The sequence below is a fragment of the Streptomyces sp. NEAU-174 genome (assembly GCF_052665095.1).
Window position 1 is genome coordinate 336,337 of record NZ_JBQTCE010000011.1, and the last position, 94,685, is coordinate 431,021.

The following is a 94,685-nucleotide window of genomic DNA, read 5'->3' on the forward strand; positions in this document are numbered from 1 at the left end:
CACCGGCATCGGCAACGGCAAGACGCGGGCCAACCCGGCCTGGCACGGTCTGCGGACCGACTACCTGGAGCGCCTGGCCGCCGCCGGGTTCCCCCGGGAATCCATCGACCTGGTGATCCTCACCCATCTGCACACCGACCACGTCGGCTGGAACACCCATGAGGTGGACGGCGCATGGGTGCCCACCTTTCCGCACGCGCGCTACCTCACCTCCCGCGCCGAGCGGGAGTTCTGGGCGGCCTACGACATGGACGAGCCGCGCACCCAGATGTTCCTCGACTCCGTGATTCCGGTCGAGGACGCGGGACTGCTCGATCTGGTCGACGTCCCGGACGAGGGCACCGAGGTCATCCCCGGACTGCGGCTGATCCCCACGCCCGGGCACACCCCCGGCCATATCGCCCTCCAGCTCGACAGCCGCCACGAGCGCGCGCTGATCACGGGCGACTGCGTCCACCACCCCGTCCAGCTCGCCCACCCCGCCATCGGCTCATGCGTCGACATCGCCCCCGAGCAGTCCGAGGCCACCCGCCACAAGCTCTTCGGCGCCCTCGCCGACACGGGCACCCTCCTGCTCGGCACCCACTTCCCGCCGCCCACCGCCGGTCATGTGATCACCCACGAGAACGCCTACCGGCTCTCGCCGGTGCTCCCGGGCGCGCGCTGACGCGCCCCTCCGCGGGTGGTGCCGTTCGCCCGGATGTTCCCGTAGGGGCGCTATTGGGGCCGGGGCGGTGCGACGGGCAGGCTCGTGGGTGCTTTGCCTGCTTCGTATGGAGAGGGGTCTCCCTTGGCCAGTGTGTTGCCGCGTGGGCGTCGGCTGCCGTCGTTGACCGGGCTTCGCTTTCTGCTGGCCGGTGTGGTGCTGGCGGGCCATGTGCTGACGCTGGGCAGATTCTTCGAGGACCAGGGGGTCTATGAGGCGGCCGACGCCTCGTCCATGGCGAGCGCGGCGGCGGTCTCCTCGTTCTTCCTGCTGAGCGGTTTCGTACTGGCGTGGAACGCCTCCCCGGCCGACACCGCCGTCCGGTTCTGGCGCCGGCGGCTGGTGAAGATCTTCCCCAACCATGTGGTGACCTGGTCGCTGATGCTGGGCCTGCTCATGGCGACGGGCACCGCCGCGCTGCTTCCGGTGCCGGACCCGGGACCGGGGGAGGCGGTCCGGAATCTGCTGCTGGTGCACGCCTGGGTCCCCGACATGGCCGATTTCAGCAGCGTCAACCCGGTGACCTGGTCCATCTCCTGCGAGGCGTTCTTCTACCTCCTCTTCCCCCTGCTGATCCGGCCGGTGCGCGCCCTCCCGGCACGGCTGCTCTGGCCGGTGATCGCCCTGGTGGCGGCGCTGGTGGTGACGATGCCGCTGGTGGCGATGGCCGTCACCGACGAGGCGGCTCCCGGGAGTTGGTCACCGCTCTCGACGGAGCGCTGGTGGCTGATCTACTTCTTCCCGCCGGTGCGGCTGCTGGAGTTCGTCCTCGGACTCGTGCTCGCCCGGGCGGTCCAGCTCGACCGCTGGCCCGCGCTGCGTCGGCGGTGGCCGCTGCTCGCCCTGGCGGGGGTCTTCGCGGCGCGGACGGAGCTGCCCGAGGAGTACCTGTGGGGAGCCGCGACCTGTCTGCCGATGGCCGCCCTCATCCCGGCCATCGCCGCCCGCGATATCGAAGGGCGGGAGAGCCTGCTCGGGCGCCGTGGCCTGGTGCTGCTGGGCGAGGCGTCGTTCGCGCTGTACATGGTGCACTTCCCGCTGCTGTACGAGATCCGGGTGCTGCTGGACCGGCGGACGTTCGACACGGTGACCGCCGCGCTGTTGTCCGTGGTGGTGTCGGCCTTCTGTGTGGGGGTGTCGCTGCTGCTGTGGCGCGGTGTCGAGGTGCCGATGATGCGTCACTTCGCCCGCCCCCGCGGCGGTTCCGTACCGGCTGCCGACCCCGCGCCCGGCGACCGGACCGCACCCCTGCGCCAGCAGGACCCCGCTCCTTGACGCGGGCGGCCCGTGCGCACCGCTCAGTCCGGCGAGGTGGCGACGCGCACGCGGTGGCTTTCGCCGTCGGAGAGGAACGATGCCAGTTCCCGGCCCTCCTCTCCGACGGCCGTGCGGTCGGCCGAGGAGAGGCGGCCCAGCGGGGTGACGACCACGGTGGCGTCGTCCACCCTCCAGGTCGCGGCGACACGGCCGTCCACCAGCACCACACGCTCCCCGGCCACCGACAGGCCGCGGTGGGCGTCGTCGATGATCCGGCCGCGGTCGTGGTAACCGAGGATCGCGTTGTCGAACGCGGGCAGGAACCGCACCGGCGCGGGGGTGCCGGGGTCGGGACGTGGCGCGTCGGGGAGGTCGAGCAGCTCCCGGCCGCGTTCATCGCGGAAGGTGACCAGCTCCTCCCGTATCGCGGCCACCGCGGCCGGGAGCCCGGCGATGCCGCACCAGCCGCGCAGATCGGCCGAGGCCGCGGGGCCGAAGGCGGCCAGATAGCGCCGTACCAGCGCCTGCCCGACCGGGTCGGCGCCGTCGGGGGCGGGCGCGTCCACCGGTCGGCCTAGCCAGGAGGAGAGCAGGACGTTGCGCACCCCTCCCCGGGAGCGCCACAGCCCGCGCGGCGGCGTCTGCGCCACCGGGACGAGGGCGGCGATGAGCATCTCGCCCAGGGCGCGCGGTGCCGGGGCGGGCCAGCGGTCGGCCAGCGCCCGCACCAGCTCGGCCATCGAGCGGGGCTCGCCGTCGGCCATCACCGCCCGGCCCGCGGCGGCGAGTTCGTCGAGGTCCACCCCCTCCAGCTCGCGACGGTAGGTCCCGAGCACCCGCTGGCGCAGCATGGCGTCGTGGCGGGCGCGCCAGGCCACGATGTCATCGGCGGTGACGAGGTGGACGGTACGGCGCATGAGGTGGGTCCGCACCACGCTCCGACCGGTCAGCAGGTCCGAGAGGACGCCCGGGTCGAACGCGCGCAGCCGTGACCAGAGCCCGGTGAACGGCTCCTGCGGTTCCTGCGCCTGCATGCCACACAGATGCGCGACGGCGTCGTGGACCGGCATGTCCGCCCGGTCGAGCAGCAACTGCCGGGCGAGCGTCGCCCGGCCCAGCGCCCGGCGGTCGAGAACGGTCATCGTGCCACCGCGGCGCGCTCTTCGGCCGATCGCCGCTGTAGCGACGGGAGTTGGACGGATGGCGGGGTGGCGGACACATCGAGCGGGCCGATGTCGGTTCCCACGATGTCCTCGGGCTCCCCGTGGGGTCCGTACACATCGGCGGTGTCGATGAAGTTGGTCCGCCCGAGCTCATGCGTCTTCACAGTCGCGCCGTTCCCTTCGGTTCCATGGCTGTTGGGGTCCGGAGCCGTGCCGGTGACGGCCGTCACCGGCACGGCTCCGAGGAGATCCGGTCGCGGTCAGCCGGACTTCTGCCCGTCGAGCGACTCACGGATGATGTCCGCGTGCCCGGCGTGCTGGGCGGTCTCGGCGATGACGTGCAACAGCACCCGGCGCACGCTGTGCGCCGCGCCCGGCTCGTTCCAGGGCGCCTCGGGCAGCGGGTGCGTCGCCGACAGGTCGGGGACCGCGGTGATGATCTCCTCGCTCCGGGCGGCGACCTCCTCGTAGCGCCGGAGGACACCGGCCAGCGTCTCACCGGGCAGCATCTGGAAGTTGTTCTGGTTGTCGATCGCCCACTGCGGGATCTCCCGTGCGGTACCGGCCGCGAGGTCGGCCCAGGTGACACCGTCGGGCAGGTCGTAACGCAGCGCCGACGGGCCTTCGAGGACGAAGCGCAGCCAGCCCTCCTCGATGGCCGCGACATGCTTGATCAGCCCGCCCAGGCACAGCGCGCTGACCGTCGGGCGTTCGCCGGCCTGCTCGTCGCCGAGCTCGCGCACCGTCCTGGTCAGGGCGGATCGCGCGGCGGCGAGTTCGGCGAGCAGATCGGCCCGCTCGTCGTCGAGAGAGGTGGCGGGAGTAGTGGTGGCGGTCACAGTGATCGGGTCCTTCGGTCGTTCTCGTCGTCTGACGAGGACTACCGTCGCAGGGGTAGCGGACAGTGTGTGGCCGCTTCTCCGGGCAGAATCGGTGGTATGCCGAAGACATCAGCGCGACTGCTGTCACTGCTCTCCCTGCTCCAGGCGCGCCGGGACTGGCCGGGGCAGCTGCTGGCCGAGCGGCTGGACGTCAGCCCGCGCACCGTGCGCCGCGATGTCGACCGCCTGCGCGAGCTCGGCTATCCCATCGTGGCCGCCAAGGGCCCCGACGGGGGCTATCGGCTCGGCGCCGGGTCGGACCTGCCGCCGCTGCTGTTCGACGACGACCAGGCCGTGGCCCTCGCCGTGGCGCTTCAGACCGCCACCGCCACCGGGGCGGGGATCGAGGAAGCGGCGGCGCGTGCGCTGAGCACCGTTCGGCAGGTGATGCCCGCGCGGCTGCGCCATCGCGTCGACGCCCTCCAGGTCACCGCCGTGGAAGGCGCGGATACCCGGCCGAATCCGCAGGTCGGCCCCCGGGTGCTCATGACCCTCGGCGCGGCCGTCCGCGCCCGCGAGGTGCTGCGCTTCACTTACGCCCCCGTATCCGCACCGGATGCCTCCGACGCCGACCCCGCCGCCACGCCGCCACGCCGGGTGGAGCCGCACCACCTCGTCACCCGGGGCGGGCGCTGGTATCTCGTCGCCTGGGACCTCGACCGCGACGACTGGCGCACCTTCCGCGTCGACCGGATCACCCCGCGCACCCCCACGGGCCCGCGCTTCACCCCGCGCGATGTGCCCGGAGGGGATGTGGCCGCCTTCGTCGCGAGCCGGTTCCAGGGTTCCGACGGCTCGGGTGGCTGGCCGTGCCGAGGCGAGGTCATCCTCGATCTGCCCGCGTCGGTCGTGTCCACCTACACCCGGGACGGGGTCGTCGAGGAACTCGGCCCGGACCGCTGCCGACTCCTTCTGGGCGCGTGGTCATGGCCGGGACTCGCCGCCACCATCGGCAGGTTCGACGCCGACATCGAGGTCATCGGGCCGCCCGAGCTCAAGGGGGCCTTCGCGCACCTGGCCCGCCGCTTCGCCGACGCGGCGGCCGAGGCATCTACGGGGGACACCACGCCATCCCCGAGCCGCTGAGCGCCAGGCCCCACCCCCGAGCCGCTGAGCGACGCGCGCCACGCCTGAGCCGCTGAGCGATGCGCGCCCCCCTGAGCCGCTGAGCGACCCGCGCCGCCCATCCGCTGAGCGGTGCGCGCCACCCCTGAGCCGCTGAGCGACGCGCGCCGTCCATCGCGCCTCAGGGCGCGGCGTCGAGATCCACCTCGAGGTTCTCGGCCTCGGTCCAGAACCCCTCGTCCGCGTCCTGGAGCCGGGACGCCGCGTGCCTCAGGTGGAGCAGCGCGGCGTCGCGGGCCGCATCCGCGTCGCGGGCCTCGATGGCGGCCAGGATGGCGTGGTGCTCCTGCCGGACCGCTTCGAGGAAGTCGCCGCGGCGCGCCTCGTTCGCACGCGTGACGCGGATTCCGCCGCGCAGCACCTCGCCGAGGTAGCGCAGCGTGGAGAGCATCACCGCGTTCCCGGTCGATTCGGCGACGGAGCGGTGGAAGGCGAGATCCTCGTCCACGCCGTCGCCACCGGCCGCCACCGCCGTGTCGATGGCCTCCAGGGCCTGACGCATCCGGGCGAGGTCGGCCGGGGTGGCCCGGGTGGCCGCGAGGTACGCCGCCTCGCCCTCGATGGGGCGGCGCACCTCCACGATCTGCCGCACCTTGGACTTGGTGTCCTCGGCGGTCTCGGCCTCCAGGTCCAGCGGCCGGGTGCGGCGCGGCATCACGAACACGCCGAGCCCCTGACGGGGTTCGACCAGGCCCGCGCTGCGCAGCCGGGACACCGCCTCGCGTACGACGGTCCGGCTGACGCCCAGCTGCTTGACCAGCTCCACTTCGGTCGGGAGCTTGTCGCCCTCGGCCAGCCGTCCGGACTCGATCTCTTCCGAGAGTATGGCCGCGACCCGATCCGCGAGCCGCACGGGACCGCTCACCTTGGAGAACATGGTCTTCAGCTTATCGGCACCGCCCCGGCCGCCCGGCCGCCACGGGATGTCCCGCGGCCCGCGCGGCCCCGCCCCTGGGCCCCGGGGTCTGGGGGGTCCGGCGGACGATGCGGCTCTGCCACGTGGCAGGGGCTTGGCCCCTGGGCCCCGGGGGTCTGGGGTGTCCGGCGGACCATGCGGCTCCGCCCCTGGATCCCGGGGTCTGGGGCGGAGCCCCCCACGCGGCGGAGCCGCATATCGATGCTGTCCCCTCCTCGGCCCTTCCCGGAGTGTCGATCTGCGGCTCCGCCGCATGGCAGGGGCCTCGCCCCCGGACCCCCGGACCCCCGGGGTCTGGGGCGGAGCCCCAGTTGTGGGAAGGGGCGGGGAGGGGAGCAGCCCGCCGCAGGCGTCACGATCCGTCGGACACCCCCTAAGAGCGCGCACCGCCCACCACCGCGTCAGCGTGGTCTTCGAGATAGGCACGCACCACCGAGGCGAAATCCGGATCGGGGGCCAGCCCGAGCGCCGCGGCGCGCGCGTTGTCGAACACGGCGGGCCACGAGCCGACGATGGCCTCGACGTCGGGGTCGGGCGCGACCGTCACCAGGTCGGCGACCGCGTCGCCGGCCACCCGCCGCAGCGTGCTCAGCATGTCGGCGACCGAGACCGTGAGCGCCGGAAGGTTGACCGGCACCCCGCCGTCGATCCGGCCAGGCCCGGCACCGCGCTCCGCCTCCGCGACCCGGAGGATGCCCTCGACCGTGCGCCGTGGCGAGGCCAGGGCCACCTTCAGCTCGGGGTGGACCGGGCAGGCGGCCGGGAGGCCCGCGAGCGGCTCGCGGATGATGCCGGACAGAAAGCCGGAGGCGGCCGCGTTCGGCTTGCCCGGCCGTACCGACACGGTCATCAGCCGGGCGACGCGCCCGTCCAGGAAACCGCGGCGGGTGTAGTCCGCGATCAGCTGCTCGCAGACGAGCTTCTGGATCCCGTAGCTCGACCGCGGTGTGGGCAGGGTGGCCTCGCTGACGACCGGCGGCAGCGGCAGCGCGGGGTCGGAACCGTAGACGGCGACGCTGCTGGAGAACACCACCCGCGGCACCGGCCCGCCGGCGGCCGACTGGGTCCGCGCGGCCTCCAGCACCGCGCGTGTGGTGTCCACATTGGCGCTCATACCGAGGTCGAAGTCGGCCTCGCACTCGGCCGAGACCGCGGCGGCGAGATGGATCAGCACATCCACCGGCTCCGCGAACACCTCGTCAAGACGGTCGGCCAGATCGCCCTGGACGATGTCCACGAGGGGGTCGTCCGCCGCCGAACCGGGCGGCACCACCCGGTCGGCGAGCACCAGCCGGTCGATCGGCGCACCGCGGAACGTCCGTGACGTGAGCAGTGCGGCGGCGACCCGCCGGCCCAGGAAGCCGAAGCCACCCGTGATGACGATCCTCATGCGTTGTCTCCTCGGTAGTCGTGGCGCCAGCCGAGCCCCTCGCTCGTGCCGGCGCGGGGGATGTACTCACAGCCGATCCACCCGTCGAAGCCCAGGTCGTCGATGACGCCGAACAGATGGCGGATGTCGAGCTCGCCCCGGTCGGGCTCATGGCGATCGGGCACGCCCGCGATCTGAAGATGGCCGACCCGGCCGGTCGGCAGGTCACGGCGCAGGGTCGTGGTGAGGTCGCCCTCGACGATCTGACAGTGGTAGAGGTCGAGCTGCACCTTGAGGTTCGGGGCTCCCACCTCCCGTACCACGGTGTGCGCTTCGGACTGCCGGTTCAGGAAGTAGCCGGGCATGTCACGGCCGTTGATCGGCTCGATCAGGATGTCGACGCCCGCCGCGGTGGCCCGTTCCGCGGCCCAGGCGAGATTGGCCAGATAGGTGTCGCGGTGCTCGGCCGGATCGCCCGGCCCCACCAGCCCGGCCATCACATGCACCCGTGGGCAGCCGAGCTCCGCCGCGTACTCCAGGGCCCGGCCGATCCCGGAGCGCATCTCCGCCTCGCGCCCGGGCAGCGCCGCGATCCCGCGCTCCCCGGACTCCCAGGCACCGGGAGGCGCGTTGAAGAGCACCTGCCGCAGACCGTGGTCGTCGAGCCTGCGGCGCAGCTCGGTGGCGTCGTACGCGTAAGGGAAGAGGTACTCGACGGCCTCGAAGCCGTCCGCCGCCGCGGCGGCGAAGCGGTCGAGGAAGTCGTGTTCGGCGTACATCATGGACAGGTTCGCGGCGAACCTCGGCATGCTGGCTCCTGCGTTCGGGCCGGGACGTCCCGGTCAGCGGTTGACGACCTGCTTCTTGGTGGTGAGCACCGCGGCGGCGCCCACGACCAGAGTGAGGGCCAGGACGTACATCGGGATCGACGCCGAGCCGGTGGCGTCCTTGAGCGCGCCGATCATGTAGGGGCTGACGAAACCGGCCAGGTTGCCCACCGAGTTGATGATGGCGAGGCCCGCCGCCGCCGCGGTGCCGCCCAGGAACGCGGTGGGGAGCGACCAGAACAGCGGGGCGCAGGTCAGCACCCCGGCCGCGGCCACGGACAGCGCGGTCAGGGACAGGACGGTGGACCCGTTCCACACGGCGGACAGCGAGAACCCGACGGCGCCCATCAGGCTCGGGACGACCAGGTGCCAGCGTCGCTCGCGGCGCTTGTCCGCCGAGCGGCCGAACAGGTTCATCGCGACGAGGGCGGCAAGGAACGGCACGGCGCTGAGCACGCCGATCGCGAGGTTGCCGTCGATGCCGGTGGACTCGACGAACGTGGGCATCCAGAAGGTCAGGGCGTACTGGCCCATCACGAAGCAGAAGTAGATGAGGCACATCAGCCACACCCTGGGCTCACGGAAGGCGTCCAGGACCCGGCCGTGCACGGTCCGGTGCGCGCCGTCCTCGGCGACCGCCCGCTCGACGACGGCCTTCTCCTCATCGGTCAGCCACTTCGCGTCCCGCACGCCGTCGTCCAGGTAGAAGAGCGTGAGGACACCGACGAGGAGCGCGGGGACCGCCTCCAGCAGGAACATCCACTGCCAGCCCTGCCAGCCGTTCACACCCTGGAAACTGTCCATGATCCAGCCGGAGAGCGGATTGCCGAAGATGCCCGCCACCGGGATGGCCGACATGAACATCGCGATCACGCGGGCCCGGCGGTGCGAGGGGAACCAGTAGGTGCAGTAGAGGATCACCCCGGGGTAGAACCCCGCCTCCGCGGCACCGAGCAGAAACCTCAGCACATAGAACGTCACCTCGTTGGTGACGAACATGAACGCCGCCGAGACCAGGCCCCAGCTGATCATGATGCGGGCGATCCAGGTGCGGGCTCCGACGCGTTGCAGCATCAGGTTCGAGGGCACTTCCAGGATGAAGTAGCCGATGAAGAACAGGCCCGCCCCCAGGCCGTACGCCGCCTCGCTGAACCCGAGGTCATCGGACATCTGGAGCTTCGCGAAGCCGACGTTGACCCGGTCCAGGTAGGAGGCCACGTAGCACAGGATGAGGAAGGGGACGATGCGGCGTACGACCTTGCGGTAGACGGTGTTCTCGCGGGCAAGCGCGGGCGTCTCGGCCGCCACTGCGGGCATGGGCATGACGGAATCCTTTAGCGGCTCAGGGATTCTGCGACGGGGAGGGGGACGGGGGAGGGGATGGGGACGGGGATGCGGGGTCGGGGGAGGGAACCGGGACGGGGGGGAGCGACAGGTCACCAAGCGGCGCCGAACGTCGTCCTCAGTTCGTCGATCGCGTCGGTGGTGAGAGGTTCCGGTCGACGGTCGGTCAGGAGCCAGAGACGTGCCGTCTCCTCGAGTTCTTCGAGGACGGCGAGGGCGGCGGCCGCGTCCGGGCCCCAGACCACGGGCCCGAGCCGGTCGAGCAGGACGGCCCTGATCGGCGTATGGCTCGCCAGGTGGTCGGCGATCCGGGCGGTCACCAGGTCGGCCACGCGCGGGTCGCCGGGCCGGTGATAGGGGATGAGCGGCACGTGCCCCACCTTCATCACGAAGTACGGCGTGATCGGCGGGAGTACGTCGTCCTGGCTCCACACCCCGGCCAGGGTGAGCGCGACCAGGTGGGTGGAGTGGGTGTGGATGATGAACCGGGCCGTGGGGTCGGCCGCGTAGATGCGCCGGTGGAGCGTCAGGGTCTTGCTCGCGCGGTCGCCCGCGCGCTGCTCCCCCTGGGCGTCGACCAGCGCGAGGCGGTCGCGCTCGAGGAAGCCCAGGGCGGCGTCGGTGGGTGTGATCAGATGGCCGTCACCGATCCGGGCGCTGATGTTCCCGGCGCTGGCGTGCACATAGCCCCGGTTGAACAGGCTGGTGCCCACCCGGACGATCTCGTCGCGGGCCTCGTCCACGGCGGTGTCGAGGAGCTCGGTCATGAGACCTCCCGGTCGAGCAGGGCGAAGGAGTCGGTGAAGAACGCGGGGCCACCGAAGTTGCCGGACTTCAGCGTGATGTGGAGCGTGTCCCCGCCGGGCAGCGCCGCCGCGCACCAGGGCACACCGGGGTCGATCTGCGGTCCGATGCGCAGTCCGGTGACGCCGAGCGCCCGGACGACCGCTCCGGAGGTCTCGCCGCCCGCGACGACGAGTTGACGCACACCGCGCTCCACCAGGCCCTCGGCCACCCGGGCCAGGGTCCGCTCCACCAGCTCGCCGGCCTCGGCGGCGCCGAGCCGGGTCTGGACGGTGCGGACCGCCTCGGGCGCCTCGGTGGAGTAGAAGAGGACGGGCCCGTCGGCCAGATGGGATTCGGCGAAGGCGAGCGCCTCGCCGGACACGTCCTCACCGGCCGCGACCCGCAGCGGATCCACGCTGAACGCCGGCCGGCCGGTGCGCAGGAACTCCTGGACCTGCTGGTTGGTGGCGGCGGAGACCGACCCGGAGATGACGGCCCGGTGGCCGCCGGGCGGTGGCAGCGCGGCGGCGGCGTGGGACGGTGTGAACCCCCAGTTCGCGGGCAGCCCGATGGCCAGGCCCGAACCGGCGGTCACGAGCGGCATCCCCTGCACCGCAGCGCCGAGGCGCACCAGGTCGTCGTTGGAGACGGCGTCGACGATGGCGATTCCGGCACCCTGCTCGCGCAGTTCGTCGATCCGCGCCCGGACCGCCGTGGCGTCGCGGCCGACCACCGTGTGGTCGATCAGACCGACCGCTCGGGAGGTCTGCGCGCCGAGCACCGGGACCAGATTGGGGTCGGTCATCGGGGTGAGCGGGTGATGGCGCATACCGCTCTCGCTGAGCAGTACATCGCCGACGAAGAGATGGCCCTTGAAGACCGTGCGCCCGTTGTCGGGGAACGCGGGCGTGGCGATGGTGAAGTCGGTGCCGAGCGCGTCCATCAGGGCCTCGGTGACCGGCCCGATGTTGCCGGCCGGTGTCGAGTCGAAGGTCGAGCAGTACTTGAAGTAGATCTGCTCGGCACCGGCGGACCGCAGCCAGGCGAGGGCCCGCAGCGAGGCGTCGACGGCGTCGGCGGCCGGAACCGTGCGCGACTTGAGCGCGATGACCACGGCGTCCGCGTCCACCGGCCGTTCGGCGCCGGGCGGCGGTACGTCGATCAGCTGGACCACGCGCATGCCCGCCCGCACCAGGTTGTTGGCCAGGTCGGTGGCGCCGGTGAAGTCGTCGGCGATGCAGCCGAGTCGGACGCCCATGTCAGGCCTCCACCGGCTGGGGCAGATCGACCCCGGGGAAGATCTTGATGACCGCGCTGTCGTCCTCCGAGCCCAGGCCGGACGCCGACGCCTGGAGGAACATCTGGTGAGCGGTGGCGGCCAGGGGAAGCGGGAACCTCTCCGGCCTCGCCGCATCGAGGACGAGCCCCAGGTCCTTGACGAAGATGTCGACCGCGGACAGCGGTGTGTAATCACCGGCGAGCACATGCGCCATCCGGTTCTCGAACATCCACGAGTTGCCCGCGCTGTGCGTGATGACCTCGTAGAGCGCCTCGGCCGGAACACCGGCCTTCAGACCCAGGGCCATCGCCTCGGCCGCCGCGGCGATGTGCACCCCCGCGAGCAGCTGGTTCACGATCTTGACCTTCGAGCCGAGACCGGGCTGCTCGCCCAGGCGGTAGACCGTGTCGCTCATGGCCTCGAGCACCGGGTCGGCGACCGCGTACGCCGCGGCGGGGCCCGACGTCATCATGGTCAGCTCACCGGCCGCCGCGCGCGCGGCGCCACCGGAGATGGGGGCGTCCAGGTAGAGCGCGCCCCGCTCGGCCAGACGGCCGCCGAGCTCCGCCGACCAGCCCGGGTCGACCGTGGAGCACATCACGAAGACGGCCCCCGGGCGGAGCCGGTCGGCGGCCCCGTCTGCGCCGAACAGCACCGACTCGACCTGCGCCGCGTTGACCACGACACTGACCACGACGTCCACCGCGGCCGCCAGGTCGCCGGGGGAGGCGTACACCGTTCCGCCGTCGCGGGCGAAGCCCTCGGCCACCTCCGGCCGCAGATCGTGGACCCCGACGTCGTAGCCCGCGGCGCGCAGGCTGCGCGCCATGCCGAGCCCCATGGCCCCGAGCCCCACCACGCCCACGCGCGGCCGCGCCGGCCTGTCCTGGTCGCTCATGCCCCTCCTCGTCCTTGGCTTGTACTTCTGGGGGAGCGCCGCCGCGCTTGCTGTGGTGTCCGGGGCGCGATCGGCCCCGGCCACCTGCGGCGATCGGGTCATATGATGACCTGAAGACAAGGCTCACGCATACTGTGACGTCCCTCACAGGCCGCCATCGGGGCCTCGCTCGCCCCGGCCGCCCCCGGGGGGTGTTCCTCGCGGCCCTGCCCGCGAACTCAGCCGATGTCGACGGAGGTGCCCGCCGCCAGTCCGTGGCAACGGGCGCCCGTGCCGGGGCCGTTGGCGCCCAGGAACCCGCCGAGCATCGCGTTGCCGACGTCGTTGAGGGCGCCGTCGTGGATGGTGTAGGCGTCCCGTGGGGCCACCTCCCGCACGTAGTCAATCAGCTGTCCGGTGGTCGACCAGGGACCGTGCACCGGCAGCAGCAGGGTGTCGACGGTGGCATCCGGGACGGTGAGCGCGTCCCCGGGGTGGAAGAGGGCGTCGTCGATGAGGAAGCCGACGTTGCCGACCGGCGGGATGTCGGGGTGGATGGGCGCGTGCCACGTGCCGTAGACCCTCACCTCGAAACCGGCGCGGAGTGCCTCCTCGGAGAAGTGGTCGAAGTGTTCGTGGGTCACCAGGACCGCGTCCGCACCGTCCAGCGCGTGCGGTTCGGTGAGGCCGCCCGGGTCCACGACGAGGCGGTGGCCGTCCTTGTCGATACGGACGCAGGCATGGCCGAACTTGGTGAGCCGCATGGGCCGCCATCCTCGGCCACCTCGACCGCGGTGGCCCGCAGACCACGGCCGACCTCGCGCACCGGCGCGGAGTTACCCACCAGTCGGCCGCCAAATCCGTCAAGGAACTGCTCGGCGACGGCCTGGTGCGCACCGAGCCCCACCCCAGCGACGGCCGCAAGCTCCTGCTGCACATCACCGACGCCGGCCGCGCCCGCCTCCAGCGGGAGCGCACCCAGCGCGCCGGCTGGCTGGGCACCGCCATCCGCGACACCCTCAGCCCCGACGAGCGGCGGTAACTGCGGGACTGCGTACCCCTGCTGACCCGTCTGACCGCCCGCATCACCGAAAAGTGAGCGCGGAGGCGATGTGTCTGGTTCGGCATCTTCTGGGTGGCAATGGTTTATATCCCGGGGGGAGATGCCTGGCATAAGCAGTTCGGGATTTCCGAGCGCGCTGTGCGGTGGCTAGCGTGAATCTCGACGCCGCCAATGGTGGATTCGAGTGAGCGGGTGGATCGGGGGAGTGGGATGCGACTGCTCGTGAAGCGGTCATCCGATCAGGTCAAAGGGCAGATCGCCGTTCCGACCTCGAAATACCACGCGCATCGCGCCCTGATGCTGGCCTCGCTCGCCCCCGGGACCAGCCGCATCGTAGGGCTGTCGAACGCGCAGCACATCCGGCACACCATCACCGCGCTGCGCGGCCTCGGTACGCGGATCGAGGTGGACGGGGACGACTTCCTCGTGCACGGGGGTCCGTACCGTCCGCTGCGATCACAGGTCTCGGTGGGCAGCGCGGGTACGGCGTTGTATTTCCTCACCGGGCTCGCCTCTCTCGCGAGCGCGCCGGTGACGATCGTGGGGCAGAAGTCCTTCCCCCGGCGTCTGATAGGCCCGCAGCTACAGGCCCTGTCCGATCTCGGTATCGACCTCGATTCGCCCACCGGCGGCCCGCCGATTTCCGTACGGCCGCGCCGCCCGAAAGGGGGCCATGCGCGCATCGAGGGCATTCTTTCGCAGTGGATTTCCGGATTGCTCATGGTGGCGCCGTTCGCGACCGGACCGAGCACCATCACCGTGGAGGGCGAGTTCAACGAGCGCTCCTACGTGGATCTGACGGTCCGGATGATGCGGCGGTTCGGACTGCGGGTCGATGTCTCCGGGAACGGGCGGCGGTTCGACATCGAGCCCGGCCAATGCCCCACCCCCGCAACGGTGGTGCTGCCCCCCGACGTCGGAGCCGCCGCCTTCGGCCTGGCCGCGACGGCGCTGCACCCGGCGGATGTGCTCTTCCGGGGGCTGCCCGCGCTCCCCGTGGACCAGGTGGACCACCCCGAGGCGGATCTGCTGGACATCGTCGCCGGGATGGGCCTGCCGATGACGGCCGACCCGGCGACCGGCATGGTGCGCGTCCGCCACGACGGGATCAGGCTGCGCCCCGCCCGGATCGACTGCCGGGCGGTGCCCGACACGCTGCCCGCGCTGTCCGTGCTCGGGGCGCTGGCGGACGGCACCACCGTGTTGGACAACGTGGCCCATGTCAGGCTCAAGGAGTCGGACCGGGTGGAGGCGATGCTTCAGCTCATCAGGATGGGCGCCCGGATCGAGCAGCGCGGGCAGCGACTGCTCTGCCACGGTGTCGAGCGGCTGACCGGGGCCGAGCTGTCCTCGTTCAACGACCACCGCGTGCTGATGTCCCTGGCCGTCGCGGGCACGGCGGCCGACGGTGAGACCCGGCTCACCTACCCGAACGCCTACCGCGGCTCCTATCCGCGCTTCCTCGAGGAGATGAACGGCATCGGCCTCGACATGTCGGTGGAACGGGAACGGGAACCGGAACCGGACCAGGCCCGGACGCCGGGCCGGTGCGGCACCCGGCCCCCCGCCCTCGCCGCGCCCGCGAAGTGATCAGCCGTCGGGCCGCGCGCCCCGCGAGGGCCCGGTGTCACCGTGCGCCCGGTCCGGAAGGTCGGTGGCGCACAGGCGCAGGACCCGTTCCCGCAGCCATCGGTGGGCGGGATCGATGGTGTTCCTGGGATGCCAGTACATCGACTCGACGAGCCGTGGCAGCGGCACATCGAGCGCCACGGTCCGAAGGCCGATACTCGGGCCGAGCTGGTCGAACAGGCGCCGCTGTATCACCGCGACCATGCGCGTGCCGGGGAGCAGACAGGCCGCGTTGGTGAAGTTGTCGGTGGCGGCGACGGCCCGCAGGGGCAGGCCGAGTTGAGCGAGAACGGTGTCGGCGATCGTGGGCTGCGGCCCTCCGATCTGGACGTACGGCAGGGTGCAGAGCTGATCGGAGGTCAGGACGTCACCGACCTCGGGGTGGTCCTGGTCCACCACGGCCACGAACTCGTCGGTGAACAACGTGGCGCTGGAGAACGTCTCCAGCTCCTTGTCCTGGATCATGGGCGGCCAGATGACCAGATCGCACTGGCCCCTGCGGAGCTGGTCGACCATGCCGTGGCTCAGCGGGGCGACCTTGATCTGCACATGGGGATAGGCGGTGTCGATCTCCCGCAGCAGCGGCCGCAGCAGAACGATGGCCACATAGTCGCTGGCGGTCACGGTGAACACCCGGCGGTCGGTGGTCGGGTCGAAGGCCGCGTTGGCGCCCACCACCTCCCTGATCGCCTCCAGCATCTCCGTGACCGGCTGGACCAGCGACTCCGCGAAGGGAGTCAGCACCATGCGGCGGCCGTCCCTGACCAGCAGCGGCTCATTGAAGTGGCGGCGGAGCTTGGCGAGCGAGGTGCTCATCGAGGGCTGGGTGACCTCCACGCGCTCCGCCGCCTTGGTCACGCTCCGTTCCATCAGCAGGGCGTGCAGCGGGACCAGGAGGTCCATGTTGAAGTTGCTGAGGGACGGTGGCATCGCTCTGGGTCCTCGTCATGGTCGGGCCGGAATGGGCAGCCGAGGCGAGTCCTGACCGAGCAGGATTCCGGTTCGCGGCGCGTGACGACGGAACCGTACTACGGATGGCACTCCGGCGCGGACGCATGCGCCGGGATGCCATCCCGTGACCGTGCACCGCCCGTCGTAGCAGGGCCCGTGGGCGGCGGCCCGCGCCACCGGCGACATCAGGCCGAGCGCCGGCGTGCCCGCCAGAGTCGACCCGCGACGCGGTGGCGGGCCCGTGGCCGGACCGGGCTCTCCGGTCACCCCCATGCGATCCGGGCGGCGACCGGCAGGTGGTCGCTGCCGGTGGCGGGCAGGGTGCGGATGTGGCCGACGGTTGCCGAGCGGGCCATGACCTGGTCGATCCGGGCCAGCGGGAAACCCGCGGGGAAGCTGAAGGCGAAGCCCCGCTCCGCCACGTTCATCCGCGAGGTCAGCGGGGCCAGCCCACGGTCGTCGACCGTGCCGTTGAGATCGCCCAGCAGGACCACCCGATCACGTTTCTCGGCGGCGATGGCCCCGCCCAGCAGACCGGCGCTCTCATCACGCCAGGAGGACGCGAGGCCACTCGCCCGAACGCGCACCGACGGCAGGTGTGCGACATATGCCGCGATCGCGCCGTGCGGCGTGTGGACGGTGGTCCGCAGCCCACGATTCCACCCCTCCGCGATCCCCTGGGGTTTGATGTCCAACGGCCGGGCATCGGTGAGCGGATGCCTCGACCAGAGTCCGACGGTGCCCCGCACGGCGTGGTACGGATAGTCCGGGGCGAGGGTCTTCTCGTAGACCGGCAGCGCACTGGGCACCAGCTCCTCCAGCGCGATGAGATCCGGCTCGGCGCCGGCCAGGGCGCGCGCCGTACCCGCCGGATCGGCGTTCTCATCGCTGACGTTGTGCTGCACCACCACCAGGTCACGCGGGCCGGGCTCCGCCCCGGGCAGGAACAGTCCGCCGAAGAGATACGTCCACGCCGCCACCGGCAGCAGCAGCGCCACCAGCGCGAGGGCCGAACGGCGCAGCAGCGCCAGGCCGAGCAGCGCCACGACCACCACGCCGAGCCACGGCAGGAACGCCTCCAGCAAACTGCCCATGTGCCCCACGGAGTTGGGCACCGCCCGGTGGAACACCAGCAGCCCGGCCGTCAGCACCGCCAGTACGGCGAGCACCCGCCCCCGCGTCCAGGGCGACCCGCCCCGCGCGTCCCCGCCCCGGGCCCACCGCACCACCCGGCGCCCGGCCCGAACCGGCCTCGACGTACCGCCGTCCACTTGCTCCACCATGGCTTCCCATCCGTGTGATTCCGCACCCCAAGACGGGCCACCAGGCACATCGGTTTCCGTTCGCGGGGCGGCGGCACGGGGTCGACGGAAATTCCGGTGACGGTGGGCCGCCCGCTCCCTAGGATCGGGCCCTGTGCTCTCCCGTCCCTCTTTCATCAGCGACGAAGCGATCGCGCGGGCTGTCGCCGCGCATTGGCTGCCGGACGTCGCCGAGGTCGCGTATCTGCCCTGGGGTTTCGGCGCACATCACTGGCGGGTGGCCGGTGGCGGCACGACCCTGTTCGTGACGCTGGACCAGCTGGAGCCGCGGCACACCGAGGCCACGCTGGAGGCCGCCTACGCGGGGGCGGCCGCATTGGCCGCGGCCGGTGTGGACGTGGTGTGCGCGCCGTTGCCCGCCCGGTCGTCCGGCCGGTTCACCATCGGCGTCGAGGCGGGTGCGCTCAGCGTGACGCCGTGGCTGGACGGGCGCAGCCCCACCGAGGAGGAGGCGAGCCGGCCCCGGCACGTCCGCGAGGTCGAGGCCGCGCTGGCCACGCTGCACGCCGCCACACCGCCGACCGGTCTGCGGCACTGGACTCCCCAGGTCGGCCCCGGGTTCGCGGGGGAGCTACGGACCCGGACAGCGCGCCCCTGGACGTCCGGCCCGCTGGCGGAGGAGGCGCGGGCCGCGATCGCCGCACACGATGCCGCGATCACCCGCTGGACGGACCGCTACCTCGAACTCGCGGACCTCGCCCACTCCCGCCGGGACCAGTGGGTGACCACCCACGGTGAGCCGCACAACGACAACCAGGTCGTGGGCGCGTGCGGGCTCAAGCTCGTCGACTGGGAGTCGCTGGCCCTCGCGCCACGCGAGCGGGACTACGCCGATCTGCTCGCGGCCGGTGCGGGGGACCGGCTGCGCCCCGACCCGGCGATGGTCGAGCTGTTCGCGCTCGACTGGCGCCTCTCCGAGATCGCCGAGTACGCACGCTGGTTCGCCGCCCCGCACATCGGCACGGACGACGACCACACCGCCCTGGACGGGCTGTACGAGGAGTTGCGGCAGGTCACCGCGCCAGGGCAGCCCGGGCCACGGTGACCGCCTGCCCGGCGTAGCCGCGGCCGAACAGCACGGTGTGCACCAGCAGCGGGAAGAGCTGGTGCAGTCCGACGCGGTCGGCCCAGCCCTCGGCGAGCGGCGCCACCTCCTGGTAGCCCTCCAGCACCTGGTCGAGATGCGGGCAGCCGAACAGGTGGAGCATCGCCAGATCGGTCTCCCGGTGACCGCCGTGCGCGGCCGGGTCGATCAGCCACGCCTGACCGTCGGCGCCCCACAGGACATTGCCGTTCCACAGATCGCCGTGCAGCCGGGCGGGCCGCTCGGCCGGTCCGGTCAGCTCGGGCAGCCGCTCACACGCGCGCTCGATCACCTCGGCCTCGCCGTGGCGCACCGTGCCGTCGTCGACGGCACGCCGCAGATAGGGCAGCACCCGGTACTCGGCGTACCAGCGCGGCCAGTCGGTGCCCGTGACATTGCGCATCGGGGCCATACCGATGTACGCGTCCGTGGGGCCGTCGGGCGGCGGGGCGCCGAACGCGGGCGCGCCGACGGCGTGCAGGGCGGCCAGGTCGCGGCCGAACCGGACCGCCGCCCGGGCGCTCGGCCGGCCGACCGGCACCTGGTCGGTGACCAGCCAGTGCCGATCGTGGCCGTGCACCGCCGGAACGCGAACCGTACCGGCGTCGGCCAGCCAGCGCAGCCCCGCCGCCTCGGCCTCCACCGCGCCCGGATCGTCACCGCGTTTGACCATCACCGTCTGCCCGCCGTCGAGGGTGACCTCGGTGAGCATGGCGGACAGCGGCCGCCGTCGGGTCGCCGGACGGCCGGTCAGGCGGGCCGCCGCGGCACCGGGGTCCTCGCCCGTCCCGGCCTCGGCACGGGCGCTCATGAACCGAGGCGCTCGCGCACCCGGGCCAGCAGGCCGGGCACCGAGGCTTCGATCATGGCCAGCACCTCGTCGAACCCCTCCGGGCCGCCGTAGTACGGGTCGGGTACGTCCAGGTCGCCGGTGGCGTCCGGGTCGAAGGACCGCAACATCCTGACCCGGGACGGATCGTCGACCAGCCGGCGCAGCGCCTTCTCGTGGCCACGGTCCATCGCCAGGAACAGCTCGGCATCCGCGTGCTCGGCACCGATCTGGGCCGCGACGTGTTCGACCGGATAGCCGTGCCGTGCCAGCAGCTCGCCGGCCCGTTCGTCGATCGGCTCACCGGCGTGCCAGGGGCCGATACCGGCGCTGCTGACCCGTACCGCGCCGTCGAGTCCCGCCCGGCGCAGATGCTCGGCGAAGACCAGCGCGGCGGACGGTGACCGGCAGATGTTCCCGCTGCATACAAAGCAGATGTGCACGGCCACCAGGGTAGGGCCTGGCGCCGCGGTGGCGCAGGGGGCGGGCCGTCCGGGGAAGACCCCGGCTCACCCCGCCCACGGCTTGTCCACCAGCGGTGTCCGGAGCCACCCCACGCCGCCGGTGCCCTCATCGGGCCTCAGCTCCAGCATGTGGCCACCGGGCCGGTCCGAGGCCCGCGCGATCGCGCTCACCAACTGCTCGGCGAGGTCGGGGCCCTCGGTGTCGTCCATGTCGTCGACCGGCGCGCCGGCCCGTACGTCCTGGCGGACCTCTTCACCGCTGTGAAGGGTCAGGATCAGGTGCTGAGGTGTCTTTCTGTCCCATCTGACCTGCTCGATGATGTCGGCGCGCACCATACGGCCGCCGAACGTCGCGCTGTTGACCCGCACCCACACATCGGGCGTCATCGCGGCCCTCCCTCGCACGGGCGTCGATGCTCCTCCTCGTCCCTTCCCGTTGTACCGGATGTTCCGGACGGAGCCCGGCGTCAGGCGCCGTGGTCCGCGAACGGGCCATCGGCGGCGAAGGCCAGCGTGGCGAAGCGTTCCCCGATACGGCGGTGAGTGGCGGCGTCCGGGTGGAGCTCGTCGGGCAGCGGCAGTTCGGCGGCGTCGGCCTCGCCGTAGAGGTCGCGGCCGTCCAGGTAGTGGAGGTGGGGGTCGTCGGCCGCCCGCTGCTCGACGATCCGGGACAGCTCATCCCGGATGACACCCAGCGTCAGCTTCCCGGCCGCGCGCTCGGCGGGGTCGCCGGTGGCCAGGAACCGCAGCTTTCCGGCGCCGAGCGCCTGGAAGTCGAAGGCCGCGGGGCCGGGCGTGTCCTCGTGGATGGGGCACAGGATGGAGGAGACGACCAGCAGCGGCGTGGTGGGATGCCCCTCGCGGATGGTGTCGAGGAAGCCGTGCACCGCCGGGCCGAAGGCGCGCAGCCGCATCAGATCGCCGTTGACCAGATTGATGCCGATCTTGACGCTGATCAGGTCGGCGGGGGTGTCGCGCATCGTCCGCGCGGTGAACGGGTCGAGCATGGCACTGCCGCCCAGACCGAGGTTGATCAGTTCCACGCCGCCGAGGGAGGCGGCGAGCGCGGGCCAGATGGCGGTGGGGCTCGCGGCGTCGGAGCCATGGCTGATCGAACTGCCGTGGTGCAGCCACACCCTGCGCCCCCGGTCCGGTACGGGCTCGACGGGGGCGTCGGTGCGCAGGGCGACGAGCTCGGTGGTCTCGTTGTGCGGCAGCCAGATCTCGATGTCCTTGACGGCCTCGGGGAGGTCGGTGAAGCGCAGGGTGCCGGCCGGGCCGGGGTGGCTCTCGGCGGTCCCGGTGGCCAGGTCGATGGCCAGGGTGTTGCCGCCGGTCACCGTGGACTGGGCGGTCAGGCGCCCGTCGATCAGCAGGTCGTAGACGCCGTCCGGGCGGGGCGGGGCGCCCGCGTAGACCCGCTTGGTGGGCAGCGTGTCCAGCTCGACGGCGGTGGCCCGGGTCCGGAAGGCCAGCCGTACGCCGGACGGCTGGGCCTCCGCCATGGCCAGCTGCCCATCGGCGCACTGGGTGCGGGCCCAGGCGGGCAGCCGGTGCGGCAGCAGTCCATGCGCGGTGTGCTCCAGGTCCAGGGCGCCCCGAAGGATGTCGGCGGTGATGGGCGTGGTGATCCAGTGGTGCTCGGTGGTGTGCATCGTTCCAGCCTGTTGATCAGGGATGTACGTATGGTTCTCCTGGACCCGCGATGAGCGATACGCGCCGCGTCAGGGCGCGGGCCAGTTCCGCAGCAGGGCGTCGAGGGCGTCCAGGGCCCGCGACCAGCTCACCTGGCTGTCCGGGGCGCTGTGGCTGAAACTGCCCGCCATCTCGAGGCTGACGTAGCCGTGGAAGACGCTGCCCAGCAGCCGGACCGCATGCGTCTGGTCCGGTTCGGTGAGGTCATAGCCGCGCAGAATCGCCCGGGTCATCTGTGAGTGCCTGAACCCGGCGCTGGCGGCCGCCGTCTCCGGGTCGAGCCTGAGCCGGGCGGCGGTGTAGCGGCCGGGGTGCTCGCGGGCGTAGTCGCGGTAGACGTTGGCGAAGGCGATCAGGGCGTCCTTCCCGGCCCGTCCCGCCAGGGCATCGGCGGCGCGGTCGGCGAGCTCCTCGAGGGCGAGCAGGGCGATCCGGGTCTTGAGGTCCTGGGAGTTCTTCAGGTGCGAGTAGAGACTCGCGACCTTGACGTCGAACCGTCTGGCCAGCGCCGAGACGGTCACCTGGTCGAAGCCGACCTCATCGGCGAGCTCCGCCCCGGCCTGGGTCAGGCGTTCCGTGGTGAGTCCTGCCCGTGCCATACCCATCCTCTCCTCGGCCAGAGTCGATTATGCATTTGCCTAAAGGGTTTAGGCAAATTAGCGTGCGGTTTATGAAGCCGATGACTGAGCAAGAGATCCGCGCCGCGTTCGTGAACTGCTCCAAGGGCGAGGCCAAGCGCCTGTCCGTCCCGCGCGACCTGGCCGACCGGCCCTGGGACGACCTGGACTACCTCGGCTGGCGAGATCCGCAGGCCCCCGACCGTGCCTATCTGGTCGCCGTGCTGGACGGCCGCCCGACCGCCCTCGCGCTGCGCTGCCCCGGCCCCGCCTCCTGGCAGGCGCGGCGCAGCATGTGCTCGATCTGCCTGACGGCCCATACGGGCGGCGTGTCCCTGATGGTGGCGCCGAAGGCGGGGAAGGCCAGGCAGCAGGGCAACTCGGTGGGCGCCTACATATGCAGCGACCTCGGCTGCTCGCTGTATGTGCGGGGCAAGAAGGACGCGGGCGCCGGATCGCGCCCGCAGGAGTCGCTCACCGTGGAGCAGAAGATCGAGCGGACCGTGGCGAACGTCGCCGCGTTCCTCGCCAAGGTGACCGCGTAGCGCGTATCGCCGGGGGGCCTGTCACGGCTCGTTCAACGGCGGTGCCCCGCACACCACGGGCGTGCGGGGCACCGAGCGGGCCGGAGGTCAGCCGCAGTTGGTGTTGGCCTTCTCGAAGCGCACACCGTCGATCCAGCCCCACCAGTCCACACAGGTGCCCCGTGCGTCCGTGCAGATGGGCCCGGCGTAGGAGCGGTAGTTGCCGCTGTCGTAGATGTTGTGGATCTCCGTGTCGCTCCGCGAGAGGTAGATGGTCATCGGGACCGGGTCACCGGCGACGTTCCGGATCGCGACCAGGCAGTTCTTGCCCGTGGCGGAGCTGTAGGTGAGATACGCCGTGCCCTTGTCCCCGACCTCGGTGGAGTTGACGACCGTGTAGCCGGAGCCGCAAGCGCCGTTGTACGCCGCGTGCGAGGGCGCCGCGGAGGCCGCGGGCGCGGCCACCATGAGGGCGGCCGCGCCGGCCCCGGTCACTGCCGCGACGGCCAGGGCACGCTTGATGTGCGTCATGGGTGGGTCCCCGTTCGTGTGATGTCGGTGCTGTCGGTTGAAGTGCCGTGGGTGGATTTCCCGGTCATTACGACCCACCACCCGGCCCTTGAGTTGTCCCCCTGCACCGTTACGGCTCTGTCCCCACTGTCACCGGCGCGTAACGCGGGCCCCGCGCAAGAAACACAAGGCGAAAAGCGCCTGACGGCCATCGAGCCACCAGGGGACGACGGTGCTGCCGATGACGCGTCTCTCTTAGACTGTGCCGGTCCCCAAGTTGATCGGAGCACCATATGCGTCGCCTTGCCGCCGCCCTTTTGGTAATGACCGCTTTTGCCTCGCTCGCCGGCTGCGCGCAGGATTTCGACCGGGGCCCTGACGGGCAGGTGACCGACAAGGTCAAGGACGGGAAGAAGTTCTACTTGGTCGTCAAGCCGACCAAGGGGGACGGGGAGAAGAAGTTCCGCGTCAGTAAGTACGACTATCACGACTGCAATCGGGGTTCGAAGTACCCCAAGTGCGTTGACGATTAATCAGTTCGTCTTCACCGACGAGTTCGTCGTCACCGCCGATCGCCGGGCCGGCCGCCCCCTTCGGCCGGCCCGTTTGCGATTGGAGTGATTGAGTGTGCGACTAAGCGTGCGCTGTGGGGAGCGATTGGGATAGGGTCGGCCCGGAGGTGAGCCCTGTGCCCGCTGAGGACGAGTTGTTCAGCGCCGTCGACGCGCTGCTGGAGCAGGTCGCCCAGGACGATCTGCCGGCGCCGGCCGAGCGCAAGAGGCTGCGTGAGGCCGCGGGGCTGAGCCAGGCCGAGGTCGCCAGGGCGCTGGACATCCGCCGGGAAGCGGTGGGCAATTGGGAATCCGGCAGGACCGAGCCGCGACAGCCGAAGCGCGCCGCCTACGCCCGGCTCCTGAAGGGCCTGGCCGCCCGCTTCCCCGCCCCGGCCGCGGATGAGTCGGAACCCCCCGCCCCGGCCGCGGATGAGCCGGGCCTCCCCGCCCCGGCCGCCGAGGCCCCGGGGCTCCCCGCCCCCGCCGTGGAAGCGCCGCGCCTCCCCACTCCGGCGGTGGAGGAGCCGGTCCATGCCCCGGCCGTGGAGGAGCCGGGACTCCCCGCTCCGGCCCCGGCCCCGCAGCGGGTCCGCCCGCCCAGGCCGTCCACACCGCGGCGCCCGGACGCGCGGCGACCCGCGACAGCGCCAGCCACGGCGAGCGCCAAACCCACCGCCGCCACCCCCGCCGTGGACCCACGCTTCGCCAACGGCCCGCTGGCGGTCGTGGACTTCGCGGAGGGCCGGCTCGCGGCGTACTGCCCCGGGGGCCTGATCCTGGACCCCCCGGCCAAGTCCCTCCCCGCCCTCGTGGACTGGACCCTGGCCGAGGCGCGGCTGGGCGCCCCACGGCTGAACCGCAACGGCAGGGACGCCGACCCGGTGCTGGTGCTCACCGACGCCGCCGTGGTGCGCTTCGGCCTCCCGGCCCGGCTGACCGACGAGGAGCGGCGGGCCGGCCGGCTGTCCGAGGGCCACAAGGTCCTCAAGCAGCTGGAGCAGGCCGACTGGCGGCTCACCCGGCGTGGACTCGGCCCATGGGCGCGGATCTACCGCCCCGCCGAGGGCTCGCGGCGCGCCTGCGTCCAGCTGTGCGTCCTGGGCTGGGACGCCCTCGATGCCCGCTCCTGGGGCGCGGCCGCGCAGTTGCCGCCCGCCGATCTGGCGCAGCTGCTCGGCACGTACGCCGACCGCGTCATGACCCCGTGCGGCTCCACCGCCGTCACCGGTCTGGAGCTGATGACCGCTCTGCACCCGCCCACCCGCGCCGGTGAGCCGGACAGCGATGGACGACGGCACAGCGAGCACAACCCCGGCTCGTTGGGCACCCAGCCGGTGCGGTGTGCCCCGCCCGAAGCCCCGGACGGCCACCCGCTCCTGGCCCACCTGCCGCGCTTCCACCAGCGCACCCCCGAAGAGGTCCTGGTGGAGGAGGCGTACGACTGGGCGCGGCCGCTCACCGACGAGGAGTGCGCCAAGCGCTATGTGGTGGGCATCGACGTCAACATGGCCTTCGCCGCGGCCGCAAACGGCACCGCCTTCGGCCTCGGCGCACCCGTGCACGCCAAGCGACCGCCGTTCGACCCGAAGATCCCCGGCTCATGGCTGGTGGACCTCTCCCACGTCGAGCTGGATCCGCGCCTGCCGAGCCCCTTCACCCCGACCGGTGAGCGGCCGACGGGGCCCGCCTGGTACGCCACGCCGACCGTCGCCTACGCCGTCGAACTCGGCTACGGTGTCGCCCCCGTCGAGGCGTACCTCCGCCCGGACAACGGCCGCTATCTGGACGCCTGGTACACCCGGCTGCGGGACGCCTATATCGCCACGATGGCCGACCTGGGGGTCACCGCCGGGATGGAGCCGGGGGAGTTCCTGACCGCGATGGACGGCCACCGGCAGGCCGACCCGCGGATGGCGATCGTCCTCTCCGCGATCAAGGCGACCGTCAAGGGCGGCATCGGCAAGCTGCGCGAACGCCCCCGTGGCGGTGGCTGGCGCCCGGGTCAGCCCTGGCCGGCGCTCCAGCGCCCGACGTGGCGGCCCGACATCCGCGCGGCGGTCATCTCCAAGGCGCGGATCAATATGCACCGCAAGATGCTCAAGACGGCGGCGGCCACCGGCCAGTACCCGGTGGCGGTCCTCTCCGACTGCGCCGTCTACCCCTCCGACGGACCCAGCCCGCTGGACTTCCTGCCCCACCGGGACGGCAAACCGCTGCCGGGCGGTTTCCGGATCGGGGTGAGCCCGGGGATGGTCAAGCACGAGGGCACCCAGACGACCCTGTGGGCCGAGGGCGTACGCGAGGAGCACGGCGATGACCTCAACCTCGCCCGGTACATCAAGGACGGCCACGTCGCCGCCGGGGACAACGGAGAGTAGGGGCGACCATGGGCAAGCTAGCGGAGAGCCTGGACAAGGCGGTGGAGGGCGCCTTCACGCGTCCCATCCCCAAGTCGGCCGGTGCGCGGATGCGGTATCTGGTCAAACAGCTCAAGGGCACCCGGGCGGTGGCCGATCTGCTCGGCATCTCCCAGCGCACCGTCGAGCGGTACGTCAAGGACCAGCTCAAGCGGCCCCGCAAACCCCTCGCCACCCGGATGGAACGCGAGGTGCGGAAGCGGTGGCAGCCGCAGGTGCGTGCCAGGGCCAAGAAGCAGGCCGCCACCACCGGCGGCATCGTCCTCGACACCCGCGCCCGCTTCGGCTTCACCGCCGCCCCCGGCACCACCGATGACGCCCGGCTGCGCCACATCACCCAGGCGCTGCCGCCGCAGTACGCCGCGCGCCTCTTCGACGCCCAGGAAGAGGGCGCCGCCGAACAGCGGCTCCGCGACATCGCCGCCGAGGGCCTCCAGGAGATCTACTTCAAGGACCGCGGCCGCCGCGCCCAGGGCCTGCTGGTGGAGTTCACCGACATCGACTACATCGAGATCGACCTGTAAGCGGCGGCCACAGGCGAAGCCCTGACCTTCGTCGGATGAGCCGAGGCGCGGTACTTGTCACATAGGCAGTCTTGTTGTCACCTGCGAGATGCGGCGCCGGAAGGTCTCAACTCTTGACGGCCTCTGCGATCTGCTGGGCGGCCTGGGCGGGGGTGAGGTGCGTGGTGTCCACGACCTCGGCCTCGGCGTGCAGCCACGTGCGGGCCGCCTCGGCGTAGGGCTCGAGGTATTGGAGACGGAACGGGGAGTTGGGGCCGAGAACGGTGTCGCCCGCGATGCGCGCGCGGAGGGTGTCCTGGTCGGCGTGGAGGACGAAGTGTCGGACCGGAATATCGTGCTGGGCAAGGCCCGAGCTGATCTCGCGCCAGTACTGCTCGACCAGGACGGTCATGGGCATCACCAAGGTTCCGCCGGTGTAGTCGAGGATGCGTCGGGCGGTTTCGACCACGAGGGGCCGCCATGGCGGCCAGTGCTGGAAGTTGTCCGTCGCGGGCAATCCTGGCTTGATGTCCATGAGTGTCTCGCCGACCTTCTCGGCGTCGAATACCCGGGAGTCCGGGATCAGCTGCTGGACGAGCGCGCTGGTCGTCGTCTTGCCTGCGCCGTGGGTGCCGTTGAGCCATACGATCATGGACTTGACGCTAGCGTCTTGCGGGCTGCGGGGACAGGCAGAGTGGAAGACCCGGTGCGGTCGACCGCCTTGGCCAGGTGCTCGGCGTGGTCTTCGAGCAGTGGCTTGAGGGTGCCGTAGTAGGGCTGGTGGTCAGTTGTGCCGAGCCAGTGAAAGACGTTGTGTCGCTCCCGGGTCCAGACGGCGCGTAGTGCGGGGTCGGGGGCGATGTGTGGCGGGCAGGGTGCGAAGTCGGGCTCGCCTTCGGTGACGCGGGTCCAGATGTAGGAGCTGACGGCCAGGCGCCGGCGGTCGTCGCTGAGGGGCTTTCGGTGGCTGGTGTCCGGGAGCCGGGTGAGCATGTGCTGCCAGTTCTCGGGTTCCAGCGTCCAGGTGGCGAGGGCCTCGCGTCGGTGTTGGTAGTCGATGACCGGGCCGGCGAGGAGTTCGGCGGTGATGGCGTCGAGGGCCTGTTCGAAGTCGCGTGCCATGCCGCTGGTGCGGAGGCGGCGGTTCAGCAGCTGGGTGTAACCGAGCCTCTTGTTCTCGGGGTTGATCCCGAGGAACTGGGCGGCTTTGTCCAGGCCGCCGCCGCGTGCGCGCTGGACGAGGAAGACCGCGGCCGCGCGTCGGCGCATCTTGGGCGTGGTGTCCGAGAGGAAGCCGAGGTGGCGTTCGGCAAGGTCGTGGGGCAAGCACGCAGGGATGTGTTCGGGTTGCAGGCCAACGCCGGTGGAGGGGAGGCGGAGTCCGCCTTTGCCGGTGCGTCTGAAGGTGGGAACGATCGTGTCGGCGGCCTGTTGGAAGCGCTCGGAGCATGCGCTGCGCTGTTTCTTGAAGACGTTGTCCCAGATCAGGTGCCGTGTGGGCGCGATTCCGCTGCGGGTCCGGTTCTCCTCGGGTGCGAGCGGGGAGAGTGCTTCGCGCAGGTCGTCGGCGGTCAGGATGCGATCGGTGACCTGGAGGAGGGCGGCGCAGGCGAGCGCGTCGACGGGTGCCGCGGTGGAGCGGTAGGGGCGGGAGTCGACTCCGTCGTGGATGGCGAGGTGCCGGTCGACGGCGGCGGCGACGGGGCGGGTGGTGCCGACCGGCTGGATGCGCGGCCAGCTGATCATGACGAGTCCGGCGAGCAGGATGAGTTCAGTGAAGTACTGCTGTGCTTGCCGTTTGGGCCGGCCGGGGCCGAGCAGGCCGAGGATCTTGCGCTGGAGCTCGAGCAGGGCGGGTCCGGGCTGGTGGTGCCGTGGGTCGTGCGCGAGTGGCGCCCCGCAGGGGGCGCCCGGCCGGGTGGTCGGGACGTCCTGGGTCAGTGAGGACCGGCAGTGGGCCGGGTGGACCCCGGTGGCGGCGGGGCGGGGGACCAGCTGTGTTCTGCTGCTGAAGTTGATCGGCTTGTGGCAGTGGGGGCAGCGGTGTTCCAGGAACACCTTGTGCAGCGGGCAGGCGAAGACGACGGACAGGCGCCAGATGATCTGCCAGGGGCCGCCGTGGGCGTGCTGGATGTCGGAGCCGTCGCCGGCGAGGCAGTGAGGGCAGTAGCGGGCGGTGGTGGGGAACAGCCATCGGTCCGTGTGCATGGAGTAGACCCTCCCGGCCCGGACGTCGGCGATGCTGCGGGCCGCCGGCGGGTAGCGGGAGGCGAAGGGTTCCAGGGTCATCGCGCGCACTTCGCGGGGATCCAGTCGGGTGGTGAGGGCGAAGCTGCTGACCTCGCTTGGCCTCAACCACGTCGAAAGCGAGGCCCGGGCCCGCCCGAGCCGGTCCTGTTCGGTCAGGCCGGTCTGCCGGGCGAGCTCGTTGGGTGAGACGTGCAGGCGGTGGGCCAGACGCAGGACGAAGCCGGCCAGGGACTCGCCCTGCAGCGGATCGAGGCTGAGTCCGAAGGGCGGCAGCCCGGCGGTCGCGTCAGTCACCCGCGGCCGGCCTGTTCCCGCGGTCGTCGAGGACCGTGTTGCGTCCGCGCCGGCGGCGGGGCTTGGGCTTCGTGGGCGGGGCGGTGTTCTGCGGGATGTCGGGGACCTCGCCGGCCCCGGGGTCGAGGTCGTCCAGGTTGCCGAGGTGGATCGTGGTCTTCGCGAGCAGTTCCGGGGTGAGGCGTTCTTCGCCGGTGAGGATCGCCTCGGTGCAGCCGTCCTCGATCAGCCTCCGCAGCAGGCCGACGATGCCGCGGGTGCGGCCGAAGAGGTACTCGGGCATCTCGCCGGTGGTCAGCATGCCTTCGAAGGACCGAAGGAGCCGCAGTTGGTCCTCGATGCCGGCCAGGTGGTCGAGGAAGGCGGTGATGCCGGGCGGGGTGGAGTAGTCGAACGGGTCGAGATCGACCTTGTCGAACCGGCGGCCGGTCTGCGTGCCGGCCGCGGCGTGGTGCCGCCCGCCTCGCCCGTGGTCGGGGAAGACCCACTGCCCGGTGCGCTGGTCGACGTAGGCGCCGCGCAGGAGGCCGGAGCCGGGGATGTCCACGCCGATCAGGATCAGGGTGACGTTGAGGTCCATCAGTTCGCGGATCAGGTCGAGGGTGTCCTGGTCGTCCTCGCGGTGGAGCCGGAGCCGGGTGATGTCGTCGATCAGCAGGGCGGTGGTGTGATGGTTCCGGATTGCGTCCCGCACCGCTCTGACCAGGTCGTCCAGGGTTCCGGGGTGCGGGTTGCCGTAGACGTTCAAGATCGCCTTGCTGTGGGTGCTCCCGGCTACATTCGCCACGTGACTGAGCCTTCCTACCTCGCCGCCGTCCGGGAGTCCTACGACACCGTCGCCGCCGCCTACGTCGAACGCGTCAAAAACCCCGCCGAATTGGATCCGCTGTCGCGCGGGATGCTGGCCGCGTTCGCCGAGCTCGTACGGACAGACCGGCGCGGCCCGGTGGCGGACCTGGGGTGTGGGCCCGGCAAGGTGACGGCACACCTGGCCGGGCTGGGAGTGTCGGCGTTCGGCATCGACGTGTCGCCGAAGATGGTCGAGCTGGCCCGAAAGGCCTATCCGGACCTGCGGTTCACCGTGGGGTCGATGACCGCGCTCGAGATCGGGAACGACGAGCTCGGTGGCGTCCTGGCCTTCTACTCCACCCACCACACCCCACCGGAGCTGCTGCCCGTGGTGTACGCCGAGTTCCATCGCACCCTGGCACCCGGCGGACACCTTTTGCTGGTCGGCTACGTGGGGGACGACGAGTTGCTGCGCCCGACGCGGGCGTATGGCGGCCATCCCGTGTCGTACGCATCCCATCTGCTGCCACCGGACCGGCTCGCCGAGCTCCTGGACCGGGCCGGGTTCGCCGTCACCGCGCGGCTGGTGCAAGCACCCGGCGAAGGCGTGAAGCGGACGGTGGCCAGCTTCATGGCCCGCAAGCCGGAATGACGCCCCCGGGGTCGCGCGGGCGTCAGCGGCGGCCCAGCACCTCGGCCACGCGAATGAACCCGTCCGTGCCATGGCCCAGCGCGATGGTGCGGCGGGTCATGCCCTCGGCCGCGCGCATCAACCCCGCGTCGATGCCGTGCCCCTCGGAGGTGTGGACGATATGGGCCATGGTCGATGCGCCCGAGGTCATCGGGTTGCCCTCACCGGAGAAGGTGCCGCGGTCCAGCTCCTCCGCGGTCTCTTCGAAGAGCGGCGGAAGGATCGCGCCGATGCCCTTGGCGAAGGGCGCCAGCTCCCGGGCGCTGATCCCCTCCGCCCGCGCCACCGCCAGGGCGTGCGCATAGCCCGCCATCGCCGTCCAGAAGATGTCGAGCAGCGCGATGTCGTACGCCGCCGCCCGGCCGATCTCCTCGCCGAGGTGGGTATGGGTACCGGCCAGTGCCTCCAGTACGGGCCGGTGCTCCTGGTAGAGCTCCGCCGGGCCGCTGTGGATGAACACCGAGGCAGACGTTCCCATCGTGGTGGTCGGCGTCATGATCGCACCGTCGAGGTATCGGATGCCATGGCCGGCCGCCCAGTCCGCGGTGTCCCGGGCCCGGTCAGGGGTGTCCGCGCTCAGGTTCACCACGGTGCGTCCCTTGAGCGCTTCGGTGACCGCGTCCCGCCGCAGGATCGCGTCCGACGCGTCGTAGTTCACCACACACACCACGGTCAACGCGCTCGCGGCGACCGCCTCTTCCGCCGAGGACGCGCTCATCGCGCCCCGCTCGATCAGCTCCCGGTCCTTGCCCGGCGTCCGGTTCCAGACCGTGATCCGCAGCCCGGCGTCCAGAAACGCGTCGGCCAGGGCACGGCCCATCGGCCCCAGACCGAGCACGGTGACGGCAGACTGTTCGGAGTACATGGACATGACTCAACCCCCATATGGATATACGCGTACATAGCGCAAAGGAAATAGAGCGAAGATGACACGCAGCCGTGCTCAGGACACCAATGTCTGCGGAGTGACCGCCGCGATTTCCGTGATCGACGGCAAGTGGAAGACCGCCCTGCTCTGGGCGCTGGAGTCCGGCCCGTATCGCCCCGGTGAGCTACGTCGGTGGTTGCCGGGGCTCAGCGAGAAGGTTCTGACTCAGGCGCTCCGTGAGATGGAGACGGACGGGCTGGTGCACCGGGAAGTCCACGATGTGCTGCCACTGAAGACCGTGTACTCCCTCACCCCGTTCGGCCGCGACCTCTCCCAGGCGTTGGCCCCCCTGTCCGATTGGGGACACCGTCGCCTGGAGAAGCTGGCCGAGGCGCAGTCGGCATCCTGACGCAACGCCACCTCCGTGTCATCCGTTCCGGCGGCCCTCCGGCCGCCCACCACCAGATTCGCCCGGCCGCGCGGCGGTGCCAAGTACCCACAAATAAGTGGGTACGGCGGATGACACGGGACCGGTGTGCGAAGGCCCCGATGACCCCGAGCGGTCAGGTCGTCTTCCGCGTGGACAGGACGGCGGCCTGTACCTCACCGAGGGCCTGTCGGGCGACGGCGCTGAACTCATCGGTGTTGTCCAGATCGCTCCAGCGCTCGTAGGCGATCTTCAAGGCGAGTGTTGCCAGCTCCGCGGTCACCCGGGCCATGAGGGCGGGTGCGCCACGGTGCGCTATGGCCCGGGTGATCGAGGCGGTGAGGTTCATGCCCTTCAGCGCCTCGCGCTCCTGAAGGTCGGGATGGGCGTCGATCACCGCTCGCCTGCGGACGGCGAACGCGCGGTGGGCGGGCGTGAAGACGTTCCGCCCGAGCGCGTCGAAGCCGAACACCACCGCTTCGAGCGGATCGGCCCCGGAGTGCGCCGTCGCGATCGCGGTGGTGAGGTGCTCGGTCAGTGGGTCCTCGCCGAAGAGCACCTCCCGCTTGTCCTGGAAGTGGCGGAAGAACGTGCTCTTCGCGAGCCCTGCGCGTTTCGCGATGTCGAGCACGGTCGTGTTCTCGTAACCGCGCTCCGTGAACAGTTCGAGGGCGGCTTCGGCGAGCCGTCGCGATGCGTTGGGTTCCCAGCGGGCCATGAGTACAGCTTACGGGACTTGGTCTCGTCACCGGGTAGAGTGATAAGACCAAGTCCCATCACTGGCCGTGGAGGCACGCTATGAGCCGAGCCGTAATGCACGAGGCGTTCGGAGGACCCGAGGTACTGGAGCTGCGCGAGGTCCCGGAGCCGCACGCGGGAGCGGGGGAGGTCCGCGTACGTGTGAGCGCCGTCGGCCTCAACCCCATGGACTGGATCCTCACCGCGATGCCGGACGTGGCGGAACAGTTCGGCATCACGCTTCCGTCCGGCTTCGGCACCGACTTCGCCGGCACCGTGGACGAGGTCGGTCAAGGAGTCGCCGACTTCACCGTGGGCGACCGCGTCCACGGAGCCGCGACGGACCGGGCCGCCGCCGACTTCGTGGTGGTCGACCCCTCCGGAGCGGATACGCTCCGTCGCACTCCGGCGGAGATCGGCGACGAGGTCGCCTGCACGCTCGCGGTGGCGGGCATGACCGCCGCGGCGGCGCTCGCGGCGGCCGAGGTGAAGGCCGGCGACACCGTGTTGATCGGGGGCGCCGCCGGCGGTGTCGGCGTGTTCGCCGTCCAACTCGCCAAGCTCGCCGGTGCCCGAGTGATCGGAACCGCCTCCGAAGGCACCTTCGGCTTCCTGCGGCAGTTCGGCGCCGAACCTGTCACCTACGGTCCCGGCCTGGAGGACCAAGTGCGCGGGGTGGCCCCCGGCGGCGTCAGCGCGGCGACCGACCTGTTCGGCACGGAGACGGCCGAGGCGGCGCTCGCGCTCGGCGTCCCGGCGGAAAGGATCTCCACGGTCGCCGCCGGACCCAACCCGCCCGGAGGTGTGCGCCCGACCGGCGGCATGAACGCGCGCCCCGAGGACCTGAAGCGGATCACCGACGCCATAGTCGCCGGTGAAATCACCGTGCCGATCGCCGCGACCTTCCCCATCGAGCAGATCCGCGAGGCCGTACGACTGCAAGCCGGACGCCACGTCCACGGAAAGATCGTGGTCAACCTCTGAGTCCGTCATCTATTGCGGCCCGGTGCCCTCGTGGCCGCGTGCGTTCGCCACCGGTGGACTCCGGCTGTCCGGTGGTCGCGGCGCCCGCGGCCCGTATCTCAGCAGTCCAGCAGATGCCTCCTCTCGGTCGTAACCGCCCGGCGCGGCTACCGGTTCGGCGGGATTCGGTAGACGGAGACGTGGGAGCGCGACTCGGCGGTGAATTCGGCGCCGGACCAGTCCGCGTGCCTGCTCTCCAATTCGAAGTCCGCCAGCTGGGCCATCAGATCGAGCTCGGCCGGCCAGATGTAGCGGTGCGGGCTGCGGGTCAGCCGGGCCTGCCGGGTGTCGTCGAACCGGAAGTGGTGTGAGACGACGTGCTGGCGCAGTACGTCGTAGGTGTCCAACCCGATGTAGCCGGGCTCGGCCTGCCAGACGGTGGCCGTCTGGCCCGGCGGGAGCTTGCGCAGCTCGGGTACCCAGAGCTCGATCACGAACCTGCCACCGGGCTTGAGGTGGCGGGCGGCGTTACGGAAGCACTCGACCTGTTCGGCCTGGGTGAGCAGGTTGGAGATGGTGTTGTAGACGAGATAGACGAGCGTGAACTCCCCGGGAGCCACGGACGTCGCCATGTCGCCCACGATCACCGGGATCGTCGCTTCGTCGGCCTTGGTGCGCAGTTGCCGGACCATCGGACGCGACAGCTCGATACCGGTGACGGGGACCCCTCGTTCGGCGAGCGGGACGGCCACCCGGCCGGTACCGATGGCGAACTCGAGTGCCGCTCCGCCGCCTGCGAGCTCGGCCAGGCGGTACACGGTCGGCCTCAGGATCTCGGGCGCGAACATGCCCGTGCCGGGCGTGTCATAGCGCTGCGCGGCGTCGATGTCCCAGATCTCCTCCTGGTTCATGGCGTCACCTTTCACCGCTGGGGCACGCGATGTCCACCGAATTTGCCCCTCGGGGCCCGGGCCCGGGTGCGCCCATGCGGGCGGCCTCGCGCTTTACCTTCACACCATCCCCACACAACACCGTTGACGCACTGGGCTGCCGCGGGCACCCGGCTGGGGTCGCCTGCTGAGGAAGGGGCCCGTCGTGATCGTTGTAGCGGTCTCAGTGCTGCCCACGCTGGTTTTGATGCTGCTGGTCATGGACCGTGTCGAGGACTGGCTGTCGGGGTCGTCCTCGGCCCCACGACACGCGGGTGAGCGGCGTCATCTGCGGTTGATCCCCGGCGGGGCGCGGGAATCGGGCTCCCGGCCGAAAGCCGCGTCGTCCGAGCGGCGGTCGAAGGCCGCCTGAGGCCGGTGGCCGGGGCACACGCGGCGGGCCTTACCGCTTCCTCGGCTCGGTGCTACTGGTGTTCCTGGAGTGCGCGAGGAGGCGCCTGAGCCAGCGGGTGCGGGCGTCGCGTGCGTCCTTGCTGATGGCCGCCCGCGGTGCCATGCCGTCGAAGCCGTGGTACGCGCCGGGCCATACGTGCAGTTCGGCCTGGCCGCCGGCCTGCCAGATCCCGTTCGCGTACGCCACGTCCTCGTCGCGGAACATCTCCGCCGAGCCGACGTCTATGAAAGCGGGAGGAAGACCCGAGAGGTCCGTGCCGCGGGCAGGCGCCGCGTAGGCTGGCACGTCCGCCGTGCCGTAGCGGTCGCCCAGCAGCGCCTTCCAGGCGGTTTCGCCGGAGATGAGATCCCACATGCCGAGGCCCGACATCTGGTGGCTGGAGAATGTGTGTCCGCGGTCGTCGAGCATCGGGCACAGCAGGAGCTGCCCGAGGATGCCGGGGCCGCCGCGGTCACGGATCAGCAGGGCGAGGGCCGCGGCGAGGCCGCCGCCCGCGCTCTTCCCGCCGACGATGACGCGGTCCGCGTCGATGCCCAGTTCGGCCGCGTGCCCGGCGGCCCAGAGGAGCCCCGCGTAGCAGTCCTCCAGCGGTCCGGGGTACCGCGTCCCCGGTGCCAGCCGGTACTCGACCGAGATGACGGCCATGTCCAGCGGAAGGACCCACTCGCGAAGGATCCGCGGCAGCACCGACCACGCGTTGCCCATGATCATCGCGCCGCCGTGCATGTAGTACAGCAGCGGCAGCGGCCCTTCGCGCCCGGCGGGCCGCACACTCACCAGCGTGACATCGGGCCCGTCCCGCAGCCCCGGGACGGACAGCTCCGCCACCTCGAAACGGCCGTCGGCCCGGAGGTCATCGGCCGTCGGCCTGGGCCGGGTCGCGGCGTCCCGCTCCTGCCGGGCCGCGAGATTCCCCGGAGTGACCGGCTCTCTCGGCCCGTTGCCCAAGGACTCCAGCGTGACGCTCAGCTCGGGGTCGAACGGAGGCACCGGCATCGGCCTCGGGGCGGAAGGGCTTGTGTGGGGGAGTCCTGTGTGGGGGAGGTCCATACCGCGCATCCAAGCATCCGGCGCCGCTCGGCGACACCGATGGTCACGGCGGCTCGTACATCCGCTGCGCGTTCGGTACCCCCGCTGGTCCCGGCCCCGGGAGATCGCGGACGGTAACATTTCGCCCGCGGGCCGCACAAGGGTCGACCGTTGGCCGGGGGGGAGACGTGGAGAGCACCGGGGAGCACAGCGACTCACTCGTCGTGCTGACAGCACTGGACGTGGAGTACGAGGCGGTCCGGGCGCACCTGGTCGAGCCTCGGCCGCGGCTCCACCCGGCGGGCACCCTGTTCGAGGTCGGCCGGCTCGACGGCACCCCCTGGCGGGTGGCCCTTGCCGAGCTCGGTGACGGCAACCAGGGAGCGGCCGTGCTGACCGAGCGGGCGATCACCATGTTCGGCCCGCGCGCCGTGGCATTCGTCGGGGTGGCGGGAGCCCTCAAGGACGACATCCAGCTCGGGGACGTCGTCATGGCCACGCATGTGTACGCGTACCACGGCGGCAAGGACGAGGACGGCGAGTTCCACTCCCGCCCGAGGGTCTGGCCGGTGCGTCAGGAACTCGACCAGCTGGCCCGCATGGTCCGCAGGTCCGGTGGGTGGACCGAGCTGCTGCGGGAACGCCCGCCCGGTGCCGCCCGCCCGGCCGTCCACCTCAAGCCCGTGGCCGCCGGTGAGGTCGTCCTCAACTCGGCGGACTCGCCCCTGCGACGGCAACTGCGCCGGAACTACCAGGACGCCGCCGCGATCGAGATGGAGGGCGCGGGCGTGGCCCAGGCCGCCCATCTCAACGCCGCGTTACCCGCCCTGATCGTCCGCGGGATCAGCGACCGGGCCGATGGGAAGAAGTACGACGCGGACGCCGAGGGCTGGCAGTCCCGCGCGGCGCGCCACGCCGCCGCCTTCGCCTTCTCCGTCCTCCGCGAACTGCCGCCCGGCTGCGGCCCAGCCGTCACACCTGGGCCGGCCGCCACACCTGGCCCAGTCGTCACACCCGGGCCGGCCTCCACACCCGGGCCGGTGGTGCCCACGGGCCCGGTTCCGGAAGGGTTCCCGGCAGGCCCGACGCACCGGCCCCCAGATGCGGCGGGAACCCCACCGGACACCGGACCGGCCGCACACCGCCAACTCCTCCGCTGGGCAAGGAGGTTCTCCGACGACCTGGACCTCGTGGACTCCCCGCGGCCGGACGCCGGCACCGGCTCCCCGCCGCAGCTCAGCGGCGGACTGTATGTGCGGCGCGCCATCCAGGAGCGGGTGGTGGAGGCCCTCTACGACGACGATCCGAAGGCGGTCCTGGTGACCGGGGACGCCGGGAACGGCAAGAGCAGCCTGCTGTGGGGCCTCGCCCGGGACCTGACCGTTCTGGAGGACGCCGAGGTCTTCCTGGTGAACGCCGCCTGGCTGCTGCGCCCCTTGGGCGGCGCCTCCGCGACACCCATGCTGACTCCCGCGACCGTCGTGTCCGGGGCCACGCACGCCCGGACGCGGGGGCGTACACCCGTCGTGCTCCTCGACACCGCCGATCTGCTGCTGCACGACGACCACCACGAGATGACGCTGCTCGATCTGTGCGAGGACCTCGCCGCCGCCGGTGTCCGCCTGGTGCTGACGTCCCGGCCGGAGGAGGCGAACCGGCTGCGCACCGGCTTCCTCCGGATGTCGCTGGGCCCCTACGACGACGGCGAGATCCCGCACGCCATCCGTGGCCACGCCGCGCTCTACTGCCCCGACGCCGTCCCCCGGGACGACGCGGCGCGGGTGCGGAGGCTGATGGAGCCCGTGGCCCGCGGACTGCCGGTGCGCGAGGTGTGCAGAAGCCCCCTCCAGCTGCGGCTGTTGTTCGAACTCGCCCGGGACGACGGGGCGTTCCCCAGCGCGGAGATCGACGCCACCGGCCTCTACCGCCGCTACTGGGACCACCGGGTCGTCACCGACCGGCGCCGGCACGGCAACCAGAGCGCCACGGCGCCGGAGGACCTCTCCTCGATCACCGGAGCGATAGCCGTCGTGCTGATGTCGGCCGGCCGTACCGAGCTGCCACGCGAGGAGCTGGTCGAGCGGCTCACCTCGCCGCACGGCGGCCCCCGCCCCCCGTGGCCGTACGAACCCGCCCGCGTCCGGTCCTCCCTCGATCTGCTGCTCGACCGGGGCGTGCTGGGCAGGGGAGCCTCGGACGGCGTCCACTTCTTCCACCAGACCATGTTCGAGTACGCGGCCGCGCGCGGACTGCTGCGTCTCACCGGGGCGCGGGCGCTGCTGTCGCTGTGCGAGTGGATCGGGTCCCATCCCCGTGACTTCTTCGTCGGGGCGATCCTCGAACAGCTGCTCATGCTCGCCGCGGGGTCCGAACGGTACCGCGGCCCGGTGCGGGAGACGCTGATCCGCATGGCGGCGCACGAGGACGCCATGATCCTGCACACCGTCGCCGTGGCCGTCGCGGCGCGGAACCCCGCCGTGGGCGTGTCCGTCGAGCCGCTGCTCGCGACGGCGCCGCACGGTGTGGCCCGACGGTACGCGGTGCTGGCACCGACCGTGCGCGACACGGACGTCGACGCCCTGCTGCCGCGGCTCCACGGGCTGTGGGAGCGGCAGGAGCCCAGCCTGCGGGAGGCCGTGCTCGAGGCGCTGGAACGGCTGGCCGCCCAGAACGCGCTCGCGGTCCACGCCGCCCTCGCCGACTGGGGCTGCGTACGGGAGCTGACCGGGCGCCGTACGGCCGGTGCGGGCCTCGACGTCCTGCCCCGGCTACTCGTGCTGACGTCACACATCGACGTGGCGTCAGCGCGGACGGGCCTCATGGAACTGCTCGACTTCGCCCTGACCCGGGGGCTGTCGGAGCTGGCATCCGGCGTGCTGACCCTATGGGCACGGCACTGGGAGACACTGGGCTCGGCGGAGTGGGCCGCCGCCGTCCAGGAGCGTCTCCAGCGTGTGCGCCTCGCGCGGAAGTCGTACGACCTCGAGCTCTTCCAAACGGCCCTGGCCAGGGTGCTGGCCGCCTCCTGGACCCATGACCACGGACTCCCGGGTGACCACCCGGTCCCCGCCGACGACCTCGATGGCGGACCCGCCACCGCGACCCACCCCTGGACACGGCGCCTCGATACCGCGGTGGCGCTCCTCGAAGCGGATGACCACGACACCGTGGGCAACGCCGGACTCATCGCCGCCACAGCGGTCCTGACCACTCTGCCGCCCGGCCACTGGGCCATCGAGGCCACCCTCGACCGCTGTCTGGCGATGACCGGGCCGGGAGCGCCGCACGCACTCCAGCACCGGATGGTCTTCCCCCTGCTCCTCAGCGTCGACTGCGCCGCCGCGGAACGCCTCGTCCACCGGCTCGCCGCCATGCTCAAGGCGCTGCCCTGCCCCGAGAACCAGCCGGTCACGCCCTCGCAGCGGCTCGCGCTCGTGGCCCGCCGGATCCTCGCCCACCGGGACGTACCCCCGCACCGCGTCCGGCAGGTCCTGGAACACTCGGGCTGGGACGCCGACTCCGAGCTGTGGCTGTCCCGGGACGGCCTGGCCACGCTCCTCCTGCCGGCCGCGCTCGGCGGCCACCCCACCGCGGTGAGCAGGATCGAGAAGGCGACGACCGCCCCGGCCGCCGCCCGCGGCCTCGTCCGCCAGTCCCTGCACCGGGCGGTCACGGACGCCGGGCTCCACACCGAGCGCCACATCGCCCTGCTGGTGAACCTGTCGCTCATGGACGCCGACACCGTGCTCCTGGAGGCCATCACCACCGGCCGGGCCAAGAAGGGCACGGGTCCGCTGCCACCCCTCGCCCATGAGCGGGTGCTGGCCGCGCTACGGGCATCGGCCCCGGCCCTCACCGGGCTGATCGCGGACGAGATCGCCGAGGGCAACAGCGGAAAGCGGCAGCGCCAGGCACTCACCCTCTGGGAGTGCTCCGTGTCCGCCGGTGTCCTCCCCGCGCCCGGTCTGACCGAACTCCTGCCCCGGTACGGCACCTTCTCCGACCAGAAGACCCGGGCGGCCTTCCTCGGGCTGGTGGGAACCATCGCGGCGCGCGAACCGGCCCAGTACACCACGGCACACACCTTCCTTGCGGAGCTGGTGTTCGACGCCGCGGGAGGCATCCCGCCTCTCGACGACGCGTCGGCCGCCACCCGGAACGCCGCCCGCAAGGCGCTGCTCCACGCCGCCTGCGAGTCCGGCCCGCTCACTCCCACGGCCCTCACCACGGCCCTCGACCTGGCCTTCGCCCCACCGACCGACGCCGGACTGATCAGCGGGCTCGGCCAGCTGGTACGGCGGCTCAGCGCCGCACACGGCGCGGCCCCCGCCGCCGAGCTGCTGATCCGTGTCATCGGCGCGGCCGTGGCCGCGCAACAGGGCCGCGCCGCGGAGAACCACCTCGCCAAGTCCCTGCGCGGCGCGATGGACAGCATCTTCGACCACGGTTCCCCGGCCGTGTACCGGAGACTGTGGGAGCACCTCAAGGAGCCCGGCCCGGAGGACGACGCCGATCGTGTGGTCTTTCCGGAGCGGTACGCCCTGGGCCTGGTGAGCTGCGCGATCCGCCGCTCGTACGCGACAACGCGCCAGGATCTGGAAGCACTTGTCGCCCATCCGCGGGTGCCGCGGCCCACCAAGATGTGGATCAGCGACCAGCTCAGCGCCCGGTCGCGGGAACACACCGAACACGACCTCAGCTGGGTGCTGGGTGGCTGGACGTCCTGGCAGCCAGTGGCAGGATGCTCGCGGTAGTCGTCATCGAGGTCACGGGTGCGTGCGGGCCCCGTTCGATCGCGGGAAGCCGAAGGAGCCCGATGAGCCGGAAGAACCACCACGTCGTCGTGCTCGTGCTCGACGGTGCGAAGCCACTCGACGTCGGCATCCCCGCGCAGGTGTTCTCCAACCGGCCGAGCATGCCCTACGAGCTGCGGGTGTGCGGTGCCGCGCCCGGGCCGGTGACCGGTGGCGAAGGACTCTCGTACCACGTGGCCGAGGGCCTCGAGGCGTTCGAGCACGCCGACACCATCTTCATCCCCGGCTACCGGGAGCCGGCGACCACGGAACCACCGGCGGCGGTCGTCGGCGCGCTCATGGCCGCCCACGAACGTGGCACCCGGCTCGCGGCCATCTCCACCGGGGCGTTCGCGCTGGCGGCCACGGGCCTGCTCGACGGCAAGCGGGCGACGACCCACTGGCACTACACCAAGGCTCTCGCCGAGCGGCATCCGCTCGTGCGGGTGGACGAGAACGTGCTGTTCGTGGACGAGGGCGACGTGCTCACCTCGGCGGGCGCGGCATCCGGTATCGACCTCTGTCTGCACCTGGTGCGGCGCGACCACGGCGTCGGGCTCTCCAACCATGTGGCGCGACGGCTGGTGGCGGCGCCGTACCGCAGCGGGGGACAGGCGCAGTACGTGCCGCGGAGCGTGCCCGAGCCGCTCGGCGACCTGTTCGCGAGCACGCGGGAGTGGGCCCTGGCGCACCTCGCCGAGCCGCTGACCCTCGAAGCGCTCGCCCGCAACGCGCGGGTGTCCGCGCGCACCTTCTCCCGGCGGTTCGTGGAGGACACCGGCTACACACCGATGCAGTGGGTGCTCCGGGCGCGTGTGGACCTGGCGCGTGAACTGCTCGAACGCACCGATCTGAGTGTGGAGCAGATCGCCGACCGGGTCGGGCTCGGCACCGGCGCCAATCTGCGGCTGCACTTCCACCGCATTCTCGGCACCTCCCCGACGGAGTACCGCCACACCTTCTCGGCCTGAGACCCCCTCCTGAGACCCCCGGGCGCCGTTCGGGTGAAGGGCGTGAATGGCTGTGGCGAGATCCTTGCGTGTGGTGGCGTTCATGCCGCTGTCGGCCGGGGATGCGGATGCCGACGATGGGGGCGGAAACGAAAGGAATCTCCATGACCCGCATCGCCATCAATGGATTCGGCCGCATCGGACGCAACACCCTCCGTGCCCTGCTCGAGCGGGACAGCGAGCTCGAGGTGGTCGCCGTCAACGACCTCACCGCCCCCGAGTCCCTCGCCCATCTGCTCAAGTACGACAGCGCGCTCGGTCCACTCGGCCGCTCCGTCGAGGTCGACGGGACCGACCTCGTCGTCGACGGCCGCCGCGTCAAGGTGCTCGCCGAGCGCGAGCCCGCCGACCTGCCGTGGGCCGAACTCGGCGTCGACATCGTGCTGGAGTCCACCGGCCGCTTCACCGCGGCGGACGCCGCCCGCGCGCACATCCGTGCCGGTGCCCGGCGCGTGCTGGTGAGCGCCCCCTCCGCCGGTGCCGATGTCACGCTGGCCTACGGCGTGAACACCGATGCCTACGACCCCGCCGAGCACGTGATCGTCTCGAACGCCTCGTGCACCACGAACGCGCTGGCCCCGCTGGCGGCCGTACTGGACGACCTGGCCGGTATCGAGCACGGCTTCATGACCACGGTGCACGCATACACCCAGGAGCAGAACCTCCAGGACGGCCCCCACCGCGACCTGCGCCGCGCCCGCGCCGCCGGGGTGAACATCGTGCCCACCACCACCGGGGCCGCCAAGGCCATCGGTCTGGTGCTGCCGAACCTCGACGGCAAGCTGTCGGGCGACTCGATCCGCGTACCGGTGCCGGTGGGCTCGATCGTGGAGCTGAACACCGCGGTCTCCCGGGAGGTCAGCCGTGACGAGGTGCTCGCGGCCTACCGCGCCGCCGCCGACGGCAAGCTCAAGGGCATCCTCGACTACTCCGACGAGCCGCTTGTCTCCAGCGACATCACCCGCCGGCCGGCGTCGTCCATCTTCGACGCCGCCCTCACCCGTGTGGACGGCAAGCACATCAAGGTGGTGGCCTGGTACGACAACGAGTGGGGCTTCTCGAACCGTGTCATCGACACGCTCGAACTGCTCGCGCGTGACTGAGCACGCCGACTGACCGGCTGCGCACGGTGTGGCTTTCCCACAGGCGCGCGAAGTCCGCGCTGTCCTCGGTGAGGGTGTCCACGAGCCCGCGCAGGCGCGGGTTGTCCGGCTCGTAGCCCGCCGCTTGGCGCAGATTCCCCACAGTGGCCTGGGCCGCCCGGTCCCAGCCCTGGTAGAAGGTGCGCCCCGCGGGGTCCGCGAACGCCATGCGCGCCAGGTTGTCCGCGGGGTGGAACGGCGAGTAGAGGGCGTCGGCCAGCGCGTTGGCACCTGCGCGGAGGGGTTGCCTGGGTGCGTCGCACCCAGGCAGGAGGCGACCTGGCCGGCCCGTGGCGCACTGCCCGGTTCCGGTGGTGTGGATTTCTCCATGTAGTGCTATACGAGGCATGACCGGAATGGCGAATAGACTCCATGAGCACGAATGGAATGAGCAATTCCATTCGTGCTCATTGCTTGGCTTGTGACTTGCGTCACAAGCACATCCTCAATGGATCACATTTTCGTATCCATGTGAAACGATGCCTCGGTGCGGCAAATAACTTCTTCAAGTTTTGGCCAGCCGTAACGGGGAGGCGAGAATGCCGACGATGATTGTTATCGGGTACAGAGGCGATCTCGATCAGGCACTACAGCGCCGCGGCATTGATCCTCACTATATTGTCCAGGCGCCGGCGAGCCCGCCGCGGAGTCGGAGATTCACCTGGGTCGCCGACATGGAGAACGCCCAGGAAATCTTCCGAGCAGTGCTGTCCGCGGACATTGACGATGTGGCCGGGGTGCTGAGCGTCCATGAAATGGGCGTATTCGGGGCAACCTACTTACGGCAGCAGCTGAACCTTCCCGGGAATGCCGATTCCAGGACGGCTCTCCACTTCCGGGACAAGTACCTCCAGAAGAGCATGCTGCCGCCCCAGGTCAGGCGAGCGCGCTGCCGCCATGTGCCCGTGGGCACATCGTTCACGGAGCTCGCCGACGACCTGGGAGAGGTCTTCGTGGTCAAGCCGGCGACCGGGGCCGGTGCTCTCCGTACGAACATCGTCCGCACCCCGGAGGAGTACGCACAGGCCCTGACGCCCTTCACCGGCCAGTCGGATGTCGAGATCGTCGCCGAGTCCTTCGTGGACGCTCCGGAGGTCTATCTCGACGGCGTCTGGGAAAAGGGAGACCTGCAATGGTCGTCCATGAGCGGCTATCACACCTCACCGCTCAGGGCCGTACAGGGCGGCGTCCTGTCCGCGTATGTCCTGGACCGGAGGCGGCATTCCGTCTTGTTCGACGAGATGGAGACGCTCGCCGGGCAGGCGCTCACCAGCCTGAACGCGCCCGATTGCGTATTCCATATGGAAGCGTTCACGACGGAAGAAGGGCTGACCTTCGGCGAGTGCGCCATCCGCTTACCCGGGGCGCTGTCCCCTCAAGTCAATCAGCTGACATACGGCGTCGACCTCTTTGACGTCGAAATCAGTCTGGCGCTGGGGGAGGGGGCGTCTCGGGCCCTGGGCGACCGGCGCACGCCGGAGCGCTTCCACGGATACATTCTGCTGCGCCGCTCCAACGGGTGCGATGTGACCCAGAGCGACTTCGAGCGGAACTTCCTTTTCGATGAGATCGTCTACGACTCATCGCCCGATGCGCCGGTCGGGCCGTACGGCCGTGTGGGACAGGCCGTCGTCTCCGACCCGGATGAGCTGAAACTGCGGAAGACGATCGAGGACATCGTGCGATTCAACGAGGTCGGATCCACCTGATCTGACGGCCGGTCCGACCGGGCCGACGGCCCGGGACGCCCTGGCCCGGACCCGCCGACACCGTCGCGTCACCTCGATCACATGTGCCGCGGGCGCCGAGCCCCGCCCGCCCCAGCCGCGTCCAGCCGCGCCCCCACGATGCGCACCACCGCCGACGCCGATGCCAGAGCCCGGCCCTGGTGCCCTTCCCGAGCGCGGCGGCGCGCCCCCAGCTCCGCTCGCCATGGTTTTCCGTCCCTTCTGATCGGAGGACTTCCCCCATGCCGGATCAACGTCATGTTTCGACACTTCCGCAGCTGCTCGAGCGCGCGGCCCACGACACGACTCAAGGCATCGCGTTCATCGGCGGCCCGTTCCTCTCCTACGCCGAGCTGCGGGAGTGCGCCTGCCGCATCGCGCAAGGGCTGCGGGAGCGCGGCACCGCCCCCGGCGACCGGGTGCTCATCGCGGCCAGTGATCCGGAGATCTTCTTCCGCGCCTTCTGGGGATGCGTACTCACCGGTGCCGTGCCGTGCCCGGTGGCGCCGCCGGCCGACCCTTCCCGGTGGCGTGCCCAACTGGAGCATCTGCGCACGCTTCTGGGCGATCCGTTGGTGATCGTGTCCAAGACGGCTCATGGAGAGCTGCCCGATGTCGGGCTGCGGTCCGTGACGGTCGAGGAGCTGAGCCATGCCGCGGCCGAGCCCGATCAGCTCCATGTGCCCGCGCCGGACGATCTCGTCCTGCTGATGCTCACCTCCGGATCCACCGGATCGAGCAAGGCGGTCATGCTCACTCACGCCAATCTGCTGGCGGCGCAGGCCGGCAAGGCGGGGGCACTGGAACTCGGGCCCGACGACACCTCGTTGAACTGGATCTCGGTCGATCACATCGCCGCGATCGAGGCGCATCTGCTGCCGATGTTCAACGGCGCCGCCCAGGTCATGACGGTGCCGGCCACCGTGCTGGCGGACCCCGTGGAGTTCCTCAGGCTGCTCACGGCCCATCGGGTGAGAGTGACGTTCACCCCCAACTTCCTCTTCGGGCAGATCAACCAGGCACTCGCCGGGCGGCCGGTATCGCGGCAGGAGGTGGACCTGTCACAGGTGCGGCACATCATCTCCGGCGGTGAGGCCACCGTGACCGCCACCGTACGGGCGTTCCTGGACACGCTCGCGCCCTACGGGTTGCGCGGGGATGTGGTCGTGCCCGCGTTCGGGATGACCGAGACCTGCGCGGGCAGCGTGTTCAACCGCGACTTCGCCATCCGCGACCTGGAGACGGAGTTCCCGCCGCTGGGCCGCCCGGTGCGTGGTCTGCGGATTCGCATCACCGACGACGATGGTACGGTGCTGGCCTCCACCGACCGGCCCGTAGCGGCCGAGCCGGGGGAGGTGCAGCTGCACGGCCCGATGGTCGCGGGCGGCTACTTCGGCGATGAGCGGGCCACCGCGCAGGCGTTCACCGCCGACGGCTGGTTCCGCACCGGAGACCTGGGCCACCTCGGCTCCGACGGCCGGTTGACGCTGGTCGGCCGCACCAAGGACTCCATCATCGTCAGCGGTGTCAACTACCACAGCCACGACCTGGAAGCGGTGCTGGACGAGCTGGACGGGGTGAAGCGCGGCCATGTCGCCGCGTTCCCGATACGGCCCGAGGGCGCCGACACCGAACAGCTCGCCATCGCGTTCGTCCCGGCGGGCGACCCCGCCGACGAGACCGCGGTGTACCGGGCCATCGTGGCGATCCGCAGCTCCACGGTGATGCACTGGGGGTTCCGCCCCCAGTTGATCCTCCCCGTCGCCGAGGACGAGCTCCCCCGTGGCAACCTCGGCAAGATCCAGCGGTCACGGCTGCGCGCGGCCGTCGAGAACGGAGCTCTGGACGAGGCCGCCCGCCGGTCGGACGAGATCAGCACCCGGTTCCTCGGCGGCCATGTGGCGCCGGAGGGCGAGGTGGAGACCGCACTGGCCGAGATCTACGCCCGCGTCCTGGACACCAGGGCGGTGTCGGCCACCGCCAGTTTCTTCGACCTGGGCGGTACCTCGCTGGACGTACTGCGGCTGAAGCTGGAGATCCAGGCCGCGTTCGGCATCGAGGACGTGCCGATGTCCACGCTCCTCCAGGCCCCGACCGTACGAGCGCTGGGCGGCCGCCTGACCGCCGGGCAGGGCGCCGGCGGGGACGCCACCTACGATCCGCTGGTGCCGCTCCAGATCACCGGCGACGGGACGCCGCTCTTCTGCGTCCACCCCGGTCTGGGGGAGGTGCTGGTATTCGTCAATCTCGCCAAGTACTTCACCGGCGAGCGGCCGTTCTACGCGCTGCGGGCCCGGGGATTCGGGCAGGGGGAGACCCACTTCGGGTCGTTCGACGACATGGTGTCCACCTACGTCGAGGCCATCCGGCGGGCGCAGCCCAGCGGCCCCTACGCCGTCGCGGGGTACTCCTACGGCGGGGCGGTGGCATTCGAGATCGCCAAGCGGCTGGAAGCCGACGGCGACAAGGTCGACTTCGTGGGCGTCTTCAACCTGCCACCGCGGATCTCCGACCGCATGAACGAGATCACCTTCACCGATGGCGCGATCAATCTGGCGCTGTTCCTCGAACTCATCGATCCCACCGACATCGAGCGGCTGACCGCCACCCTCCGGCCGCTGCCCGAGGCCGATCAGCTGGCCCATCTGATCGACCACGCCCCGAAGCGCCGGCTGACCGAACTCGACCTCACCCTCGAACGGTTCGCCGACTGGGTGCACCTCGCACAGAGCATGGTGCACCTGGGCCGTACCTACGAACCGTCGGGTTCGGTCGGGCGGGTGAAGGTCTTCTACTGCACTCCGCTGCGCGGCACCAAGGAGGAGTGGCTGGACCACCAGCTCAGCCACTGGGACGAGTTCACCCGGGACACCAACACCTATATCGAGGTCGACGGGGAGCACTACACCCTGATGAGCCCGCAGCATGTGCACACCTTCCAGGCGACCCTGCGGCACGAACTGGCCCGGGCGCTCGGCTGAGGACCGGCGAAGGCAACCGCTGACACCACCAGGAGCCGCCGATCATGCAAGGCGACATGCAAGGCAAGAAGATACTCATCACCGGGGGGACCGGGCAGGTCGCGAGGCCCGTCGCCGAAGCGCTCGCCGTCGGCAACGAGGTGTGGTGCCTGGGCCGGTTCGGCGATCCACGCGCCCGCGAGGCGCTGGAGGAAGCGGGCGCCCACACCGCCGTCTGGGACATGGCCACCGACGACCTGGAGGGCCTGCCGCGCGACTTCACCCATGTGCTGCACTCCGCGGTGCACCGGGGCGACGGCAAGGACTTCGAGGACACCGCGCGCGTCAACGCGGTCGGCACCGCACGGCTGATGACCCACTGCTCCGCCGCCGAGTCGTTCCTGTACGTCTCGTCCGGTGTCGTCTACAACCGCGCCGACCGGACCCATCGCTACCGGGAGAGCGATCCGCTGGGCGGGGCCGCGCCATGGCTGCCGACCTACCCCGTCGCCAAGATCACCGCCGAAGGGGTGGCACGCGGCCTGGCCGAGACACTCGGGCTGCCGACGGTCATCGCCCGCCTCAACATCGCCTACGGCCCGTACGGCCACGGCGGCGTGCCCATGATCCTGTTCAACCAGATGCGCAAGGGGCAGCCCTGCGCGGTGCCCCGCGAGGGCCAGAACTACTGCAATCTGCTGCACACCGATGACGTCGTGCGCCAGGTGCCGCTGCTGTGGGACGTGGCGCGGACGCCCGCGCGGGTCGTGAACTGGGGCGGGGACGAGGAGGTCGGCTTCACCGATCTGCTGGAGTACCTGTCCGCGCTCACCGGAGTGCCGCTGCGGCTGGACCGCGGCGACCACAGCCGGGAAACGGCCATCTTCGACCACGACATCCGCCGTGGCCTGATCGGCGACTGCGCCATCGGCTGGCGGGCCGGTATCGCCCGCACCGTGGCCGACCTGTACGAGGAGTACCGCGACCGCGTCGACGCGTACCTGGACGCGCACGGAGCCGGAACACCCCAGTGACCACGAGGAGTGGAGAACGAGCATGCGCAGGTCCGCAGATATCGACGCGCTTCAGCAGGTGCTGTCCGCCGCCCTCGGGTCCCCGGACCCGGTGTGCGCCTTGGCCCGGCTGGACCAGGGCACGGGCGCGTTCGCCGCCCTGGACACCACGGTGCTCGAGCGCCCCACCCTCGTGGGCGGCGGGTCCCCGTACCACCCGACCAGCCCCGCCCCCACCCGCCACGCCCTCGATGAACTGGTCCGCCGCGCCGAGACACTGGGCGTGCCCCAGATCCTGGTGCCCAACGTGCGCCGCTGCGACGACACCGGCGCGCTGCGGGCGGCAGGGCTCGTTCCGATCGCCACCGAGAGCGAGTGTGTCGTCCGGCTGACCGGGGAGGTGGACGAGGTCCTGCGCACCCGCGTCGGCGCCGAGCGACTCGACGACCTCCGCCGCCGCGACCGCGAGATCTCCGCCGAGGTGACCTGGGAGCGGATCCCGCTGAGCGAGCTCGACGGAAGCCCCTGGGCGCGAGACGCCTTCGTCACGCTCCACCGGCGTCAGGCCGAACGCCACGGCGGCCACGACAACCTGTACAACGCCGAAGCCCTCGACGCCCTGGCCCACGGCCCGCTGGCAAAACGTACCGAGATGCTCATACACCGCGAACAGGGTGCCGTGGTCCAGGCGGGGCTCCTCACCACGTCCCACAACGGCCGCGGGATCTACTCCCTCGCACAGGCCATTGACCACGACGACCCCGCCGCACGGGACGACCTCTTCGCCGCGTCCATGTACCGGCTGTACCTCCACGCCCGGCGCTCCGGCCTGGAGTGGGTCCACCTCGGCCGGGGGGACATCCCGCGTATGCGCCGCCTCGGAGCCGATCTGTTCGTGCCCCTCGACCACTGGCTGCGCGCCCCCGGCCTCGCCTCCCCGGAGGCGGCAGCGGAACACCCGCTGTCGGAGTACGCGGCTCCCCCCGTCACGGGGGTGCCGGTCCCCGGCCCGGCCCGCTTCCGCCAGGTGCCGCGGTTCGACACGATCGACCTGTCCAGCAACACCAATCCGTTCCTGGGCGCCGCGGGAGAGTACCCCCACCTCGACACGACGGAGCTGGCCGACACCTACCTGGCCACGATCGCGACCTTGCCCGGCCACGAGGGCGTGGCCGCGCTCAGCGCGGACCACCTGCTGTTCAGCAGTGGCTCGGTGGACGGCGTCATGCTGCTCCTGGCGGCGCTGGCGTCACCCGGCGAGCGCGTCTGCGTCACGCCGCCCACCTTCCCGCTCTACGGCCACTTCGCCCACCTCCTGCGCCTGCCCGTCGTCGAGGTGCCGCTGCACGGCGACGACCTGTCCCGGCTCGACACCGAGCGCATCCTGGCCGCCGATCCACGGGTGACCATCCTGTGCGACCCCAACAACCCCGCCGGGACGAGGCTCGACCCGGAACAGGTCCACGAGCTGGTGGTGCGCGGCCGTGGGCTGGTGGTGATCGACGAAGCCTATGTCGAGTTCAGCGAGCAGCCCTCGTACGCCCGGCTGATCGCCCGGCACGACAACCTCATCGTGCTCAGAACGCTCTCCAAGGCATGGGGACTCGCCGGCGCGCGCTGCGGAATCGCCCTGGCCCAGCCCGGCATCATCGAAGCGCTGCGCCGGGTGCAGGTGCCCTTCGGGTTCACCAACGCCTCCCAGCACGCCGTGCGGGACCGGCTGACCGATGTGCGGCGGGTGGTCGCGGGCATCCGCCGCATCCGCGCCGAGCGTGACCGGATGGCCGCCGCGCTGACCGGGCATCCCGCGGTGGCCCGGGTGTTCCCCTCGGAGACCAACTTCCTCTTCGTCCGACTGCACAAGCACGAGCGCGTGATGGACCAGCTCCGGGGCGCAGGCATCGTCGTCGCCGACACCGGGCGGGTGGTCCCGGACACCTGTCGTATCACCATCGGCGACCGGCGCGCGAACACCGCACTGCTCGAAGCGCTCTCCGCCGCCCTGTGAGCCGTATCGTTCAGCGAAAGGACACCGCTCGTGGGTAAAGATTCCCGCTCCGATATCCCGCTGTCCAGCACCGTCGTCGCAGAAGGTTATGACCGCTGGAGCCCGCAGCTGCACAAGGAATTCGACACCAACGCCCATCATGGGTGGATAGGCCAGACGCTGGTGAAAGAGACCGATTCCCTGCGCATCTGGGAGACCCACCTTCGGCCGGGAGAGCGAATTCCCGTCCACCGGCATGTGCTGGACTACTTCTGGATAGCTCTCACAAACGGCCGGGCCCGCCAGCACTCGAGCGATGGCACCACGCACGAGATCTCTTATGCCCGCGGACAGTCCCGGCATTTCCGCTGCCCCGCGGGGCGATATCACCTTCATGACCTGAAGAACATCGGCGATGACGTTCTGTCGTTTCTGACCATCGAGACAAAGGACGGGCCGAACGAGCCCATTCAGCTTCCCAAGGATTGAGGACTGCCGGCCCGCGGGGCGCATACGCCCCGCGGGCCGGCGGCTCAGCTCCCCTTCTTGGTGATCACGAACCGGTCGATGACCAGATAGTCGATCTCGGTGGCGAGGAAGCACTCCAACGCGTCCCGCGGCGAGCAGACGATGGGCTCACCGGCCACGTTGAAGGACGTGTTGAGCAGGCAGGGCACATCCGTCCGGGCCGTGAAGGCGCGCAACAGCCGGGCGAGCGCGGGGTTCTGCCGCTCGTTCACCGTCTGGGCCCGCGCGGTGCCGTCCACGTGGCAGGCGCCGGGGATCCGCTCCTGGTACTCCTTCCGCACCGGAAAGACGAAGGTCATATACGGGGACGAGGTCTTCTTGCCCATCGAGAAGACGCGCGGGGCCTCCGATTCGAGGATGACGGGCGCGAACGGCCGGAAGGGCTCGCGGTGTTTCACCCGGAGGTTGATGATGTCCTTGATGTCGGGGAAGGCCGGGTTGGCGAGGATGCTGCGGTTGCCCAGGGCGCGCGGCCCGAACTCGGTCCGGCCCTGGAACCAGCCCACGACGTTCTTCCCGGCCAGCAGCTCCGCCGTCCGGTCGGCGATCGAGGCGGCGTCGGGCTCCTCCCGCCACTCGACGCGGTCCGCGTACTCCGCGAGCGCGTCCTGGACCTGCCCCTCGTCGTACGAAGGGCCCAGGTAGGGGGTGGTGACCGCGTCGGCGGGCCGATTCCTGAGCCCGGCGGCGTACACGGCCGCGCCAATGGCGACCCCGGGATCGCTGGCCCCGAAGCTGACCTCCATACCGGTGAACGGCGACCTCTCCAGCATCTTGGTGTTGGCCACGCAGTTCAGCGCCAGCCCACCCTCGAAGAGCAGGGTGTCCAGGCCGGACGCCGCGGTCAGCGCCCGCACCTGATGCGCGGTGACGGCCTCGACCATGTGCTGTGCCAGCCCGGCGACCTTGACGCGGAAGTCGAACTGCTCACGCTTCTCGCTGTCGCCGCCGAACAGCTCGTCGAACAGCGCGTAGTAGGCCGATATGTCCCGGGGGATGGAGATGGTGTACGAGCCGTTCTCGTGCAGCCGCACAACGCGTTCGAGCAGCGGATTGTGCCGCGGCGGCGGGCCGTACGCGGCCAGGCCCATCACCTTGTACTCGTCGTTGTTCGGTACGAAGCCCAGATAGCGGGTGATCCGCCCGAACGCCACCCCGAGCGAGCTGGTCATGGGAACCGCGCTCTCGTCGAACTGGCGGACCACACCGTTCCGCAACTCGCCCATGACCGAGGACAGGGTCTCCGCCCGGCCGTCGCTCACCAGGAAGGCGGCGTCGCCCCCGCCGGCCAGGTAGGCGCCGCACATGAGATGGGCCAGATGATGGGGCACCAGGGCGAGCTTGTTGGGATCCAGCTCATGGCCGGTGCGCTCGACGAAGTCCTGGTACACCGCGTCCGGGCTGAGCATGCCGGTGTAGAGCTCACCCATGCTGCGCAGGGCGTCGAACTTGGCCGCGACCGGCAGGTCGGAGTCGCATATCCCCGAAATCATCTCCTCGGCGACCGCCGACGAAAACCGCCAGGGGAAAGCGAAAACGTCGACCTGGTCGAGGTCGACACCGGCGGAGTTCAGACACCAGGTGATTGCGTGCGCCGGGAAATCGGAGGTCTTCTTGACCCGGCTCAGCCGCTCCTCCTCGACCGCCGCCACCACCTCTCCGTCGATCACCAGAGCCGCCGCGGCGTCATGACCCACCAAGAGATTACGGCCGACACCAGTCGCCCCGTAGAGACGCCCGAAAAGCTCCGCACCTCTGCTGAATCCGTTGTAACCGAGTACGATCACTGGCTCTCAGCCTCCCAAGCACGACAGTATCGGCGGGAGAACAGGCTACTCGGGCCGGATACTTGAGGGATAGGCATGATGCACCAGCAGATTGTGGATTTCCTTCGGCGGGGATACGGCATACCGGGGAGAATTCCGCACCGAATGCCCGGCGGGCCCGGACCGCGGCCGGGCGCGGCCTTCGTTACGTATACTTTTGGGCATGTTGAGGTTGGAACGGCTCCGGGCCGACCACGCGCCCGCCCTGCTGGCCTTCGAGCGGGAGAACCGGGAGTACTTCGCCCGGTCGGTCTCGGACCGGGGGGACGCCTACTTCGAGGAGTTCGCGTCCATGCTCCGCGCCCGGCTCGCCGAGCAGGACGCCGGTGTGTGTCACTTCCATGTCGTCGTGGACGACCAGGGGGAGTTGGTCGGCCGCGTCAACCTCGTGGACGTCGAGGAAGGGGACGCCGAACTCGGCTACCGGATCGGCGAGCGCGCCGCGGGCCGGGGGATGGCGACCGCCGCGGTGGAAGAGGTGTGCCGGCTGTCCGCCACGGCGTACCGGCTCTCCACCCTCACCGCCTACACCACCCTCGACAACGTGGCCTCCATGACCGTGCTCGGCCGCAATGGATTCACCGTCGTGGCGGACGCCACCGTCGGCGGACGCCCCGGCCTGCGCTACCGTCGCCTGCTCGGCACGGAGCCCGGCTGACGCCGGTGATGTGCACCCGCCGGGTGCCGTGCTTCCGGCAGTGGTGGTGGCCCGTCCGGGACGCGGCGAGGAGTGGCTGATACGCCCACACAGCGGCGGCGCCCCGCGCATTCGGCCGATCACGGCCGTGTCGGGGCCGGAATTCCCGCACTCAGGACGGGATGTGTGCACACATGGCCTTTGTTGTCGGGCGATGACCGAGGTGGGCAGTGGTGAGTGCGTCGACGCTTCCTTCGGCCGAGGGAGCCGTGATCGGCCCGGATGGGTTGACCGCTCTGGTCGATGTTCTGCGGGCACGCGGTTACACGGTGGTGGGACCCACCGTGCGGGACGGTGCCATTGTTTTGCAGGAGCTGGAATCCGCCGCTCAGCTGCCGTACGGATGGGGTGTGGACCTCGAGGCCGGGCAGTACCGGCTGCGGTCGCGTACGGATGGCGCGGCCTTCGCCAACGCGGCCGGTCCGCAGTCGTGGAAGACGTTTCTGCACCCCGCCCGGGTACGCCAGTGGACGGCGGAACGCGCGGGCGGAGAGCTGGTCATCGAGGCGGACGACACCACCCCTCCTCGCTTCGCGTTCCTCGGCGTCCGCTCCTGCGATCTGCGGGCCATCGCCGTCCAGGACCGGATCCTCACCGCCGGGCCGCACTCCGACCCGGTCTACCGGGGCAGGAGGACCGGGGCGTTTCTGGTGGCGGTCGAGTGCACCGAGCCCGGGGGCACCTGCTTCTGCGTCTCGATGGGCACCGGTCCCGCCGCCGGGCCCGGGTACGACCTGGTGGTGACCGAGCTGGTCGACGACGAGGGACACCGGTTCTGGATCCGCGCCGGCAGCCCGGAGGGAGCCGAGATCCTCGCGGAGCTGCCCGGCGAGCCGGCCTCGGAGGCCGTCGCTCGGGCCGCCACGGGCGCCGTCGCGTCCGCCGCCGAGCGGATGGGCCGCACGATGCCGGACACCGACATGCGGCGGCTGATGGCGGAAACGCTGGAGGCGCCCCGCTGGGACGACGTCGCCGCGCGGTGCCTGACCTGCGGCAACTGCACCATGGTGTGCCCCACCTGCTTCTGCACCACCACCGAGGACGTCACCGACCTGACCGGGGACCACGCCGAGCGCTGGCGAGTCTGGGACGTCTGCTTCGACCTGGACTTCTCCTATCTGCCGGGCGGTCCCGTCCGCGCCTCGCCGCGCAGCCGCTACCGGCAGTGGCTCACCCACAAACTGGGCACCTGGTACGACCAGTTCGGGTCATCCGGGTGTGTGGGATGTGGCCGGTGCATCGTCTGGTGTCCGGTCGCCATCGACATCACCGAGGAGGCCGCGGCCCTGTACGACTGGACCCGGCGTGCGGAGGACGAGCCACGATGACCGGGGTACCGCTGCTGCTGGACACCCTTCCGCAGGTGCAGCGCGACCGGCTGTTCACGCTCGCCGACGAGCGGGACTTCCGCGCGGGCAGCACCCTGTTCGACGAGGGCGATGTCGCCGACCGGTTCTGGCTGATCCGTTCCGGCGAGGTCGCCCTGGATGTGTACGTTCCCGGGCGCCGGGCCCAGGTGGTGGAAACCCTGGGGCCGCGGCAGCAGCTCGGATGGTCGTGGATCTTCCCGCCGTACCGCTGGCATCTGGGCGCCCGAGCGTTGGGGCCCGTGCGGACCTGGGAGTTTCCCGCGGCCGAGGTACGTGAGCTGTGCATGGCCGACACGGAGCTCGGATACGAGCTGATGCTGCGGTGCGCGGCGCTGATCGCCGATCGGCTCCAGGCCACCCGGTTGCGGTTGCTCGACCTGTATACGCCGCACGGAAGCGTCCCGTCGTGACCACCGTGCCCCTGCCGTACCGGGTGACCGCCGTTTCGGCGGAGACCGCGGACTGTGTGTCGCTGGAGGTGACACCGGTGGGGCGGGCGCTGCCGGAGTTCTCGCCGGGTCGGTTCGCCATGATGTACGCCTTCGGCGTCGGGGAGGTGCCGATCTCGGTCAGCGCGACCGGTGACGCCCACCGTCTGGTGCACACCGTCCGCGCGATCGGCGCGGTCACCGGCGCGCTGTGCCGGCTCAGGGCGGGGGACGTGATCGGCCTGCGGGGCCCCTACGGCACCGGCTGGGACCTCGACGCGGCGGCCGGGTCGGACGTCCTGGTGGTCGCCGGCGGCATCGGGCTCGCCCCGCTGCGCCCGGTGGTGCGCCATGTGCTCGGCCACCCCGGGCACTACGGCAGCCTTCAGGTGCTGATCGGGGCCCGTACGCCCGAGGATCTGCTCTACGGGGCGGAACCGGAGCACTGGCGGCGCGCATCGGCCCAGGTGGAGGTGACCGTCGACCGGCCCGGCCCCGGTTGGCATGGCAGCGTGGGCGTGGTCACCGCCCTGCTGGACCGGGTCGACTGGCGCCTGGACCGGACCGCCGCGCTGCTCTGCGGCCCCGAGGTGATGATCCGGCACACTGCCCGGGCGCTGCTCGCCCGCGGCCTGCCCGCGCGTCGGATCCAGGTGTCACTGGAACGGAACATGCGCTGCGGCACCGGCCACTGCGGCCACTGCCAGCTCGGGCCGCTGCTGCTGTGCCGGGACGGCCCGGTGGTCGGCTACGACCGTGCCCGGCCCCTGCTCGCCGTCAGGGAGCTGTGACATGGAACCCGACCCCCGCCCCTCCCTCGCCGTGTGGAAGTTCGCCTCGTGCGACGGCTGCCAGCTGACCCTGCTCGACTGCGAGGACGAACTGCTCCCGCTCACCGACCGGGTACGCATCACACACTTCCTGGAGATGTCCAGTGCGGAGGACTCCCGGGAGCGGGCCACCCTCGAGGGGACCGGACCGTATGACCTCTCCCTGGTGGACGGGTCCATCACCACCGCCGAGGACGTCCGGCGCGTCCACCACATCCGGCGGATCTCCCGCCGCCTGGTCACCATCGGCGCCTGCGCCACCGCGGGCGGCATCCAGGCGCTGCGCAACTTCGCGGATGTGGCGGAGTTCCGCGCCGCGGTCTACGCCGACCCGGAGTACATCGCCACGCTGGACACCTCCACACCCATCTCGGCGCATGTGCCGGTCGACTTCGAGTTGCGCGGCTGTCCGATCGACCGCGGCCAGCTGCTGGAGGTGATCACGGCCTTTCTGGCCGGGCGCAAGCCGAACGTCTCCGGCCACAGCGTCTGCTTCGAGTGCAAGCGGCGCGGCACGACCTGTATCACCGTCGCCCAGGGCATCCCGTGCCTGGGGCCCGTCACCCATGCCGGGTGCGGCGCCCTCTGCCCCGCCTACGGGCGCGGCTGCTACGGCTGCTTCGGGCCGATGGTCCAGCCCAATCTGGAGGCCATGGTGCGCGAGCTGCGGCACGACGGCATGACCGAGCGGGACATCGTGCGGGTCTTCCGCACCTTCAACGCGGCCTCACCCGAATACGGCCCCGTACCCGAGCTCGCGGCCCAGGAGGCCCCCGAGACCCCGGCGGAGGAAGAGCCCCGATGAGCCACCGCGGATCCCGTGTGCTGCGTCTGGACGCACTCGCCCGGGTGGAGGGGGAAGCGGCCCTCCACCTGGCCGTGCGCGACGGGACGGTCACCGAGGCACGACTGCGGATCTACGAGCCGCCCCGCTTCTTCGAAGCGTTCCTGGTCGGCCGCGGCCACGGCGAGCCACCCGACATCACCTCACGGATCTGCGGAATCTGCCCGGTCGCGTACCAGACGACCGCATGCCAGGCCATCGAGCGGGCCTGTGGGGTGACGGTCGACGAACCGCTCGTGGAACTGCGGCGGCTGCTCTACTACGGCGAATGGATCGAGAGTCAGTCCCTGCACATCCACCTGCTGCACGCCCCCGACTTCCTCGGCCACCCCAGCGCCGTCGAACTCGCCCGCGAGCACCGCGCGGCGGTGGAACGCGGCCTGCGGATCAAACAAGCGGGCAACGCCATCATGGAGCGACTCGGCGGCCGCGCCATCCACCCGATCAACGTCCGGGTCGGCGGCTTCTACCACGTACCCGCTCCGGCCGAGCTCGCCCCACTGGCCGATCGGCTGCGCCGGGCCCATGACGACGCGCTGGAGACCGTGCGCTGGGTGGCCGGCTTCGACTTCCCCGATGCCACTTACGACGGCCCGCTGCTGGCGATGCGCGACCCCGGACGGTACGCCATCGACTCCGGAACCCCGGCCGTCATGGCCGCGCGGGTGGGCTCGAACGGCTCCACCCCCGTACGAGCGCTTCCGGTGGAGGAGTTCGAGCACCATGTGGTGGAACGGCAGGTACCCCACTCGACCGCCCTGGTGTCCGAGCTGGACGGCCACCACTACCTGACCGGCTCACTGGCCCGGTACGCGGTGAGCGGACGGTGGCTCCACCCCTCGGCCCTCGACGCCGCGCGGGAGGCGGGGCTCGGGGATCCGGCCACCGGCGCGGTGTGCCGCAATCCGTTCCGGAGCATCATCGTCCGCGCCGTCGAGGTGGCCCATGCCGTGGCCGAGGCGCTGCGGATCATCCACGCCTACGAGCCGCCCTCCCGGTCGTACGTCGCGGTGCCACCGCGCCCGGCGACCGGCTGCGCCGCCACCGAGGCTCCGCGCGGGCTGCTCTACCACCGCTACGCCATGGACGCCGACGGCACCCTCACCCTGGCCCGTATCGTGCCGCCCACCGCGCAGAACCAGGCGGCCATCGAGGACGATCTGCGCCGCCAGGTGCAGTCCCGCCTGGACCGGCCGGGCGAGCCGCCCGGCGACGAGGAGCTGACCGCGCTGTGCGAGCGGGCCGTCCGCAATCACGACCCGTGCATCTCCTGTTCCGCGCACTTCCTGGACCTGACAGTGGAGCGCGGATGACGGGCCGGGTGGTGGTCATCGGAGTGGGCAATCCGTTCCGCCGGGACGACGGTGCCGGCCCGGCCGTCATCGAGGCCCTGCGCGCCCGAGCACCCGCGGGCACGATGCTGACCGACAGCGACGGCGAGCCCGGGAGGATGCTCGGCCTGTGGCACCGTCAGGACGCCGTCGTCGTGGTCGAAGTGGTGCACGCGCACCCCGGGCAGCCGGGGCGGCTGCACACGCTGACGGCGGAGCGGGCCGCGCGCTGCGCCGCACGCTCCGCCAGCACCCACGCCCTCGGGCTCGGCGAGACATTCGCCCTGGCGGCGGCGCTCGACCGGATGCCCAGGGAACTGACGGTGCATGCGGTGGAGGGCGAGGACTTCGGCCTCGGCCGCGGGCTCAGCACCGCGGTGGCGGACGCGCTCCCCGAGTTGATCCGCCACGTGGCCAAGGCCATCGACAAGGCCCACGACCGGCTTCGGTGCGCGGACGCGCTGACCGACGAGCGGGGAAGCGCATAGTCCATCCGCTGGGCGACGTGGTGTGCCGCCTGGGCTGTTCGGGGTCTGTTGGGCGGCCGCGCGGGCGTGGTCCCCCACGGTGGCCAGGCCCGTTCCTAACATGACGAACGGCCTGGTCGGATGGGTTTCGCGGCACGGCCGGAACCTCGCCCAGGCTCGACCACTCCGGACGGAAGCGCCGTGTCCATGAAACAGCCCTTGGTGTCCGGCTCCGCCGTGGTGGAGCCGGACACCAAGGGCGCGCAACGGCCGGTCCGCCGTCTGGTGACGGTCGGTGGCGTGGTGCAGGGAGTCGGATTCCGGCCCTTCGTCCATGCCTTGGCCACCGAACTGGGCCTGTCCGGTCAGGTGGCCAACGGATCGGCAGGGGCGCGGATCGAGATCGAGGGCGGCCCCGAGGCGGTGGCCGCCTTCTGCCACCGGCTGACGACGGACGTACCCCCACTGGCGGACATCGCCTCGGTGGCCACCTCGGAGCTGCCCCCGACCGGCGGCACCAGTTTCGCGATCGTGCCCTCCCTGACGGGCCACGGCCGCACCCTGGTCCCGCCCGACGCAGCCACCTGCGACGCCTGCCTGACCGAGCTGGCCGACCCGGCCGACCGCCGCCACCGGCACCCGTTCATCACCTGCACCGACTGCGGCCCACGCTTCACCATCACCACCGCCCTGCCGTACGACCGGGCCACCACCACCATGGCGGCCTTCCCGATGTGCCCGGAGTGCGCGGCGGAGTACACGGACCCGTCCGACCGGCGGTTCCATGCCCAACCCATCGCCTGCCGTGCCTGTGGGCCACGCCTGAGGCTCACCGGCTCCGTACGACGGGAGGGCGGGGCCGCGCTGGCCGAGGCCCGGCGCATGCTGGCGGCCGGGGCGATTCTGGCGGTCAAGGGCCTCGGCGGCTATCACCTGGTCTGCGACGCCACCGCCTCGCGGGCCGTGGGCGAACTGCGACGCCGCAAGGCCCGTGGCGACAAGCCGTTCGCCGTCATGATCCCCGATGCCGACACCGCCTCCCGGCTCGGCCACCTCGGCCCGGCGGAGCGCCGCGTTCTCACCGGGCGGTCCCGCCCCATCGTGCTGCTGCGTCGCCGGTCCCCGACCCCGCTCGCGCCACAGGTGTGTCCGGGGAGCCCAGACGTCGGGGTGCTGCTGCCCTACACCCCGCTGCACCAGCTCCTGTTCGGCCTCCCGGGCGACCCACTAGGCCCCGGCGTCCTGGTGGTGACCAGCGGAAACCTCTCCGGCGAGCCATTGGTGACCGACGACCGGGAGGCGATGCTCCGCCTGGACGGGCTGGCCGACGCCTGGCTCTGGCACGACCGGCCCATCGTGGTGGCCTGTGATGACTCGGTGGTCCGGGTGCGCGCGGATGGTTCGCCCCTGCCGATCCGCCGCTCGCGCGGTTTCGCTCCGGCGCGCATCCGCCTTCCGGTGGCCGTCCGTCCGGTCCTGGCGGTCGGCGGGGATCTGAAGAACACCCTGTGCCTGGCGGAGGGCGATGCCGCCTGGCTGTCCGCCCACATCGGGGACATGGACAGCCTGTCCGCCCAGGGCGCCTTCGAGCGTGCCGAGAGCCATCTGCGGGCGCTCACCCGCGTCGAGCCGGTCCGTATCGCCGCCGACCGCCACCCCGGCTACCGGTCCGCGCGATGGGCCCGGCGGGATGGCAGGCCGCTCACCCTGGTCCAGCACCACCACGCCCACGTCGCTTCCGCGATGGCGGAGCACGGGCTGGACGAACCGGTGCTCGGTGTCGCCTTCGACGGCACCGGCTACGGCGACGACGGCGCCGTTTGGGGCGGTGAGGTGCTGCTGGCCGACTACGCCCGCTACCGCCGCCTGGCGCATCTGGCGTACGTACCCCTGCCGGGTGGTGACGCGGCGGTGCGCAACCCGTATCGCATGGCACTGGCCCACCTGCGCGCGGCCGGCCTCGCCTGGTCGCCCGACCTGCCGTGCACCGCCGCCTGTCCACCGGATGAACGTCGTCTGCTGGAGGCCCAGTTGGCGCGTGGCATCGCATGTGTGCCGACGTCCAGCGTGGGGCGGTTGTTCGACGCCGTGTCCTCGCTGGTGGGCGTCTGTCACCGGGCGGGGTACGAGGCCCAGGCCGCCATGGAGCTGGAGGCCGCGGCCCAGGCCGCCGACGGGGTGCGAAACGGCTACCCGTTCGCGCTGGAGGATCCCGCACCGCTGCTGGCGGCGATCGTGGCCGATCTCGGCGCGGGTACGCCGGTCCCGCTGATCGCCGCCCGCTTCCATCTGGCGGTCGCCGGCGCGGTCCGCACGGCCTGCCGGAAGGCACACCGGAGCACGGGCGTGCGGACGGTCGTCCTCACCGGCGGGGTGTTCGCCAACGCCCTCCTGGACGGGATGTGCACCGCCGGGCTGGCCGAGGACGGATTCACCGTCCTCGGGCACACGGTGGTCCCGCCCGGCGACGGCGGCCTGGCTCTGGGACAGGCGGTCGTCGCCGCCCGTGACGCCGAGACCTGAGGAACCGAGGAGGAGCACATGTGCCTGGCGGTACCCGGCCGCGTGGTCGGCATCGAGGAACGCGACGGTACGCCGATGGGGCGGATCGACTTCGGCGGGGTGGTCAAGGACGTCTGCCTCGCGTATCTGCCGGAGATCGAGGTCGGTGAGTACGCGATCGTCCATGTCGGCTTCGCGATCCAGCGGCTCGACGAGGAGTCCGCCCTGGCCACTCTCCGGCTCTTCGAGCGGATCGGCGCACTGGACGAGGAGTTCGGCGATGCCTGGGCACGTGCGGCGGCTGAGGCGGCAACGGCGCCCGAGGAGGAGAACCGGTGAAGTACATCGACGAGTTCCAGGATCCGGAGCTGGCCCGAAGGCTCCTGGACGACATCGCCCGGTCGGTCACCCGGCCTTGGTCGATGATGGAGGTCTGCGGCGGTCAGACGCACTCGATCATCCGGCACGGCATCGACCAAGTGCTGCCCGAGAACATCGAGTTGATCCACGGGCCGGGCTGTCCGGTCTGCGTCACTCCGCTGGAGGTGATCGACAAGGCGCTGGAGATCGCCTCCCGCCCGGGCGTGGTCTTCTGCTCATTCGGCGACATGCTCCGGGTGCCGGGAAGCGACCGTGACCTGTTCCGGGTCAAGAGCGACGGTGGTGACGTCCGAGTCGTCTACTCACCGATGGACGCGCTGCGGATCGCCCAGCAGACCCCGGACCAGCAGGTGGTGTTCTTCGGCGTCGGCTTCGAGACCACCGCTCCCGCCATCGCCATGACGGCCCACCAGGCCAAACGGCTGGAGGTGCGGAACTTCAGCCTGCTGGTCTCCCATGTCCGGGTGCCACCGGCCATCGAGGCGATCATGCGATCACCGAGCTGCCGCGTCCAGGCGTTCCTCGCCGCCGGGCACGTGTGCAGCGTGATGGGCACCCTGGAGTACCCCGCACTCGCCGACACCTACCAGGTGCCCATCGTCGTCACCGGGTTCGAGCCGCTGGACATCCTGGAAGGCATCCGCCGGGCGGTCCGCCAACTCGAACGGGGCGAGCACCGAGTCGAGAACGCCTACCCACGCGCCGTGCGCCCACAGGGCAACCCGGTCGCCCTCAGCGTGCTGCGAGAGGTGTTCACCACCACCGACCGCGCCTGGCGCGGCATCGGCACCATTCCGGACAGCGGCTGGCGGCTGACGGACGCCTACCGCGACTACGACGCCGAGCTCCGGTTCGAGGTCGCCGGCCTGGCCACCGAGGAGTCCGCGGTGTGCCGCAGTGGAGAGGTGCTCCAGGGGCTGATCAAACCCCACGAGTGCGCGGCCTTCGGCACCGCCTGCACTCCGCGCACACCGCTCGGCGCGACCATGGTCTCCAGCGAGGGCGCGTGCGCCGCCTACTACCTGTACCGGCGTCTGGCCACGCCCCGCACGGAGGAGACGGCTTACGTTGACTGACAGCACCACCGGCGCCACCAGCTGGTCCTGTCCGACACCGCTGCGCGACCACCCGGTGGTGGTGATGGGCCACGGTGGTGGCGGAGCGCTTTCCGCGGAGCTCACCCGGCACCTGTTCCTCCCGGCCTACGGTGGCGAGACGCTGGGAGGACTCACCGACTCGGCCGCCGTCACGCTCGGCGGTGCCCGGCTGGCCTTCTCGACCGACTCCTACGTCGTCCGCCCGCTGTTCTTCCCCGGCGGGAGCATCGGGGACCTGGCGGTCAACGGCACCGTCAACGACCTGGCCATGAGCGGCGCCGTTCCCGCGTACCTGTCCTGCGCGTTCATCCTGGAGGAGGGCACGGAGCTGAGCACCGTCGGCCGGGTCGCCCAGGCGCTCGGCGCGGCCGCCCGCGCGGCGGACGTCACCGTGGTCACCGGCGACACCAAGGTGGTCGACTCCGGCCACGGCGACGGCGTGTACGTGAACACGGCGGGGATCGGGCTGATCCCCGACGGTGTGGACATCCGCCCGCAGCGTGCCCGGCCCGGTGATGTGGTGATCGTCAGCGGACCGATCGGACAGCACGGCATCGCCATCCTCAGCGTCCGCGAAGGGCTGACCTTCGGCACCGAGGTGGTCAGTGACACCGCACCCCTGGCCGGACTGGTCCAGACGATGCTCGCCGTCACCCCCGATATCCACGTCCTGCGCGACCCCACGAGAGGCGGCCTGGCCGCCGCACTCAACGAGATCGCGGCAGCCTCGGGCACCGGCGTCGTCCTGGACGAGGCGGCGGTGCCCGTCCCGGACGCGGTGGCCACCGCATGCGCCCTCCTCGGCCTGGACCCGATGTACGTGGCCAACGAGGGCCGCCTGGTCGCCTTCGTGCCCAGGACCCACGCCGACGCGGTCCTGGACGCGATGCGCGCGCACCCGAGGGGACGCGAGGCGGCCGTGATCGGCGAGTGCGTGGCCGAACACCCCGGCATGGTCGTCGCCCGCACCGGACTGGGCGGGACCCGGATCGTGGATCTGCCACTCGGCGAGCAACTGCCCCGGATCTGCTGAACGGCGCGGCTCTCGGGTGGCCGGGGAACACCGGCACGCCGGACACTGGAAGGGGAAGAACCGCCGGAACACCGCGCGGAGGGAGGTACCCCCATGGTTGAGACTCCCCACCTCGTGAGCGATGTGATGACCCGGACGGTGGTCGCCGTCGGGCGTGACGCGTCGTTCAAGGAACTGGTGCAGACGCTGGGTCAGTGGCGGGTGAGCGCCATGCCGGTGCTGGAGGGCGAGGGGCGTGTCATCGGCGTCGTCTCCGAGGCGGATCTGCTGCCCAAGGAGGAGTTCCGGGACACCGATCCGGACCGCTTCCAGCAGCTGCGGCGCCTCCCCGATCTCGCGAAGGCGGGGGCGTTGACGGCGGAGGAGCTGATGAGCTCCCCGGCGGTGACCGTGCACCCGGACGCCACGCTGCCCGAGGCGGCCCGGATCATGGCCGTGAGAGGGGTCAAACGGCTTCCCGTGGTCGACGCGGAGGGCAAGCTGCTGGGAATCGTCAGCCGGGGCGATCTGCTGAAGGTCTTCCTCCGCACGGACCAGGACATCGAGGAAGAGGTCCATCGCACGGTGGTGTCCTGCCTCTTCCCCGGCAGCGGCGTCCATGTCCGGGTGCGGGAGGGAGTCGTCACGCTCGGCGGACAGCTCGGCGACACCTCGCTGATCCCCGTGGCCGCGCGCCTTGCCCGGGCCGTGGAGGGGGTCGTGGACGTGGAGTGCCACTTCCGGGGCGTCGGACCGGACGAGACGGAGCGCACGGCCTGAGGGCGATGCTTCCCGGACACGGGCGGCCGGGGCTACGGCTCGATGTCCAGCACGTCGTCGACCGGTCGCCTGGGGGTCTGCGGGCCCGGAGGGCCGTATCCGAGCCGCAGCACCATCTGCACGTAGGCCATGCCCGACATCGGGTCGCGCAGCGGCCAGCGCAGGTCGTGCCATTCGAGGGCCTGGGTGACGAACGAGGCGGACAGGCCCGCCAGAGTGGCGCGCAGCAGCACCCGCTCCACCGCCTGGCCGGTGCGCAGCCAGTCCACCGGGCGGTCGCTGGAGGTGCTCAGCAACACCAGATGGGGGAGGGTCTCGAAATCGGCCATGGGGCGGCCTGGGACGGGCTTGCCGCCCGCGAAGTCCCGCATGGGAGCCTTGCCGATCCGGCGGCGGGGCCCGAAGGCGTACTCCGGGACCCCTTCGGTGGCCGACCGCGTATCGTCCGCCCGGCGGGTGAAGCGGGCCAGGTCCGCGGCGGCGCCGGCATCGGTGAGATTGCGGGCCTCGGCCTCCAGCGCCAGGTCCACGACGTACTGGAGATGCCAGCCGGAGACGAAGGACAGCGCGACCTGCTCCCGGTGCGCGGCGTCGACGAGTGCCGTCCGCACCGGCGTGGGGATCTCCCTCTCGTCGAAGGGGTACCGGCTGGTGTGCCGGGTGCGCACGGCCGGGTACAAGTCGGCCGGATCGGCCTCGTCACCGAGCGGGCGGGTCAGAGTCAACGACGCCAGCAGCATCGGGTCGCCGGGGTCGGGCAGCGGCCGGGTCTGCGCCTCCCAGCCCTCGTGCGCCACCGCGACCCGCAGGTTCATCAGGGCGGCGCCGCAGCCGATGTGCAGGGCGCGGAGCTCGGGGTCGGAGTGCGGCAGAGCGCCACGGAGGTCGGCCCTGAGGTGAAAGACTCGCCTGCGCCGGGAGTACTCGAACCGCCAGGGCTGCGCGTTGTGCATCGAGGGCGCGGCCGTGGCGTCCTCCACCAACGACATGACCACCGCTTCGGAGAGCGCACGAGCACCTCGGTGCGTCGCCGCGGACGTGCCCTGCCCGGTCGCCTCCCGCTGCCCTTCGCGCCCGTGGCCGATGGGCTGAATGTGTGCGTCAGGACCGGGGAACACAAGGGTGACCTGGTCGGTGTCCGACCACCGCACCTCATAGGGAGGTGTCCCGTCGTCATGGTGGAGTCCGACGATCTCACCGTCCCGTTTGGTGACACCTGTGGTGGGGCTTTCGACAATCAGTTGGTCGCCGACATGCGCACGCATCGACATCCCGCCTTTCCGCCTCACATCCACTGTGTCACCGCAGGTGAGTGGTGTCCTGGGGACGGAAAGCCCTGGATCGAGGGGTCGGACGGCCCCGTGGTGGGCCGGGTGGCCGGGAGAGGGAGCCATGAGGCTCATCCGGTGGCGGGGACGAGCTGGCAGGCTCGAAAGCGGAGCCAAGGCCTGACAAGGGAACACCGGCCGACCCACCGCGAGGTGCGAGAGGAGTCGGAACATGCACCACAGAACGGTCGGAGACCTCATGACGCGCCCGGTGGTCCAGGCGCCCCGTGACATGCCGTTCAAGGAACTCGTGGCGCTGCTCGCGGAGAGCGATGTCACCGCCGTACCGGTCGTGGACGGTTCGGGACGTCCGATCGGCGTGGTGTCCGAGGGCGATCTGCTGCGCAAGTCGTCCGGCCAGGCGGACCCCTCCGGTCTCCTGCCGGTCCCGCATCTGGAGGCGTGGGAGCGCGCGAAGGCGGAGGGGGCGAGGGCGGAGGAGCTGATGTCGGCGCCCGCCGTGTGCGCGCGTCCGGAGTGGACGGTCGTCGAGGCGGCCCGTGTGATGTCGGACCGGAACATCAAGCGGCTTCCCGTGGTGGACGAGACCGACAAGCTGCTCGGCATCATCAGCCGTGGCGATCTGCTGCGGGTGTTCCTGCGCCACGACGACGCGATCCGCGACGAGATCGAACGGGATCTGCTGCGGCGAACACTGCGGCTGGCGCCCTCGGCCATGACGGTCGACGTACGGGAGGGCGAGGTCACGCTGGACGGATCGGTCGAGGCCAGGAGCCTGGTCCCGGTCATCGTGAGACTGTGCCGGGGCGTCGACGGGGTCGTCTCGGTCACCGAACACATCGCCTACGACACCGATGACACCGGCGGCCCCGCCCTGGCCGCGTGAACCCGGGAAATCCGGCGGGAGGCACCACCGTGGAACAAACCGTCATGGAACAAGTGGTCACCGTGGGCCTCGACGGCTCACCCGAGAGCCTGGCCGCCGCGCACTGGGCCGCGGACGAGGCGGAGCGGCGGGAGCTGGCGCTGCGTCTGACACACGCGTGGATCCTGCTGGCCCCGCCCACGCCCGACAGCCCGGCGGCCGATGACCAGAACTACTGGGCGAAGCGGATCGTGCACGACGCGCACGCCGAGCTGGCCCGCGACCATCCGAAGCTGACCATCATCGAGGACCTGGTGGCGGACGAGGCCGAGACGGCCCTGCTCGACGCGGCGGCGCACTCCCGCCTGCTGGTGCTCGGGTCGCGGGGGCTGGACCGGGTGGCGAGCTTCTTCCTCGGTGACACCGGGCTGCACACCATCGCCCGGGCGGAACGGCCGGTGGTGCTGATGCGCGCGGGGCAGGGGGCGGAAGGACGACGACGGCATGTGGTCGTGGGCCTGAGCCTGCACGGCCCGCAGGACAACCTCCTGGAGTTCGCCTACGTCACGGCGTTCACCCGCGATGTGCCCCTGCACGCCGTACACGGACGCAAGCCCGACGGGTCCCGCGCCGCCACCGGGGGCGATGAAACGGCCCGGGACACCATGGAGCGGGCGCGACGGGAGCTGGACGAGGTGCTGCGGCCGTGGCGGGAGAAGTTTCCCAGGGTGAGGGTCGTCGACGAGATCCGGCTGGAGAGCCCGGCCCGAGCCGTCGTCCAGGCCGCGGCCGACAGCGATCTGCTGATGGTCGGACGGCGCAAGCACCCGCCCGCACTGGGGCTCCGCCTGGGCCCCGTGGTGCAGGCCGCGGCGCACCACGCGGGGTGTCCGGTCGCCGTCGTACCCCACGAATGACCGGGACCCGGCATGGGCGGGACGGATGACCGTCGTCATCCCTGATGGTGGAGAGCCCATGATTCACCCAGGACGACTGCCGCGTGGCGCGTACGAGAAGGAACTGCGGCGTCTACAGATCGAACTGGTCAAGCTCCAGGAGTGGGTGCGGGCCGAGGAACAGCGCGTGGTGGTGGTCTTCGAGGGACGGGACGCGGCCGGGAAGGGCGGCGCGATCAAACGGGTCACCGCACGCCTCAACCCGCGCGTCGTCCGCACCGTCGCCCTGCCCGTGCCCACGGACCGCGAACGCACCCAGTGGTACTTCCAGCGCTATGTCGAGCAGCTTCCCGCCGCGGGGGAGATCGTGCTCTTCGACCGCAGCTGGTACAACCGGGCCGGTGTCGAACGCGTCATGGGGTTCTGCACCGAGGAGGAGCACCAGCGCTTCCTCCACCAGTGCCCGGTCTTCGAACGGATGCTGGTCGAGGACGGGATCCTGCTGCGCAAGTACTGGTTCTCGGTGAGCGACCCCGAGCAGGAACGGCGGTTCCGACAGCGCCTGAGCGATCCCACGCGACGCTGGAAGATCTCCGCGATGGATCTGGAGTCCATCACCCGCTGGGAGGCGTACTCCCGCGCCAAGGACGAGATGTTCGCGTACACCGACATTTCTGAGGCCCCGTGGTACGTCGTCGAGAGCGACGACAAGCGCGCCGCCCGGATCAACATGATCGCCCATCTGCTGTCGACCGTTCCGTACGGCGACGTCCGGCTTCCGGAGTTGCGTCTGCCTCCCCGCCCCGCGCCCACTGGCTACCAGCGGCCGCCCAAACACCTACAGAATTTCGTGCCCGACCACGCGGCCTCGCTCCGGGCACCGGATCGCGGGCCGGCCTCGGACGCGGATAAGGCCGACGGAAGCGGACGCCGATGACGGACACCACATCCCGCTCCGATGCGGTCCACGCCCTGCTCGCCGACGGCTCCACCGTCGAGATACGCCCCGCCCGGCCCCAGGACCGCGACGAGGTCCTGCGCATGCATCAGGAGATGTCCCCCGAGGCCACGCGGCTGCGGTTCTTCGCCGTCAACCCGCGCTACGCGCAGGAGGCGGCGGATCGCGTGTGCGCGCCGGGACACCGCGGTTACCGTGCGCTCCTCGCGCTGGCGGACGGCCGGGTGGTCGGGGTGGCCGAGTACGCCATGCTGCCCGTGGCCCCCGGCGGACCGGTGTCTGCCGACATCGCCCTGGCCGTCGCCGAGGGCCGTCACGGGCAGGGCATCGGCACACTGCTGCTCGAACACATGGTCCACGCGGCCCGGGAGGCTGGCATCTCCGGCTTCACCGCCGAAGCGCTCGCCGAGAATCACGAGGTCCTGAAGGTCTTCGCCGATCTGGGCCTGCGCACCTCCCGGCACTTCGACGGCACCGACGTCCACTGCACCGTCCACCTGGAGCAGGACGAGCACTACCTGTCGGCGGTGGACCGACGGGGCCGGATCGCCGACGTGGCCAGCCTTCGGCCACTGCTGAGGCCGCGTTCGGTGGCCGTCGTGGGGGCGGGCCGGCGGCCCGGATCGGTCGGGCGGGCCGTACTGGGCAAACTGCGGTCGGGTGGCTTCACCGGGGCGCTGTACGCGGTCAACCCGCACGCCCGGGCCGTCGAGGGGACGCCCGCGTTCCCCTCCGTGGCGGCCCTCCCGCTGGTACCGGATCTCGTCGTGCTCGCCGTACCGGCGCCCGCGGTGCCCGACGTCGCCGGGGAGTGCGGCGACGCGGGGGTGCGGGCGCTGGTCGTCCTGACGGCGGGGCTCGACACCGGCCAGGCGGAGGCGCTGTTCACCTGCTGCCGACGTCACGGGATGCGGCTGGTGGGCCCCAACTGCCTGGGGATCGCCGACACGGCCGAGGAGGCGCGCCTGAACGCCACGTTCGCCGCGCATCCTCCGCTGCCGGGGTGCGCGGGGGTCGCCGTGCAGTCCGGAGGGGTCGGCATCGCGCTGCTCGAGCGGTTCGGCCGGCTCGGCATCGGCGTGTCCAGCTTCGTGTCGCTGGGCGACAAGTACGACGTCAGCGGCAATGACATGCTCCAGTGGTGGGAGGCGGACCCCAGTACCCGGCTCGCCGTGCTCCACCTGGAGTCCTTCGGCAATCCGCGGGCCTTCTCCCGCACCGCGCGCCGCGTCGCCCGCACCATGCCCGTGCTCACCGTCGACGCGGGCCGCTCGGAGGCCGGACGGCGCGCGGCCGCTTCGCACACCGCCGCCGCGGCCACCCCCACCATGACCCGCGGTGCCCTGTTCACCCAGGCTGGCATCATCGCCACCCGAAGTATCGCCGAACTGGTCGACACCACGGCCCTGTTGCACGCGCAGCCGCTGCCCGCGGGCATCCGGGTCGCGGTGGTGAGCAACGCGGGAGGCGCCGGTGTGCTCGCGGCTGACGCCTGCGTCGACGCCGGACTCACCGTCCCCGCGCTGGACCCCGGTCTGGCCGGTGAACTGCGGGCGGTCCTGCCGCCCGGCGCCGCCACCGGCAACCCCGTCGACACCACGGCGGCCGTCACCGCTCAGCGGATGCGCTCCTGCGTGGACCGGCTGGCGGCACACGGGACCGTGGACGCCGTGCTGGTGGCGCTCGTGCCCACCGCGCTGGCCACCGGAACGCGGGACGACCCGCTGCTGGCCCTCACCGGCTCCCCCGGCCGACACCGCTGCCCGGTGGCCGCGGTCCTCCTCGACCAGGAGGTGCCCGTACGGTTTCTCGCGAGCGCCGACGACCACCCTGTCCCGGCTTATTCCGAGCCCCAGTCGGCGGCCCGCGCGCTCGTCCACGCCGCCCGCTACGCGCGCTGGCGCGCCGAACCGGCGGGCAGCGTGCCACCGCTGTCGGGCATCGACCCCGCCGGTGCCACGGCCATCGTGGAGGAGTTCCTCACCCGTCACCCCGACGGCGGCTGGCCGGACCCCCGTGACTGCGCGGCCCTGCTCGACCGCTACCGCATCCCCCAGCTGCCCTGGGCCTGGGCCGAGGACGAGGACACCGCCGTGGTCGCCGCACGGCACCTGGTGGAGGACGAACGCGGCCGGGTGGCCGTCAAGGCGTACTGGCCCGGGCTGGTGCACAAGAGCGACCTGGGAGCGCTGCGGCTCGATCTGGAGGGACCGGACCAGGTGCGCCACGCCTACCGGGACCTGCGGGCGCGTTTCGGGGACCGGATGGCCGGTGCGCTCCTCCAGCCCATGGCGCGCCGGGGTGTCGAGCTGTTCGCGGGTCTCGTCCAGGACGAGGTGTTCGGCCCCCTGGTGCTCTTCGGCCTCGGCGGTACCGCCACCGAGCTCCTCGCCGACCACGCCGCGAGACTGGCCCCGCTCACCGACCGCGATGTGCACAGCCTCCTCACCGCCCCGCGCTGCGCCCCGCTGCTCTTCGGCTACCGGGGTGGCCGACCGGTGGACCTGGAGGGGCTGGAACAGCTGCTGCTGAGGCTGTCCCGCATGGCCTGTGACCTCCCCCAGCTCGCCGAGACCGACCTCAACCCGGTAGTGGTCCGGCCCGACGGAGTCGTCGCCCTGGACGTCCGGCTGCGCATCCTGCCACGCCACGCCCACGACCCCTACCTGCGGCGACTCCGTGCTGCCCGGCAGTGGCGGACCTGAGCCGACCTGGTGGCGTGCGCGCTCACACCCGCTGGGGCACGATCACGACCGGGCATGCCGAGCGGTGGAGTACGGCGTGGCTGACCCGGCCGAGCTCCAGACCGGTGTGGTCACGCCGCCGGAGAGCACCGACGACCAGCAGATCGGCCTGCTCCGACACGTCCAGCAGGACCTGGTGCGCCGGTCCTTCGATGACTTCGCGATGGACCGTGATGTCGTCGTGCCCGCGCTCGACGTGGTCCAGCACCTCGCTGAGGACGCCCGCCGCCTGCTCCTCGTAGATCAGGCTGCTCGCCTCGCGCTCCAGCGGCGACTGACCTGCGCGGGGGTGCGCGGGGCGCCGCCAGGAACGCACGGCGTGTAGTGCGGCGTCCCGCGCCCGCGCCTCACGGAAGGCGAATCGTACGGCCGCCGACCCTTCCACCAGGTCGCCGACGGCGAGGACCACGCGCCGGAGGGCGCCCGCGCGGTTCTTCTCCCCGCCCCGGACCACGACCACCGGGGAGACGGCACGCGCCGCCACCGCCAGACTGACCGACCCCAGAAGCGTCTCCGCGATCGCGCCCCTGCCACGGGACCCCGTGACCACGGCGAACGCCTCACGGCTCTGCTCCAGCAGCGCCATCACCGTGTCCTCGGCCAGGACCTCGGCGGACACCTTCACCTCAGGGTTGCGCAACGTCGCACGTTCCGCGCAGGCGGCGACGATGTTCTCGGCCGCTACATCCCCAGTGGGCCGGTCGGTGCCGAACGAGGGCAGGCGGCCCTCATACCGTTCCCATCGGGAGGCATTGACCAGGTGCAAGGGGAGCTCATGGCGTGCCGCCTCGTCCACGGCCCAGTCCAGGGCATCCAGGCTGGACTCCGATCCATCGACACCCACCACCAGCGGGAGCGCCATCATCCCCACCGCCTTCCTGCGGTCGACTCGTCCGCATGTGGGTACCCCGTGGCCACGGACACACCGCCCTGCTTCCTGGCGCCGCCCCGTGGGCGCCGGATGCGATCCGGGAACATCGGCCACACGATGAAGGCATGCCGACCCCTCGCCCCGCCGAGCACATTGGCTCCTTGCGGACCCTGGCCGCCCGGCGAGGGTGGCCGATCAGGGATGACCCCTGGTGACGGCGGGGCTGTCGCGGGAGGAGGCGGCGCGGCGGCTGGGGGAGCACGGGGCCAATGTCGTTGCCCGGGAGCGGCGCACTCCGGTGTGGCGCCGTGTGCTCCAGCAGTTGCGCGACCCGCTGATCGTGGTGTTGCTCGTGGCCGCCGTGCTGACCCTGACCACCGGAGACTTCCCCGACGCCTCGGTGATCCTGCTCGTCATCACGGTGAACACCGTGGCCGGTGTCGTCCAGGAAGTACGGGCGGAACGGGCCGTGGCCGCCCTGACCGCCCTCAGCGCGCCCACCGCCCGGGTGATACGCGACGGCGGCGAGTGTTCCGTACCGGCGGCCCACGTGGTGCCGGGAGACCTGGTCCTGCTGGGCGAGGGGGACATCGTGCCCGCCGACGGTGAGGTCGTCGACGCGGCCCTGCTCCTGGTCGACGAGTCGGCGCTGACGGGCGAGTCCGTCCCGGTGGAGAAGACCACCGGCGCGGACCGGCCGCCGTCCACGGTCTCGGCGGACGCGGTGTCGGCGGACACGGTCTCGGCGGGCACGGTGGTCGTCCGCGGCCGCGGACGGGTCCAGGTCACCGGCACCGGCCCGGACAGCGCGCTCGGCCGCATCGCCGCGCTGATGGAAACCGCGCCCGGACTGACCCCGCTCCAGCGTCGACTGGCCCGGTTCGGCCGGGTGCTGGCAGCCGTGACCGTCGCACTGTGCGCGGTGGTGCTCGCCTTGGGCCTGGTACGCGGGCAGCCGGTCGAGCTGATGGTCGTGGCCGCGATCAGCCTCGCCGTCGCGGCTGTACCCGAGTCCCTGCCCGCCGTGGTCACCCTCGCCCTGGCCCTAGGGGCACGGCGGATGGCGGAGCGCCACGCAATCGTCCGGCGACTGCCCGCGGTGGAGACCCTGGGCTCGGTCACGGTGCTCGCCACCGACAAGACCGGCACCCTGACCGAGGGCCGGATGGCCGCGGAGAGGCTGTGGACACCCCAGGGCGACGCCACCGTCAGCGGCATCGGCTACGACCCCGAAGGCCGCGTCACACGCGACGGCCATCCGGTGACCGTGAACGACGCCCCGGACCTGGCCGCGCTGCTCCGCGCCTCGATGCTGTGCAACGACGCCGCGCTGGAGCCTCCTTCGGACGGTGATGGACGGTGGCGTGCGATGGGCGACCCCACCGAGGCGGCCCTGCTCGCGGCCGGGGCCAGACTCGGCCTGGACCGGGCCGCGCTGGAACGCGAACTGCCACGGGCCGACGAGATCCCGTTCGACAGCGCGCGCAAGCGCATGACGACGGTGCACCGCGTGCCCGGCGGCGGACTGCGGGTCGTATGCAAGGGAGCCCCCGAGGTCATGCTCCGGTCGCCGGTCCTCACCGACCCCCTGGACGCGCGGACCCTGGCCGCCGTCCAGGCCGAGGAACTGGCCCGCGACGGATACCGTGTCCTCGCCATCGCCTCGGCCGACCACGACGAGACACGGCTCCAGGGCCCCGACGCCTGGGAATCGGGCCTTTCGCTGCTCGGCCTGGTCGGCATCCTCGACCCGCCCCGCGCCACCTCCCGGACCACCGTCACGGCGTGCCAACACGCCGGTATCACCCCGGTCCTCATCACCGGCGACCACCCTCTCACCGCACGGGCGGTGGCCGCGCGTGCGGGCATCGTGGCCCGCGAGGACGAGGTCACCACGGGGATGCGGATCCGCCAGGGCACCGCGGGCCCGCTGACCGCCTCGCGCGTCTACGCCCGGACCACGCCCGATCAGAAACTGGACATCGTCCAGGCGTGGCGCGCCTCGAAGCAGGTGGTGGCGATGACCGGCGACGGCGTCAACGACGGTCCCGCGCTGCGCCGCGCGGACATCGGCGTGGCCATGGGACAGCGCGGCACCGAGGTGGCCCGCCAGGCGGCCGACCTCGTGCTCGCCGACGACAACCTGGCCACCGTCGTCGCCGCCGTCGAGGAGGGCCGCCGTGTCTACGCCAACGTGCGCCGGTTCCTGCTCTACGCCCTCGCCGGAGGAACGGCGGAAATCCTGGTCATGCTCCTCGGCCCGTTCCTCGGCATGCCCCTGCCCCTGCTCCCCGCCCAGATCCTGTGGATCAACCTGCTCACCCACGGCCTCCCCGGTGTGGCGATGGGAGCCGAACCCGTGGCGCCGGGGGCGATGCGCCACCCACCGCGCCCGCCCGAGGAGAGCGTCCTGGGCGCCGGACTCTGGCCGCGGATCCTGGCCATGGGGGTCTTCGTCGCCGGTGTCACTCTGGCTGCCGGAGTCTGGGCGCGGGAGACCGGCCGCCCCTGGCAGTCCATGATGTTCCTGATTCTGGGCGCCACTCAGCTCGGCGTCGCGCTGGGCTCCCGGGCCCGCCCGGGGAGCCTCGCCAACCCGTTCCTGCTGCTGGCCGTGGGCACGGCCCTGGCCCTGCAAGTGGCGGGCGTCTATCTCCCGCCGCTGCGCGCCCTGCTGGGTACGGAGCCACTGCCGCCTGTCGATCTCGCGATCGCCGGTGCGCTCTCCGGCCTGGGGCATGTCGTCATGCGCGTGCAGAGGCGGCTCTTCCCGGCTCGCCCGCCCGGCACCCACCCGGCGCCCGGCCCGGCTCCTGGCTGAACCGGCCGACGGCCGGGTGGCGGCGCGGCCTCAGGACCCCGCCCCGGTGGCCCCGGGAAAGCCCGGGGTGCGCCAGACCTCACCCGCTGCGGTGATCCCCAACCCCTCGTGGCCCTCCAGCGCCTCGACCCAGTCACGGGCCCCGGCGCCCATGGCGAACGCGGCCGTGGCGTAGGCGTCGGTCCGGGTGAGGCCATGGCCGGTCAGGGTGAGAGAGGCCAGGACGGTGGCGGGCTCGCCGGTGTGCGGGTTCACCACGTGCGCGCCACGCTCGGCCGTCCCTGAGGTGGCGACGGCCAGATCGCGACCGGTGACCACGGCGGCCAGCTCGCCGGGGCGGGTGGGGTGGGCGATGCCGATCCGCCAGGGTGTGCCGGGGGCGGCCTCGCCGCGCAGCCGGATGTCGCCGCCGCCGTTGACGCAGGTGTTGTGCGCGCCCGCTTCGTACAGCATCCGTGACGCCCGCTCGATCGCCCAGCCCTTGACCATCCCGGAGGGGTCGAGCCGGCCGCAGGGGGTGTGGCTGAACCAGCCGCCGGTGGTGTGCGCCACCTCGTCGCACAGGGCGAACACCTCGGCCACCTCCGAGGCGTACCGCTCCGGGACCGGCTCGCCGCGGCCCAGGCGGCTGATCACGCTGTCGGGACAGTGGGTGGAGAACACCTCGTCCACGCGGTGCAGCCAGGCCACGGCCTCCTTCAGGGCCCGGCGGACGGGCGGAGTGACCGGATCGCGGAGGTCGAAGGAGAACACCGTGCCCATGGCGTGCTCGACATGGCGCAGCCCGCGCGCGGGGTCGCACGCCTCAGACACCGGCCTGGTCCAGTGCGCTCTGGAGGGACCGGGCGTACCCCTCGCTGGTGTAGGTGGCGCCGGAGACCGCGTCGATGTGCGCGCTCTGGGCACTCAGCGCCTCCCGCGTCAGCCGGGGTACGGCGTCCGCGGCGATCTGCTGAGAGCGGGGCCGGTCGGACGGGGTCCGGAGCGCCTTGACGGCGGTGATCCTGCCGTGGGCGAGCGTGACGGACACCTGGACCGGTCCGTACGAGGTATTGATCACGCTGCCGCTGTACGTGCCGGAGGCGCCGCTGCTCGAGGGCTTGTGCCCGGTCGGCGCGGAGGAAGGCGGCGATGCCGTCATGCCCGAGGCCGGGTTCTGGTGTGGTTTGAGCGACAGCAGCAGGATCACTCCCGCCACGGTGGCTACGGTGGTCACGGCGGCCTTGCGCACGGTCTGACTCCTGTTCGTCGGGGGTGGCGCTTTCGCCGGGGAAGTGGCGCACGGCTCAGAGCGCGAACGACTCGTGGTGGATACGGCCGCGTGGCACCCCGGCCCCGCGCAGGGCCGCGGACGCGGCCTCGGTCATCCCGGGCGGCCCGCACAGGTAGACGTCGCGTTCGGCGAGGTCGGGCACCAGACCGCGCAGCGCCTCCGGAGTCAGCGGTGAGAAGTAGGCGGTCGGCTCGTCCACGACGTAATGGACGGCCGCCCCGCGCGCGGCGGCGAGCGCGTCGAGCTCGCCGCGCAGGGCCAGGTCCTCGGGGCGCCGGGCCCGGTAGACGAGGATCACCTCACCGGGCAGCGTCTCGAAGAGGGCCCGCAGCGGGGTGATCCCGACACCGCCACCCAGCAGGAGGGTCTTGCGGGCGCGGCGACGGCGCGCGGTGAAGGCCCCGTACGGCCCTTCGGCGAGCACCCGGGTGCCGGGTCGGAGACGGGCGAGGGCCGCGCTGTGGCCACCGGACGCCTTGACGGTGATCCGCAGATACGCGGGGTGCGGAGTGGCCGACAGCGAGTAGGGATTGGCGGCCCACCACAGGCCACGGGTCAGGAACCGCCAGCGGAAGAACTGGCCGGACTCGGCGCGCAGCTCCGCCAGCCCGCTGCCCGACAGATACACCGATACGACGCCCGGAGCCTCGGGCCGGACCTCGGCGACGTACAGCCGGTGGCGCAGCGCCCGGCGCGCCGGGACGGCGAACCGGTACCAGGCCAGCAGCGCCGCCACCGCGATGTAGAGGGCGTACCAGACCAGCTGGGCGGTGCGGTCTCCGGTGAAGTCGGCCCCGTCGGAGAGCTGGTGCCCGAAGGCCAGGAAGACCGCGAGATAGGTCGCGAAGTGCAGAAGGTGCCAGATCTCGTAGGGGAGGCGACGGCGCACGGCGCGCGCGGACACGATCGCGGTGACGAGGAACAGCGAGAAGCCGATCGTCCCCTTGAGCAGGTCCGGGTAGTGGAGGACGAGGGTGGCGGTCTGGTCCACCACCCCGGTGCGCGATTCCAGCGAGTACCCCCAGATGATCAGCAGGACATGGGCGCAGGTCAGCGAGATCGTGTAGCGGCCGCCCATCGCGTGCCAGCGGGCCAGCCGGTCGGTGCCGATGGCGCGGTCCAGCAGCGGTACGCGCGCCATCAGCAGCAGGAGGATCGCGCACGCGTATCCGGCGAGCAGCCCGGTGATCCGCCCCGCGCCGGTCAGCCAGCCGGTGGCGCCGACGACCGAGGGGGTGTCGCTCCACCACAGTGCCAGGACTGCGGCGGCCCCACCCCAGATCATCAGGTGCGCGAGCACCGGGACGGGGCTGGGCGGGCGCGGTGCCGACCGGGACGGGCGGGTCATGGCCGGGACCGGTGGCGTCGTGCTGCTCATGGGAGTCCTCTCGGTGAGTGCCCGGTCAGCGTCATCCGCGAAGCTCTGAGGACCCTCTGAACCCGAGCGGACCCGTTCGGATTCAGAGGAAACTCAGAGGAAGGGCGGGTCTCGGCACCGCGCACCGCGAGGGATGCTGGACGCATCATGGATACGCACTCCACCGGCCGTTTTCTGCTGCGACCTGACGGCGCCCGGGTCCGCGTCCTCGTCGTCGACGACGAACCCGATCTGACCGAGGTGCTGTCGGGTGCGCTGCGCTACGAAGGCTGGGAGGTCCGTACCGCCGCCGACGGCGCGTCCGCGCTGGACGCCGCGCGGGCGTTCCGGCCGGACGCGGTGGTGCTCGACTGGATGCTGCCGGACACCGACGGGCTCGCGGTGCTGCGCGCGATGCGGTCCGAGCTGCCGGATGTGTGCGTGCTCTTCCTGACCGCGCGGGACGCGGTGGAGGACCGGATCGCGGGCATCACGGCGGGCGGCGACGACTATGTGACCAAGCCGTTCAGCCTTGAGGAGGTGCTGGCCCGGCTGCGCGGGCTGCTGCGCCGGGCCGGGATGGCGCGGGAGCCGGGCGACGACCGGCTGGTGGTCGCGGATCTGGTGATGGACGAGCAGGCGCGGGAGGTGACCCGCGGAGGTGTGGCCGTGGAGCTGTCCCGCACCGAGTTCGAGCTGCTGCGGTTCCTGATGCGCAACCCCCGCCGGGCGCTGTCCAAGGCGCAGATCCTGGACCGGGTGTGGAGCTACGACTTCGGCGGCCAGGCCCATGTGGTCGAGCTGTACATCAGCTATCTGCGCAAGAAGATCGACGCGGGGCGGGCGCCGCTGATCCACACGGTGCGCGGGGTCGGCTATGTGCTGAAGGCGGAGGTTTCATGACGCGGCCGCTCACCAGGTGGCTGTCCTGGTGGCCGCCCCGTACGCTGCGCGCCCGGCTGACCGCGGGGCTGGTGGTGCTGCTGGCGGTGGCGAGTCTGGCGGTGGGGCTGACCACGGTGTTCGCCCTGGAGGGATTTCTGGTGCGCCGGCTGGACCAGCAGCTCACGGCGGCCGGAGGCCGGTTCCCGGCCAGTCTGGAGCACGGTGAGCGGCACCCCGACGCCGACAACGCGCCCGACACCCGCGGCCAGTCGGACCGCACCTTCGGCGCCCGGCTGCTGCGCGGTACGACGACCGATGCCGCGGTGGTACGCGACCAGACGGACGCCGCCGTACCGCTGACCGGCGCCGACCGGCGGGTCCTGGCGGGGGTGCCGGTGGACGGCGACGGCCACGGTGTGCGGCTGTCCGCGCTCGGCGGCTACCGCGTGGTCGCCGTCCACGGGGACGACGGGGATGTTCTGGTCACCGGGCTGCCGCTGCGTCCGGTGGAGGAGACCGTACATCGGCTGGAGATCGTGGAAACCGTGGTCTTCGGCAGCGCGCTGCTGGTCACCGGGGTGGCCGGGGCACTGTGGGTACGGCTGTCGCTGCGCCCGCTGCGACGGGTGACCACGACCGCCGCCGGGGTGGCCGAGCTGCCGCTGGCCAGCGGTGAGGTGGCCATGCCACCGCCGGTGCCGGACACCGATCCGCGTACCGAGGTGGGTCAGGTGGGCACCGCGCTCAACCGCATGCTCGGCCACGTCGGGGACGCGCTGGCCCGTCGCCAGGCGAGCGAGGAGCGGCTGCGGCACTTCGCCGCCGACGCCAGCCATGAGCTGCGCACCCCGGTGGCCTCCGTCCGCGGCCACGCCGAGCTGGCGCTGCGCCATCCGGGTCCGGTGCCGGCCGAGGTGCGGCACGCGCTGGAGCGGATCCAGGCCGAGTCGGAGCGGATGTCCACACTGGTGGACGATCTGCTGCTGCTCGCCCGCCTCGACGCGGGACGGCCACTGGCCCGCCGAGCGGTCGATCTGACCCGGCTGGTACTGGACGCGACGGGCGACGCACGGGCCGCCGGGCCAGGCCACCGCTGGAAACTGGAGCTGGCCGAGGAACCGGTGACGGTGCTCGGCGACGAGCACCGTCTCCAGCAGGTGGTGGGCAACCTGCTCACCAACGCCCGCACCCACACCCCACCCGGCACCCGGGTCACGGTCCGGCTCGCCGTGGCGGACGGCGACGCCGAGCTGACGGTGGCGGACGACGGGCCGGGCGTCCCGGACGCACTTCAGCGCGAGGTGTTCGAGCGGTTCGCGCGCGCCGATCCCGGCCGCTCGCGGGCGGCCGGCGGAACGGGACTGGGGTTGGCGATCGTGCGGGCCGTGGTCGCCGCGCACGGCGGCACGATCACGCTGACCAGCGGGCCGGGCGCCACCGTCTTCCGGGCCCGGCTCCCCTGCCCTACCGCGGCGTCCGATGCGGGCCGAACGGGCTGATCGCGGCCTTCGCGGGTCACGGTCTGTGAAGGCCCCGCGAGGGGCCCTTCTCAGTCGTCCACCGGTCCCATCGGGAAGATGGCCAGTTCGGCCTTGCCGCGGTGGAAGCCCTCGTCGGAGAGGGGTTCCAGGGCGGCGGCGAGCCAGCGGTTGTCCGGGGACCAGCTGAGGGCGTCGACGTAGGTGCGCATCTGACGGCCAAGGATGATCTTCTTGTCGGCCATCCGCCACACGCACAGTTCGTGCGGGCGCCGCTCACGGAAGTCCAGATAGCCCAGCTTGCGGCTGAAGCTGCCGACGGCCAGATAGCTGCCGTCCTCGTTCGAGGCGAGGGTGAACAGCCGTTCCGAGGCATCGGCCACCTTGTCGATCACCTCGCCCGTCGCCGTGTCGACCACATAGAGGTTCTGCTGCGCGCCGAGGAAGAGCCGTGACGAGTCGCCGGAGAAGGCCGTGCACTGGATCGGGTCCCACTCACCTGCGTGGGAGACACGGCGGTAGGGCTCGCGCTCGTCGCCGTGCAGGTCGAAGCCGCCCTCGCGGGCACGGTTCGGGCTGATGCGGTGCGCGCCGTCGCGTGAGCGCAGATGCCCGAGCTGGAAGGGAGCCTCGGCCTCGGCCCGCCGGTCGACGTCGTACGCCCACTGCTCCCGCTCCTCCGGCCCGTCGCCGGTGCTGTAGCCCTTGACCACGAGGACGTGACCGCCCGGCACCCACATCATCAGCGGCACGATCCAGTCACCGGCGTGGGTGTGCACCACCTCGCTCCAGTCGGCAGTGTCGTAGACCCATACCCGCCCCTGATCGCTGCACACGGCCAGGTACTTGCCGTCGTCGGAGAAGTCCATCCCGCTGACATGGTCGTACTTGACGCTGCCGGTCGTGGTCTCGAACGGCCGCAGTGTGACGGCCTGGTGGGCCAGATCGGGTATGTGCGGGGAGTCCTCGGCGGTCCAGCTGTCGCCGTTGAGCGGAAAGGCCGCCGAGCCCCAGCCGTCGCCCACGCTCAGCGGCTCCAGCCACTTGCGGTCGGTGACCCGGATCTCGTACTCGGCCTGGATCAGCAGGTCCTCGTCCTGCCAGGCGCCGCCGCGCTCGTAGTAGAAGTCATGCATGCCCTCCCACTGGTCGTCCGTGAGCGGGTAGTTGCCGAGCTCCACCCGCTCGACCCGGGAGATGAACCGGCGGGCGTGGGTATCGGCCCATTCGTAGTCGAGGAGTTGGCTGGTGCTCACGGCGCGCCCGAGCGGGCCCGTGCGGTCGTCGCCGTCGCCCAAGTAGCCGGACGCCGCCTCCCAGAGGAAGTGCAGGAAGGTGTTGGGCTCCTCGTTCGGCAGCGGGATGTGGGTGCGCGAGCCCACGTCGTAGTAGACGACGAACACCTTCAACCTGGCGCGGAGCTCATCCGGATCCACGGCAAGAACCCGTACGCCGTACATGTCGGTCGACATTCGTCGTCCCCCTCTGGAAGTGGTGGTGCGGACCCACCGACACCGGCCTGTTGGCCCATCGCCCGGTGTCGGAACGTCCATGATGCTTCCAGAGGGGTCTGACAGCGTTGCTTCGAGGAGCACAGGGTGACTCGCCACCGGTGGCGTCAGCAGGTGGAGTTGACCATCAGCAGAGCCCGGCGATGTCGTGGGTCGAGTCCGGCTTGGGGGACATCAGGACGCCGCTGGAGCTTCAGGAGAAGGCGGACGGCAGCGCGGCGGCCCTGGCGGGCGACGTGGCCCCGGTGCCACCCAGCGCGGTCAGTACGGATTGATAGGCCGGTTTCTTGTTGCCGCCACGGTCGAACAGCAGCGGGTTCTCCCCGGCGCGCCAGGAGTCGCTGTCCCGGATGCCCCAGACGGTGATGCCGGTGCAGCGCGAGACGTTCATACACGCCTTGACCGTGTTCGCGTACGCGGCCGTCGGTGCCTGCGCGATGTCCAGTTCGGTGATCTGCACATCCACACCGAGGGCGGCGAAGTTGGCCAGGGTGGTCTGGAAACTCGCGGGCGGGCCACCGGTGCCGAAGTGGGCCTGGAAGCCGACGCAGTCGATGGGTACGCCGCGCGACTTGAAGTCGCGCACCATCCGATAGACGCCCTGGGTCTTGGCGTCGCTCCAGTTCTCGATGTTGTAGTCGTTGTAGCACAGCTTGGCCGACGGGTCGGCCGATCGAGCGGTGCGGAACGCCTCCTCGATGAAGCCGTTGCCCAGCAGGTTCTGGAACACCGAGGGACGGTGCTGGCCACTGCCGCCGTCGGCGAACGCCTCGTTCACCACGTCCCAGGCGAGGATTTTGCCCTTGTAGTGGTTCACCGTGGTGGTGATGTGGTTGTTCATCACGCTGCGCAGGGTGTTCGCGTCGGTGATGGAACTGACCCAGCTGGGCAACTGGGAGTGCCAGACCAGGGTGTGGCCGCGTACGCGCTGTCCGTGCGAGGTGGCCTGGCCCACGATCTGGTCGGCGGGGCCGAAGTTGAACGAGCCGCGGGACCGCTCGATGGTATCCCACTTCATCTCGTTCTCCGGGGTGACCGCGTTGAACTCGCGGTTCAGGATCGTCGAGTACGTCGCGTCGCCGAGCTTGCCGGCGGCCACGGCGGTGCCGAAGTACCGGCCGGACTGGGCGGCTTGGGCGCCCAGGGTGGTGGCCCGGGTATCGTCGGACGCGGCGTTCGCGGCTCCGGGGACCGCCATCGCGACGGCGGCCAGCAGCCCGAGCGTCCAGGCTCGGGGTCGGCGGCCATGTGGGCCGCCATTTCGGCCATTTCGTCCACCTCGGCCACGTCGGTTCGGAAGGTTCATCTCTCTCCTTGGGGATCAGGGCTCCCAATGGGAGCGCTCCCAAATACGACCGCATGAGTGCCAGTGCCTGGAGTGCCTGGGTGGTACCGGTGGGGACGGTGCGGGTGCTTTTCTGTGGTGTCCGGTTCGCGCGGCACGCACAAGCCGCCTCGGCCAAGCCTTCGTTCGGGTAATCGAACGTCAGTCGGCCTGTCGGATGCCATGGAATGATAGACGCCTCACGCGAAGCGTCAACGCCCTTGGCGGCAACGCGCGTGCTTCCTGGCGTGGAGTTCGGTCACGTAGCCCGCGCCGATGACGAGCAGCGCACCGGACAGCGCGAGGAGCAGGGCCATCCAGTTCATCCATGCGTAAGCGGGATCGCTGGAGTAGACCGTGCCGTCGTCGAGGACGCAGTCGAAGCGGAGCGGCAGGTAGGAGGACCGGTGATGGGAGAGGTGCTGCACCACGCCGGGGTCGAAGCCCTCACGGCATGCCGGAGCCGGCACCGAGTCGGCTCCGTTGCTGAACTCGTGCTCGGACGTGAGAACGGCGAAGAGTCCCAGGGTGTAGATGGACGCCGCGGCAGCGGCGGTCAGCCCCGCACCACGCCGCATCAGATGCAGCGGCCACGGCTGGGGCCGCCCCGGAAGCGCCATCGCGACGACGCCGACCAGGGCGATCAGCGCGCCGAAGGCACATAACGCGGAGATGCCGAGACCCACGATCATGATTCGCCCGGGGACTGGGCGTATCCGCCGCCGGCCGCGTTGAACCGCATGATTTCCTCGATTGTCTCCTGGAGTTTCAGCTCATCCTGGTCGGATACGACGGCCTGCCCCACGCGGCCGTACGGGCCGACCGGCGTATCGGGGGACGAGGAATACTGGATCTCGTCGAAGCGGAAGTTGCGCTCGAAATCCTGTTGCGTGAGGCTTCCGCTCTTCGGGCGGCGGAGCAGGATGTATCCGTAGAAGCGATCCGGGTCACCGCTGTTGAGCGGCTCGGTCGGCTCTTCCCCCAGCGCGAGGCCGATCTCGACGTCGAAGAGGTCGACGCCGAATGTCAGCTTATTGACCTGGGGGGAGAGTGCGCCGGGGAGGCGGATGGCGCACTCGCCGAACGTCAGCCCCGCGTCTTCCGTGAATGCTTCCAGATGGAATACGCAATCAGGTGCGTCGAGGCCGGCGAGCGCCTGCCTTGCGAGCGTCTCCGCTTGCTGGAAAAGCGTCGGACGGCGCCTTCTGTCCAGGATGTGGGCGGCCAGAACGCCGCCCTGTACGGCACTCAGCGGTGAGGTGTGGTTGCGGCTCATGGACGACCACTTGAGATCGCCGTTCCGCCAGACGCCGTCCATATAGACTTCCGGGGCGTCGACGAAGGACTCGGCGACGACCTCGACGTCCGACTGCCCGGTGAACAGGGTCAAGGCCCGTTCGTACTCTTCCGGGGACCGGACGATGGCCGTGCGAAGGGCACCGGCTCCGGTGGCCGGTTTGACCACGAAGATCTCTCCCAGATCGTCGGCGAGATCCTTGAACGACGTGCCCACGGAGACATAGCGGCAGCGCGCTCGCCGGATGTGAGGCGGCAGCTTGCTCTTCTGTAGGTACTTGTCCCGGAAATAGAGAGTGGTCCGTGAATCCGTATTGCCGGGAAGGTTCAGCTGCTGCCGCAGATAGGCCGCTCCGAATACGCCCATCTCATGGACGGTCAGCACTCCGGCTATATCGTCCAGTCGTGCGGCAAGCACCGCGCGCAATATTTCCTGGGCGTTCTCCATGTCGGTGACGTAGGTGAAGCCCCGGCCCTCCGGAGGGTTCACCGGAGTCTGGACGATATAGAAGGGCTCCAGGCCTCGGCGTCGCAGTGCCTCGTCCAGGCCGTCCCTGAACCCGATGACAATCATCGTCGGCATTCTCGTCTCCCCCGATTACGACCAGCCAAAACGGTGAACATCATTTCATGGGAATGCGGAGGCGGGGCCTGTGATGTGGGTCACGGATCAATCTCCGTGGTAAGGAAGTGCGGGCCGTGGTGTCGGTGTCGGTGTCGGACTCGGCGACGAGGCCGAACCCGCCCGGCGGGGCGTGACGTGCGGGTGAGCGTGGACGGACGTGTGGTGCGCGGATCCCCCCTGACGGTCGTGGTCGCGTCCGACCGGTTCAGCCGGTCCGGTTGAGCGCGGCGTAGGCGAGCTGCTCCAGCAGCAGCGCCGCCTCGCGCGGAGCGTCGGTGGCGGCCGTGATCACCTGCTTGGCGACCGAGACGGCGAGCCGCGGCTGTCCGGCCAGCTCCACGGCGATCTCCACCGCCTTCTCCCGGACGGTTCCGCCTTCGGCGATCTCCCCGATCAGCCCCCAGGTGTACGCCTCCCGCGCGCCGAAGCGGCGGCCGCGCAGCACCAGATCCCGGGTGCGGGCCGGTCCGACCTCGCGCACCAGCCGGGTCACCCCGCCGGAGCTGGGCAGAATGCCGATGCCCACCTCGGGCAGGCCGAAGACCGTGTCCGGGTCGGCCACCCGGATGTCCGCGGCCAGCGCCAGTTCGAGGCCGCCACCGAGGCAGTAGCCCGACAGGGCCGCCACGGTCGGCTGGGGGAGGGCGGCGAACGCCTCGTACACCGCGCCGGACGAGCGGTAGTAGTCGGCGATCGCCTCGGGGGTCATCTCGCGCAGCTCGCCGGTGTCCGCCCCGGCCGAGAAGGCGCGCGGCACTCCGGTGACGACCACGGCCCGGCTGGTGCGCACCTGCGGGTCGCGCAGTGCGTCGAGCAGGGCGGACTCCATATGGGTGGAGAGCGCGTTGAGCTTCCGCTCCCGCCGCAGCGTGAGGACGGCGATCTCCTGGTGCTCGCCGGTGCGCTCGATCTCCACGGTGCCGGCCTCCGGGGAGGCGGCGGGCGTTGTGTCGGTGACAGTCATGGCGCTGGTGCTTCTCCTGCCTCGGTGCTCAAGGGATGTTGCGGGTCGTTGCCGCGCCACGTGTTTTGGGCGGTGGCAGCGGGGTGCCCGGCGGCAGGGGCCGTGGGCGTGGCCGTACGGCACTGGGCGTGGCCGTACGCCCCGCCGTGGCCGTACGGCCTCTGCCGCCGGCGGGCGCCGGTCAGTTCCCGGTGGTGAAGGACAGCAGGTCGTCCAGGCCACGCTTGCCGACCTCGTTGGCGATGACCAGCCGCTGGATCTCGGAGGTGCCCTCCCAGATCCGGTCCACCCGCAGCTCGCGCCACAGCCGCTCGACCGGGACGTCCCGCATATAGCCGCGGCCGCCGAAGATCTGCACACAGCGGTCGACGATCCGGTTGGACGCCTCGGAGGCGGCGAGCTTTGCGGTGGCGGCCTTGGCGTGCAGGGTCTTGCGGTCGCCACCCTGGTCGAACTCCCAGGCCACCTGGTGGGTGAAGGCGCGATTGGTGGCGATCTCCGTCACCGAGTCGGCGATCATGCCCTGGATCAGCTGACGGTTCATCAGCACCTCTCCGCCCTGCTCACGCTCCTTGGCCCAGTCGACGGCCAGCCGCAGCGCGCGCTCGGCGGCGCCGATGGTGCGCGCGGCGATCATCAGCCGCTCCTCGGTGAACCAGTCGCGGGTCAGGTCGTACCCCTCGCCGACCCGGCCGAGGACGGCGTCCTGGCCGACCCGGACGTCCTGGAAGAGGAACTCGGGGTGTTCGTAGACGAAGGTGTGGGTGTAGCGCGGGGTGCGCTTGACGGAGACGCCGGGGGTGTCCTTGTCGACGAGGAACATCGTCGGCTCGTTGTCCGGCTGGACGTACGCGAGGACGATGAGGAAGTCCGCCGCGTCGCCGACGGTCACGAACCACTTCTCGCCGTTCAGGACGTAGCCGTCGGCGTCCCGGGTGGCCGTGGTGCGGATCCGGGAGGGGTCGGAGCCGGCGTGCTCCTCGGTGATGGCCACGGCGTCGCGGCGGCGGCCCTCGATGTCCGGGACGAGGTAGCGCTCGCGCTGCTCGGGAGTGCAGGCGCTGAGGCAGTTGGCCGGACGCCACACCGCGTCCCACAGGGCGTTGGTGAGCTTGCCCAACTCATCCTGGACGACGACCTGTTCGAGGATGGTCAGGCCCGCGCCACCCCACTCGGCGGGCATGTTGATGGCCTGGAGGCCATAGGCGAGCACCTCCTCACGGATGGCGGAGTGGGTTTCGGGCGGCAGACCGTTGTTGGCCTCGCACTCGTCCTCGAACTGCATGATCTTGCCGGTCAGGCCGGCGGCACGCTGCTTGAGTTCGAGCAGACGGGGGCCGAGGGCGAATTCCACGGTGTTCCTCCTGTTGCTGTGGCGCGGGTGAGTGCTCGTGTGCGATGGCGATGGGGTCAGCCCAGGACGATGCGGGCGTCCAGGCCCTGGCAGCCGCGCGGAGTGGCGAGCAGCGGATTGACCTCCAGCTCGGCGATCTCCGGGTGGGCCGCCGCCACGTCGGTGATGGCGGCGATGGCGTGGGCGAGTGCGTCGAGGTCGACGGCGGGCCGGCCGCGTACGCCGTGCAGCAGGGCGGCGGAGCGCAGCCGGTCCAGCAGCTCACGGGCCTGCCCGTGGGTGAGCGGGGCGAGGGCGAAGACCACGTCGCGCAGCACCTCGGTGGTGACCCCGCCGAGGCCGAGCATGGTGACCGGCCCGAAGCGGGGGTCGCGCCGGACGCCGACGATCAGCTCGACACCGTCGTGCGGGTCCGCCATGGCCTCGACGCAGTATCCCGGCGGGGCCAGCCGCTCGGCCATGTCGGTGACGGCGGTACGGACCGCCGTGTCGCCCTCCAGCCCCAGCGCGACACCCCCGGAGTCGGACTTGTGCAGCAGCCCGAGCGCCTTGACCACGACCCTGCCGCCGATCTCACGGGCCGCCGCCACGGCCTCGTCCACGGTCGTGACCGGGCGTGCCGCCGGGAAGTCCACCCCCGCGGCGCGGATCAGCTCGCGTGCGCTCCAGTAGCCGTCGTCCGTGACCGGTGGAGCCGGGTCGGGCAGGGGCCGCAGCGCGTGGTCGGCGGGGGTGCGCCGGGCCAGCATCCCGAGGCTGCGGGCCGCCTCCTCGATGGCGCGGAACACGGGGACGCCGCGCCGCTGCAACTCCTCGGCGGCATCGCTGTAGGGGTACATGGTGTGCACGGCCACCGGTTTGCAGCGGTCGCGTACCAGCTCGCCCATCTCGGCCGCGGTCTCGACCTCGGCGGTGGCGAGGGCCGCGCTGTACTCGCCGTAGCCGCCGAAGTACCCGGTGATCAGGACCGAGTCGGTGTCCGGCGCGTCGAGCAGATCGCCGAGCACACGGGCGAAGGAGGTCACGTCCTTCTCGCCGGTGCCCGCCAGGTCCACCGGGTTGCCCACCCCCGCCGAAGGCGTCAGATGGTCCCGCAGCCGCTGGGACAGCTCGGGGTCGAACTCCGGCACCGACAGCCCGTACCGCTCGGCCAGGTCGCAGGCGACCGAGGCATGGCCGCCGCCGTCGGCGAGCACCGCCACCCTCCGGGCGGGGGCCGCGCCGAACAGATGCAGCGCCTCCAGCAGGCCGGCCATCTGCCGGGGGCTGGCCACCCGGTCGATCCCGGCGGCCCGGCAGGCCGCGTCGATCACCGAGCTGTCGCTGACCAGCGCCCCGGTGTGCGACTTGGCACCGCGTACGGACGCCTCGCTGCCGCCGACCGTGAGCAGCACCACGGGCTTGCCCAGCGTGGTGGCCTCGGCGGCCGCGGCCACGAAGTCCCGGCCGTCGCCGAAGTCCTCGCTGTACACCGCGATCAGCTTGGTCTCCGGATGCACGGTGTAGGCACGGATGAGGTCGGCCACGGTGAGATCGGCCTGATTGCCGAGCGAGGCGAAGCGGGAGAAGCCGAGCCCGCGCTCGGAGAGGATCCGGCTGAGCTCCAGGGCCATGTTGCCGCTCTGGGAGATCAGGCCCACCGAGCCGGGCGGCAGCGGATTGGAGGACAGATACAGCTCGCTGCCGCTGTCCAGGACGCCCAGACAGTTCGGGCCCAGCAGCACGGCTCCCGCCTCGCGCACCCGCCGGGCCAGCGCCGACTGCCGCGCCTCGCCCTCCGTGCCGAGCTCCGCGAAGCCCGCGGTGATGCCGACGATGGCGCGCGCCCCGGCGGCGAGCGCGTCCTCGACGGCCGACTCGAACCCGGTCGCCGGGACGGCGATCACCGCGAGGTCGGCACACTGGGGGAGTTCGGCCATGGAGCGGTAGGCGCGTTCGCCGAGCACCGGTTCCCCACGGCGGTTGACCAGGTACACCGGGCGGCGCCCCCGCATGCGCAGCGCCTGCACACTGATCCAGTTGCCCCACTTGGTCTGGTCGTTGCTGGCTCCGACGACGGCGACCGCGTTCGGTGCGAAGAGCGGTCCCAGGTCGCGTCCGGGAACGCGCCGCTCGGTGGCGGAGAGGCTCATGGGTTGTCCTTGGGGGACGAGTCCGGCGTGGTGAGGTGGTGGGGTACGTCGGGTACGGGGTGACCTGCACCCCAGGCGTCGGCTCCGCCGTCGACGACGACGGTGGTGCCGGTGACGTACGAGCCTTGCGGGGAGGCGAGGAAGGAGATCAGGCCGGAGACGTCCTCGGGCCGCCCGAGCCTGCCGAGCGGCACCGACCGCTCCCAGCGCTCCCGGTCCTCCGGGGCGTAGTGGTCGTCCAGGCCCCCGGTGGCGATGGTGCCGGGGGCCACGCACACGGTACGGATGCCGTACCGGCTCCATTCCAGGCTGAGCCCGGCCGCGAGGTTCTCCACCGCGGCCCGCGCGGAGGCGGCATGGGCGAAGCCGGGGATGCCGCGGCGCGGGGAGAAGGCGATGAAGAACACCGCGCCCGAGGCTTGCGGAATCATCGCCCGGCGGGCGACCTCGCGGGTCATCGCCCACGTGGCGTCCACGGCGAGCCGGTGCACGGCCCGCCAGCCGCCCGGGCTGATCTCCTCGGCGGGCGCGGAGAACTGTCCGCCCGCGTTGTTGACCAGGATGTCGACGCGTCCGAACGCCTCGAGCGCGCGGTCGACGACCGTGGTGACGTGGCTCTCCTCGCGGATGTCCCCGGACACCGTGACGCAGGAGCCGCCGAGTGCCTCGATCTCCTTGGCGGCCTGCGCCAGGGGCTCCGGGCGGCGCCCGCAGATCACGACGCTCGCGCCGCCGGCGGCCAGGTCCAGGGCGGTGGCCCGGCCGATGCCGGTGCCCCCGCCGGTCACCAGCGCGACCTTGCCGGTGTGGACATCCGGCCGCAGTCCGCTGACCGGCGGCACGCGTTGGTCAGTGCGCACAGAGCCTCCTCGATCTGTGGGCGAAGGTGTGGGTGCCAAAGATTTGACTGATGCGTCAGTTAGCCCTCTCGTCGAGACCGGCGTCAAGGGGTGGTGACCGGAAAGTTCCGTGGCAGCAGGGGGTTCTCCGAGGGCCCGGGACTTGCCGAGGAACTGACGCTTCAGTCAGAATGACCGGACGCTGAGCGTCGGCGCAGACGGGGGAACCAGGACCGAGGACCACGGGGAGACGATGTGACCACAGGGGCGAAGGCGGAGCCCAGGAGTGACGAGGACCGCAGGGCGAGGATCCTCGACGCCACGTGGCAGCTGATCGCCGAGCGCGGCTTCCACGCCGTGCGCATCGCCGACATCGCCAAGGTCTGTGGCACCAGCACCGGCACGGTGCACTACTACTTCCCGGGGAAGAACGACGTCCTGGCGGAGGCCCTCAAGTACTGCGTCGACCGGGCGTTCGCCCGCCAGTCCGCCCAACTGCGCGCCGTCCACAACGCGCACGAGCGGCTGCTGAAGCTGATCGACATGCAGCTGCCGAGGGTCGGCCAGGTCCGGGACGAGTGGGCCATCTGGCTCCAGTACTGGGCCGAGGCCACCATCCGCCCCGAGTTCCGCCCGGCCCACAACGAGTACTACGCACGCTGGCAGGAAACCGTCCGCCGGATCGTCCGGCGCGGCCAGCGGCAGGGTGTCTTCCGCGCGGACGCCGATCCGCACATCGTCGCGCTGCGCCTGACCGCCCTCACCGACGGCGCGGCCATCCAGGTGCTGACCGGAGTCCCCGGCATGACCATCGGGACCATGCGCGAGCTCCTGGTGGATTTCGTCCACCAGGAGCTGGTGGCCGATGCTTCCTGAGCCGGACACGGCATGACGCCGCGGCGTCGGCGGGAGCGGGATCGGCCGGGGCAGGACCGGCCGGGGCGCGATCACCGGAGGCGATGACCATACGGTGCGGCTGTGGGATCCGCGTACTCGCACGCCGGTCGCCGGCCCCCTCACCGGCCACGCCGACTGGGTCCGGTCGGCGGCGTCCTCTCCCGACGGCACTCTCCTCGCCACCGCGAGCGGCGACGGTACGGCACGGTTGTACGAGCGCGAGGCGCCGAGGGACGCGGGGTCGTGCTGCTCGGATCGCTGGTCGATCACACGGGCCTGTCCCCACAGGAGGTCATCGGCCAGGCCATCGCCGAGGCGCGGGCCCACCCGCCGGGACACAAACCGCGGTCGAGGCCGCCGGGCTGGACCGGCTCTGGTGTCCACGGAGTGGTACATCCGCCGCGACCTCGCCCCCGCGGCGGCGGCCCAGACCCGGCTGACGTAAGTGGCCCTCACCGACGGGGGATGCGGTGAGGGCCACCCACAGTGTGGCACGACATAGGTGCGGAAGCGCATGTTCCGAGCGAGACAGACGCATATATCTACAACCGGAACTCGACGGCCCGCACGACGGCGGCGGTCCCGGCCGCCCTCACGATGATCACCTGGATGCCCAACCGAGGTAGCTGTGGCCCGCCGGGTCGGCGATGCGGTCGAAGTCCTCCGCGGTGACGTCGCCGGAGGCCGGTGCGGCCTCGCGCAGGGTGGTGCCCTCGTCGTCGGCCTTGTGCGCGATGGCGGTGGATGGGCGACTTGCTGCCCAACTCGCCGCCGGCCAGCTGGATCGCCCGGTTGCTGATCACCTCGTTGGTGTTCATGTTGGACTGCGTCCCGGACCCGGTCTGCCACACGTACAACGGGAAGTGGTCATCGAGTCCGCCCGCGATGACCTCGTCGGCCACCCGCTGGATCAGGCCGGCCTTCCAGGCCGGCAGCCGCCCGGCCCGCCCGTTGACGATCGCGGCGGCCTTCTTGACGTGGCCGTAGGCGTGGTAGACGGCCTTGGGCATCCGGTCGTCCCCGATGGAGAAGTGGATCAGGGACCGGCCTCCGCGGTGTAGACCGCCAGCTTGCCGACCGAGATCTGGATCCCGCCCACGCCCCAGTCGCCGATGCCCAGGATCTCCTCGGCGTCGGTGCACACGATCAGGTCCACGTCCCCGGGCCCGAGCCCGAGCGTGGCGAAGGCCTTCTCCATGCCCCAGCGTCAGCACGCCGGACGGCAGCCGCCCGGTCAGGCCCATCTCGTCCCGCTCCGGCCGGGTGAACGCCACGCCACGGTTGAGGAGTGGATCCATCAGGGCGTCCGGAGTGGCAGGAGACGGGACGTGTGCGCGTTCGGTGCTTGGATTGACGTATGGGGGTTATCCATCCCTTTACGGACATACGTCAACGAAAGGCCTGTCATGAAGTTCGCGGTCATCGGCGGTACCGGACTCATCGGGTCGCAGGTCGTCAAGAATCTGAAGGCCGCCGGGCACGAGGCGGTACCGCATTCGCCGTCCACGGGCGTCGACATCATCAGCGGCAAGGGGCTGGACGAGGCCCTGGCGGGGGCCGACACCGTCGTCAACTTGGCGAACTCCCCGACGTTCGACGAAGCCTCCCTGGCCTTCTTCCAGACGTCGATGGACAACCTTCTGGCCGCGTCCCAGAAGGCCGGCGTCGGCCACTTCGTGATTCTCTCGATCGTCGGTGTGGACCAGGTGCCGGAGCTGGACTACTACCGGGCGAAGGCGCTCCAGGAGGAGCTCCTCATGGCCGGGCCGATCCCGTACTCGATCGTCCGGGCGACGCAGTTCATGGAGTTCATGGACGCCACCCTGTCCTGGACCGCCGACAACGAGACCGTCCGGCTGCCCACCACGCCGATCCAGCCGATCGCCGCGAAGGACGTGGCCGCCGCGGTGACGGATGTGGCCCAGGGGCCCCCGCTGCGCGGCATTCGCAACATCGCGGGCCCCGAGGTCTTTCCCCTGGACGAGCTGGGCCGGATCACCCTGGCCTCCAAGGGTGACAACCGCACCGTCGTCACCGACCCGACTGCCGGCTTGTTCGGCGCCGTCAAGGGCGACGTCCTCACCGACACGGGCGCCGACCTCGCCCCCACCCGCTACGCCGACTGGCTCTCCTGACCCCCGCGCGCCGCCGCGGGGCGGCCCGCCGTGGGCGTCACGACCCGTCGCGCCTCCTGGTCCTCTCGCGACTGCCCTAGGAGCTGTCCGGGCGATCATGTGACTGCCCTGTGCCTGAGTCGTTGTTGTGTGCATGGGGCGGGGTGATCTGACGGATGCGGAGTGGGAACGGTTGCGGCCGTTCCTGCCGGTGAGCAATAGGCGTTGTGGCCGGTGGCGGGATCACCGGCAGGTGATCGACGGGATTCTGCACCGGGTGCGGACCGGGGTGCACTGGCGGGATCTTCCCGAGCGTTTCGGGCCGTGGAAGACCGTCTATGAACGCCACCGGCTGTGGTCGGCCGACGGCACGTGGGAGCGCCTGCTGCAACAGGTCCAGGCCGCTGCCGATGCCGCGGGCGAGATCGACTGGGACATTTCGGTGGACTCCACCATCGTGCGGGCCCACCAGCACGCGGCCGGTGCCCGGACCGAACCGCCGCCGACACTTGCATCAAAGGGGGCCGAGACGGCAGAACACCAGGGCGAAACGCCGTGGCAGAGCCTGCTCGCCCGGCTGGCGGAGGTGGTGCAGGAGGTGAGGGACTGGGCCGCTCGCGGGGCGGGTTCACCAGCAAACTCCACCTGAGCGCCGACGGCCGGTGCCGTCCATTGTCCCTGTTCATCACGCCGGGGCAACGGGCGGACTGCACCCAGTTCCAGACGGTGCTGGCAAAGATCCGCGTTCCGCGGGTCGGTCCGGGCCGGCCCCGCACGAAGCCCGACAGCATTGCGGCCGACAAGGGATACAGCAACGGCCCGTGCCGCGCATACCTGCGGCGCCGAGGCATCCGGCACACGATCCCGGAGAAGACCGACAGCCGGTCCGCCCGCCTGGGCAAAGGCTCACATGGCGGACGGCCACCCGGTTTCGACGAAGAGCGCTACAAGAAGCGCAACACCGTCGAACGAGCGATCAACAGACTGAAGCAGTACCGAGCCGTGGCCACCCGCTATGACAAGCGCGGCTACGTCTTCCTCGGCACTACAACCAGCGCGGCTCTGCTTATCTGGCTTCGGAGTTGACCAGCGACCTCACAAAGCGATCGGCCGATACGCCAGGGCCTGATCGACTACTTCATCAGCAGAAAGCTCCGGCTCCCGTGGCCAGAAGATCAAGCCGCTGACATGACCGGACGGGCATGCCAGCGCTCTGTCGAGCCGATCCAGCCAGCCGTCCACCTCGTCGTCCGAGGCGTAGTCCGCTTGCATGATCCGCTGCACGAGCGCGACCGCCTCCACGCGACTCATCTCCACAGCACTCATCAAGTCCCTCCACCGGGTCACCCTAGCGGGACGCGTGATCGCCCGGACAGCTCCTA

Annotated in this window: 86 protein-coding genes and 3 pseudogenes (1 of these 89 running past the window's edge); 45 read left to right on the forward strand and 44 right to left on the reverse strand. The window is 71.3% G+C overall.

Translation table 11 applies throughout. The annotated features are described in order from the left end of the window. Together ACT2CW_RS30405 and ACT2CW_RS30410 are read left to right on the forward strand one after the other, a co-directional pair. Window positions 1-667 carry the 3' portion of an MBL fold metallo-hydrolase gene (locus ACT2CW_RS30405; RefSeq protein WP_445518935.1) on the forward strand. 239 nt of this gene lie to the left of the window's left edge, so 667 of the gene's 906 nt are visible here — the last part of the coding sequence; its start codon lies beyond the left edge, outside the window; its stop codon occupies window positions 665-667. A 132-nt stretch (window positions 668-799) separates the two neighbouring features. Next, a complete protein-coding gene (locus tag ACT2CW_RS30410; protein ID WP_445519013.1) occupies window positions 800-1,981 on the forward strand; it encodes an acyltransferase family protein in 1,182 nt (393 codons plus the stop codon). 23 nt (window positions 1,982-2,004) lie between these two features. Here the strand turns inward: ACT2CW_RS30410 and ACT2CW_RS30415 are convergent, their stop codons facing one another. The 3 genes from ACT2CW_RS30415 to ACT2CW_RS30425 all read right to left on the reverse strand — a co-directional run bounded on the left by ACT2CW_RS30415 (window position 2,005) and on the right by ACT2CW_RS30425 (window position 3,965). After that, entirely contained in the window at window positions 2,005-3,105 is a 1,101-nt protein-coding gene (locus tag ACT2CW_RS30415) for a winged helix DNA-binding domain-containing protein (RefSeq protein ID WP_445518936.1), read from the reverse strand. Then, window positions 3,102-3,290, reverse strand: a complete 189-nt coding sequence (locus ACT2CW_RS30420; protein WP_445518937.1) for a hypothetical protein — start codon at window positions 3,288-3,290, stop codon at window positions 3,102-3,104. Before ACT2CW_RS30420 ends, ACT2CW_RS30415 begins: the two co-directional genes overlap by 4 nt. Window positions 3,291-3,386: 96 nt before the next feature. Beyond that, window positions 3,387-3,965 (reverse strand): DinB family protein, encoded by a 579-nt coding sequence (locus tag ACT2CW_RS30425; protein WP_445518938.1) that lies wholly within the window; start codon window positions 3,963-3,965, stop codon window positions 3,387-3,389. A gap of 99 nt (window positions 3,966-4,064) precedes the next feature. On the opposite strand from ACT2CW_RS30425, the gene ACT2CW_RS30430 reads away from it, so the two are divergent. Continuing rightward, a complete protein-coding gene (locus ACT2CW_RS30430; RefSeq protein ID WP_445518939.1) occupies window positions 4,065-5,093 on the forward strand; it encodes a helix-turn-helix transcriptional regulator in 1,029 nt (342 codons plus the stop codon). Window positions 5,094-5,253: 160 nt separating this feature from the next. Here the strand turns inward: ACT2CW_RS30430 and ACT2CW_RS30435 are convergent, their stop codons facing one another. From ACT2CW_RS30435 to ACT2CW_RS30470, 8 genes are all read right to left on the reverse strand, one after another. Continuing rightward, the gene (locus tag ACT2CW_RS30435) at window positions 5,254-6,009 is read right to left on the reverse strand and encodes a FadR/GntR family transcriptional regulator (RefSeq protein WP_445518940.1); all 756 of its coding nucleotides are present in this window, start codon (window positions 6,007-6,009) and stop codon (window positions 5,254-5,256) included. A 412-nt stretch (window positions 6,010-6,421) separates the two neighbouring features. Further along, window positions 6,422-7,438 carry a D-erythronate dehydrogenase gene (gene denD, locus ACT2CW_RS30440; RefSeq protein ID WP_445518941.1) on the reverse strand — a complete coding sequence of 339 codons (1,017 nt, stop codon included), beginning with the start codon at window positions 7,436-7,438 and terminating at the stop codon, window positions 6,422-6,424. Beyond that, on the reverse strand, window positions 7,435-8,226 hold the full coding sequence (gene otnI / locus ACT2CW_RS30445) for a 2-oxo-tetronate isomerase (protein ID WP_445518942.1): 792 nt from the start codon (window positions 8,224-8,226) through the stop codon (window positions 7,435-7,437). Before otnI ends, denD begins: the two co-directional genes overlap by 4 nt. 33 nt (window positions 8,227-8,259) lie before the next feature. Then, window positions 8,260-9,567, reverse strand: a complete 1,308-nt coding sequence (locus tag ACT2CW_RS30450) for an MFS transporter (RefSeq protein WP_138913045.1) — start codon at window positions 9,565-9,567, stop codon at window positions 8,260-8,262. A gap of 113 nt (window positions 9,568-9,680) precedes the next feature. Continuing rightward, window positions 9,681-10,355, reverse strand: coding sequence for a class II aldolase/adducin family protein (locus ACT2CW_RS30455; protein WP_445518943.1), 675 nt, complete (start codon window positions 10,353-10,355; stop codon window positions 9,681-9,683). Further along, on the reverse strand, window positions 10,352-11,632 hold the full coding sequence (gene otnK, locus ACT2CW_RS30460; protein WP_445518944.1) for a 3-oxo-tetronate kinase: 1,281 nt from the start codon (window positions 11,630-11,632) through the stop codon (window positions 10,352-10,354). Before otnK ends, ACT2CW_RS30455 begins: the two co-directional genes overlap by 4 nt. Window position 11,633: 1 nt before the next feature. Further along, window positions 11,634-12,551 (reverse strand): L-threonate dehydrogenase, encoded by a 918-nt coding sequence (ltnD, locus tag ACT2CW_RS30465; RefSeq protein ID WP_445518945.1) that lies wholly within the window; start codon window positions 12,549-12,551, stop codon window positions 11,634-11,636. A gap of 218 nt (window positions 12,552-12,769) precedes the next feature. After that, on the reverse strand, window positions 12,770-13,294 hold the full coding sequence (locus ACT2CW_RS30470) for an MBL fold metallo-hydrolase (protein ID WP_445518946.1): 525 nt from the start codon (window positions 13,292-13,294) through the stop codon (window positions 12,770-12,772). A gap of 2 nt (window positions 13,295-13,296) precedes the next feature. On the opposite strand from ACT2CW_RS30470, the pseudogene ACT2CW_RS30475 reads away from it, so the two are divergent. Continuing rightward, window positions 13,297-13,572, forward strand: a pseudogene (locus ACT2CW_RS30475) (MarR family winged helix-turn-helix transcriptional regulator); the annotation flags it as partial. Window positions 13,573-13,803: 231 nt separating this feature from the next. Beyond that, window positions 13,804-15,183, forward strand: a complete 1,380-nt coding sequence (locus ACT2CW_RS30480) for a 3-phosphoshikimate 1-carboxyvinyltransferase (protein ID WP_445518947.1) — start codon at window positions 13,804-13,806, stop codon at window positions 15,181-15,183. Here ACT2CW_RS30480 and ACT2CW_RS30485 read toward each other — a convergent pair whose 3' ends face one another. Together ACT2CW_RS30485 and ACT2CW_RS30490 are read right to left on the reverse strand one after the other, a co-directional pair. Then, window positions 15,184-16,152 carry a LysR family transcriptional regulator gene (locus ACT2CW_RS30485; RefSeq protein WP_445518948.1) on the reverse strand — a complete coding sequence of 323 codons (969 nt, stop codon included), beginning with the start codon at window positions 16,150-16,152 and terminating at the stop codon, window positions 15,184-15,186. It lies immediately after the preceding gene. A 284-nt stretch (window positions 16,153-16,436) separates the two neighbouring features. Then, a complete protein-coding gene (locus ACT2CW_RS30490; RefSeq protein ID WP_445518949.1) occupies window positions 16,437-17,456 on the reverse strand; it encodes an endonuclease/exonuclease/phosphatase family protein in 1,020 nt (339 codons plus the stop codon). Window positions 17,457-17,589: 133 nt separating this feature from the next. On the opposite strand from ACT2CW_RS30490, the gene ACT2CW_RS30495 reads away from it, so the two are divergent. Then, window positions 17,590-18,540, forward strand: a complete 951-nt coding sequence (locus tag ACT2CW_RS30495) for an aminoglycoside phosphotransferase (protein ID WP_445518950.1) — start codon at window positions 17,590-17,592, stop codon at window positions 18,538-18,540. Here ACT2CW_RS30495 and ACT2CW_RS30500 read toward each other — a convergent pair. The 5 genes from ACT2CW_RS30500 to ACT2CW_RS30520 all read right to left on the reverse strand — a co-directional run bounded on the left by ACT2CW_RS30500 (window position 18,509) and on the right by ACT2CW_RS30520 (window position 22,166). Then, window positions 18,509-19,390: a fructosamine kinase family protein gene (locus ACT2CW_RS30500; protein ID WP_445518951.1), complete on the reverse strand. Its 882-nt coding sequence runs from the start codon at window positions 19,388-19,390 to the stop codon at window positions 18,509-18,511. The genes ACT2CW_RS30495 and ACT2CW_RS30500 overlap by 32 nt on opposite strands. Beyond that, window positions 19,387-19,851, reverse strand: coding sequence for a low molecular weight protein-tyrosine-phosphatase (locus tag ACT2CW_RS30505; RefSeq protein ID WP_037955859.1), 465 nt, complete (start codon window positions 19,849-19,851; stop codon window positions 19,387-19,389). Before ACT2CW_RS30505 ends, ACT2CW_RS30500 begins: the two co-directional genes overlap by 4 nt. Before the next feature lie 66 nt (window positions 19,852-19,917). After that, the gene (locus tag ACT2CW_RS30510) at window positions 19,918-20,259 is read right to left on the reverse strand and encodes a hypothetical protein (protein ID WP_037955857.1); all 342 of its coding nucleotides are present in this window, start codon (window positions 20,257-20,259) and stop codon (window positions 19,918-19,920) included. Between the two features lie 80 nt (window positions 20,260-20,339). Continuing rightward, complete coding sequence (locus ACT2CW_RS30515; protein ID WP_445518952.1) at window positions 20,340-21,527, reverse strand: GDSL-type esterase/lipase family protein; 1,188 nt, start codon at window positions 21,525-21,527, stop codon at window positions 20,340-20,342. Window positions 21,528-21,596: 69 nt separating this feature from the next. Then, the gene (locus tag ACT2CW_RS30520) at window positions 21,597-22,166 is read right to left on the reverse strand and encodes a TetR/AcrR family transcriptional regulator (protein WP_164423798.1); all 570 of its coding nucleotides are present in this window, start codon (window positions 22,164-22,166) and stop codon (window positions 21,597-21,599) included. Window positions 22,167-22,237: 71 nt separating this feature from the next. Here ACT2CW_RS30520 and ACT2CW_RS30525 point away from each other — a divergent pair, with 71 nt between their 5' ends. Then, on the forward strand, window positions 22,238-22,729 hold the full coding sequence (locus ACT2CW_RS30525) for an FBP domain-containing protein (RefSeq protein ID WP_445518953.1): 492 nt from the start codon (window positions 22,238-22,240) through the stop codon (window positions 22,727-22,729). 87 nt (window positions 22,730-22,816) lie between these two features. Here ACT2CW_RS30525 and ACT2CW_RS30530 read toward each other — a convergent pair whose 3' ends face one another. Then, window positions 22,817-23,239: a spore-associated protein A gene (locus ACT2CW_RS30530; RefSeq protein ID WP_445518954.1), complete on the reverse strand. Its 423-nt coding sequence runs from the start codon at window positions 23,237-23,239 to the stop codon at window positions 22,817-22,819. A 272-nt stretch (window positions 23,240-23,511) separates the two neighbouring features. Here ACT2CW_RS30530 and ACT2CW_RS30535 point away from each other — a divergent pair, with 272 nt between their 5' ends. The 3 genes from ACT2CW_RS30535 to tpg all read left to right on the forward strand — a co-directional run bounded on the left by ACT2CW_RS30535 (window position 23,512) and on the right by tpg (window position 26,713). Then, window positions 23,512-23,751, forward strand: coding sequence for a hypothetical protein (locus tag ACT2CW_RS30535; protein ID WP_037955849.1), 240 nt, complete (start codon window positions 23,512-23,514; stop codon window positions 23,749-23,751). A gap of 155 nt (window positions 23,752-23,906) precedes the next feature. Beyond that, window positions 23,907-26,150 (forward strand): telomere-associated protein Tap, encoded by a 2,244-nt coding sequence (tap, locus tag ACT2CW_RS30540; protein ID WP_445518955.1) that lies wholly within the window; start codon window positions 23,907-23,909, stop codon window positions 26,148-26,150. A gap of 8 nt (window positions 26,151-26,158) precedes the next feature. Then, complete coding sequence (gene tpg, locus ACT2CW_RS30545; RefSeq protein WP_445518956.1) at window positions 26,159-26,713, forward strand: telomere-protecting terminal protein Tpg; 555 nt, start codon at window positions 26,159-26,161, stop codon at window positions 26,711-26,713. 106 nt (window positions 26,714-26,819) lie between these two features. Here the strand turns inward: tpg and ACT2CW_RS30550 are convergent, their stop codons facing one another. Genes ACT2CW_RS30550 through ACT2CW_RS30560 form a run of 3 tightly spaced genes read right to left on the reverse strand, consistent with a single transcriptional unit; the run spans window position 26,820 to window position 30,023 of the window. Then, a complete protein-coding gene (locus ACT2CW_RS30550; protein ID WP_445518957.1) occupies window positions 26,820-27,344 on the reverse strand; it encodes an AAA family ATPase in 525 nt (174 codons plus the stop codon). Next, complete coding sequence (locus ACT2CW_RS30555; RefSeq protein ID WP_445518958.1) at window positions 27,341-29,236, reverse strand: TniQ family protein; 1,896 nt, start codon at window positions 29,234-29,236, stop codon at window positions 27,341-27,343. The genes ACT2CW_RS30550 and ACT2CW_RS30555 overlap by 4 nt, the downstream gene beginning before the upstream one ends. Next, complete coding sequence (locus tag ACT2CW_RS30560; RefSeq protein ID WP_445518959.1) at window positions 29,229-30,023, reverse strand: hypothetical protein; 795 nt, start codon at window positions 30,021-30,023, stop codon at window positions 29,229-29,231. Before ACT2CW_RS30560 ends, ACT2CW_RS30555 begins: the two co-directional genes overlap by 8 nt. Between ACT2CW_RS30560 and ACT2CW_RS30565 the strand changes: the two genes are divergently transcribed. After that, window positions 30,024-30,677 (forward strand): class I SAM-dependent methyltransferase, encoded by a 654-nt coding sequence (locus tag ACT2CW_RS30565; RefSeq protein WP_432045715.1) that lies wholly within the window; start codon window positions 30,024-30,026, stop codon window positions 30,675-30,677. Between the two features lie 22 nt (window positions 30,678-30,699). On the opposite strand, the gene ACT2CW_RS30570 is transcribed toward ACT2CW_RS30565, so the two are convergent. Then, window positions 30,700-31,587 carry an NAD(P)-dependent oxidoreductase gene (locus tag ACT2CW_RS30570; RefSeq protein WP_445518960.1) on the reverse strand — a complete coding sequence of 296 codons (888 nt, stop codon included), beginning with the start codon at window positions 31,585-31,587 and terminating at the stop codon, window positions 30,700-30,702. Between the two features lie 55 nt (window positions 31,588-31,642). Here ACT2CW_RS30570 and ACT2CW_RS30575 point away from each other — a divergent pair, with 55 nt between their 5' ends. Further along, window positions 31,643-31,993, forward strand: coding sequence for a winged helix-turn-helix transcriptional regulator (locus ACT2CW_RS30575; protein WP_445518961.1), 351 nt, complete (start codon window positions 31,643-31,645; stop codon window positions 31,991-31,993). Window positions 31,994-32,147: 154 nt separating this feature from the next. On the opposite strand, the gene ACT2CW_RS30580 is transcribed toward ACT2CW_RS30575, so the two are convergent. Then, window positions 32,148-32,729: a TetR/AcrR family transcriptional regulator gene (locus ACT2CW_RS30580; protein ID WP_445518962.1), complete on the reverse strand. Its 582-nt coding sequence runs from the start codon at window positions 32,727-32,729 to the stop codon at window positions 32,148-32,150. A gap of 80 nt (window positions 32,730-32,809) precedes the next feature. Here ACT2CW_RS30580 and ACT2CW_RS30585 point away from each other — a divergent pair, with 80 nt between their 5' ends. Then, window positions 32,810-33,733 (forward strand): NADP-dependent oxidoreductase, encoded by a 924-nt coding sequence (locus ACT2CW_RS30585; protein WP_445518963.1) that lies wholly within the window; start codon window positions 32,810-32,812, stop codon window positions 33,731-33,733. A gap of 146 nt (window positions 33,734-33,879) precedes the next feature. Here the strand turns inward: ACT2CW_RS30585 and ACT2CW_RS30590 are convergent, their stop codons facing one another. Further along, window positions 33,880-34,623: a class I SAM-dependent methyltransferase gene (locus ACT2CW_RS30590; RefSeq protein WP_445518964.1), complete on the reverse strand. Its 744-nt coding sequence runs from the start codon at window positions 34,621-34,623 to the stop codon at window positions 33,880-33,882. A 184-nt stretch (window positions 34,624-34,807) separates the two neighbouring features. On the opposite strand from ACT2CW_RS30590, the gene ACT2CW_RS30595 reads away from it, so the two are divergent. Next, a complete protein-coding gene (locus ACT2CW_RS30595) occupies window positions 34,808-35,014 on the forward strand; it encodes a hypothetical protein (RefSeq protein WP_445518965.1) in 207 nt (68 codons plus the stop codon). A 30-nt stretch (window positions 35,015-35,044) separates the two neighbouring features. On the opposite strand, the gene ACT2CW_RS30600 is transcribed toward ACT2CW_RS30595, so the two are convergent. Continuing rightward, a complete protein-coding gene (locus tag ACT2CW_RS30600) occupies window positions 35,045-36,052 on the reverse strand; it encodes an alpha/beta hydrolase (RefSeq protein WP_445518966.1) in 1,008 nt (335 codons plus the stop codon). A gap of 221 nt (window positions 36,053-36,273) precedes the next feature. On the opposite strand from ACT2CW_RS30600, the gene ACT2CW_RS30605 reads away from it, so the two are divergent. The 3 genes from ACT2CW_RS30605 (at window position 36,274) to gap (ending at window position 42,991) form a co-directional block, all read left to right on the forward strand. Further along, window positions 36,274-40,839 (forward strand): phosphorylase family protein, encoded by a 4,566-nt coding sequence (locus ACT2CW_RS30605; protein WP_445518967.1) that lies wholly within the window; start codon window positions 36,274-36,276, stop codon window positions 40,837-40,839. Between the two features lie 62 nt (window positions 40,840-40,901). Beyond that, window positions 40,902-41,849, forward strand: coding sequence for a GlxA family transcriptional regulator (locus tag ACT2CW_RS30610; protein ID WP_138913069.1), 948 nt, complete (start codon window positions 40,902-40,904; stop codon window positions 41,847-41,849). A gap of 143 nt (window positions 41,850-41,992) precedes the next feature. Then, window positions 41,993-42,991: a type I glyceraldehyde-3-phosphate dehydrogenase gene (gap, locus tag ACT2CW_RS30615; RefSeq protein WP_330806485.1), complete on the forward strand. Its 999-nt coding sequence runs from the start codon at window positions 41,993-41,995 to the stop codon at window positions 42,989-42,991. On the opposite strand, the gene ACT2CW_RS30620 is transcribed toward gap, so the two are convergent. Next, window positions 42,957-43,199, reverse strand: coding sequence for an MmyB family transcriptional regulator (locus tag ACT2CW_RS30620; protein WP_445518968.1), 243 nt, complete (start codon window positions 43,197-43,199; stop codon window positions 42,957-42,959). The two genes, gap and ACT2CW_RS30620, sit on opposite strands and share 35 nt — an antisense overlap. A 370-nt stretch (window positions 43,200-43,569) precedes the next feature. Between ACT2CW_RS30620 and ACT2CW_RS30625 the strand changes: the two genes are divergently transcribed. The 5 genes from ACT2CW_RS30625 (at window position 43,570) to ACT2CW_RS30645 (ending at window position 51,206) form a co-directional block, all read left to right on the forward strand. Next, on the forward strand, window positions 43,570-44,739 hold the full coding sequence (locus ACT2CW_RS30625) for an ATP-grasp domain-containing protein (RefSeq protein WP_445518969.1): 1,170 nt from the start codon (window positions 43,570-43,572) through the stop codon (window positions 44,737-44,739). A gap of 260 nt (window positions 44,740-44,999) precedes the next feature. Next, window positions 45,000-47,738, forward strand: a complete 2,739-nt coding sequence (locus ACT2CW_RS30630) for an alpha/beta fold hydrolase (protein WP_445518970.1) — start codon at window positions 45,000-45,002, stop codon at window positions 47,736-47,738. A gap of 56 nt (window positions 47,739-47,794) precedes the next feature. After that, window positions 47,795-48,751, forward strand: a complete 957-nt coding sequence (locus ACT2CW_RS30635) for an NAD-dependent epimerase/dehydratase family protein (protein WP_445519014.1) — start codon at window positions 47,795-47,797, stop codon at window positions 48,749-48,751. Between the two features lie 22 nt (window positions 48,752-48,773). Continuing rightward, a complete protein-coding gene (locus ACT2CW_RS30640; RefSeq protein WP_445518971.1) occupies window positions 48,774-50,738 on the forward strand; it encodes a pyridoxal phosphate-dependent aminotransferase in 1,965 nt (654 codons plus the stop codon). 30 nt (window positions 50,739-50,768) lie between these two features. Next, entirely contained in the window at window positions 50,769-51,206 is a 438-nt protein-coding gene (locus tag ACT2CW_RS30645) for a hypothetical protein (RefSeq protein WP_445518972.1), read from the forward strand. Between the two features lie 44 nt (window positions 51,207-51,250). Here the strand turns inward: ACT2CW_RS30645 and ACT2CW_RS30650 are convergent, their stop codons facing one another. Next, window positions 51,251-53,032, reverse strand: coding sequence for a carbamoyltransferase family protein (locus ACT2CW_RS30650; RefSeq protein ID WP_445518973.1), 1,782 nt, complete (start codon window positions 53,030-53,032; stop codon window positions 51,251-51,253). Between the two features lie 202 nt (window positions 53,033-53,234). Here ACT2CW_RS30650 and ACT2CW_RS30655 point away from each other — a divergent pair, with 202 nt between their 5' ends. From ACT2CW_RS30655 to ACT2CW_RS30710, 12 genes are all read left to right on the forward strand, one after another. Next, window positions 53,235-53,729 (forward strand): GNAT family N-acetyltransferase, encoded by a 495-nt coding sequence (locus ACT2CW_RS30655; RefSeq protein ID WP_445518974.1) that lies wholly within the window; start codon window positions 53,235-53,237, stop codon window positions 53,727-53,729. Window positions 53,730-53,938: 209 nt separating this feature from the next. Next, on the forward strand, window positions 53,939-55,096 hold the full coding sequence (locus ACT2CW_RS30660; RefSeq protein ID WP_445518975.1) for a 4Fe-4S dicluster domain-containing protein: 1,158 nt from the start codon (window positions 53,939-53,941) through the stop codon (window positions 55,094-55,096). Further along, window positions 55,093-55,548: a cyclic nucleotide-binding domain-containing protein gene (locus ACT2CW_RS30665; RefSeq protein ID WP_445518976.1), complete on the forward strand. Its 456-nt coding sequence runs from the start codon at window positions 55,093-55,095 to the stop codon at window positions 55,546-55,548. Before ACT2CW_RS30660 ends, ACT2CW_RS30665 begins: the two co-directional genes overlap by 4 nt. After that, window positions 55,545-56,357: an FAD/NAD(P)-binding protein gene (locus tag ACT2CW_RS30670; RefSeq protein WP_445518977.1), complete on the forward strand. Its 813-nt coding sequence runs from the start codon at window positions 55,545-55,547 to the stop codon at window positions 56,355-56,357. Before ACT2CW_RS30665 ends, ACT2CW_RS30670 begins: the two co-directional genes overlap by 4 nt. 1 nt (window position 56,358) lies before the next feature. Further along, entirely contained in the window at window positions 56,359-57,201 is an 843-nt protein-coding gene (locus ACT2CW_RS30675) for an oxidoreductase (protein WP_051573395.1), read from the forward strand. Continuing rightward, entirely contained in the window at window positions 57,198-58,553 is a 1,356-nt protein-coding gene (locus tag ACT2CW_RS30680; protein ID WP_445518978.1) for a Ni/Fe hydrogenase subunit alpha, read from the forward strand. Before ACT2CW_RS30675 ends, ACT2CW_RS30680 begins: the two co-directional genes overlap by 4 nt. Further along, window positions 58,550-59,059: a hydrogenase maturation protease gene (locus tag ACT2CW_RS30685; protein ID WP_164426194.1), complete on the forward strand. Its 510-nt coding sequence runs from the start codon at window positions 58,550-58,552 to the stop codon at window positions 59,057-59,059. The genes ACT2CW_RS30680 and ACT2CW_RS30685 overlap by 4 nt, the downstream gene beginning before the upstream one ends. Window positions 59,060-59,245: 186 nt before the next feature. Next, window positions 59,246-61,561 (forward strand): carbamoyltransferase HypF, encoded by a 2,316-nt coding sequence (hypF, locus tag ACT2CW_RS30690; protein WP_445518979.1) that lies wholly within the window; start codon window positions 59,246-59,248, stop codon window positions 61,559-61,561. Window positions 61,562-61,579: 18 nt separating this feature from the next. Beyond that, window positions 61,580-61,879 (forward strand): HypC/HybG/HupF family hydrogenase formation chaperone, encoded by a 300-nt coding sequence (locus ACT2CW_RS30695; RefSeq protein ID WP_445518980.1) that lies wholly within the window; start codon window positions 61,580-61,582, stop codon window positions 61,877-61,879. Further along, a complete protein-coding gene (gene hypD, locus ACT2CW_RS30700) occupies window positions 61,876-62,997 on the forward strand; it encodes a hydrogenase formation protein HypD (RefSeq protein WP_445518981.1) in 1,122 nt (373 codons plus the stop codon). Before ACT2CW_RS30695 ends, hypD begins: the two co-directional genes overlap by 4 nt. A gap of 64 nt (window positions 62,998-63,061) precedes the next feature. After that, a complete protein-coding gene (gene hypE / locus ACT2CW_RS30705) occupies window positions 63,062-64,051 on the forward strand; it encodes a hydrogenase expression/formation protein HypE (RefSeq protein WP_445519015.1) in 990 nt (329 codons plus the stop codon). 93 nt (window positions 64,052-64,144) lie between these two features. After that, a complete protein-coding gene (locus tag ACT2CW_RS30710; RefSeq protein WP_182472877.1) occupies window positions 64,145-64,810 on the forward strand; it encodes a CBS domain-containing protein in 666 nt (221 codons plus the stop codon). A 32-nt stretch (window positions 64,811-64,842) separates the two neighbouring features. Here the strand turns inward: ACT2CW_RS30710 and ACT2CW_RS30715 are convergent, their stop codons facing one another. Beyond that, the gene (locus ACT2CW_RS30715) at window positions 64,843-66,075 is read right to left on the reverse strand and encodes an Acg family FMN-binding oxidoreductase (protein WP_445518982.1); all 1,233 of its coding nucleotides are present in this window, start codon (window positions 66,073-66,075) and stop codon (window positions 64,843-64,845) included. 235 nt (window positions 66,076-66,310) lie between these two features. On the opposite strand from ACT2CW_RS30715, the gene ACT2CW_RS30720 reads away from it, so the two are divergent. From ACT2CW_RS30720 to ACT2CW_RS30735, 4 genes are read left to right on the forward strand one after another with little or no spacing between them, the layout of a single operon-like run. Continuing rightward, window positions 66,311-66,985: a CBS domain-containing protein gene (locus ACT2CW_RS30720; protein ID WP_164426178.1), complete on the forward strand. Its 675-nt coding sequence runs from the start codon at window positions 66,311-66,313 to the stop codon at window positions 66,983-66,985. Between the two features lie 44 nt (window positions 66,986-67,029). Beyond that, window positions 67,030-67,881 (forward strand): universal stress protein, encoded by an 852-nt coding sequence (locus ACT2CW_RS30725; RefSeq protein WP_445519016.1) that lies wholly within the window; start codon window positions 67,030-67,032, stop codon window positions 67,879-67,881. Window positions 67,882-67,939: 58 nt separating this feature from the next. Continuing rightward, window positions 67,940-68,797 carry a polyphosphate kinase 2 gene (gene ppk2, locus ACT2CW_RS30730; RefSeq protein WP_445518983.1) on the forward strand — a complete coding sequence of 286 codons (858 nt, stop codon included), beginning with the start codon at window positions 67,940-67,942 and terminating at the stop codon, window positions 68,795-68,797. Next, on the forward strand, window positions 68,794-71,523 hold the full coding sequence (locus ACT2CW_RS30735) for a bifunctional acetate--CoA ligase family protein/GNAT family N-acetyltransferase (protein ID WP_445518984.1): 2,730 nt from the start codon (window positions 68,794-68,796) through the stop codon (window positions 71,521-71,523). Before ppk2 ends, ACT2CW_RS30735 begins: the two co-directional genes overlap by 4 nt. 22 nt (window positions 71,524-71,545) lie before the next feature. On the opposite strand, the gene ACT2CW_RS30740 is transcribed toward ACT2CW_RS30735, so the two are convergent. Continuing rightward, a complete protein-coding gene (locus ACT2CW_RS30740) occupies window positions 71,546-72,424 on the reverse strand; it encodes a universal stress protein (RefSeq protein ID WP_414081432.1) in 879 nt (292 codons plus the stop codon). A gap of 220 nt (window positions 72,425-72,644) precedes the next feature. Here ACT2CW_RS30740 and ACT2CW_RS30745 point away from each other — a divergent pair, with 220 nt between their 5' ends. Further along, the gene (locus ACT2CW_RS30745) at window positions 72,645-75,254 is read left to right on the forward strand and encodes a cation-translocating P-type ATPase (protein ID WP_445518985.1); all 2,610 of its coding nucleotides are present in this window, start codon (window positions 72,645-72,647) and stop codon (window positions 75,252-75,254) included. Between the two features lie 30 nt (window positions 75,255-75,284). Here the strand turns inward: ACT2CW_RS30745 and ACT2CW_RS30750 are convergent, their stop codons facing one another. Genes ACT2CW_RS30750 through ACT2CW_RS30760 form a run of 3 tightly spaced genes read right to left on the reverse strand, consistent with a single transcriptional unit; the run spans window position 75,285 to window position 77,905 of the window. Further along, window positions 75,285-76,016, reverse strand: coding sequence for an FAD:protein FMN transferase (locus tag ACT2CW_RS30750; protein WP_445519017.1), 732 nt, complete (start codon window positions 76,014-76,016; stop codon window positions 75,285-75,287). A gap of 43 nt (window positions 76,017-76,059) precedes the next feature. After that, window positions 76,060-76,485, reverse strand: coding sequence for an FMN-binding protein (locus ACT2CW_RS30755; RefSeq protein ID WP_445518986.1), 426 nt, complete (start codon window positions 76,483-76,485; stop codon window positions 76,060-76,062). 55 nt (window positions 76,486-76,540) lie between these two features. Further along, complete coding sequence (locus ACT2CW_RS30760; RefSeq protein ID WP_445518987.1) at window positions 76,541-77,905, reverse strand: ferredoxin reductase family protein; 1,365 nt, start codon at window positions 77,903-77,905, stop codon at window positions 76,541-76,543. A 147-nt stretch (window positions 77,906-78,052) separates the two neighbouring features. Between ACT2CW_RS30760 and ACT2CW_RS30765 the strand changes: the two genes are divergently transcribed. Together ACT2CW_RS30765 and ACT2CW_RS30770 are read left to right on the forward strand one after the other, a co-directional pair. Further along, window positions 78,053-78,787: a response regulator transcription factor gene (locus ACT2CW_RS30765; RefSeq protein ID WP_445518988.1), complete on the forward strand. Its 735-nt coding sequence runs from the start codon at window positions 78,053-78,055 to the stop codon at window positions 78,785-78,787. Continuing rightward, a complete protein-coding gene (locus ACT2CW_RS30770) occupies window positions 78,784-80,268 on the forward strand; it encodes an ATP-binding protein (protein ID WP_445518989.1) in 1,485 nt (494 codons plus the stop codon). Before ACT2CW_RS30765 ends, ACT2CW_RS30770 begins: the two co-directional genes overlap by 4 nt. A 50-nt stretch (window positions 80,269-80,318) precedes the next feature. On the opposite strand, the gene ACT2CW_RS30775 is transcribed toward ACT2CW_RS30770, so the two are convergent. The 8 genes and pseudogenes from ACT2CW_RS30775 to ACT2CW_RS30810 all read right to left on the reverse strand — a co-directional run bounded on the left by ACT2CW_RS30775 (window position 80,319) and on the right by ACT2CW_RS30810 (window position 90,313). Continuing rightward, on the reverse strand, window positions 80,319-81,719 hold the full coding sequence (locus tag ACT2CW_RS30775; RefSeq protein ID WP_445518990.1) for a WD40 repeat domain-containing protein: 1,401 nt from the start codon (window positions 81,717-81,719) through the stop codon (window positions 80,319-80,321). A gap of 172 nt (window positions 81,720-81,891) precedes the next feature. Continuing rightward, window positions 81,892-82,956: pseudogene (locus ACT2CW_RS30780) on the reverse strand (endo-1,4-beta-xylanase); the annotation flags it as partial. A gap of 338 nt (window positions 82,957-83,294) precedes the next feature. Continuing rightward, window positions 83,295-83,774, reverse strand: a complete 480-nt coding sequence (locus ACT2CW_RS30785) for a hypothetical protein (protein ID WP_445518991.1) — start codon at window positions 83,772-83,774, stop codon at window positions 83,295-83,297. Further along, on the reverse strand, window positions 83,771-84,961 hold the full coding sequence (locus ACT2CW_RS30790) for an ATP-grasp domain-containing protein (protein ID WP_445518992.1): 1,191 nt from the start codon (window positions 84,959-84,961) through the stop codon (window positions 83,771-83,773). The genes ACT2CW_RS30785 and ACT2CW_RS30790 overlap by 4 nt, the downstream gene beginning before the upstream one ends. A gap of 247 nt (window positions 84,962-85,208) precedes the next feature. Next, entirely contained in the window at window positions 85,209-85,967 is a 759-nt protein-coding gene (locus ACT2CW_RS30795) for an enoyl-CoA hydratase/isomerase family protein (protein ID WP_445518993.1), read from the reverse strand. 181 nt (window positions 85,968-86,148) lie between these two features. Then, on the reverse strand, window positions 86,149-87,321 hold the full coding sequence (locus ACT2CW_RS30800) for an acyl-CoA dehydrogenase family protein (protein ID WP_445518994.1): 1,173 nt from the start codon (window positions 87,319-87,321) through the stop codon (window positions 86,149-86,151). 56 nt (window positions 87,322-87,377) lie between these two features. Next, complete coding sequence (locus ACT2CW_RS30805; protein WP_445518995.1) at window positions 87,378-89,453, reverse strand: acetate--CoA ligase family protein; 2,076 nt, start codon at window positions 89,451-89,453, stop codon at window positions 87,378-87,380. Next, window positions 89,450-90,313, reverse strand: a complete 864-nt coding sequence (locus ACT2CW_RS30810) for an SDR family NAD(P)-dependent oxidoreductase (protein WP_445518996.1) — start codon at window positions 90,311-90,313, stop codon at window positions 89,450-89,452. The genes ACT2CW_RS30805 and ACT2CW_RS30810 overlap by 4 nt, the downstream gene beginning before the upstream one ends. A 234-nt stretch (window positions 90,314-90,547) precedes the next feature. Here ACT2CW_RS30810 and ACT2CW_RS30815 point away from each other — a divergent pair, with 234 nt between their 5' ends. Both ACT2CW_RS30815 and ACT2CW_RS30820 read left to right on the forward strand, forming a co-directional pair. After that, window positions 90,548-91,168, forward strand: coding sequence for a TetR/AcrR family transcriptional regulator (locus ACT2CW_RS30815; protein WP_445518997.1), 621 nt, complete (start codon window positions 90,548-90,550; stop codon window positions 91,166-91,168). 94 nt (window positions 91,169-91,262) lie between these two features. Beyond that, complete coding sequence (locus ACT2CW_RS30820; protein ID WP_445518998.1) at window positions 91,263-91,634, forward strand: hypothetical protein; 372 nt, start codon at window positions 91,263-91,265, stop codon at window positions 91,632-91,634. A 97-nt stretch (window positions 91,635-91,731) separates the two neighbouring features. On the opposite strand, the gene ACT2CW_RS30825 is transcribed toward ACT2CW_RS30820, so the two are convergent. Beyond that, complete coding sequence (locus ACT2CW_RS30825) at window positions 91,732-92,199, reverse strand: lyase family protein (RefSeq protein WP_445518999.1); 468 nt, start codon at window positions 92,197-92,199, stop codon at window positions 91,732-91,734. A 32-nt stretch (window positions 92,200-92,231) separates the two neighbouring features. Then, a pseudogene (locus ACT2CW_RS30830) lies at window positions 92,232-92,487 on the reverse strand (hypothetical protein); the annotation flags it as partial. Between the two features lie 108 nt (window positions 92,488-92,595). Here ACT2CW_RS30830 and ACT2CW_RS30835 point away from each other — a divergent pair. Together ACT2CW_RS30835 and ACT2CW_RS30840 are read left to right on the forward strand one after the other, a co-directional pair. After that, window positions 92,596-93,324, forward strand: coding sequence for an SDR family oxidoreductase (locus ACT2CW_RS30835; RefSeq protein WP_445519000.1), 729 nt, complete (start codon window positions 92,596-92,598; stop codon window positions 93,322-93,324). Between the two features lie 133 nt (window positions 93,325-93,457). Next, window positions 93,458-94,389 (forward strand): IS5 family transposase gene (locus tag ACT2CW_RS30840; RefSeq protein WP_445516655.1). Its coding sequence is split into 2 segments (ribosomal slippage): window positions 93,458-93,835 and window positions 93,838-94,389, totalling 930 coding nucleotides; the frame shifts between segments, so codons are not numbered across the junction. Between the two features lie 9 nt (window positions 94,390-94,398). Here ACT2CW_RS30840 and ACT2CW_RS30845 read toward each other — a convergent pair. Beyond that, complete coding sequence (locus ACT2CW_RS30845) at window positions 94,399-94,629, reverse strand: e9imm peptide (RefSeq protein ID WP_445516656.1); 231 nt, start codon at window positions 94,627-94,629, stop codon at window positions 94,399-94,401. Window positions 94,630-94,685 lie beyond the last annotated feature (56 nt).

Coding starts and splice junctions, on each gene's coding strand:
- ACT2CW_RS30415 (WP_445518936.1), bottom strand. CDS start 3,105: ATGACCGTTCTCGACCGCCGGGCGCTGGGCCGGGCGACGCTCGCCCGG.
- ACT2CW_RS30430 (WP_445518939.1), top strand. CDS start 4,065: ATGCCGAAGACATCAGCGCGACTGCTGTCACTGCTCTCCCTGCTCCAG.
- ACT2CW_RS30435 (WP_445518940.1), bottom strand. CDS start 6,009: ATGTTCTCCAAGGTGAGCGGTCCCGTGCGGCTCGCGGATCGGGTCGCG.
- denD (WP_445518941.1), bottom strand. CDS start 7,438: ATGAGGATCGTCATCACGGGTGGCTTCGGCTTCCTGGGCCGGCGGGTC.
- otnI (WP_445518942.1), bottom strand. CDS start 8,226: ATGCCGAGGTTCGCCGCGAACCTGTCCATGATGTACGCCGAACACGAC.
- ACT2CW_RS30450 (WP_138913045.1), bottom strand. CDS start 9,567: ATGCCCATGCCCGCAGTGGCGGCCGAGACGCCCGCGCTTGCCCGCGAG.
- ACT2CW_RS30455 (WP_445518943.1), bottom strand. CDS start 10,355: ATGACCGAGCTCCTCGACACCGCCGTGGACGAGGCCCGCGACGAGATC.
- otnK (WP_445518944.1), bottom strand. CDS start 11,632: ATGGGCGTCCGACTCGGCTGCATCGCCGACGACTTCACCGGCGCCACC.
- ltnD (WP_445518945.1), bottom strand. CDS start 12,551: ATGAGCGACCAGGACAGGCCGGCGCGGCCGCGCGTGGGCGTGGTGGGG.
- ACT2CW_RS30470 (WP_445518946.1), bottom strand. CDS start 13,294: ATGCGGCTCACCAAGTTCGGCCATGCCTGCGTCCGTATCGACAAGGAC.
- ACT2CW_RS30480 (WP_445518947.1), top strand. CDS start 13,804: ATGCGACTGCTCGTGAAGCGGTCATCCGATCAGGTCAAAGGGCAGATC.
- ACT2CW_RS30485 (WP_445518948.1), bottom strand. CDS start 16,152: ATGCCACCGTCCCTCAGCAACTTCAACATGGACCTCCTGGTCCCGCTG.
- ACT2CW_RS30490 (WP_445518949.1), bottom strand. CDS start 17,456: ATGGTGGAGCAAGTGGACGGCGGTACGTCGAGGCCGGTTCGGGCCGGG.
- ACT2CW_RS30500 (WP_445518951.1), bottom strand. CDS start 19,390: ATGAGCGCCCGTGCCGAGGCCGGGACGGGCGAGGACCCCGGTGCCGCG.
- ACT2CW_RS30510 (WP_037955857.1), bottom strand. CDS start 20,259: ATGACGCCCGATGTGTGGGTGCGGGTCAACAGCGCGACGTTCGGCGGC.
- ACT2CW_RS30515 (WP_445518952.1), bottom strand. CDS start 21,527: ATGCACACCACCGAGCACCACTGGATCACCACGCCCATCACCGCCGAC.
- ACT2CW_RS30520 (WP_164423798.1), bottom strand. CDS start 22,166: ATGGCACGGGCAGGACTCACCACGGAACGCCTGACCCAGGCCGGGGCG.
- ACT2CW_RS30525 (WP_445518953.1), top strand. CDS start 22,238: ATGAAGCCGATGACTGAGCAAGAGATCCGCGCCGCGTTCGTGAACTGC.
- ACT2CW_RS30530 (WP_445518954.1), bottom strand. CDS start 23,239: ATGACGCACATCAAGCGTGCCCTGGCCGTCGCGGCAGTGACCGGGGCC.
- ACT2CW_RS30535 (WP_037955849.1), top strand. CDS start 23,512: ATGCGTCGCCTTGCCGCCGCCCTTTTGGTAATGACCGCTTTTGCCTCG.
- tpg (WP_445518956.1), top strand. CDS start 26,159: ATGGGCAAGCTAGCGGAGAGCCTGGACAAGGCGGTGGAGGGCGCCTTC.
- ACT2CW_RS30550 (WP_445518957.1), bottom strand. CDS start 27,344: ATGATCGTATGGCTCAACGGCACCCACGGCGCAGGCAAGACGACGACC.
- ACT2CW_RS30570 (WP_445518960.1), bottom strand. CDS start 31,587: ATGTCCATGTACTCCGAACAGTCTGCCGTCACCGTGCTCGGTCTGGGG.
- ACT2CW_RS30575 (WP_445518961.1), top strand. CDS start 31,643: ATGACACGCAGCCGTGCTCAGGACACCAATGTCTGCGGAGTGACCGCC.
- ACT2CW_RS30580 (WP_445518962.1), bottom strand. CDS start 32,729: ATGGCCCGCTGGGAACCCAACGCATCGCGACGGCTCGCCGAAGCCGCC.
- ACT2CW_RS30585 (WP_445518963.1), top strand. CDS start 32,810: ATGAGCCGAGCCGTAATGCACGAGGCGTTCGGAGGACCCGAGGTACTG.
- ACT2CW_RS30590 (WP_445518964.1), bottom strand. CDS start 34,623: ATGAACCAGGAGGAGATCTGGGACATCGACGCCGCGCAGCGCTATGAC.
- ACT2CW_RS30600 (WP_445518966.1), bottom strand. CDS start 36,052: ATGCCGGTGCCTCCGTTCGACCCCGAGCTGAGCGTCACGCTGGAGTCC.
- ACT2CW_RS30610 (WP_138913069.1), top strand. CDS start 40,902: ATGAGCCGGAAGAACCACCACGTCGTCGTGCTCGTGCTCGACGGTGCG.
- gap (WP_330806485.1), top strand. CDS start 41,993: ATGACCCGCATCGCCATCAATGGATTCGGCCGCATCGGACGCAACACC.
- ACT2CW_RS30620 (WP_445518968.1), bottom strand. CDS start 43,199: ATGGCGTTCGCGGACCCCGCGGGGCGCACCTTCTACCAGGGCTGGGAC.
- ACT2CW_RS30625 (WP_445518969.1), top strand. CDS start 43,570: ATGCCGACGATGATTGTTATCGGGTACAGAGGCGATCTCGATCAGGCA.
- ACT2CW_RS30630 (WP_445518970.1), top strand. CDS start 45,000: ATGCCGGATCAACGTCATGTTTCGACACTTCCGCAGCTGCTCGAGCGC.
- ACT2CW_RS30635 (WP_445519014.1), top strand. CDS start 47,795: ATGCAAGGCAAGAAGATACTCATCACCGGGGGGACCGGGCAGGTCGCG.
- ACT2CW_RS30640 (WP_445518971.1), top strand. CDS start 48,774: ATGCGCAGGTCCGCAGATATCGACGCGCTTCAGCAGGTGCTGTCCGCC.
- ACT2CW_RS30655 (WP_445518974.1), top strand. CDS start 53,235: ATGTTGAGGTTGGAACGGCTCCGGGCCGACCACGCGCCCGCCCTGCTG.
- ACT2CW_RS30665 (WP_445518976.1), top strand. CDS start 55,093: ATGACCGGGGTACCGCTGCTGCTGGACACCCTTCCGCAGGTGCAGCGC.
- ACT2CW_RS30675 (WP_051573395.1), top strand. CDS start 56,359: ATGGAACCCGACCCCCGCCCCTCCCTCGCCGTGTGGAAGTTCGCCTCG.
- ACT2CW_RS30680 (WP_445518978.1), top strand. CDS start 57,198: ATGAGCCACCGCGGATCCCGTGTGCTGCGTCTGGACGCACTCGCCCGG.
- ACT2CW_RS30685 (WP_164426194.1), top strand. CDS start 58,550: ATGACGGGCCGGGTGGTGGTCATCGGAGTGGGCAATCCGTTCCGCCGG.
- hypF (WP_445518979.1), top strand. CDS start 59,246: ATGAAACAGCCCTTGGTGTCCGGCTCCGCCGTGGTGGAGCCGGACACC.
- ACT2CW_RS30695 (WP_445518980.1), top strand. CDS start 61,580: ATGTGCCTGGCGGTACCCGGCCGCGTGGTCGGCATCGAGGAACGCGAC.
- hypE (WP_445519015.1), top strand. CDS start 63,062: ATGGGCCACGGTGGTGGCGGAGCGCTTTCCGCGGAGCTCACCCGGCAC.
- ACT2CW_RS30710 (WP_182472877.1), top strand. CDS start 64,145: ATGGTTGAGACTCCCCACCTCGTGAGCGATGTGATGACCCGGACGGTG.
- ACT2CW_RS30715 (WP_445518982.1), bottom strand. CDS start 66,075: ATGCGTGCGCATGTCGGCGACCAACTGATTGTCGAAAGCCCCACCACA.
- ACT2CW_RS30720 (WP_164426178.1), top strand. CDS start 66,311: ATGCACCACAGAACGGTCGGAGACCTCATGACGCGCCCGGTGGTCCAG.
- ACT2CW_RS30725 (WP_445519016.1), top strand. CDS start 67,030: ATGGAACAAGTGGTCACCGTGGGCCTCGACGGCTCACCCGAGAGCCTG.
- ppk2 (WP_445518983.1), top strand. CDS start 67,940: ATGATTCACCCAGGACGACTGCCGCGTGGCGCGTACGAGAAGGAACTG.
- ACT2CW_RS30735 (WP_445518984.1), top strand. CDS start 68,794: ATGACGGACACCACATCCCGCTCCGATGCGGTCCACGCCCTGCTCGCC.
- ACT2CW_RS30740 (WP_414081432.1), bottom strand. CDS start 72,424: ATGGCGCTCCCGCTGGTGGTGGGTGTCGATGGATCGGAGTCCAGCCTG.
- ACT2CW_RS30750 (WP_445519017.1), bottom strand. CDS start 76,016: ATGGGCACGGTGTTCTCCTTCGACCTCCGCGATCCGGTCACTCCGCCC.
- ACT2CW_RS30760 (WP_445518987.1), bottom strand. CDS start 77,905: ATGAGCAGCACGACGCCACCGGTCCCGGCCATGACCCGCCCGTCCCGG.
- ACT2CW_RS30765 (WP_445518988.1), top strand. CDS start 78,053: ATGGATACGCACTCCACCGGCCGTTTTCTGCTGCGACCTGACGGCGCC.
- ACT2CW_RS30770 (WP_445518989.1), top strand. CDS start 78,784: ATGACGCGGCCGCTCACCAGGTGGCTGTCCTGGTGGCCGCCCCGTACG.
- ACT2CW_RS30775 (WP_445518990.1), bottom strand. CDS start 81,719: ATGTCGACCGACATGTACGGCGTACGGGTTCTTGCCGTGGATCCGGAT.
- ACT2CW_RS30785 (WP_445518991.1), bottom strand. CDS start 83,774: ATGATCGTGGGTCTCGGCATCTCCGCGTTATGTGCCTTCGGCGCGCTG.
- ACT2CW_RS30790 (WP_445518992.1), bottom strand. CDS start 84,961: ATGCCGACGATGATTGTCATCGGGTTCAGGGACGGCCTGGACGAGGCA.
- ACT2CW_RS30795 (WP_445518993.1), bottom strand. CDS start 85,967: ATGACTGTCACCGACACAACGCCCGCCGCCTCCCCGGAGGCCGGCACC.
- ACT2CW_RS30805 (WP_445518995.1), bottom strand. CDS start 89,453: ATGAGCCTCTCCGCCACCGAGCGGCGCGTTCCCGGACGCGACCTGGGA.
- ACT2CW_RS30825 (WP_445518999.1), bottom strand. CDS start 92,199: ATGCCCAAGGCCGTCTACCACGCCTACGGCCACGTCAAGAAGGCCGCC.
- ACT2CW_RS30835 (WP_445519000.1), top strand. CDS start 92,596: ATGAAGTTCGCGGTCATCGGCGGTACCGGACTCATCGGGTCGCAGGTC.
- ACT2CW_RS30845 (WP_445516656.1), bottom strand. CDS start 94,629: ATGAGTGCTGTGGAGATGAGTCGCGTGGAGGCGGTCGCGCTCGTGCAG.